This window comes from endosymbiont of Bathymodiolus septemdierum str. Myojin knoll, assembly GCF_001547755.1.
Classification (GTDB): Bacteria; Pseudomonadota; Gammaproteobacteria; order PS1; family Pseudothioglobaceae; genus Thiodubiliella.
Window position 1 is genome coordinate 1 of sequence record NZ_AP013042.1, and the last position, 115,343, is coordinate 115,343.

Annotated in this window: 108 protein-coding genes, 4 tRNA genes and 3 pseudogenes (1 of these 115 running past the window's edge); 72 read left to right on the plus strand and 43 right to left on the minus strand. The window is 39.4% G+C overall.

Annotated features, from left to right (window positions below; translation table 11 throughout):
• The first annotated feature begins 56 nt into the window (after window positions 1-56).
• From dnaA to BSEPE_RS00040, 8 genes are all read left to right on the plus strand, one after another.
• Window positions 57-1,355: a chromosomal replication initiator protein DnaA gene (gene dnaA, locus BSEPE_RS00005; RefSeq protein WP_066042222.1), complete on the plus strand. Its 1,299-nt coding sequence runs from the start codon at window positions 57-59 to the stop codon at window positions 1,353-1,355.
• A 212-nt stretch (window positions 1,356-1,567) separates the two neighbouring features.
• A complete protein-coding gene (gene dnaN, locus BSEPE_RS00010) occupies window positions 1,568-2,671 on the plus strand; it encodes a DNA polymerase III subunit beta (protein ID WP_066042225.1) in 1,104 nt (367 codons plus the stop codon).
• A gap of 23 nt (window positions 2,672-2,694) precedes the next feature.
• A complete protein-coding gene (gene recF / locus BSEPE_RS00015; RefSeq protein ID WP_066042227.1) occupies window positions 2,695-3,780 on the plus strand; it encodes a DNA replication/repair protein RecF in 1,086 nt (361 codons plus the stop codon).
• Between the two features lie 63 nt (window positions 3,781-3,843).
• The gene (gene gyrB / locus BSEPE_RS00020) at window positions 3,844-6,252 is read left to right on the plus strand and encodes a DNA topoisomerase (ATP-hydrolyzing) subunit B (RefSeq protein WP_066042229.1); all 2,409 of its coding nucleotides are present in this window, start codon (window positions 3,844-3,846) and stop codon (window positions 6,250-6,252) included.
• 24 nt (window positions 6,253-6,276) lie between these two features.
• Window positions 6,277-7,164, plus strand: coding sequence for a phosphoribulokinase (locus BSEPE_RS00025; protein WP_066042234.1), 888 nt, complete (start codon window positions 6,277-6,279; stop codon window positions 7,162-7,164).
• A 68-nt stretch (window positions 7,165-7,232) separates the two neighbouring features.
• Window positions 7,233-8,552: a chromate efflux transporter gene (gene chrA, locus BSEPE_RS00030; RefSeq protein ID WP_066045939.1), complete on the plus strand. Its 1,320-nt coding sequence runs from the start codon at window positions 7,233-7,235 to the stop codon at window positions 8,550-8,552.
• Between the two features lie 124 nt (window positions 8,553-8,676).
• Complete coding sequence (locus tag BSEPE_RS00035) at window positions 8,677-9,552, plus strand: DNA ligase (RefSeq protein ID WP_231893499.1); 876 nt, start codon at window positions 8,677-8,679, stop codon at window positions 9,550-9,552.
• 175 nt (window positions 9,553-9,727) lie between these two features.
• Window positions 9,728-10,066, plus strand: coding sequence for a hypothetical protein (locus BSEPE_RS00040; RefSeq protein WP_066042236.1), 339 nt, complete (start codon window positions 9,728-9,730; stop codon window positions 10,064-10,066).
• Between the two features lie 225 nt (window positions 10,067-10,291).
• Here the strand turns inward: BSEPE_RS00040 and leuS are convergent, their stop codons facing one another.
• A complete protein-coding gene (leuS, locus tag BSEPE_RS00045; protein WP_066042239.1) occupies window positions 10,292-12,742 on the minus strand; it encodes a leucine--tRNA ligase in 2,451 nt (816 codons plus the stop codon).
• Window positions 12,743-12,749: 7 nt separating this feature from the next.
• Window positions 12,750-13,712 (minus strand): dihydroorotate dehydrogenase, encoded by a 963-nt coding sequence (locus tag BSEPE_RS00050; RefSeq protein ID WP_066042242.1) that lies wholly within the window; start codon window positions 13,710-13,712, stop codon window positions 12,750-12,752.
• Between the two features lie 145 nt (window positions 13,713-13,857).
• On the opposite strand from BSEPE_RS00050, the gene bioD reads away from it, so the two are divergent.
• Window positions 13,858-14,499 (plus strand): dethiobiotin synthase, encoded by a 642-nt coding sequence (bioD, locus tag BSEPE_RS00055; protein WP_066042245.1) that lies wholly within the window; start codon window positions 13,858-13,860, stop codon window positions 14,497-14,499.
• 159 nt (window positions 14,500-14,658) lie between these two features.
• On the opposite strand, the gene BSEPE_RS00060 is transcribed toward bioD, so the two are convergent.
• From BSEPE_RS00060 to BSEPE_RS00085, 6 genes are all read right to left on the minus strand, one after another.
• Entirely contained in the window at window positions 14,659-15,021 is a 363-nt protein-coding gene (locus tag BSEPE_RS00060) for a ClpXP protease specificity-enhancing factor (protein ID WP_157059347.1), read from the minus strand.
• Window positions 15,022-15,029: 8 nt separating this feature from the next.
• A complete protein-coding gene (locus tag BSEPE_RS00065; protein WP_066042251.1) occupies window positions 15,030-15,659 on the minus strand; it encodes a glutathione S-transferase N-terminal domain-containing protein in 630 nt (209 codons plus the stop codon).
• Between the two features lie 80 nt (window positions 15,660-15,739).
• Window positions 15,740-16,426, minus strand: a complete 687-nt coding sequence (locus BSEPE_RS00070; RefSeq protein ID WP_070104543.1) for a cytochrome c1 — start codon at window positions 16,424-16,426, stop codon at window positions 15,740-15,742.
• 1 nt (window position 16,427) lies between these two features.
• Entirely contained in the window at window positions 16,428-17,654 is a 1,227-nt protein-coding gene (locus BSEPE_RS00075; protein WP_066042254.1) for a cytochrome b, read from the minus strand.
• 4 nt (window positions 17,655-17,658) lie between these two features.
• Window positions 17,659-18,294, minus strand: coding sequence for a ubiquinol-cytochrome c reductase iron-sulfur subunit (gene petA, locus BSEPE_RS00080; RefSeq protein WP_066042257.1), 636 nt, complete (start codon window positions 18,292-18,294; stop codon window positions 17,659-17,661).
• Between the two features lie 87 nt (window positions 18,295-18,381).
• Complete coding sequence (locus BSEPE_RS00085) at window positions 18,382-18,684, minus strand: hypothetical protein (protein ID WP_066042260.1); 303 nt, start codon at window positions 18,682-18,684, stop codon at window positions 18,382-18,384.
• Window positions 18,685-18,799: 115 nt separating this feature from the next.
• On the opposite strand from BSEPE_RS00085, the gene secA reads away from it, so the two are divergent.
• The 4 genes from secA to pyrC all read left to right on the plus strand — a co-directional run bounded on the left by secA (window position 18,800) and on the right by pyrC (window position 25,351).
• Window positions 18,800-21,472, plus strand: coding sequence for a preprotein translocase subunit SecA (secA, locus tag BSEPE_RS00090; protein ID WP_066042263.1), 2,673 nt, complete (start codon window positions 18,800-18,802; stop codon window positions 21,470-21,472).
• Window positions 21,465-22,541, plus strand: a complete 1,077-nt coding sequence (locus BSEPE_RS00095) for an anhydro-N-acetylmuramic acid kinase (protein ID WP_066042265.1) — start codon at window positions 21,465-21,467, stop codon at window positions 22,539-22,541. The genes secA and BSEPE_RS00095 overlap by 8 nt, the downstream gene beginning before the upstream one ends.
• Window positions 22,538-24,178 carry an RNA-binding domain-containing protein gene (locus tag BSEPE_RS00100; RefSeq protein WP_066042268.1) on the plus strand — a complete coding sequence of 547 codons (1,641 nt, stop codon included), beginning with the start codon at window positions 22,538-22,540 and terminating at the stop codon, window positions 24,176-24,178. The genes BSEPE_RS00095 and BSEPE_RS00100 overlap by 4 nt, the downstream gene beginning before the upstream one ends.
• Window positions 24,179-24,316: 138 nt before the next feature.
• Window positions 24,317-25,351, plus strand: a complete 1,035-nt coding sequence (gene pyrC, locus BSEPE_RS00105) for a dihydroorotase (RefSeq protein ID WP_066042271.1) — start codon at window positions 24,317-24,319, stop codon at window positions 25,349-25,351.
• A gap of 22 nt (window positions 25,352-25,373) precedes the next feature.
• Here the strand turns inward: pyrC and BSEPE_RS00110 are convergent, their stop codons facing one another.
• The 9 genes from BSEPE_RS00110 to BSEPE_RS00150 form a co-directional block, all read right to left on the minus strand.
• Window positions 25,374-26,213 carry a hypothetical protein gene (locus BSEPE_RS00110; protein WP_157059348.1) on the minus strand — a complete coding sequence of 280 codons (840 nt, stop codon included), beginning with the start codon at window positions 26,211-26,213 and terminating at the stop codon, window positions 25,374-25,376.
• A 22-nt stretch (window positions 26,214-26,235) separates the two neighbouring features.
• Window positions 26,236-27,150: a bifunctional riboflavin kinase/FAD synthetase gene (ribF, locus tag BSEPE_RS00115; protein WP_066042277.1), complete on the minus strand. Its 915-nt coding sequence runs from the start codon at window positions 27,148-27,150 to the stop codon at window positions 26,236-26,238.
• A 9-nt stretch (window positions 27,151-27,159) separates the two neighbouring features.
• On the minus strand, window positions 27,160-28,185 hold the full coding sequence (gene mutY, locus BSEPE_RS00120) for an A/G-specific adenine glycosylase (RefSeq protein WP_066042280.1): 1,026 nt from the start codon (window positions 28,183-28,185) through the stop codon (window positions 27,160-27,162).
• Window positions 28,185-29,240, minus strand: coding sequence for a homoserine O-succinyltransferase MetA (gene metA, locus BSEPE_RS00125; protein WP_066042283.1), 1,056 nt, complete (start codon window positions 29,238-29,240; stop codon window positions 28,185-28,187). The genes mutY and metA overlap by 1 nt, the downstream gene beginning before the upstream one ends.
• The gene (locus BSEPE_RS00130; protein WP_066042286.1) at window positions 29,240-30,076 is read right to left on the minus strand and encodes an ATPase; all 837 of its coding nucleotides are present in this window, start codon (window positions 30,074-30,076) and stop codon (window positions 29,240-29,242) included. Before BSEPE_RS00130 ends, metA begins: the two co-directional genes overlap by 1 nt.
• Window positions 30,073-31,260: an alanine transaminase gene (gene alaC / locus BSEPE_RS00135; RefSeq protein WP_066042288.1), complete on the minus strand. Its 1,188-nt coding sequence runs from the start codon at window positions 31,258-31,260 to the stop codon at window positions 30,073-30,075. The genes BSEPE_RS00130 and alaC overlap by 4 nt, the downstream gene beginning before the upstream one ends.
• On the minus strand, window positions 31,257-31,589 hold the full coding sequence (locus tag BSEPE_RS00140) for an FKBP-type peptidyl-prolyl cis-trans isomerase (protein ID WP_066042291.1): 333 nt from the start codon (window positions 31,587-31,589) through the stop codon (window positions 31,257-31,259). The genes alaC and BSEPE_RS00140 overlap by 4 nt, the downstream gene beginning before the upstream one ends.
• Window position 31,590: 1 nt before the next feature.
• Complete coding sequence (locus BSEPE_RS00145; protein WP_066042293.1) at window positions 31,591-32,400, minus strand: DUF2797 domain-containing protein; 810 nt, start codon at window positions 32,398-32,400, stop codon at window positions 31,591-31,593.
• Window positions 32,401-32,500: 100 nt separating this feature from the next.
• Window positions 32,501-33,376, minus strand: coding sequence for a phosphoribosylaminoimidazolesuccinocarboxamide synthase (locus tag BSEPE_RS00150; protein ID WP_066042296.1), 876 nt, complete (start codon window positions 33,374-33,376; stop codon window positions 32,501-32,503).
• 76 nt (window positions 33,377-33,452) lie between these two features.
• Between BSEPE_RS00150 and BSEPE_RS00155 the strand changes: the two genes are divergently transcribed.
• Entirely contained in the window at window positions 33,453-34,061 is a 609-nt protein-coding gene (locus BSEPE_RS00155; protein WP_157059349.1) for a hypothetical protein, read from the plus strand.
• A gap of 5 nt (window positions 34,062-34,066) precedes the next feature.
• Here the strand turns inward: BSEPE_RS00155 and BSEPE_RS00160 are convergent, their stop codons facing one another.
• Genes BSEPE_RS00160 through uppS form a run of 4 tightly spaced genes read right to left on the minus strand, consistent with a single transcriptional unit; the run spans window position 34,067 to window position 37,493 of the window.
• Window positions 34,067-34,876 (minus strand): peptidoglycan DD-metalloendopeptidase family protein, encoded by an 810-nt coding sequence (locus BSEPE_RS00160; RefSeq protein WP_066042300.1) that lies wholly within the window; start codon window positions 34,874-34,876, stop codon window positions 34,067-34,069.
• Window positions 34,869-36,020, minus strand: a complete 1,152-nt coding sequence (gene ispC, locus BSEPE_RS00165) for a 1-deoxy-D-xylulose-5-phosphate reductoisomerase (RefSeq protein WP_066042304.1) — start codon at window positions 36,018-36,020, stop codon at window positions 34,869-34,871. The genes BSEPE_RS00160 and ispC overlap by 8 nt, the downstream gene beginning before the upstream one ends.
• Window positions 36,017-36,811, minus strand: a complete 795-nt coding sequence (locus BSEPE_RS00170; RefSeq protein WP_066042307.1) for a phosphatidate cytidylyltransferase — start codon at window positions 36,809-36,811, stop codon at window positions 36,017-36,019. Before BSEPE_RS00170 ends, ispC begins: the two co-directional genes overlap by 4 nt.
• Window positions 36,804-37,493 (minus strand): polyprenyl diphosphate synthase, encoded by a 690-nt coding sequence (uppS, locus tag BSEPE_RS00175; protein ID WP_083503008.1) that lies wholly within the window; start codon window positions 37,491-37,493, stop codon window positions 36,804-36,806. The genes BSEPE_RS00170 and uppS overlap by 8 nt, the downstream gene beginning before the upstream one ends.
• 161 nt (window positions 37,494-37,654) lie before the next feature.
• Between uppS and BSEPE_RS00180 the strand changes: the two genes are divergently transcribed.
• The 8 genes from BSEPE_RS00180 (at window position 37,655) to BSEPE_RS00210 (ending at window position 45,452) form a co-directional block, all read left to right on the plus strand.
• Window positions 37,655-41,683 carry an inverse autotransporter beta domain-containing protein gene (locus tag BSEPE_RS00180; protein WP_066042313.1) on the plus strand — a complete coding sequence of 1,343 codons (4,029 nt, stop codon included), beginning with the start codon at window positions 37,655-37,657 and terminating at the stop codon, window positions 41,681-41,683.
• A 129-nt stretch (window positions 41,684-41,812) separates the two neighbouring features.
• Window positions 41,813-42,016 (plus strand): hypothetical protein, encoded by a 204-nt coding sequence (locus BSEPE_RS00185; protein ID WP_066042315.1) that lies wholly within the window; start codon window positions 41,813-41,815, stop codon window positions 42,014-42,016.
• Window positions 42,017-42,088: 72 nt separating this feature from the next.
• Window positions 42,089-42,367, plus strand: a complete 279-nt coding sequence (locus BSEPE_RS07915) for a hypothetical protein (RefSeq protein ID WP_157059350.1) — start codon at window positions 42,089-42,091, stop codon at window positions 42,365-42,367.
• A complete protein-coding gene (locus BSEPE_RS00190; RefSeq protein WP_066042317.1) occupies window positions 42,319-42,975 on the plus strand; it encodes a transposase in 657 nt (218 codons plus the stop codon). Before BSEPE_RS07915 ends, BSEPE_RS00190 begins: the two co-directional genes overlap by 49 nt.
• Before the next feature lie 53 nt (window positions 42,976-43,028).
• On the plus strand, window positions 43,029-43,796 hold the full coding sequence (gene hisF, locus BSEPE_RS00195; RefSeq protein ID WP_066042320.1) for an imidazole glycerol phosphate synthase subunit HisF: 768 nt from the start codon (window positions 43,029-43,031) through the stop codon (window positions 43,794-43,796).
• Window positions 43,797-43,833: 37 nt separating this feature from the next.
• Window positions 43,834-44,367, plus strand: coding sequence for a hypothetical protein (locus tag BSEPE_RS00200; protein ID WP_066042324.1), 534 nt, complete (start codon window positions 43,834-43,836; stop codon window positions 44,365-44,367).
• Window position 44,368: 1 nt separating this feature from the next.
• Window positions 44,369-45,250, plus strand: a complete 882-nt coding sequence (gene cyoE, locus BSEPE_RS00205) for a heme o synthase (RefSeq protein WP_066042329.1) — start codon at window positions 44,369-44,371, stop codon at window positions 45,248-45,250.
• A 10-nt stretch (window positions 45,251-45,260) separates the two neighbouring features.
• Window positions 45,261-45,452 (plus strand): DUF2970 domain-containing protein, encoded by a 192-nt coding sequence (locus BSEPE_RS00210; protein WP_066042332.1) that lies wholly within the window; start codon window positions 45,261-45,263, stop codon window positions 45,450-45,452.
• On the opposite strand, the gene BSEPE_RS00215 is transcribed toward BSEPE_RS00210, so the two are convergent.
• Complete coding sequence (locus tag BSEPE_RS00215; RefSeq protein ID WP_066045948.1) at window positions 45,449-46,432, minus strand: COX15/CtaA family protein; 984 nt, start codon at window positions 46,430-46,432, stop codon at window positions 45,449-45,451. The two genes, BSEPE_RS00210 and BSEPE_RS00215, sit on opposite strands and share 4 nt — an antisense overlap.
• Before the next feature lie 184 nt (window positions 46,433-46,616).
• On the opposite strand from BSEPE_RS00215, the gene coxB reads away from it, so the two are divergent.
• From coxB to BSEPE_RS08240, 8 genes and pseudogenes are all read left to right on the plus strand, one after another.
• Window positions 46,617-47,726: a cytochrome c oxidase subunit II gene (coxB, locus tag BSEPE_RS00220; protein ID WP_066042335.1), complete on the plus strand. Its 1,110-nt coding sequence runs from the start codon at window positions 46,617-46,619 to the stop codon at window positions 47,724-47,726.
• 16 nt (window positions 47,727-47,742) lie between these two features.
• On the plus strand, window positions 47,743-49,356 hold the full coding sequence (gene ctaD / locus BSEPE_RS00225) for a cytochrome c oxidase subunit I (protein WP_066042338.1): 1,614 nt from the start codon (window positions 47,743-47,745) through the stop codon (window positions 49,354-49,356).
• 108 nt (window positions 49,357-49,464) lie between these two features.
• Window positions 49,465-49,986: a cytochrome c oxidase assembly protein gene (locus BSEPE_RS00230; protein WP_066042342.1), complete on the plus strand. Its 522-nt coding sequence runs from the start codon at window positions 49,465-49,467 to the stop codon at window positions 49,984-49,986.
• A gap of 18 nt (window positions 49,987-50,004) precedes the next feature.
• A complete protein-coding gene (locus BSEPE_RS00235) occupies window positions 50,005-50,928 on the plus strand; it encodes a cytochrome c oxidase subunit 3 (RefSeq protein WP_066042345.1) in 924 nt (307 codons plus the stop codon).
• A gap of 76 nt (window positions 50,929-51,004) precedes the next feature.
• Window positions 51,005-51,247, plus strand: a complete 243-nt coding sequence (locus tag BSEPE_RS00240) for a twin transmembrane helix small protein (protein WP_066042347.1) — start codon at window positions 51,005-51,007, stop codon at window positions 51,245-51,247.
• 56 nt (window positions 51,248-51,303) lie between these two features.
• Window positions 51,304-51,942, plus strand: a complete 639-nt coding sequence (locus BSEPE_RS00245) for an SURF1 family protein (protein ID WP_231893501.1) — start codon at window positions 51,304-51,306, stop codon at window positions 51,940-51,942.
• 50 nt (window positions 51,943-51,992) lie between these two features.
• Window positions 51,993-52,681, plus strand: a pseudogene (locus BSEPE_RS00250) (IS1595 family transposase).
• Between the two features lie 19 nt (window positions 52,682-52,700).
• Window positions 52,701-52,838, plus strand: a pseudogene (locus tag BSEPE_RS08240) (hypothetical protein); the annotation flags it as partial.
• A gap of 58 nt (window positions 52,839-52,896) precedes the next feature.
• Here the strand turns inward: BSEPE_RS08240 and BSEPE_RS00255 are convergent.
• Window positions 52,897-53,559 carry an IS3 family transposase gene (locus tag BSEPE_RS00255; protein ID WP_066042352.1) on the minus strand — a complete coding sequence of 221 codons (663 nt, stop codon included), beginning with the start codon at window positions 53,557-53,559 and terminating at the stop codon, window positions 52,897-52,899.
• A gap of 41 nt (window positions 53,560-53,600) precedes the next feature.
• Between BSEPE_RS00255 and BSEPE_RS00260 the strand changes: the two are divergent.
• Window positions 53,601-54,065: pseudogene (locus BSEPE_RS00260) on the plus strand (cbb3-type cytochrome c oxidase subunit I); the annotation flags it as partial.
• A gap of 2 nt (window positions 54,066-54,067) precedes the next feature.
• On the opposite strand, the gene BSEPE_RS00265 reads toward BSEPE_RS00260, so the two are convergent.
• Together BSEPE_RS00265 and BSEPE_RS00270 are read right to left on the minus strand one after the other, a co-directional pair.
• Window positions 54,068-54,661 (minus strand): LolA family protein, encoded by a 594-nt coding sequence (locus tag BSEPE_RS00265; RefSeq protein WP_066042358.1) that lies wholly within the window; start codon window positions 54,659-54,661, stop codon window positions 54,068-54,070.
• Complete coding sequence (locus tag BSEPE_RS00270; protein WP_066042361.1) at window positions 54,654-56,912, minus strand: DNA translocase FtsK; 2,259 nt, start codon at window positions 56,910-56,912, stop codon at window positions 54,654-54,656. Before BSEPE_RS00270 ends, BSEPE_RS00265 begins: the two co-directional genes overlap by 8 nt.
• Window positions 56,913-56,977: 65 nt before the next feature.
• Here BSEPE_RS00270 and trxB point away from each other — a divergent pair, with 65 nt between their 5' ends.
• Complete coding sequence (gene trxB / locus BSEPE_RS00275) at window positions 56,978-57,922, plus strand: thioredoxin-disulfide reductase (protein WP_066042364.1); 945 nt, start codon at window positions 56,978-56,980, stop codon at window positions 57,920-57,922.
• A 29-nt stretch (window positions 57,923-57,951) separates the two neighbouring features.
• Window positions 57,952-58,027 (plus strand) — tRNA-Phe (locus tag BSEPE_RS00280).
• 451 nt (window positions 58,028-58,478) lie between these two features.
• Here the strand turns inward: BSEPE_RS00280 and BSEPE_RS00285 are convergent.
• From BSEPE_RS00285 to BSEPE_RS00300, 4 genes are read right to left on the minus strand one after another with little or no spacing between them, the layout of a single operon-like run.
• On the minus strand, window positions 58,479-59,048 hold the full coding sequence (locus BSEPE_RS00285) for a UPF0149 family protein (RefSeq protein WP_231893502.1): 570 nt from the start codon (window positions 59,046-59,048) through the stop codon (window positions 58,479-58,481).
• On the minus strand, window positions 59,045-60,007 hold the full coding sequence (locus BSEPE_RS00290; RefSeq protein WP_066042366.1) for an aspartate carbamoyltransferase catalytic subunit: 963 nt from the start codon (window positions 60,005-60,007) through the stop codon (window positions 59,045-59,047). The genes BSEPE_RS00285 and BSEPE_RS00290 overlap by 4 nt, the downstream gene beginning before the upstream one ends.
• 13 nt (window positions 60,008-60,020) lie before the next feature.
• Window positions 60,021-60,443: a Holliday junction resolvase RuvX gene (gene ruvX, locus BSEPE_RS00295; protein WP_066042369.1), complete on the minus strand. Its 423-nt coding sequence runs from the start codon at window positions 60,441-60,443 to the stop codon at window positions 60,021-60,023.
• Window positions 60,440-61,651 carry a lytic murein transglycosylase gene (locus BSEPE_RS00300; protein ID WP_083502934.1) on the minus strand — a complete coding sequence of 404 codons (1,212 nt, stop codon included), beginning with the start codon at window positions 61,649-61,651 and terminating at the stop codon, window positions 60,440-60,442. The genes ruvX and BSEPE_RS00300 overlap by 4 nt, the downstream gene beginning before the upstream one ends.
• Here BSEPE_RS00300 and BSEPE_RS00305 point away from each other — a divergent pair.
• The 4 genes from BSEPE_RS00305 (at window position 61,638) to BSEPE_RS00320 (ending at window position 65,351) form a co-directional block, all read left to right on the plus strand.
• The gene (locus BSEPE_RS00305; protein WP_083502935.1) at window positions 61,638-62,597 is read left to right on the plus strand and encodes an FAD:protein FMN transferase; all 960 of its coding nucleotides are present in this window, start codon (window positions 61,638-61,640) and stop codon (window positions 62,595-62,597) included. The genes BSEPE_RS00300 and BSEPE_RS00305 overlap by 14 nt on opposite strands.
• A 127-nt stretch (window positions 62,598-62,724) precedes the next feature.
• Entirely contained in the window at window positions 62,725-63,969 is a 1,245-nt protein-coding gene (locus BSEPE_RS00310) for a replication-associated recombination protein A (protein ID WP_066042372.1), read from the plus strand.
• Window positions 63,966-64,358 carry a fluoride efflux transporter CrcB gene (gene crcB / locus BSEPE_RS00315; RefSeq protein WP_066042375.1) on the plus strand — a complete coding sequence of 131 codons (393 nt, stop codon included), beginning with the start codon at window positions 63,966-63,968 and terminating at the stop codon, window positions 64,356-64,358. The genes BSEPE_RS00310 and crcB overlap by 4 nt, the downstream gene beginning before the upstream one ends.
• 129 nt (window positions 64,359-64,487) lie before the next feature.
• Window positions 64,488-65,351, plus strand: a complete 864-nt coding sequence (locus BSEPE_RS00320; protein WP_162262070.1) for a hypothetical protein — start codon at window positions 64,488-64,490, stop codon at window positions 65,349-65,351.
• On the opposite strand, the gene gshB is transcribed toward BSEPE_RS00320, so the two are convergent.
• Window positions 65,335-66,033, minus strand: a complete 699-nt coding sequence (gshB, locus tag BSEPE_RS00325) for a glutathione synthase (protein WP_083502936.1) — start codon at window positions 66,031-66,033, stop codon at window positions 65,335-65,337. The genes BSEPE_RS00320 and gshB overlap by 17 nt on opposite strands.
• A gap of 134 nt (window positions 66,034-66,167) precedes the next feature.
• Here gshB and BSEPE_RS00330 point away from each other — a divergent pair, with 134 nt between their 5' ends.
• Window positions 66,168-67,391, plus strand: coding sequence for an IS256 family transposase (locus BSEPE_RS00330; RefSeq protein ID WP_066045958.1), 1,224 nt, complete (start codon window positions 66,168-66,170; stop codon window positions 67,389-67,391).
• 30 nt (window positions 67,392-67,421) lie between these two features.
• Here BSEPE_RS00330 and BSEPE_RS00335 read toward each other — a convergent pair whose 3' ends face one another.
• Window positions 67,422-67,670 carry a hypothetical protein gene (locus BSEPE_RS00335; protein WP_066042381.1) on the minus strand — a complete coding sequence of 83 codons (249 nt, stop codon included), beginning with the start codon at window positions 67,668-67,670 and terminating at the stop codon, window positions 67,422-67,424.
• 124 nt (window positions 67,671-67,794) lie between these two features.
• Here BSEPE_RS00335 and BSEPE_RS00340 point away from each other — a divergent pair, with 124 nt between their 5' ends.
• From BSEPE_RS00340 to rnhB (BSEPE_RS00410), 16 genes are all read left to right on the plus strand, one after another.
• Window positions 67,795-71,121, plus strand: coding sequence for an inverse autotransporter beta domain-containing protein (locus BSEPE_RS00340; protein WP_162262071.1), 3,327 nt, complete (start codon window positions 67,795-67,797; stop codon window positions 71,119-71,121).
• A 412-nt stretch (window positions 71,122-71,533) separates the two neighbouring features.
• Window positions 71,534-71,947: an RNA-dependent RNA polymerase family protein gene (locus BSEPE_RS07780; protein ID WP_066042388.1), complete on the plus strand. Its 414-nt coding sequence runs from the start codon at window positions 71,534-71,536 to the stop codon at window positions 71,945-71,947.
• A gap of 33 nt (window positions 71,948-71,980) precedes the next feature.
• Window positions 71,981-72,619, plus strand: a complete 639-nt coding sequence (locus tag BSEPE_RS07785) for an RNA-directed DNA polymerase (protein ID WP_066042391.1) — start codon at window positions 71,981-71,983, stop codon at window positions 72,617-72,619.
• Entirely contained in the window at window positions 72,598-72,957 is a 360-nt protein-coding gene (locus BSEPE_RS00350; protein WP_066042394.1) for a four helix bundle protein, read from the plus strand. Before BSEPE_RS07785 ends, BSEPE_RS00350 begins: the two co-directional genes overlap by 22 nt.
• Before the next feature lie 111 nt (window positions 72,958-73,068).
• Window positions 73,069-73,266: a fibrobacter succinogenes major paralogous domain-containing protein gene (locus BSEPE_RS00355; RefSeq protein ID WP_066042397.1), complete on the plus strand. Its 198-nt coding sequence runs from the start codon at window positions 73,069-73,071 to the stop codon at window positions 73,264-73,266.
• A 159-nt stretch (window positions 73,267-73,425) separates the two neighbouring features.
• A tRNA-Met gene (locus tag BSEPE_RS00360) sits at window positions 73,426-73,502 on the plus strand.
• Between the two features lie 49 nt (window positions 73,503-73,551).
• Window positions 73,552-74,013: a ribosome maturation factor RimP gene (gene rimP, locus BSEPE_RS00365; protein WP_066042398.1), complete on the plus strand. Its 462-nt coding sequence runs from the start codon at window positions 73,552-73,554 to the stop codon at window positions 74,011-74,013.
• A 9-nt stretch (window positions 74,014-74,022) separates the two neighbouring features.
• Window positions 74,023-75,498, plus strand: coding sequence for a transcription termination factor NusA (gene nusA, locus BSEPE_RS00370; protein WP_066042402.1), 1,476 nt, complete (start codon window positions 74,023-74,025; stop codon window positions 75,496-75,498).
• A 36-nt stretch (window positions 75,499-75,534) separates the two neighbouring features.
• Window positions 75,535-77,850, plus strand: a complete 2,316-nt coding sequence (infB, locus tag BSEPE_RS00375) for a translation initiation factor IF-2 (RefSeq protein ID WP_066042404.1) — start codon at window positions 75,535-75,537, stop codon at window positions 77,848-77,850.
• Window positions 77,851-77,856: 6 nt separating this feature from the next.
• On the plus strand, window positions 77,857-78,195 hold the full coding sequence (rbfA, locus tag BSEPE_RS00380; RefSeq protein ID WP_066042407.1) for a 30S ribosome-binding factor RbfA: 339 nt from the start codon (window positions 77,857-77,859) through the stop codon (window positions 78,193-78,195).
• Between the two features lie 9 nt (window positions 78,196-78,204).
• Complete coding sequence (gene truB / locus BSEPE_RS00385) at window positions 78,205-79,107, plus strand: tRNA pseudouridine(55) synthase TruB (RefSeq protein WP_066042409.1); 903 nt, start codon at window positions 78,205-78,207, stop codon at window positions 79,105-79,107.
• Entirely contained in the window at window positions 79,104-79,730 is a 627-nt protein-coding gene (locus BSEPE_RS00390) for a hypothetical protein (RefSeq protein ID WP_066042412.1), read from the plus strand. Before truB ends, BSEPE_RS00390 begins: the two co-directional genes overlap by 4 nt.
• 30 nt (window positions 79,731-79,760) lie before the next feature.
• Window positions 79,761-81,461: a P-loop NTPase fold protein gene (locus BSEPE_RS00395; RefSeq protein WP_066042415.1), complete on the plus strand. Its 1,701-nt coding sequence runs from the start codon at window positions 79,761-79,763 to the stop codon at window positions 81,459-81,461.
• Entirely contained in the window at window positions 81,458-82,723 is a 1,266-nt protein-coding gene (purD, locus tag BSEPE_RS00400) for a phosphoribosylamine--glycine ligase (protein WP_066042418.1), read from the plus strand. Before BSEPE_RS00395 ends, purD begins: the two co-directional genes overlap by 4 nt.
• A gap of 220 nt (window positions 82,724-82,943) precedes the next feature.
• On the plus strand, window positions 82,944-84,263 hold the full coding sequence (locus BSEPE_RS00405; protein ID WP_066042421.1) for a Fic family protein: 1,320 nt from the start codon (window positions 82,944-82,946) through the stop codon (window positions 84,261-84,263).
• The gene (gene rnhB, locus BSEPE_RS00410) at window positions 84,260-84,823 is read left to right on the plus strand and encodes a ribonuclease HII (protein ID WP_066042425.1); all 564 of its coding nucleotides are present in this window, start codon (window positions 84,260-84,262) and stop codon (window positions 84,821-84,823) included. Before BSEPE_RS00405 ends, rnhB (BSEPE_RS00410) begins: the two co-directional genes overlap by 4 nt.
• An 83-nt stretch (window positions 84,824-84,906) precedes the next feature.
• Here rnhB (BSEPE_RS00410) and BSEPE_RS00415 read toward each other — a convergent pair whose 3' ends face one another.
• The 9 genes from BSEPE_RS00415 to BSEPE_RS00455 are packed head-to-tail and all read right to left on the minus strand — an operon-like array spanning window position 84,907 to window position 95,826.
• On the minus strand, window positions 84,907-85,389 hold the full coding sequence (locus tag BSEPE_RS00415) for an HPP family protein (protein WP_231893503.1): 483 nt from the start codon (window positions 85,387-85,389) through the stop codon (window positions 84,907-84,909).
• A 19-nt stretch (window positions 85,390-85,408) separates the two neighbouring features.
• Window positions 85,409-85,744: a TusE/DsrC/DsvC family sulfur relay protein gene (locus BSEPE_RS00420; protein WP_066042432.1), complete on the minus strand. Its 336-nt coding sequence runs from the start codon at window positions 85,742-85,744 to the stop codon at window positions 85,409-85,411.
• 13 nt (window positions 85,745-85,757) lie between these two features.
• Window positions 85,758-86,192 (minus strand): hypothetical protein, encoded by a 435-nt coding sequence (locus BSEPE_RS00425; protein WP_157059352.1) that lies wholly within the window; start codon window positions 86,190-86,192, stop codon window positions 85,758-85,760.
• Window positions 86,193-86,218: 26 nt separating this feature from the next.
• Window positions 86,219-86,899 carry a respiratory nitrate reductase subunit gamma gene (narI, locus tag BSEPE_RS00430; protein WP_066042437.1) on the minus strand — a complete coding sequence of 227 codons (681 nt, stop codon included), beginning with the start codon at window positions 86,897-86,899 and terminating at the stop codon, window positions 86,219-86,221.
• A gap of 10 nt (window positions 86,900-86,909) precedes the next feature.
• On the minus strand, window positions 86,910-87,569 hold the full coding sequence (narJ, locus tag BSEPE_RS00435; RefSeq protein ID WP_066042441.1) for a nitrate reductase molybdenum cofactor assembly chaperone: 660 nt from the start codon (window positions 87,567-87,569) through the stop codon (window positions 86,910-86,912).
• Window positions 87,569-89,107 (minus strand): nitrate reductase subunit beta, encoded by a 1,539-nt coding sequence (gene narH, locus BSEPE_RS00440; RefSeq protein ID WP_066042444.1) that lies wholly within the window; start codon window positions 89,105-89,107, stop codon window positions 87,569-87,571. Before narH ends, narJ begins: the two co-directional genes overlap by 1 nt.
• Window positions 89,104-92,838, minus strand: coding sequence for a nitrate reductase subunit alpha (locus BSEPE_RS00445; RefSeq protein ID WP_066042447.1), 3,735 nt, complete (start codon window positions 92,836-92,838; stop codon window positions 89,104-89,106). The genes narH and BSEPE_RS00445 overlap by 4 nt, the downstream gene beginning before the upstream one ends.
• A 51-nt stretch (window positions 92,839-92,889) precedes the next feature.
• Window positions 92,890-94,509, minus strand: coding sequence for an MFS transporter (locus tag BSEPE_RS00450; RefSeq protein WP_066042450.1), 1,620 nt, complete (start codon window positions 94,507-94,509; stop codon window positions 92,890-92,892).
• A 39-nt stretch (window positions 94,510-94,548) separates the two neighbouring features.
• Window positions 94,549-95,826 (minus strand): MFS transporter, encoded by a 1,278-nt coding sequence (locus BSEPE_RS00455; protein ID WP_066042453.1) that lies wholly within the window; start codon window positions 95,824-95,826, stop codon window positions 94,549-94,551.
• A 114-nt stretch (window positions 95,827-95,940) separates the two neighbouring features.
• Between BSEPE_RS00455 and BSEPE_RS00460 the strand changes: the two genes are divergently transcribed.
• Window positions 95,941-97,485: a nitrate- and nitrite sensing domain-containing protein gene (locus tag BSEPE_RS00460; protein ID WP_066042456.1), complete on the plus strand. Its 1,545-nt coding sequence runs from the start codon at window positions 95,941-95,943 to the stop codon at window positions 97,483-97,485.
• A 45-nt stretch (window positions 97,486-97,530) separates the two neighbouring features.
• Window positions 97,531-98,103: a ribonuclease HII gene (gene rnhB, locus BSEPE_RS00465; RefSeq protein WP_066042460.1), complete on the plus strand. Its 573-nt coding sequence runs from the start codon at window positions 97,531-97,533 to the stop codon at window positions 98,101-98,103.
• Here the strand turns inward: rnhB (BSEPE_RS00465) and BSEPE_RS00470 are convergent.
• The gene (locus BSEPE_RS00470) at window positions 98,081-98,806 is read right to left on the minus strand and encodes a BON domain-containing protein (RefSeq protein WP_066042462.1); all 726 of its coding nucleotides are present in this window, start codon (window positions 98,804-98,806) and stop codon (window positions 98,081-98,083) included. The two genes, rnhB (BSEPE_RS00465) and BSEPE_RS00470, sit on opposite strands and share 23 nt — an antisense overlap.
• Window positions 98,803-99,177: a YraN family protein gene (locus BSEPE_RS00475; protein ID WP_066042466.1), complete on the minus strand. Its 375-nt coding sequence runs from the start codon at window positions 99,175-99,177 to the stop codon at window positions 98,803-98,805. The genes BSEPE_RS00470 and BSEPE_RS00475 overlap by 4 nt, the downstream gene beginning before the upstream one ends.
• Window positions 99,178-99,180: 3 nt before the next feature.
• Between BSEPE_RS00475 and rsmI the strand changes: the two genes are divergently transcribed.
• Together rsmI and BSEPE_RS00485 are read left to right on the plus strand one after the other, a co-directional pair.
• Window positions 99,181-100,005, plus strand: a complete 825-nt coding sequence (rsmI, locus tag BSEPE_RS00480) for a 16S rRNA (cytidine(1402)-2'-O)-methyltransferase (protein WP_066042468.1) — start codon at window positions 99,181-99,183, stop codon at window positions 100,003-100,005.
• Window positions 100,002-100,313 carry a (2Fe-2S) ferredoxin domain-containing protein gene (locus BSEPE_RS00485; protein ID WP_066042470.1) on the plus strand — a complete coding sequence of 104 codons (312 nt, stop codon included), beginning with the start codon at window positions 100,002-100,004 and terminating at the stop codon, window positions 100,311-100,313. The genes rsmI and BSEPE_RS00485 overlap by 4 nt, the downstream gene beginning before the upstream one ends.
• Here BSEPE_RS00485 and coaE read toward each other — a convergent pair.
• Window positions 100,299-100,904: a dephospho-CoA kinase gene (gene coaE / locus BSEPE_RS00490; protein WP_066042473.1), complete on the minus strand. Its 606-nt coding sequence runs from the start codon at window positions 100,902-100,904 to the stop codon at window positions 100,299-100,301. The genes BSEPE_RS00485 and coaE overlap by 15 nt on opposite strands.
• A gap of 163 nt (window positions 100,905-101,067) precedes the next feature.
• Here coaE and BSEPE_RS00495 point away from each other — a divergent pair.
• From BSEPE_RS00495 to BSEPE_RS00560, 14 genes are all read left to right on the plus strand, one after another.
• A tRNA-Met gene (locus BSEPE_RS00495) sits at window positions 101,068-101,144 on the plus strand.
• A gap of 76 nt (window positions 101,145-101,220) precedes the next feature.
• Window positions 101,221-101,296: transfer RNA gene (locus tag BSEPE_RS00500), tRNA-Thr, on the plus strand.
• A 153-nt stretch (window positions 101,297-101,449) separates the two neighbouring features.
• Window positions 101,450-103,435, plus strand: a complete 1,986-nt coding sequence (tkt, locus tag BSEPE_RS00505) for a transketolase (RefSeq protein WP_066042476.1) — start codon at window positions 101,450-101,452, stop codon at window positions 103,433-103,435.
• Window positions 103,436-103,466: 31 nt separating this feature from the next.
• Window positions 103,467-104,462, plus strand: a complete 996-nt coding sequence (gene gap, locus BSEPE_RS00510; protein ID WP_066042479.1) for a type I glyceraldehyde-3-phosphate dehydrogenase — start codon at window positions 103,467-103,469, stop codon at window positions 104,460-104,462.
• Between the two features lie 9 nt (window positions 104,463-104,471).
• Window positions 104,472-104,852, plus strand: a complete 381-nt coding sequence (locus BSEPE_RS00515) for a clan AA aspartic protease (RefSeq protein WP_066042481.1) — start codon at window positions 104,472-104,474, stop codon at window positions 104,850-104,852.
• Window positions 104,853-104,861: 9 nt separating this feature from the next.
• Entirely contained in the window at window positions 104,862-106,025 is a 1,164-nt protein-coding gene (locus BSEPE_RS00520) for a phosphoglycerate kinase (protein ID WP_066042484.1), read from the plus strand.
• A 3-nt stretch (window positions 106,026-106,028) separates the two neighbouring features.
• Complete coding sequence (gene pyk / locus BSEPE_RS00525) at window positions 106,029-107,480, plus strand: pyruvate kinase (protein ID WP_066042488.1); 1,452 nt, start codon at window positions 106,029-106,031, stop codon at window positions 107,478-107,480.
• A gap of 84 nt (window positions 107,481-107,564) precedes the next feature.
• Complete coding sequence (fba, locus tag BSEPE_RS00530) at window positions 107,565-108,626, plus strand: class II fructose-bisphosphate aldolase (RefSeq protein WP_066042489.1); 1,062 nt, start codon at window positions 107,565-107,567, stop codon at window positions 108,624-108,626.
• A gap of 67 nt (window positions 108,627-108,693) precedes the next feature.
• Entirely contained in the window at window positions 108,694-110,556 is a 1,863-nt protein-coding gene (mnmG, locus tag BSEPE_RS00535; protein WP_066042493.1) for a tRNA uridine-5-carboxymethylaminomethyl(34) synthesis enzyme MnmG, read from the plus strand.
• Window positions 110,553-111,164 (plus strand): 16S rRNA (guanine(527)-N(7))-methyltransferase RsmG, encoded by a 612-nt coding sequence (gene rsmG / locus BSEPE_RS00540; protein ID WP_066042496.1) that lies wholly within the window; start codon window positions 110,553-110,555, stop codon window positions 111,162-111,164. The genes mnmG and rsmG overlap by 4 nt, the downstream gene beginning before the upstream one ends.
• The gene (locus BSEPE_RS00545) at window positions 111,161-111,943 is read left to right on the plus strand and encodes an AsmA family protein (protein ID WP_066042498.1); all 783 of its coding nucleotides are present in this window, start codon (window positions 111,161-111,163) and stop codon (window positions 111,941-111,943) included. The genes rsmG and BSEPE_RS00545 overlap by 4 nt, the downstream gene beginning before the upstream one ends.
• A gap of 105 nt (window positions 111,944-112,048) precedes the next feature.
• Window positions 112,049-113,365 (plus strand): SEL1-like repeat protein, encoded by a 1,317-nt coding sequence (locus BSEPE_RS00550; protein ID WP_066042500.1) that lies wholly within the window; start codon window positions 112,049-112,051, stop codon window positions 113,363-113,365.
• Between the two features lie 162 nt (window positions 113,366-113,527).
• Window positions 113,528-114,421 (plus strand): DNA cytosine methyltransferase, encoded by an 894-nt coding sequence (locus BSEPE_RS00555; RefSeq protein ID WP_066042502.1) that lies wholly within the window; start codon window positions 113,528-113,530, stop codon window positions 114,419-114,421.
• A 7-nt stretch (window positions 114,422-114,428) separates the two neighbouring features.
• On the plus strand, window positions 114,429-115,343 hold the 5' portion of the coding sequence (locus BSEPE_RS00560; protein ID WP_066042505.1) for an HNH endonuclease. The gene runs 12 nt beyond the window's last position; 915 of the gene's 927 nt are visible here — the first part of the coding sequence; it begins with the start codon at window positions 114,429-114,431; the stop codon falls past the right edge of the window.

Sequence of the window (115,343 nt, forward strand, 5' to 3'; positions counted from 1 at the left end):
TAACGACCAAATATATATATTTGTAACCTTATTTTTTACAAAACCAAAACGCCCTTATGTCAATAATTTGGAAAAAATGCCTTGAAACCTTGAAAGATACTGTGCCAATAGGGCAATTTAGTGTTTGGATTCAACCATTAAAAGCAACAGTAAAAGACAACACCCTAACCATAATGGCACCCAATACTTCCACAGTAGATTACCTTAAAAAAAACCTAAAACAAAAAATTAAAGCTGCGGTCGCACAACATGACAAAACGCTTAAAATTGAAATTGGCATCGAAACCCAACAAACTAAAAAAAATACAAAACACACAACACCCTTATTTCCAGAATATACTTTTGATAATTTAGTTATGGGTAGTGCCAATCAAATTGCCTATGGCGCCATTCAACAAATTGCTGAAAACCTAAAAAAATCTCCTTATAATCCTTGTATTATTTATGGTGGCTCTGGATTGGGCAAAACACACTTAATGCAAGCAGCAGGGCATCTCGTTAAAGAGCAAAAACCAAAAACCAAAATTATTTATGCGCCAGTAATGGATTTTGTTAAAAATATTACCACCAGTTTGCGTCACAACACCATTGAAAGTGTTAAGTCTTATTACCAGTCTGCTGATTTGTTACTGGTAGACGATATCCATATGATTGCAGGTAAAGAGAAATCCCAAGAAGAATTTTTTCATATTTTTAACTTTTTATTTACCACTAAAAAACAAATTATCTTCACTTGTGATCAGCCACCATCCAATATTAAAGATTTAGAAACCCGACTTAAAACAAGATTTGCACAGGGGTTAAATTTATCTTTAGGCCCGCCTGAATTAGAGATGCGTGCTGCTATTTTATTAAAGAAAGCAGAAAATAAAACCATTAATATCAATCTAAATGAAGATATGGCACTCTATATTGCCAGTAATATTACGGACAATGTGCGTAATTTAGAGGGTGCCCTATTAAAGCTCAAAGCTTTTATTGATTTTTCAAGGTTGGGCGACCTTATTATCACCAAAGAAGTGATTGATACAGCGCTTGGGGAATTAATTAAGCCTAAGGCTAAAAATATGGATATTAACGACATCCAAAAAGAAAGCGCCAAACATTATGGCGTCATTGTATCAGACCTAAGTTCATCAAGTCGAAAACAAAATATTGTTTTAGCGCGCCAAATGGCAATGTTTATTACACACGAAATGACCAGTTTATCTCTGTCAAAAATTGGAAAATTTTTTGGAGGTAGGGATCATTCCACAGTTTTACATGCTATTAAAAAAATCAAACAAAAGGTCGAAAATGAGCCTAAGACAAAGGATGAATACGAATTATTAATACTAAAATTAGCCAGCTTATAAACAATATCCCCAACATGTTTTACAATTTACTATGTATAACTTTAATAACTTAACAAATAATTAAATTTTGTAAACATTCACCATTGTTTTTACATAAAATAAGATATTATTATCAACAATTTAATTTATTGTTTTATAAAGAAAATATTCAGTTATCAACAAAAAATTAACTACCTAATAACAACAATAAACTTTTAATTAAAGGAAATTTTATGAACACACAACTTACTGTTAACGAATTATTAGAACCATTAGAAACTGTGATTGGTGTTGTTGAAAACAAACAAACGCTACCTATTCTTTCACATGTGCTTATTCAATTAGAAAATGAAAAACTTACTTTAACCACAACAGATATGGAAATTGAATTACGCGCATCAAAAAAAATTCAAGCTCAAGAAAATATCAGTTTTACAATTTATGCAAAAGACTTAATTAATATTATTCGTAAACTTCAAGAAAACACTATTATTGAATTTGTTATTGAAGAATCTAAAATTTATATTAAGGTCAATAATAATTCATTCGAACTTAATACATTCAATACACAAGATTTTCCATCGTTACCAGAAATTAAAGACAGTGAAGCTATTCACATTAAACATTTTATTTTAAGAGAATTAATTGAAAAAACTGCATTTTCAATGGGTAATCAAGATATTCGTGCTTATTTAAACGGTTTATATTTTGAAGTTGATAAAAATAATATTATCGTAGTTGCAACTGATGGTCATCGTTTGGCAATCGGTGAAATTAAACAAAACAACAATTTAACAAATAAAAAAACTGTTATTTTACCGAGGAAATCAATATTAGAATTAACCAGAATTTTAAAAAAAGATGAAAATGTAGAGGTGGTTATTCATCTTTCGAATCATTATTTTTACTTAACTGTTAACAATACAACTATTATTAGTCGTCTGATTGATGGTAACTTCCCTAATTATTTACAAGTAATTCCAACAGATTATGAAAATACAATAACAATTAATCGCCAAAACTTTTTAGATAGTTTGCAGCAAGCTTCTATTTTTGTTGAAGAGCGTACTAAAGGTGTTAAGTTAGCTTTTAAAGATAATCAAATCAGTATATTCTCACATTCAGAGCGTGGACAAGCCAAAACAAAAATTGACATCAGTAACTTTGATAAAGAAATAGAAATTACTTTCAATATTCATTATTTAATTTCTATTTTAGAAAAACTAACCACAGATGATATAAATATGGTTATCCCAAACAGTGAAAATCAATCTTGTTTATTAAGTAGTATCGGTGACAACACTTATCAATATATTGTAATGCCAATGCGCGTTTAATTGAAAAAATAATTCAGTCTCTAATGGCTAATATTAATCAACTATTCATTCATCAATTTCGTAATTTTACTTCTCAATCTATCACTCCCTGTAAAGGTATTAATCTATTTATTAGTAATAATGCACAGGGGAAAACTAATTTAATTGAAGCTATTTATTATCTTGGACATAACCGTTCTTTCAAAACTAAAAATTTAAAAGAAATTATTAATTTTAACTGTGATATTTTTCAGTTAAGTGCAAAGGTTGATGAAGATAAAATAAAATTAGAAAAATCAAAAAAGAAAACCAGTGTTAGTATTAATCAAAAAAAAGCAATTAACGCTTCACAACTTAGTCAATTATTACCCATTCAAATCATCACACCCGATAAAGGTTTTATTGTTAATGGTACACCAAAAAACAAGCGTTCTTATCTAGATTGGGGAGTGTTCCACGTGAAACCAGAAACCGTTAAAACCTTTAAAAGTTACAATAAGATACTAAAAAACATCAACACCCTACTTAGTAAAAACAAAACCAATGAATTAGATTTTTGGTTTTTAGAATTAGCAAAATCAGCCGTTATTATTAATAAAAACCGATTAGATTATTTACAACAACTTAAAGAAACTTTATTTTCAGACCAGATTAAAATTTTAAATAAATTAATTAAATCAGAACAACAACTTAATTATAAATTTTCATCTGGTTGGCCAAAAGAAGTTAATGAAACTAATGAGCAAAGTATTTATCAATATTTACAAAAAAATACAGATTTTTTGCTGCGTGTTAAACATTTAAATTACGGTTCACATAAAGCCAATATTAATTTTACTTTTGGAGATAGAAGTGAATGTTTTTTTTCAAGAGGAGAACAAAAAACTTTATCCATTATTTTTTGGTTAACACAGGTAGTGTTATTGATTAATATGGGCATAAAACCAATTGTTTTAATTGATGATTTATCTTCTGAATTGGACGATACTAAAGTTAATATTATCCTTCAACATTTAAAAATACTAAAAGTACAAACTTTTATGACTGATATTAGTCATAATTTATCTACTATAGAGCTTATCAAACCTACTATTTTTCAGATTAACCAAGGTGAGATAATACGACAATAATAAAGCGATAAAAATCTCTATCGTGGTATAATTAATCTAATTATTTTTTAAGTGTATTTAGTTATGTCTGAAGAACAATCACAAAGTTATGAAGCATCAAGTATTAAAGTTTTAAAAGGTCTTGATGCCGTTAGAAAACGCCCAGGAATGTACATTGGTGATACCGATGACGGCACAGGTTTACATCATATGGTGTTTGAAGTTGTCGATAACGCAATTGACGAAGCTTTAGCAGGACATTGTTCAAAAATTAGTATTACCATTCATGAAGATCAATCAATCTCAGTAACGGATGATGGTCGGGGTATCCCAACTGATATTCATCCTGGAGAAGGTATCAGTGCAGCGGAAGTTATTATGACCATCTTGCATGCAGGTGGTAAGTTCGATGATAATTCTTATAAAGTTTCTGGTGGTTTGCATGGTGTTGGTGTTTCGGTAGTGAATGCACTTTCTGAAACGGTACATTTAACGGTATACCGTAATGGCGAAATTCATGAGCAAAACTACAGTTTAGGTGTGCCAAATGAACCAATGAAAGTAACGGGGAAAACCGATAAAACAGGAACAACTATTCATTTTAAACCAAGCCCAGAGATTTTTACTATTACTGAATTCAAATATGACATTTTGGCAAACCGTGTTCGCGAATTATCTTTCTTGAATTCAGGTGTTCATATTGAAATCCAAGAATTGGCAACCGATCGTAAAGATATGTTTGAATATGAGGGTGGCATCAAAGCCTTTGTTGAACATTTAAACAAAGCAAAAACACCTATTCACAATGATATTATTTCAATCTCAGCAGAACGAGAAGGAATCGTTGTTGATGTGGCTTTGCAATGGAGTGATTCATACCAAGAGGGGATTTATTGTTTCACTAATAACATTCCACAGCGAGACGGTGGCGCTCATTTAGCCGGTTTCAGAGGTGCATTGACAAGAACACTAAATGGCTATATTGATAATTCAGGTTTAGCAAAAAAAGAAAAAGCAACCATTACTGGTGAAGATACGCGAGAAGGCTTGACCGCAATTGTTTCTGTTAAAGTACCTGACCCTAAATTTTCATCACAAACCAAAGATAAATTGGTATCAAGTGAAGTGCGTGCTCCTGTTGAATCTGCATTAAACGAAAAGTTAGGTGAATACCTGTTAGAAAATCCAAATGAAGCAAAAATCATTGTTGGCAAGATTTTAGACGCTTCGAGAGCGCGTAATGCAGCGCGAAAAGCAAGAGAGATGACCCGTCGTAAGGGGGCACTTGATATCGCCGGTCTACCGGGAAAATTGAGTGATTGTCAAACAAAAGACCCTGCTGAAAGCGAAATTTTCCTTGTGGAGGGTGATTCTGCGGGTGGTTCTGCCAAGCAAGGTCGTGATCGCCGCACACAGGCAATTTTACCACTCAAGGGTAAAATTTTAAATGTTGAGAAAGCGCGCTTTGAAAAAATGTTGGGTTCTGCTGAAGTCGGCACTTTAATTACTGCATTAGGTTGCGGTATCGGCAAAGAAGAATACGACATCGAGAAATTACGCTATCATAAAATTGTAATTATGACAGATGCCGATGTTGACGGTGCACATATTCGTACATTACTATTAACTTTCTTCTATCGTTATTTACCCGAATTGATTGAAAAAGGATATTTGTATATTGCCCAACCACCTTTATATAAAATCAAAAAAGGTAAGCAAGAACAATATCTAAAAGACGACGCAGAATTAAATGCGTATTTATTGCAAGAAGCCATCAATGGCGCCAATGTATTTACCAATAAGCAAGCACCAGCAATTTCAGGTCTTGCCTTAGAATCAGCATTCAATCAATATTACCAAATTAATATAATTATTGAAAAATTGTCTAAGAAAATTAACCCAATTTTATTGCGTGCAATCTCTAAAACAACCCCATTAAAAAACTTGCAAGATAAAACAAAAGTCAATAATTGGATTGTAGAATTAAAGAAAATCTTAGCCTATGATGTAACCCCCGCACAAGAGCATAAAGTTGTTTTCAATGAAAAAACCAGTGAAATTGAGCATACATTATCTGTCTATGGTGTTGATACTGATGTAGATAAATTAGGTGCAGGTTTTTTTAGTTCAGCAGATTATGAAGCAATTAAAAAATTCTCAGAAGAAGTTGAAAGCATGATTACTGATGAGTCTTTTGTTGAGAAAAAAGAAAAAAGCATTGCCGTGAAAAGCTTCGCACAAGTGGTTAAATTTTTAACAGATGACGCTAAAAAAGGTCAGAGTTTCCAACGCTACAAAGGTTTAGGTGAAATGAATCCAGAACAATTGTGGGAAACAACCATGAACCAAGAAAATAGAATTTTATTAAAAGTGAAGATTGAAGATGCGATTGTCGCAGATGAAGTTTTTTCTACTTTGATGGGTGACGAAGTGGAGCCACGCAGAAACTTTATCGAAGAGAATGCATTGTCTGTTGATAATTTAGATTTTTAAGTTGATTTAAACAAGGAGAAATATATGTCAAAGAAACATCCTGTTGTAGTTGTAACCGGTTCATCGGGTGCAGGAACTACTTTTGTAAAGCGTGCATTTGAGCACATTTTTAAAAAAGAAAACATCAATCCATTGATTGTTGAAGGTGATAGTTTTCATAAATATGACCGTGCTGCTATGAAAGTTGCTGTGCAAAAAGAAGAAGAAAAAGGTAATAACTTTTTTTCACATTTTGGACCGGGTGCAAATGAGTTTGATAAAATCGAACAAACCTTTAAAGACTATGCTACGACTGGCGAGTGCGACCGTCGTTATTACATCCACTCCGATGAAGAGGCAACTGAACATAACACAAGATTAGGCTTAAATCTTAATCCGGGCCAATTTACCCCATGGGAGAAAGTTGGCGCAGGTACCGACTTATTGTTTTATGAGGGTTTACACGGTGCAGTAGTTGCAGATGGTGTTGATATGGCACAATATGGCGACCTAAAAGTTGGTGTAGTACCAAGTGTTAATCTTGAATGGATTCAAAAAATCCACCGCGATAATGCCGAACGAGGTTATTCAGCAGAAGAAACGGTTGATACAATCTTACGCAGAATGCCAGACTATATTAATTACATCACCCCACAATTCTCACAAACGGACATCAACTTCCAGCGTATTGCAACTGTAGATACTTCAAATCCTTTTATTACACGCGATATTCCAACACCAGATGAGTCGCTTGTTGTTATTCGTTTTAAGGACTTGACAAAAACACCAGTAGATTTCACCCGCGTTAAAGCGATGATTGAAGGTTCATTTATGTCAAGACGCAACACAATTGTAGTGCCAGGCAATAAGATGGGGTTAGCAATGGAGGTTATTTTGTATCCAATTATTCACAAGGTGATTGAAAGTAAGTAACCTAGGTTAAATTAAAAAACCCTGTCTATATGATGGGGTTTTTTATTTCCACAATCAAAAAAAACATTATGAATACAAAAAAACCACCTAAAAAACCCAGTTTTTCTCATTTTTTTCTTTACTGGCTAAAACTCGGTTTCATAAGTTTCGGTGGCCCTGCAGGTCAAATATCAATGATGCACCAAGAGTTGGTAGAAAAACGCCGCTGGATTTCTGAACATCGTTTTCTTCATGCACTCAACTACACCATGATACTACCTGGTCCAGAGGCTCAGCAACTTGCCACCTATATCGGTTGGTTGATGTTTGGTGTCAGCGGTGGTTTGGTTGCAGGCATACTTTTTATCTTGCCGTCTTTATTTATTCTTAGTGCGCTCACTTGGGTTTACTTAACCTACGGTGATGTGAGTGCAATATCGGGTATTCTTTACGGTATAAAACCTGCTGTTACCGCCATTGTCCTATTTGCCGCTTATCGCATTGGTAGTAAAGCCTTATCAAATATTATTCTCAAGGTTCTCGCAGTCTTGGCATTTATTGCCATTTATCAATTTGGTGTGTCTTTTCCTTATATCGTTTTGGCCACTGTCACTATTGGCTATTTGGGTGCAAAATTATCCCCAAACACCTTTAAAGGCACCGCCCATCAAGGCGATAAAGACAGTTCTGCCCCTGCATTAATTGACGACGACACGCCAATTCCTGATCACGCTAAATTTAAATGGTCTCGTTTAATGGTTTTTGCTGTTATCGGCATCAGTATGGGCTTATTAGTCATGGGCTTGTTAGACAACAAAGTCCTGCACACAATGGGTGAATTCTTTACCAAAGCTGCCCTGGTTACTTTTGGTGGTGCCTACGCCGTCCTGCCTTACATTTACCAAGGCGGCGTTGACCAATACCAATGGCTCAGCGCCCATCAAATGATGGATGGTCTCGCTCTTGGTGAAACCACCCCAGGTCCTTTAATTATGGTTGTGGCATTCGTTGGTTTCGTCGGTGCCACAGCTAAAGAAATATTCGGCCCCGATCAAATGTTATTAGCCGGTTTCGTCGGTGCATCCGTTGCCACCTTCTTCACCTTTCTCCCCTCATTTCTATTTATATTCCTAGGCGGCCCTGGTATCGAAGCCACCCGTGGTAACTTAAAATTCAGCGCTCCACTCTCCGCCGTTACTGCCGCCGTAGTCGGTGTCATCGTCAACTTAGCGGTATTTTTCGCCCTAGCCACCCTCTACCACAACCAACAAATCGACTGGATATCCCTCGCTATTACCATTGCTGCATTTATTGCATTATTCCGATTTAAAATCAGCATTATGGGCGTCATCGCTGTTAGTAGTTTGATTGGCTTAGGTTTGACAATATTTGACTTATGGATTCATTAACTCAATTTGTACTCGGCGCCAGTGTTGGCCTAGCGATTAGCCCAGTTAAAACTAGAAAGGTTGCGCTAATTTCAGGGGTTTGGCAACTGGTAAAATATTAATAAAATCACTCATCGAACAAAAATTGAATTTTACTAATCATCCTTATTTATACAAAGGTCTCAAATTAATAAGAATTAATGTCTTATTAATATCTCTATCCCTTTCTTTTGCGTCTTTTGCTGAAAAACCTGATTTATTCTTGCTCAAAACCTATAACGATAAACTCAGTGTTGTCGGCTGGGTAATGAGTGAAAAATTAGACGGCATTAGAGGATTCTGGGATGGGGAAAAGTTAATCAGCCGAGGTGGTGGCGTCTTTAACCCACCAGAATCTTGGACGGTTAATTTTCCAAATTTTGCCATTGATGGTGAACTTTGGACAAAACGGGCGGATTTTGAAGGGGTGTCATCAATTGTTAGGCGCAAAAATCCTGACAGCCGCTGGCAGAAAGTCAGTTTTAATATTTTTGAAGTGCCAAATCAGCAGGGTGGAATCTTGCAACGCTTAAAAGTTTTGCAAGATTATTTGCAACAACACCCAAGTAAAACCCTAAAAATTATCAAGCAAATTCCAGTTAAATCTACGCAACATCTAAATGTTTTCCTAGATAAAATCATCAAGAAAAAAGGTGAAGGCATCGTCGTTCGTGATCCAAAAACCCACTACCAAACTGGTCGCTTGTCCAGTGCTTTAAAGGTCAAAAAATACCAAGACGACGAATGTGTCGTCCTTGAAATATTACCTGGAAAAGGAAAATACACAAACAAAATGGGTGTACTTAAATGCCAAACCAAAGCGGGAAAAATATTTAAAGTTGGGTCAGGTTTCACCGATGCACAACGCCAAAATCCACCTAAAATCGGCAGTGAAATAACTTTCAAATACTATGGATTTACCAAGAATAAAAAATACAAACACCCCGTATTTTTGAAAATCAAACCAAAGTTGAGCAACTAGAGAATTCAAGGGGTTAGAGAAATCAATTACTCTGGCTCCTTGATTTATTTTCACCTATAATGATTAGCGTGATTTACAAGTGTAGTATTGTGTGGTATGTGTATAATTATGAGCCTAATAAACAGTTAGGCGCTCAATTTAATTGTTAAAACTATCAAAGTTAAGAATCCAAATTATGAAACTTTTGTTTACTTATTTTATTACTATTGTAATGTTATATGGCTGTGCAAGCACTGCGCCTATTAAAATTGGGGCTAATACTTATTATTCATCTAAAACAAATTATGCCGGTATATTTGGTGATGTTGGCGCAACTACTGGCAGCCTAATAATTGAAGGTAATCAATTTTGTGAGTCACTCGGGAAAGAATTGCAATTAGTTACTCAAAGCGACAAGGATAATGTGCCTGGCGTTCGCTTTGGCGGCTCTACAATTACATTTAAATGTGTAAATAATGCAAGTGACCCTGTGATGCGATCAGATAAAGGTGTTTCTACTATCGAAATAAAATGAAACATGTAGAAAAAAAAGACGCCTTTATCAAATTATTTTAATAATTGGTAATAATTGGGGTCAGTGTGTGATTAAATTAAATTTTAATAAAAACAATAACTTATGACTATAAAAACACCTAACAAATCATTCCACCTGACCGCTTACGCGTCAGGTGAATTCAAGCGTTATAAGTCACAACCAAACAGAATAATTAGGGTCAGAGTATAATTTATTTTTAGATATTTATTTAACAACAATATTAACCAACTTATTCGGTACTACAATAACTTTAACAATGTTTTTGTCTTTGGTGAATTTGGCGACATTTTCATTGGCCAAAGCCTGTGCTTCAATGTCTGTTTTGTCCATACCAGCATCCAGCATTAATTTGGCACGCAGTTTGCCGTTGATTTGGACAATGATTTGCACCTCATCTTGAACTAAAGCAGCTTCATCAATACTTGGCCATGGCTCGTTGATAATTGCGGTTGTATTGCCCAATTCTTGCCACAGGTGGTGGCAGATGTGAGGGGCAATTGGGCTAAGGGTTTTAAGTAGGATGGTGAGGGACTCTTGGCGGACTGCCATTGAGGTTGCATCGGTGCTTGTGAATTTGGTTAGGCTGTTGCTAAGCTCCATTAAGGCGGCAATAACGGTGTTAAACAAGTGTCTTCTATCCATATCATCAGTGATTTTTCTGAGGGTTTGGTGGGTTTTAAGGCGAATTTCTTTTTGTTCTTTGTTGAAATCATCCAAAGTGCCGACTGGGTTGTGCTCTTTATCATTTAAGAATCTTTCAACCAGTCGATAAACCTTGTTGACAAAGCGGTGAGCGCCCTCTAAGCCAGAGTCACTCCATTCCAAATCTTGGGTGGGTGGTGCGGCAAATAGAATGAATAGACGCACGGTATCAGCGCCGTATTTTTGAATCATTTCTTGCGGGTCAACGGTATTGCCTTTTGACTTGCTCATTTTAGCACCGTCTTTTAAGACCATTCCTTGTGTGAGCAGGTTTTTAAAAGGTTCATCGCTTTTGATTAAACCTTCGTCACGCAATAATTTGTTAAAAAATCGTGCATATAGTAAGTGCAAAATAGCGTGTTCAATGCCACCAATGTATTGATCCACGCCGCCGTTGGCTAGCCAATAGTCGGAGCGTTCATCAAGCATTGAGCCGGCGTTGTCTTTGCAAGTATAGCGGGTGAAATACCATGAGGACTCAAAGAAAGTATCAAAAGTATCGGTTTCTCGTTCTGCCGCTTCGCCACATTTTGGGCAAGTGGTTTGATAAAATTCTGGCATTTTTTTGATGGGTGAGCCTATGCCATCAAAGGTAACATCGGTCGGCAGGGTTACGGGTAAATCCGCCTCTGTTACAGCAACCGACCCACAACTTGGACAATTAATGATTGGGATTGGGCAGCCCCAATAGCGTTGGCGTGAAACGCCCCAATCACGCAGGCGGTAATTAGTTTTTTTGCTACCCAGGTTTTTGTTTTCAAGGGTTTTGGCAATGGCATCGAAGGCCTGATTGAAGTCTAAGCCATCGAATTGTCCAGAGTTAAATAAAATGCCTTTTTCGGTAATAGCACCTTCATCAATGTTTTTATCTTTACTAATGACTTGTTTGATATTGATGTTGTATTTCTTGGCAAACTCATAATCGCGCTCGTCATGGGCAGGCACACTCATTACTGCCCCTGTGCCATAGCCCATTAAGACGAAATTGGCAATCCAAATCGCGACCTCTTCGCCCGTAATTGGGTGGGTGCATTTGAGCCCTGAGTCGATGCCTTTTTTGTCCATGGTTTCCATTGCCGCTTCGGTGGTTTCCATGCGTTTGCATTCGTCGATGAAGGTTTGCACAGCGACATTCATCTTGCCTGCCTCTATGGCGAGCGGATGTTCGGCAGCAATGGCTAAATAAGTCACGCCCATTAAGGTATCTGGGCGAGTGGTGTAAACGCTGAGGGCTTCGCTATTGCCTCGTTTGAAGTCAATTTCTAAGCCAACAGATTTACCAATCCAGTTTTTTTGCATGGTTTTGACCGCGTCTGGCCAGCCATCGAGTTTGTCCAAACCGTCTAATAATTCATCTGCATAATCGGTAATACGCATAAACCATTGTGAGATTTCTTTTTTCTCAATCAATGCATCCGAACGCCAGCCACGCCCGTCAATGACCTGTTCATTGGCAAGTACGGTTTGATCTACAGGGTCCCAATTAACAACCGCATTTTTCTTATAGACCAAACCTTTTTCAAATAATTTAACGAATAGCCATTGTTCCCAGCGGTAATATTCTGGGTGGCAAGTCGCTAATTCGCGCGACCAATCATAACCAAAACCTAATTCAGAGAGTTGTTTTCTCATATAATCAATATTCTCAAAAGTCCATTTAGCAGGCGGCACTTTGTTTTTTAGGGCGGCATTTTCAGCTGGCAATCCGAATGCGTCCCAACCGATAGGCTGCAGGACATTTTTGCCTTGCATTTTTTGGTAACGAGAGATGACATCGCCGATAGAATAATTACGCACATGCCCCATATGTAGGCGACCTGAGGGGTATGGGAACATACTTAGGCAGTAGAATTTTTCCTTAGAATCGTCTTCAACAACTTCAAAAGATTTGTTTTTATGCCAAAATTTTTGTGCCTCAGCTTCGATTTGTTGTGCGTTATATTCTGTATTCATAGCGGGTTTATTTTGAGCCGATATCGCATTGCGAAGTGGCGGAGTTAATTTCTAATGTGCCGACAAGCTCATTGATACTGCTGAGGTTGTTGTCAATTAAGTATTGGCTAATGCCATGGTTAATTTTTGGACAAACTAAGGGGTCATAAAATAACGCGGTGCCGATACCAACAGTCGCCGCACCTGCAATGATGAATTCAATCGCATCATTTGCCGTCACAATCCCCCCTTGTCCGATGATTGGCACATTGTGATGTTTGCTTACCTGATAGACCTGATGGACTTTTAACAGGGCAACAGGCTTAATTGCAGGACCCGATAAGCCACCTTGATTGTTGCCAATGATGGGCTTGCGAGTAGCGGTGTCGATACCCATTCCCATCAGTGTATTAATGACTGCCAAACCATCAGTGCCTGCATCAATACAGCGTTGTGCACTGTTGCCGATGTCGGTTTGGTTTGGCGATAATTTGGTAATGAGGGGTTTTGTGGTGTTTTTTCGACAAAGCTCAACGACACGATAAGACATATCGGGGTCATTGCCAAACGCCACACCACCTTCTTTGACATTTGGGCAGGAGATGTTGATTTCGATAGCATCAATATCGGTGTCATCAAAGCGTTTAGCGATTTCACCGTATTCTTCTACCGATGAACCCGAGATATTGATAATAAAACGCGTTTCGGTTTTGTCCAAATTCGGCATAATGTCGTTAATCACTACGCCTGCACCAGGGTTTTGTAGGCCAATGGCGTTAATCATGCCTTCTGGGGTCTCGCAAATTCGGTGTGGAATGTTACCAAGGCGAGGCTCTAAAGTCGTACCTTTAAGGCAAACCGCACCGACATCGGCATTAGAAAAACCTTGAATACGGGTGTATTCTTCGCCAAAACCAACACAGCCCGACAATAGGACAATGGGAGAGTTAAGTTTGAGTCCGCAAAACTCAGTTTTTAGATTTTTATGCATAGGCGTTATTATACAATTACCATAAGACAGTTTGATTTAAAATGAGACTTATGGGTAAACAAACAAATAGTAGAGATATTGAAATTATTAATCAATTACTTGTGCAATATCTTTTTCGTAACTGCTTTTTTCCTTTCGAAGGACAATGAAAGGATTGTTTATCAGTGGCAGTGGTACCGATGTGGGAAAAACATTTGTTGCCCGACATATTATTCAGATATTGAATGAAAAATACACGGTCATTGCCAGAAAACCAATTGAAAGCGACTGTATTAAAACCGACGCGGGGCTAATACCGAAAGATGCCAAAGTGTTAAATGACGCCTGTACAAATCCAGAGTCAATTGATATCGTTTGTCCTTTTAGATTTGAGGCACGCGTAAGTGGTGAAAAAGCCAGCGCTGAACAAGGCGCTATTGTGTGTTTGCAGGATTTGGTACAAGCGGTACAACCAACGAACGACAGTGATTTTGTGGTGATTGAGGGGGCTGGCGGGTTTTATTCTCCTATTGCACAGCAGGCGCTGAACAGTGATTTTGCATCCGCACTTGGGCTGTCCGTAGTGATTGTAGTGAAGGACGAATTGGGGGCAATTAATCAAGCATTGTTGAGTATAAATGCCGTCAAAAAGCATAAGTTAGATGTTGTGATGTTGGTGTTAAATCAGATAATACCGAATGATTTGGCTAATGCAGAAGCGTTAAGTGCGTATACAGATGTTAAGATAGTGGCTTTTAAAAAAGACCAAATAAAGGACTTTAATGCCAAAGTTTTGGCGTTAATCTAATACCCTAATCCAAAGATAGAAAGTGTGAATATGGCGTTAAGCCTTGCTATCACAGTGCTTTGTAAAAAATCTTAGTGCCACCCAGTGGTTCCACGGCGATTTTTTGAAAGTGCTGTGGTGGTAAGGGTTGGCGTCAGATTTGCGTTTTCTATTTTTGGATTAGGGTAATACCGTAAAGATTGGTTTTTTCTCTTCTTCTGTCGTTGGTATGTTGTCATTATCAAAGAACATTCCTTCACCATTCTCAGCTGCATAAATTGTTAATACCGCCTCACAAGGAACAAAAACTTCTTGAGGTTTCCCATCAAATCTTGCTTTAAATGAAATAGATTCATTGCTAATTACTAAATTACTACTTGCTTGAGTAGCAATATTCAGTACGATTTTCCCTTGTTGGATAAACATCTCAGGCACACTAACACCTGAGCAGGAACAGTCGACTAATATGTGCGGTGTAAGCCCAGAGTCTTCCATCCACTGATGGTAGGCTCTCATGAGATAAGGCGCTACAGAAGAAGCCACAACGGTATTTAGTTAAATTCTTTTTCGCAGTCAGTCAGACTTTCTTTGAAACTGTCTCTTGCAAACAAACGATTTGCATAGTCAGTTACCGCTTTACCTGGTGCACCTAAATTGATATCCAATTTTTTCAAGCGCCATAATAAAACAGCCAAACACGCATCAACAATGGTCATATTATCGCTTTTGAAAAAAGGCTTGTATTCAAACAAAGGTACCAATTCAATCAGATTGCTTTTAAGTGTTTTTCTGGCTGCTATCGCTTCTTTTTCTTCGCCAGTTTCAATGATTGCAACTTGTTCAAACCAACTATCAACTGACCTTGTGAATCTGAAGATTAACAAGCGCTTCTCTGATTTTTCAATCGGATCAACGGGCAATAAGGGTGGGAACGGAAAGCGTTCGTCTAGATATTCCATAATCACAGAAAGGTCGTATAAAACGATACCACGGTCAAATAAAGTTGGTATTGCTTGACCGGGGCTGCGCTCTAAAATTTCTTCAGGCATTTTTTCGGCATCTAAACTGACCACTTTTCGCTCAATATTTTTTTCTGCCATAATAAAGCGTACTGCATGTGATTGCATGTCATCGTCAGATGAATAAAGGATGGTTGAAGATGGATTTGGTTTGTTTGTCATGGTATTTTGTCCTTGGAGAATAAAAAACAGCGAGCTCATTAATGAGCTCGCTGTTTCATTGTATCAGAAAATAAGATTAATTAGTCTTTAGCACGCCATTTGCCGTACTTCACATCCTTCCAGTATTCTTTTTTCAGTAAATAAGAAAGGATAAATAAGATGAATAAAAAGCCCAGCACCTTGTAACCTAGGTCAACGCGCACTAGCTTAGCAGGTTCGCCAACATAGTCTAAAAAGTTAGTAATATCTCTTACATCGTTATTGAAGGCTTCTTCTGTCTTGATTTTCTTGAGCTTCCATAAAACATCAGGCATAGAAGCGTTCACTAAGACATGGTTATTGACGCCAAACGGACGAGATTTATCTTCATAAAAGCCACGCAAGTAGGTATAAATCCAATCCGTGCCTTTAGAGCGAGCCACTAAGGATAAGTCTGGTGGCGTAGTGCCAAACCAAGTTTCCGCACCTTTTTTCGACATTGATGAGACTATTTGTTCGCCAATTTTTTGGTCGCCGAACATTAGATTTTTCTCAACATATTCATCGCTAAGATTTAAGTCTTTACCGATACGATTGTAACGCATAAACGAAATCGAGTGACAACCTGAACAGTAGTTCATAAATAAATTGGCACCATTTTGTAGCGATTTTTGGTCGTTAATGTCAGTATTTGCATGGTCTAAGTGAACATTGCCAGAGGCCAATGCACCAAATGAAATTGTTAAGCCTGCTAAAACAGACGCCATCGTTGTTAGTAATTTTTTCATCTTATTTCCCCGTTACTCTTTCAGGCACTTGTTTGGTTTTTCCAATCGAAGTGAACCACGGCATTAAAATAAAGAAGCCAAAGTAAAGCACAGTGAAAACTCGTGCTAACAAGGCGTTCGTTGGTGTTACTGGTTGCATACCAAGGTAGCCTAAGTAAACAAAGCTAATCACAAAGATGCCTAACGCATATTTATATGGTGCTGAGCGGTATCTGATTGATTTAACTTTAGAGCGGTCTAACCACGGTAATGCCAATAGAATTAATAGCGCTGCAAACATACCCACAACCCCTGGGAATTGCGAACCAAACATCGGTGGAATTGCTCTTAATACTGAGTAGAAAGGTGTTAAATACCAAAGTGGGGCAATGTGGTCAGGTGTTTTTAACGGGTTAGCTTCAATGAAGTTGGCATGCTCTAAGAAGTAGCCATTCATTGCAGGTGCAAAGAATACCACTGCTGAGAAAAGCATCAAAAATACTACTACACCAACAATATCTTTAACGCTATAGTACGGGTGAAACGGAATACCGTCTTTCGGAATACCGTCTTTATCTTTGTTCTTTTTAATTTCAACGCCATCTGGGTTGTTTGATCCTACAGTATGCAAGGCAACAATATGTAAGAATACTAATATAACTAAGATAAGCGGCAAGGCAATCACATGTAATGAGAAGAAGCGGTTAAGCGCTGGGTCACCCACTGCGTAGTCGCCTAAAATCCAAATCAACAAATCATGACCAATATAAGGCACTGAGCCAAACAATGAGATGATAACCTGTGCACCCCAGTAAGACATTTGACCCCACGGTAACACATAGCCCATGAATGCTTCTGCCATTAGGGCAATGTAAAGTATCATGCCTAAAATCCAAATCAACTCTCGTGGTGATTTGTATGAGCCGTATAACAAACCACGATACATATGCAAGTAAATGACAATAAAGAATGCTGATGCACCCGTTGAGTGCAGGTAACGAATTAACCAGCCCCAATTAACATCGCGCATAATGTACTCAACCGAAGCAAAAGCACTTGCTGAATCGGGTTTGAAATGCATGGTTAAAAATATACCGGTTACGATTTGCATCACCAATACCAGCATTGCTAATGAGCCGAAAAAATACCAAAAGTTAAAATTTCTTGGTGTGTAATATTCTGCCAAATGTTCATTCCAAACTTTAGTAAGTGGGAATCTTTGGTCTATCCAGTTTTTATTATTATCCATAATGCTAAGTGAGTTTGTTAGATTTAAAAATAGGGGTTACTTCATGTGCCTCTGGGCTAACGCCTATTTGAATAAGTGTGTCCGACACAAAGTGATAAGGTGGAATTATCAAATTGGTTGGTGCAGGAACACCTGCGTAAACGCGACCCGCTAAGTCAAATTTTGAGCCATGACATGGACAATAAAACCCCCCTTTCCAGGCGTCGCCTCCGAGGTCAGCCGCTCCTAATTCTGGGCGGTAAGTTGGCGAACAACCTAAGTGTGTACAAACGCCGACAATAACTGCAATATCAGGGTTAATTGAGCGATAAGTATTTTTAGCATACACGGGTTGTTGAGAGGTTTCGTTACTATCAGGGTCGGTTAAAACATCGGTCAGTGTGCTTAAGTTTGCAAGGGTGGTTTTATCGCGTTTAAAAATCCAAACGGGTTTTTTGCGCCATAACACACGCACTAACTGCCCGTTTTCAAGTTTGCTAATATCAATATCAACGGGTGCACCTGCTGCTTTTGCTCTAGCAGAAGGATTCCAAGTTGATAGAAAAGGTATTGCCACGAAACCAACGCCTACTGCCCCTACCACACTTGTGGCCTGGGTTAAAAAGCGTCTTTTCTTAAGGTCTATTGTTTGTTCTGACATAAGATTATTATTCCTTGTTACTTTAATATTGTTAAATAAAAACCCGATAATTATAATGTATATTAGTTGTAAATAATATAAAAATTTTTAATTTTCTTTTAGGTCAACCTTGACGACAATCTTATTAATCTCTGTAAGCGACTCTATTTGTTGAAGTATATCCAGCAAAACAGCAGGTTGTTTTTGCGCACGAAAAGCCAACGCCTGATTATTGGTCACAAAGGTGGCTGTGTTGCCATTAATGGCGCATAAGGATAAAGATTTAAAAGTGTCAGGTAAATAATTTGCCAATTGTGCGTTTAATTCATTTAATGCCCTGGCCTGTGTAAATAGTTGTCCTAACGCCCCTTTTGGCGTAAAGTTGGCTAAGTTCGTGATTTTTTTAGACATAAAACCCTTAAAATTGACAAATAACTGTATAAAACGGTATATATCATAACATCTGTGAGTAAAATAGAGGCATTTTTTAAATCTTATATATTAGTAAACTAGGTAAGCAATCTTAATGAGTATTATAAATAAATTAGCCGCTAGAATTGTCGGCTCTCGCAACGACCGATTGGTCAAGAAACTTGCTAAGACAGTTGAGAGCATCACTGCATTTGAGCCTGCATTACAAGCGTTAGACGATAAGGCGCTTAATGCTAAGACCAATGAATTTAAGCAAAAACTTGAAAACCAAGCGACCTTAGATTCTTTATTGCCAGAGGCTTTTGCCGTGGTGCGTGAGGTCAGCATTAGGGTTTTAGGGCTTAGGCATCATGATGTGCAAATGATTGGTGGCATGGTGCTGCACGAAGGTAATATTGCAGAGATGGGAACGGGCGAAGGAAAAACTTTAGTGGCAACACTACCCACTTATCTAAATGCATTGAGCGGCAAAGGGGTTCATGTGGTAACGGTGAATGATTATTTGGCAGTTCGTGATGCCCAGTGGATGGGAAAAGTGTTTGAATTTTTAGGTTTGAGTGTTGGTATTGTTACTTCAAATATGCCACCAGAAAATAAGAAAGAGGCCTACGATTGTGATATCGTTTATGCGACGAATAATGAGCTAGGATTTGATTATTTAAGAGACAATATGGCATTCACGGCTGAGCAAAAGACACAGCGAGCGTTGAATTTTGCCGTTATTGATGAGGTAGATTCTATCTTAATTGACGAAGCCAGAACGCCGCTCATTATTTCCGGTCCAGCGGATGACTATGCCGAGGTTTATCATGCGATTAATCAAATGATTCCAAATTTTACCAAGCAAGTTGAAAGTGGCGAAGGCAAAGAAGTGGTTGTTGAAACAAAAGGCGATTATACGGTTGATGAAAAAAACAAGCAAGTATTTTTAACCGACGATGGACATAATAAAGCAGAAGATTTATTGATTAGTGCGGGTGTTTTGACCGAGGGTGCAAGCCTATATGATGCCAGTAATATTCTGCTGATGCAGCATATTAACTCAGCCCTTCGTGCACATGTTTTGTTTCATAAGGACGATCAATATATTGTTGATAATGATGAAGTAGTGATTGTTGATGAGTTTACCGGCAGAACTATGCCTGGACGGCGTTGGTCTGAAGGTCTGCATCAGGCGATTGAAGCCAAAGAAGGGGTAAGTGTTAAGAAAGAAAATCAAACACTGGCATCCATTACTTTTCAAAACTATTTCAGACTTTATAACAAACTCTCGGGTATGACAGGTACAGCAGATACTGAAGCGGTTGAATTTCAAGCGATTTATAATTTAGAAACCGTGGTGATTCCACCAAATAAGCCTTCTGCACGAAACGATATGTCCGACCAAATTTATCTAACTTTGGCGGAAAAACTAGAAGCAATTGCCAAAAATGTAGAGGCTTGCCAAGAAACAGGACAACCTGTCTTGGTTGGCACCAGCAGTATTGAAAATTCCGAGGCAATTTCAGCATTATTAACAAATAGAAAAATCAAGCACGAAGTTTTGAACGCCAAGCAACATCAACGCGAAGCACAAATTATTGCCAACGCAGGTAGCACTGGCGCGGTAACCATTGCCACCAATATGGCAGGACGAGGCACAGATATTGTGCTCGGCGGCAAGTTAGGTGAAACGGCAACAGACAAGCAAAAACAAGAGTGGCAGGGGCTTCATGATACGGTTATTGCAGCAGGTGGACTGCATATTATCGGCACAGAGCGCAATGAATCTCGTCGGGTGGACAATCAGTTGCGTGGCCGTTCTGGTCGTCAAGGCGATGTTGGCTCAACGCGCTTTTATTTGTCGTTAGAAGACAATTTAATGCGTATTTTTGCCAGTGAAAAAATGGCATCAATGATGCAACGATTGGGCATGGAAAAAGGTGAGGCGATTGAGCATAAAATGGTTAATCGTGCGATTGAAAACGCACAAAAGAAAGTTGAAGGAATGAACTACGATGCCCGTAAAAATCTTTTAGAGTATGACGATGTATCGAATGACCAACGAAAAATTGTTTATGGGTTGCGTGATGAGTTAATGCGTGCAGATGATGTACAAGACAGGTTTATTGCCATGCGTTCAACCGTTGTTAAAAATTTATTTGCTAATTATGTTTCTGCCGCACAGTCTGAGGAAGATTGGGATGTTGAAGGCTTGCATCATGCGCTAGAGTCTGATTACGCTGCAAATTTTCCGTTGCAAGAATGGTTAGATGAAGGTGTTGATGTTGATGAGTTAGAGGCGAGAATTGAGCAAGGGTTGGCATACATTTGCGATCGTAAAGAAGAAATTACGGGTAGCGAACAAATGCGTGGCTTTGAAAAAGCCGTGATGTTGCAAACCTTGGATCATTTTTGGAAAGAGCATTTGGCAGCAATGGATTACCTACGACAAAGCGTCAATTTGCGTGGCTATGCACAGAAAAATCCAACGCAGGAATACAAAAAAGAATCTTTTGAGATGTTTGAGGTGTTACTTGGTACGATTGATATTGAGATTGTTAAAGCACTTTCAAGCGTTAATATTAGTACAGAAACCAATGCTGACGATGTAGAACAACAAGACAATACGGAGATACACGCAGAACACGAAGAAGTGGCAACAGCACAAGCGCCAAACCCAACAACCAATGAAAATCAAACCTATCAGCGTAACGGTGAAAAAATAGGTCGCAATAACCCATGTCCTTGTGGCTCGGGTAAAAAATACAAAAACTGCCATGGCTAGCCACTATATTGGACTTATGTCAGGCACCAGTTTAGATGGTGTTGACGGGGTTATTATTGATGATTTAGGCAGAAAAATACTGACACAAGCACACTCGCCTTATCCCGATAGCTTAAAACAAAGCTTACTGACATTGACACAAGGCTCGCAAACTTCTTTGGAAAATCTGGCGAATATCGATACCAAAGTGGCAAAATGCTTTGCTGATTTATCCAATACATTGCTACAACAATCGGGGCTTAACGCCAAAGACATCAAAGCCATTGGTTCACACGGACAGACCATTTTCCATCAAGGCGGTGTATATTCTATGCAAATCGGACATGGTGCCTTGATTGCCGAGCAAACAGGCGTTACCACAGTTGCTGATTTTCGTATGCAAGATGTTGCTGCGGGTGGACAGGGTGCTCCCCTTACGCCGTTTTATCATCAGCACTTATTAAACGGCAAAGATGGTGTGGTGCTTAATTTAGGTGGCATTGCCAATATAACGATTGTTAAAAATAACGAAGTTATTGGCTTTGACACTGGGCCTGCAAACACCCTGCTAGATAACTGGATTAAAAAACACAAAAATTTAGATTATGACCATGATGGACTTTGGGCACGCACAGGCAGCGTTGACCAGACTTTATTAGATGCAATGCTTGCCGATGATTATTTTCAGCAAACACACCCAAAAAGCACAGGTCCAGAGTATTTTAATTTAAAGTGGCTAGCGCAACATTTAAGTGGCAATGAATTGCCCGAAGATGTGCAAAGAACACTGATAGAGCTAACAGTCATGAGTATTTCTGCCAGTATTCCAGCAGGTGAAAAAGTGTATTTATGTGGCGGTGGTGTGCATAACTTGTTGTTATCCGAGCGCTTGGATAGTCAAAATCCTGATAGCAAAGTGATGCTAACCAATAATTTAGGCGTGCATGCAGATTATGTTGAGGCGGCGGCTTTTGCTTTTTTTGCCAAGCAAACACTGGATGGTAAACCATCAAACTTACCATCGGTTACTGGCGCTAAGGGTAAGCATATTTTAGGTGCAATTTATCAGATAAATAAGAACATGCCATGATAGATGTTTTAAAAAGATTGTTAACAGAAAGTATAGAAACAGAAGTGTTGGAATTTAAAACAGCCAGACAAAGTTTTGATAAGCATACATTAGGAAAGTATTTTTCTGCGCTGAGCAATGAAGCCAGTCTTAGCAATAAATCTTACGCATGGTTGATTTTTGGTGTTAATGATGACCATGATATTGTTGGTACACAAATCACCGAACAAACATTAAATAAATATAAATTAGAAATAAAAAGCAACACTTCGCCAATGCTTAATTTCACAAATATTCACCGAGTTGATGTTGAGGGCAAACAAGTGTTGATGTTTCAAATTCCATCTGCATTAAAGGGTGTGCCAACCGCTTGGAAGGGGCATTATTATGGCAGAGATGGGGAAAGTTTAGGTGCGCTTAATATGGAAGAATTAGAGCGAATTAAACGACAAAATATTGCTTTTGACTGGAGTGCAAAAACTGTCGATAATGCCGAAATTAAAGACCTTTCTACAGAGGCAATTGCTCTAGCAAGAGAACAGTTTTTGATAAAAAACCCTAACTTAGTAACGGAGATAAACTCGTGGGACGACACTAAGTTTTTAAACAAAGCCAAAATTACTATTAATGGAAAAATAACCACTACAGCGATATTGTTGCTTGGAAAGCCAGAGTCCGAGCATTTTATTAACCCCGCTGTAGCAAAAATCAGTTGGATATTAAAAGACAGGGACAATCTTGAAAAAGATTATGAACACTTTGGCTGTCCATTGTTGGCGAATATTGACAATGTGTATGCAAAAATTAGAAATCTAAAATATCGTTATTTACCAGAAGAGACTTTATTTCCTGAAGAAACCAATCAATTTGACCCTTATATTATTCGTGAAGCATTAAATAATTGTATTGTCCATCAAGATTACACGCTTGGCGGGAAAATTAATGTAGTGGAAAGGGAAGACGGTGTTTTGACTTTTGTTAATTCAGGTGGCTTTATTCCCGAAAGTATAGAAAAAGTTCTTGAGGTGGATGCACCTGAGACCTGTTATCGCAATCCATTTTTGGCAAGCGCTATGGTTAATTTAGGCATGATTGACACCATTGGTAGCGGTATTAAAAAAATGTTTATTTTACAAAAAGATAAATTCTTCCCCTTGCCAATATATAACTTAGGCGACGATCAAGTCAAAGTAGAAATTATTGGTAAAGTGCTGGATATGAATTATGCACGCAGACTTGCGCAATCAAAAAATGATTTAACTTTGCAAGAGATTGTCTTATTGGATAAGGTCGCCAAGCGCTTACCCTTGTTGGGCACTGAAATTAAGGCGTTGAGGCGCAAGGGGTTGATTGAGGGGCGCAAGCCTAACTTTCATATTTCATCCTCTATTGCAGCATCAACAGGGGGAAAGTCCACTTATATTAAACTCAAGGGTATTGATAACGATTACTGTCAAAAAATGATACTTGATTTCTTGAAAAAATTTGAAAGTGGCAGACGACAAGATTTTGAAGAGATGCTTTTAGATAAGTTACCTGATGCATTAAACAAACAACAAAAAAGAAACAAAGTTCGAAACAACCTACAGAGTTTAAAAAAGCAAAAATTGATAGAACCACATGGCAAGTTATGGAAAATGTCTAAACCTAAAAATTAGACATCTTTTAGACATTTTTTAGACATTTTTTAGACATTTTTTAGACATTTTTTTTCTAATACTCGGTTGTACTAGGGGTTCTTAGAATATATACAAGTTGTAAATAAAATTTAATTAGACAAACTTTAAACAAAACAAATGAAAAATCAGCAAATAACTTTGATCAAACCTGACGATTGGCACCTCCATGTGCGTAGCGGTGAAGCACTAAAATCAGTAATTGGCATGAGTGCCAAACAAATGGGCAGAGCGATTATTATGCCCAATCTAAACCCACCTGTGACTGATGCAAGGGGTGCGAACGCATATCAAGAAGAAATTCTTAGCGCCTTGCCAAAAGACAGCGCATTTAAACCATTAATGGTTTTATATTTAACCGACAATACCACGCCTGAAATAATTACTCAGGCTCATAGTTCGGGCGTGGTAGCAGCAAAACTTTATCCTGCGGGTGCAACTACCAATTCTGATAGTGGCGTAACAGAGGTTAAAAATATTTATCGTGCATTAGAGACAATGCAAAAACTGGGTATGCCACTATTGGTGCATGGTGAAGTGACGCGTAGTGAAGTAGATATTTTCGACCGTGAAGCAGTTTTTATTGATGAAGTTTTAAATCAAGTGGTGAATGATTTACCTGAATTGAAAGTTGTATTTGAGCATATTACTACTAAAAATGCAGTGGATTTTGTGCGTGAGAGTAGCGACAATATTGCGGCTACAATTACGCCACAACATCTTTTAAACAATCGTAACGATATGTTGGTGGGTGGTATTAAACCACATACTTATTGCTTGCCTGTGTTGAAACGAGCCGAGCATCAAGTGGCGTTGATTGGTGCGGCAACCAGTGGCAACCCTAAGTTTTTCTTGGGTACGGATTCTGCACCGCACGCCAAGCACGACAAAGAATCCAGTTGCGGTTGTGCAGGCGTATTTTCTGCACCACATGCTGTTGAACTCTACGCACAAGCGTTCGATCAGGCGGGCACGATAGATAAATTAGAAGGCTTCGCTTCAAAATTTGGTGCAGATTTTTACGGTTTGGCGTACAACACAAGCACCATTACTTTGAAAAAACAAGACTGGGTCGTGCCAGCAAGCTATCCTTTCACAAGCGGCGATATTGTGCCATTTATGGCAGGAAAAACGCTAAATTGGAAACTTGCTTAAAGTTATATGAAAAAAGGTCTTTTTAACTTATCTTATTTAAGTGTTTAACTTTTTCGAGTGTTTCTTTTATGTCAGCTTTAATATGAGGGTTTTCTTTTAAAAGTTGAATTAAAAGATTCAGTCCTTCTATTTGAGCAGTGTAGTCCCCCCCACAAGAAAACTCTGTTATAGGTTGTTTCGTTATATTGGAAAGCAAGCAATACAACAATAGTGAGGTTGTACCATAGCCGTTGGCGCTTCCAAAAAAATCCATCAAAGACACCATTTTATCGCCAAAATTTCTCCAAAAATCTATATCAATAGGCTTTGTGTAGTCGTTCTTGAAAAACCTCTCTACTATGGCCACACTGCCAATGGCTTCAGAATTTTCAAATTCTTTAATATGGTTAAAAAAATCTTTGTACGCTTCTATAGAATAAATAGACAAATCTATTTCTTTAATTTTTTTATATTCTTCCAAAAAAGTTAGAGGATTTTCCTTTTTTCTTAAAATAATATCTATTGCTTTCGAAATGTTTAAGTTTAAACTAGGGTCTTTTCTTAATACGGATAAGGCTGACTTTAGCCTTCCCCCTATCAGCTCTTTATTTAACTTTTCTTGATGAAAATCTCTTAAGTGTTCTCCTGTGAGCTTGTTTATTTTTGTTTTGAAATTGAAATACATAAAGACCAGAAGGAGAGCTGAAATTATAAAAACTACAGTTTGAAGTTTTGGAAGGCTTTGGAGGCTACAGTCAAATTTTTCATATATGACAAAAAAACTTGATACAAGAAAACTACCTAAAATACTTCCGAGTATTCCTAATAAAATTCCCTTGCTCCAATATAAGTATTCTGTTTCTTGTTTTTTCTTTTGTTTCATATTTTTTAATTTAATACAGTATTTAGAAACTAAAAAATCTTTTAGCGTCCTGAGTATCAATTTCTATTTGTTTTTTTAACGCCATAAAGTTATCAAAATTTCTCTCATCTCTAATCTTGTGTTTAAAGATGATTTTTACCTTAAGCCCGTAAACTTGCTTGTTAAAATCAAATAAAAATACTTCCAATAGAGTCTTTTTGCCACCAATCACTGGGCGATTGCCGACACTACACACACCTTGATAAGTAGCACCATCCAATTCAATAGTTACAGCAAATATTCCGTGAACAGGACTGATCTTGCGTTTAATGGGGATGTTGATAGTTGGGAAATCAATAGCGCGACCGTTTTTCAATCCGTGAACAATTTTTCCAGTGATAGAAAACTCACGCCCTAGCATTTGTGATGCTGATTGTATGTTGCCATTCTCTAAAAATGTGCGAATTGCTGAACTACTAACACGGTGATTATTACATAGAATACTGGGTGTTTTTTCCACAGTAAAGCCTTTGTCTTTTGATAAGTTTTGCAATAGTTCAAAACCACCCTTTCGCTCTTTGCCAAAACGAAAATCATCGCCAATTAAACAATGTTTCATTCTTAACTTGTTCAGTAAAATATTTTGCACAAAATCTCGTGCTTCTAATTGAGAAAAATCTTTATTAAAATGGATAATCAAATGTATATCTAAATTCAATCCAGATAATAAACGATGTTTTTCTTTAAAACTACTCAATGATGCCTGCTCGCGACCAAAAAAACTCTGTGGCGTGGGCATAAAAGAGATTAAAACTGATGGAATCCCCATTTCTTTTGCCTTTTCAGTCAAGCGAGCGATGATTTTTTGGTGTCCAATATGCACGCCGTCGAAGTTGCCAATAGTAACAACAGAGCCCTGCTGTTTTTTTAAATTATGCAGTCCACGGATTAAATTCATAAGAGCATTTTAACCTAATTGGGCTAAAATTTTCTTCACAGGTGCGGGTAAGCCGACTTTTAATTCGGCAATGGACTGAAAAGATTTACTTGTGTTGGTACAGGCGACGATAATCGGGCTAATCATCAAGTGGAAATGGGTAAAACTGTGTTTTATCATCGGCAGTTTCTGTTGTATGTGGGCGCTTGTGTCAAATTCTGCAATCATTTTAGCAATGATTTTAGCATCATTTTCACATTCTACAAGGCTCCATAGCCCGCCCCAAATACCTTTTTCAGGTCGTTTTTCTAAATACACGCCACCCGATTTATTGCGATAAATCAACATCGCTGTCTCACGCATTGGTTTGATTTTTTTAGGTTTTAGGTTTGGATATTCACTTTGTGTGCCGTGCTTTTTCGCCTGACAATGTGCAGCGAGTGGGCAGTTAGCACAATCAGGTTTGCTCCGCGTACACAAAGTTGCGCCCAAATCCATAATTGCCTGTGTGTAGTCGGCGTTACGGGTGTCAGGCGTGTATTGGCGCGCCAAATGCCATAAGTCTTTTAGCGTTGTGCTTTGTCCGTAATGTCCTTTAACTTGATGATAGCGCGCCAACACACGCTTAACATTACCGTCTAAAATGGCGTGATTTTGCCCGAAACTGATAGATAAAATTGCCCCCGCTGTTGACTCACCAATGCCAGGTAGGGCAATCATTGCCTTGATTTCTTTTGGAAATTCACCCTGATATTGCGTGACAACAATTTTAGCGCATTTACGCAAATTCCTCGCCCTTGCATAATAACCCAAACCTGCCCATTGTGCCAAAACGGCATCTTCATCAGCATTGGCAAGTGCGGTTAAATCAGGAAAATGCCGAATAAAATTATTGAAATATCCAATCACTGTCGTTACCTGAGTTTGTTGCAACATAATCTCGCTCAGCCAAACGAAGTAAGGGTTAATTGGGCTATTTTTTGATGCTTGCCACGGCAGAGAGTGACGACCGAACTGGTCAAACCACTTTAGTAGCGGCTTGGCAATGAGGTGCACTATTTTAGCCCAAGTGGGTCATTCGGATCAACGCTATCCATAAACGGCTTGCCGATTTCTTCGTGGGTGACTTGATAGACGCAACCAATCCAATTATTGATAACTTGCCTGGAAGCATCACGCCAAGTATTGCCCAAAGTTTGGCGGATTAATGTTTCTGGGAAGTCTTTGATTTCAAGGTTGCCGGCCAATAGTTTGACTTGAAACTCATCAAGAATAGCTTTGCTTTGCGCACACAGATAATTATCGGGAAACGGTGGGTAATTCACGAATTTTTTTTCTAAATATGCAATCACTTCTCGTTTATATTCTTTCAATAGGCTGACGGTATCATATTCTGGGTGTCCCTGAAAAAATACGATGCGTAACAAATCCTCACTAACGCATAAATGTGCACCAATTTTGCTGTCAACCAATATTTGCACACCTGCTTGCTCAAATTGAACTTTGGAAATTTCGTTATAACGAGAGTGCGGCACATCGAATTGTGTATTTACACCATTGACCAGTGGGTGCGTTTTGTTTCGCACTTGGTGTGGAAAAACGCCCCAACATTTCTCCCCCATTGCTTGGCGTTTTTGTCCGTAGCGAAATTCTAGTACGGCGTGAGTTGCCAGGCACGAACAGAGTGTGGAGGTTACATTGTCATATGCCCATGTTAGTACTTCTTTGAGCTGTTCATAAAAGGGCGCTTTTTCAAGGTCTGCCTCTTCCACATGTGCACCTGTGATAATTAACGCATCTAAACCCTGCGCTTTAATTTCATTAAAATCAAGGTAATGCTGTTCAATATGCGAGCGTGCTTTTTTGCCCCGTTTAATTGAAGACAAGGTAAAAGGATGCAGATAAAATTGTGCAATCTGATTAGAACGCCCAATCAAACGGAAAAACTGCCGTTCAGTTGCCTCAAGTGCTGCATCGGGCATCATATTTAACAACCCTATATGTAATTCCCTAATAACTTGATGATCGGCACGGTGTTTTGACAAAACAGTTTCACCTTCTTTCTGAAGACGCTTAAATGAGGGCAGGTCAGAGTGAGCAATGAGCGGCATCAGTTAAGTGCCTCGTTAATTAACGCAAACACTTCATCGGCATTGGTGCATTGGTATAAATCTTCGCTCTCAATCGTGCAGCCATATTGCTTAGCAATGGATTCATATTTTGGCACACGGTGCGCCAATAAATGGGGGAAAATCCAACCCACAAAAGCATCAGGGTCAATTTGTGCGACATAAGTAAATTGATGTTCTTGTAAATAAATATTTAATTGCGTTTGCAAAAAATCATTTTGATAATACAAAGGTTTTGGATGTGTTTTTGTGCGTTCAATTAGAGCAGATTGGTTTTTTTTACTGGCCTTAATATACAGAATTAGTGTACTCTCTGCCAATGTTTGATAAACGCTATCGTCATCTAGTTCACACAAACTGCCGCCCGCATCATTAATAAAATGCGTAAAACCCTGTCTTTGAGATTTACCGATAAATTTAGGTACATCCAGCATCGCATTAATTTCTGCTTTATGAAATAACGCTTGTCGCTTGGTAAATTCATCAATTGGCAAACCCCCTTGGTTGGGGTTGCCAACCTTGCCTAGAAAGTTAGATATTGATGATAAATTATCAAAAGTTACCTTGTTTTCAATCGCAATAGAATTGTTGTCCAGCAGTTCCGCCAAATATTCGTCTCGTCGAATTCTTTGCTTAATATTGTCCAAAATCTCACGGCTCAAATATTTGGCGCCAATGCGATAATCACCCGAATAGTGATACCATTTATCATCTGTAGAAAGTAATTTTGATAAGTGGGTTTTGCCCACGCCTGACATACCTAATAGCGTTAAGCGTTTATTTTTTGAGTTTATAAAATCGTTATTAGACGGCTTCACGACAGTCCATCTGCTTTAAACATTTCACGAATACCGCGTATCGCTTGGCGCGTTCGATGTTCATTTTCAATCAACCCAAAACGCACAAATTTATCGCCATATTCACCAAAACCAATACCTGGAGAAACCCCTACTTTTGCCACATCTAATAATTTCTTAGTGAATTCTAACGAGCCCATTGACTGATAAAATTCGGGAATTTTCGCCCACACAAACATCGTTGCCTTTGGCGGTGTTACTTTCCAGCCGATGGCATTCAGCCCTTCGCATAAAACATCACGCCTATCTTGATACATATTTGAAATTTCTCTCACACAGGTCTGGTCGCCTTCCAATGCCTCAATCGCCGCTACTTGAATTGGCGTAAACATCCCGTAATCCAAATAAGATTTAATTTTCGCCAGCGCCTCAACCAAAATCGGATTACCGACCATAAAGCCCACGCGCCAACCTGGCATATTGTAACTTTTTGACAGCGAGAAAAACTCTACTGCAACCTCTTTAGCGCCCTCTACCTGCAAAATACTCGGCGCCACATAACCATCAAAAACGATATCTGCATAAGCTAAATCTTGCACTACCCAGATTTTATGTTCTTTGGCGACCTTAATTACTCGCTCAAAAAACTCCAATTCCACGCACTCAGTGGTTGGGTTTGATGGATAGTTTAATACTAACATCTTTGGCTTTGGAAAAGTATTCTTAATCGAGCGTTCCAATTCTGCAAAAAAATCATCATCTGGACCACAAGGCACATGCTGAATATCCGCACCCGCAATCACAAATCCATACGGATGAATCGGATAAGCAGGGTTTGGCACCAAAACTGTATCACCATTGCCCACCACTGCCTGTGCAAGATTTGCCAGCCCCTCTTTCGAGCCAATCGTTACAATAGCCTCAGTTTTGGGGTCAAGGTCAACATCAAAACGGTTTTTATACCAATTGGTAATTGCCTTACGCAATCGCGGAATGCCGCGAGAAGTGGAATACCGATGCGTGTCTTTACGCCTGGCCGCTTCGACTAATTTTTCCACAATATGGTCAGGCGTAGGCTGGTCAGGGTTGCCCATTCCAAAGTCAATAATGTCCTCGCCACGCGCCCGTGCTTCGGCCTTTAGTTCATTGGTAATGGCGAATACATACGCCGGCAGTCTCTTTATTCGTGGAAAATCGTCATTCATTTTTTCTTAATATTTAATAATTCTATTTCAAAAATAAGGGTCGCATTTGGTGGAATCAGATTGCCCGCACCCATTTCACCATAAGCCAGTTTTGATGGAATTGTTAATTTACGCTTCTCGCCGACTTTCATACCTTCAACGCCTTGATCCCAACCAGGGATTACTTGCCCGACGCCAAGCTTAAAATCAAAAGGTTGATTTCTATCAACGCTAGAGTCGAATTTTTTGCCATTCGTCAGCCATCCCGTATAGTGCATCGACACAAAATCCCCCGATTTACACGCCTTGCCTTTGCTCTCTTCCAGTTTTTCAATCTGCAAATCTGCCATTTTATTCCCCTATATAATTCATCGTAATATGATACGACCCAAACTTACGAATATTCAAAACACCCGTGTCTAACAATAAATATTGCCCTTTAATTCCCTGCAAAATGCCTGTAATTTCAGGCGTTTTATCAAAATTTAACGAATTGATTTTTTCTGGATATTTTACCACAGGGTAATCAATCGTCAAAACCTCACTTTGCAACACTTTTGCTTCCAATTCTGCAATCAAATTAGGAATTTTCCCTAACAGTTCATCTCGTTTAGCGACTAAATCGGTGATTTCCACCTCATTTTTTAACATTTTTCGCCAATTGGTTTTATCTGCCACATAATCCTTCAGCGCCGCCTCAATTTGTCCTGATTTCAACCGCGTATCCACCTGAACAATCGGTAACGCTTGCACAGCCCCTTGGTCAATCCAACGACTGGGCATGTTGGATTGGCGTGTAATCCCAACTTTCACCCCCGAAGAATTTGCCAAATAAACAATATGCGGCGCAAAACAATTATCCAGCCCCCATATTGGCTCACGACAAGTACCTAAATGATGGTGGCAAGTTTCAGGTTTTACAATGCACAAATCACAGCGTGCCAAATCTCGACAACACGGAAAGCAAAATCCCTGTGAATAACTTTTTTTAGTCCTTGACCCACAATTTGAACAATGAATTTCCCCGTCAAAATGCAATGAAATTTCCTGCCCAATTAACGCATTCATTGCCACCAAATCATTGCCAATTGGCAATTGATAAATCGCTTTACCCTCGTCAAGAGAGACTTGCATTTTTTGAATTTGTCCACTGTGTTGCATTTTTATTTTCCTACTCTGACAATTGAATTTTCTTCTAACTCGTTGTCTTTTATATTTTAAATATGTAAACTGATATTTTGCCGTTCGCTCATAATGGACTCTAACCTTTTAAGATATTCGCCACTTCCCAATATTTATCTGCAGTTTTCTGCAAAATATCCACAGGTAAGGTCGGGGCGGGTGGGCGTTTGTTCCAGTCTAGGGTTTCTAAATAATCACGGATGATTTGTTTGTCAAAACTTTTTGGACTGCTGCCGATTTGGTAATCAGATTTTGACCAAAAGCGTGATGAATCTGGGGTTAGGACTTCGTCCATTAGGGTTAATTTATTATGCTCATCTAAGCCAAACTCAAATTTTGTGTCAGCGATGATGATGCCTTTTGCTAGAGCGTAGTCGCTGGCGAAATTGTAAAGCGCAAGGCTGACTTGCTTGATTTGTTGAGCAAGGTCTGCGCCGACAATTTTCACGGTTTGACTGAAGTCGATATTTTCGTCATGTTCGCCGACTGCGGCTTTGTTGGAGGGGGTGTAGAGGGCTTCGGGGAGTTTTTGTGCGAGTTGTAAGCCAACGGGTAATTTGAGCCCACAGACTTTGCCTGATGCTTGGTAGTCTTTCCAACCTGAACCGATGAGATAGCCGCGGACGATGGCTTCAATGGGTAGGGGTTTGAGTTTTTTAACGATGATGGCGCGATTGCCGACCTGCGTGATTTCTTCGGCGTTTAAAACACCATCCAAAGGCTCGTTGGTTAAATGATTGGGGATAATTTTTTGAGTTTTTGCAAACCAAAAATCTGCTACTTCGGTCAGCACTTGTCCTTTGCCAGAAATCGGGTCATCAAACACCACATCAAAGGCGCTGAGGCGGTCGGTGGTAACGATGAGCATGCGGGTTTCATCAATATCGTAGATATCTCGGACTTTGCCTTTTTGAATCAGAGGCAGACTAAGTGAAGTTTCAAAAAGTGTTTTCATAAATTTTCTTAATGGTAATTTAAAGGTTATTTTAACCTAAATTCTGTTTTTATTGCCTGTGGTAAAATTCACCGTAATGAGTAATATGATAATAACATTCGGTTTTCTTCTGTTGATGCAATCTGTGATGGCTTCGCCGTTGAGTGAACAGGCGTTGCGACTGATTAAAACGGGTAATGAAATTGCCTCAAAGAGTGTGGTGTTGAGCGGTCAGCAGTTACTGTTAAAAGGAATGTTTAAGTTTAATGATTTGGATGCAGCGTATGAATCATCCAGACAAACGCGCATGGGTAATCCGCTGATGGGCTATTCGCCGCAACCTGTGATGGCGAATAAAATATTGGAAAAGCTGCTTAAAAAAGGTTATGATCCAGCGATTTATGATGTGGCGTTGTATTTGCTTGACGGTGAAAGTGGCTTCATAAAAGATGAATTAATGGCGCTTAATTTACTTGAACAATCGGTGAAAGCACACGCTAATCCACAATCTGCTTTTGTAGCAGCGGTGATTAGGAATGAAGCTTTGGTGTCAGTGCTCAAAGATAATCGGCAAATTGATGAGTTGATTACTTTTGCGATACTTAATCAGGTGCCGGGGGCAAAGCGTTATCAAGCGCAATATATTAACAATAGAAAGGGCAGTTTGCGAGTGGAAAACTGGCGTCAATGGTTTGCCAATCAGTAAACTTTTTATAGGTTACGCAAAATCGCTCTTGCGCGGTTTTGAAATCGTTTTAAATCAGACTTTGCAACTTTTTTTTGCTTCGGTAGGTGCCAAGTGAGTGGGTTTCTGCGTTTGTTTTTGTAATGAAGTTCGTAGTGTAGGTGGGCGCCTGTTGAGCGACCTGTGGATCCAACGAAGCCAATGACTTTGCCTTTTTTGACTTTGGAGCCGACACGAATACCGTAGGCGAATTTGGACAGGTGGGCGTAAACGGTGACATAGTTGGTGCCGTGGCTGATGTAGATAGCGTTGCCTAAGGCGCCGATATATTCGCGCCGTTTTATGATGCCATTTGCGACGGTACGCACGGGAGTGCCGTGGTTTGCCGCGTAATCAACAGCACGATGTGGGCGGTAGGTTTTTAAGATGGGGTGGTAGCGTCGGTATTGAAATTTGGAACTGATGCGTTTGTATTTTAATGGCGCTCTTAAAAAGGACGAATAGAGGGTTTTGCCATTGATATCGTAATAGCCTAACTGACCGCGTTTGTCGATGTAAGAAAAGACAGCGATGCGTTTTTTACCACTGATATAGATGATGGCTTTTGGTGCGGAACCATGGTTGCCGACGAGAATAAATTTGTCGCCTTTTCTTAAGTCCTTGTTGAAGTCAATTTTCCACGAAAAAATACGCACGATATTGTTAATAGTCTTATAACTGACACGGGATTTTTGTGCGTCGTAGTTGAGTGAGCGAGTGATATTGATAGTGACATCAGCGAGTGCGTTGGCGCTGAAAAATAAGGCGGTAGCTAAAAAAAGTAGGGATTTACGCATAATGTTGAACAGCCTCCAAGGCAATTTTTCGTGCGAGTTTGTCGTTGGCAATGACGGATTCCAGGGAAGTAATACTGATGTTTTCAATAGCGTTCAGTGTTTTTTCAATAATATTTGGAATCTCTAAAAAGTCAATTTTGTTGTTTAAAAAATGCGCAACGGCAATCTCATTGGCGGCATTGAGTGTGCCCATCGCATTACCACCTTGTTTGAGTGCATCAAAAGCGAGTTGTAGGCATTTGAATTTTTCTAAATCGGGCGGGTAGAATTCTAACGGCGAGTTTTGTGTTAAATCCAGCGCTGCTACGCCAGAATCGACTCTATCTGGATAACTCATTGCATAAGAAATCACCGTGCGCATATCGGGATTACCGAGTTGCGACAGGGTTGAGCCATCGTTGTAATAGACCGAGGAATGAACGATAGATTGCGGATGCATGATCACATCGATATTTTCGGCAGGTAGATTAAATAGGTAGTGCGCTTCAATAACTTCCAGCCCTTTGTTCATCATTGTTGCTGAGTCTACCGATATCTTGCGCCCCATTGACCAGTTCGGGTGGGCACAGGCTTCATCAGGGGTAATGGATTTTAAGTCGTTTAATGGCGTGTGTAAAAAAGGACCGCCACTCGCAGTTAATTGGATTTTGTTGAGTCCCGATTTGCCACTTTGCAAACATTGAAAAATCGCTGAGTGTTCAGAGTCCACAGGAATAAGTTCGGCGCCATTATCACGCACCGCCTGCATCATCAAATCGCCAGCCAAAACCAAAGATTCTTTATTGGCTAACATTAATCGCTTACCCGCTTTGGCGGCGGACAAACTTGATGCCATTCCTGCAGCGCCGACGATGGCCGCCATGACGAAATCCGTGTCATCGTGTGCGGCAATCGTGTTAAGCGCTTCGCTGCCGTGTAAAACTTGAATGTTTTTGTCAATAACTTTTGATAATTGTTGCGCCGTTGCTTGGTCGGACATTACCACGATTTTAGGCTGAAATTTTTCACACAAAGTTTGCATTTTTTGCCAGTTGGTATTAGCACTTAAGGCAAAAACGCTAAATTTATCAGCATGCAAAGCCACTACCGATAGCGTGCTATCACCAATAGACCCTGTTGCACCAAGGATTGTAATGTTTTTCATTGTAAAAAGAATATGCCAGTAACAAAAATCGGTGTGGCAGCGAGCAGCCCATCAATACGGTCTAACACGCCACCATGCCCAGGCAAAAGACTGCCGCTGTCTTTTACATTTGCTTCGCGTTTGTAAATACTTTCATATAAATCACCTGCCACGGAAAAAATACCCGTAACGAGTGCCAACACTAAAATTTTCCAATCTGGGTAACTGGTGATACTCATCCATGCGCCAGTGATAAGTAGTACGCCTATTAGCCCACCAATCACACCTTCAATCGTTTTTCCGCCACTTAAACTAGGTGCAAGTTTGTGCTTTCCAAAGGTTTTACCTGAAAAATAGGCAAAACTGTCCGCCCCCCAAACAATTAAAAATAGTAAAAGTAGCAAGGGTTTTTGATCGTTAAAGTGTAACCACCATAAGCCAAATATTGGCGTAAGTAACAACACTGCATTAATCGGCAGTAAAAAATTTGTTGGCTTATTGTTAGGATAACTGATAACTTTGTATATATTGAGTAGCCACCAAATGCAAGCGATAGGGAGCATAATGACGGCAAAAGGGTGTCCAGTTGGCAAACCAAATGCCATATTGGTGCTAAACATAATAACGCCAGCAATGCTGAGTATTTTGTTCAAAGTAGAGACATTGGCGAGTCTTAATAATTCAAATAGAGACAATAAAACAATGACTACAAGGTAGCCAAAAAACCAGTCTACAGGTGTTTTAAAAACGAAAAAAATCATCACAGACGCTAAAACAATAGCGGTTAAAATTCTTTTTACCAGTTCACTCATTTCTACCTCCGTAACGCCTATTGCGGCAATTATAACTCTCAATCGCCTTATCCAATTCTACTTTGTCAAAATCTGGCCACAGTGTGTCAGTAAAATATAATTCACTATAGGCAATGTCCCATAATAAAAAATTACTAATGCGCTGTTCACCACTGCTACGAATCAGTAAATCCACCGAATTGCTTTGTAATGATAGGTACTGTGCAAAATTTTCTTGGTTAATCTCATCAGCAGCAATACCATCTGCCATCGCTTGCTTGCAAGCATTAACGATGTCCCATTGTCCGCCATAATTGGCAGCGATTACTAAAGTTAAGCCTGTGTTTTTTGCTAATAAAGTTTGTGCTTCAGAGGCTGTTTTCTGCACATCAAAGGGGAACAGCGTCATATCGCCGATGATTTTTAATTGCACATTATACTTATTGAGTTTGTTAACTTCTTTTTTTAGTACATTCAAAAATAACTTAAATAATAAAGTTACTTCTTCATCAGAGCGATTTTTATTTTCACTACTAAATGCAAACAAAGTCAGCGTTTCAACGCCAATCACACCACAATATTTAACAATACCCTTAACCGAATCCACGCCCTTCTTATGCCCTGCAATACGCGGTAATTTGCGTTTTTTCGCCCAACGACCATTGCCGTCCATAATAATTGCGATGTGTTTAGGGGTGTTCATATACATACCAGCGCCACGCGCCAGAATAATAGAAAATATTGATGGATTAACATATTTTTAGAATTATACCTACCCTCTAATCCCTAACTCAAAAATAAAAAAATACAAAACCCCCTATAAAGAATAACGGTATAATACACCCAAATTAAAACTATATAATCATGAAAAACACAAAAACACTCATGCTAACCAACCTATTCAAAAGCATCTTTAATGTTTTCAAAGTTTCTAAAAACACCCAAACCCACTCATCAATAGCAAATATCGCGGGGGGGCACATTTCTAATGTACTCAACAAACTCAAACAACTCCTCCTCTTCAGCGCACTAACCTTATCACTGAATGTTACCGCTGTTGACAAGCCTCAAAGCTTTGATAAAGAAGCCTACTTAAACCTTAACCAAGAATACAACTGGAACAACCCCCAAACTTATTACAAAAAAGACAACCAAGGGCTGCTAATACTCAAGCAAGTCGGTAGCACAGTGCGTAACACTCTAGGCGCTACTAATTCAGACAATGCCAACCAATTTGGCAGCACACTTAAAGACAACCTTAAAAACCAAGCCATTAACCAAGCCGTTAGTGGTACCGAAGGCTATATCAACAACAAAGCCAACGAATATGCCAATCAATTTGGCGCTGGTCGCACTGAAATCCAATTAGGTGGATTTAACTCAGAAGCACTCAATTACAACATTAGAACCATTCAACCCCTCTCTGAACTTAACGAAGACAGCCAAGATTTAATCTTCTTCCAAGGACAACTAACCTCAGGTCAAAATCACAGCGAACGCCGTGAAACCTTAAACCTAGGTATCGGCTATCGCAAATTACTAGAAGCAGGGCAATCGATTGCCGGCATCAACCTCTTCACCGACTATGAAACCCAATCTGCACACAAACGCGCCAGCATCGGCTTAGAATACCAAAGAACCAATTTTAAAGCCAACTTTAACAAATACCAATCACTCTCAGACAAAAAAGTCATTGGTAGTTTTACTGAAGAAGTACTTGATGGTTATGATGTGAAACTAGAAGGACAAATCCCTTACCTGCCTTGGGCTAAAATCAAAGGCACCCGCTATGTTTGGGACAAAACCACCAACGCCAACAGCGTAGATATTAAAGGCACCATTCTTGGTGTTGAAGTGCAACTCTCTGACGCCGCTCGCTTTGAGTTCGGCACTGAGAAGTCCAACAGCGCTGATAGTAACAGCTACGCCCGCCTAAGCATGGCAATACCTTTTAAAGACAGTAAGTTCACCAACTTTAAAATAGCCGATAAAGCCTTTAAAAACACAAACAAAATGCAATTGGGTGAATTTGCCTGGGTAGAACGAAGCAACAAAATCCGTATTGAAAAAGTCACAAATGGTGGCACTATTATCCTAGGTGAATACAATGCCTTTACTGTCGGCGCAACTTGTACCATCACTGACAGTGCAAGCGTATCAACAGTCGCAACCACAGAAGCCGATGGCTCTGTTACCCTGCCAAGTCTTAGTATTCCAGCAGGCTTAGTGACTATGAGTTGTACTGGCGGTACTTACACCGATGAGGCAACTAACGCTGCAGGCACCGTAGCAGCAACTCTTCGTGTAGCTACGATTTACTCAGGCACAGGTCCTTTAACGATTTTAGCCTCACCACTGTCTGAAATTGCTTATCAATTGGCAGACGCAGCAGGTGGTATTGCAACTGATATTACCGCTCAAAACATCGCTGTTGCAACCGCCTTTGGTATCGCAGGGGTTGACCTTGCTGCCACCATTCCAACCGACATTAGCCCTACCACTGGCACTGTCGCAGGCAATGACCCTGCAGGCAAGTTTGCTATTGCCTTAGCCGCTGTCTCACAGATAATGGAAAACTCAGCCACCGACGGTGGACAATCGCCCTCTGCTGCAAAGGCAACGACACTTATTACTGCCCTAGTAACTGATATGGGCGATGGTGACATCGATGGCATAGATGACGGTACTGGCACTATGATTGATATCGCTATGGCAATTAGTAACTTTGATAACGGCACAGGCAATAACAACCCAGCCGCCGATACTGGAAGTAGTAATACAGGCACTGCAGCCACAGCCACTGGCGAAGGCTCTATCAAAGGCAACCTAGCCATTCTTAAAATTAGTAACTATGATGGCACTAATGCAGTGCCAACTGTGCAAGACTACGTTGATGCTGGCGTAACTGGTGTTACTGCAGCTAATTTAGTAGAAGTCAACAAAAAGGCTGACACAGCAACAACTACTGATTCTGATAGTACTGTTGAAATCCAGGCATTAGTTGATAGTGTTGCTGCTGCTGCTGCCTCTGACAGTGTGCTAGCCGATATTGGTACTGATGTTAATACTGCTAGCACCTCTGACACCACCATTGCTGAGTTTGGCAGTATCTTGCCAGCACTCACTGATTTTGTGAATGCCAACTTGAGCGCTTATCAAACTTACATTGATGCCAACCCAGGCAGTTTTACCTCGCCTGCCACGCAAGCTGAAGTACAAGCAATGATTACTGCGGTGAATGCTGCGGTAACTGCTGCTGCCTCTGACAGTGTGCTAGCCGATATTGGCACTGATGCTAATACTGCTAGCACCTCTGACACCACCATTGCTGAGTTTGGCAGTATCTTGCCAGCACTCACTGATTTTGTGAATGCCAACTTGAGCGCTTATCAAACTTACATTGATGCCAACCCAGGCAGTTTTGCCTCGCCTGCCACGCAAGCTGAAGTACAAGCAATGATTACTGCGGTGAATGCTGCGGTAACTGCTGCTGCTTCTGACAGTGTGCTAGCCGATATTGGTACTGATGCTAATACTGCTAGCACCTCTGACACCACCATTGCTGAGTTTGGCAGTATCTTGCCAGCACTCACTGATTTTGTGAATGCCAACTTGAGCGCTTATCAAACTTACATTGATGCCAACCCAGGCAGTTTTGCCTCGCCTGCCACGCAGGCTGAAGTACAAGCAATGATTACTGCGGTGAATGCTGCGGTAACTGCTGCTGCTGCCTCTGACAGTGTGCTAGCCGATATTGGTACTGATGCTAATACTGCTAGCACCTCTGACACCACCATTGCTGAGTTTGGCAGTATCTTGCCAGCACTCACTGATTTTGTGAATGCCAACTTGAGCGCTTATCAAACTTACATTGATGCCAACCCAGGCAGTTTTGCCTCGCCTGCCACGCAAGCTGAAGTACAAGCAATGATTACTGCGGTGAATGCTGCGGTAATTCTTGCTACTGTCTCCGTTAGTAATTCAACTGTAACTGCTACTCCAAGCAGTGTTGTTGCCGATGGTAGCACAACTTCAACCATTACCCTACAAGTTAAGGATGCTAGCAACAACAACCTTACTATAGGCGGTCTAACCGTTACCATGAGTGCGAGTGGTTCAGCGGCAGTGTCAAGTGTTACTGACAATACTGACGGTACTTACACAGCGATTATTACTAACAGCACAGTTGAGACGGTTACTATAACTGCTGCATTTGGTGGCTCTAATGTTACTAATACAGCGGATGTCACCTTTACTTTCGTCTCAGAGACCATTACCTTTGGTGGTGGAAGCTATAAAACCGTTCTTTCTCCAGATACAGGCAAAGTATGGCTAGATAGAAACTTAGGTGCAACAGCTGTTTGTAGTGCTAGTGGTGGTGCGACTAACCCTTGTTATGGTGATCTATACCAATGGGGTAGAAGGGCTGATGGACATGAAGATAGAACAAATATTAGCACATCAGGTACACTGACTTCTGATGTCACCAATGCGGGCACGACGCTATTTATTACTAGTGCTAGTGATTGGGCGAGTGTAGATTCAATAGGTACATCGCGTACAGCCGCTTGGGCGGATGGTGGAAGTAATGACATTTGTCCAGCAGGCTTTAGTGTGCCAACTGAGGCCGAGCTAACCGCTGATACCATCAGTGCCACTACCACGGATATTACCAACTCTGCCACAGCCTTCTCCAGCTTCTTGAAAATCCCAGTTGCTGGCAGTCGCTTTCGGTCGAATGGCACGCTTGACTCTGTTGGCACTATCGCCATCTTGTGGAGTCGCTCTGCTGGTGGGTCGAATGCTCGCGCTTTGGCCATCGGTAGCGGCAGTGCGGCCTTCTTCAGCGGTAGTCGTGCCCTCGGCTTTAGTGTTCGTTGCATTAAGGATTAAGCGCAGCGTGCCACTTTGACAATTTGCACACTTTGTCCCTTGACACAGACATCCCGCAGGGTGGCTGGGTGCTCTTGGCTTTGTGCGCCGTAGGCGCAAGTTTTTTTAAAATTTTAAGGCACTAAAACTATGGATAAAGATAGGGCGCCTTCATCTATTGCTAGTTTTGAGCTTCAACAAAAAGAAATTGTTAATGCTATTGCTGAATTTTCAATAGCACAAAGTACGCGCTTGGAGGCGTTAGAATTTTTGCTGAACTTAAGAGAAAAGTTAAGTATTTTTATCAAGAAAATGAATGATAAATTTGACAATTTGGTCTATCAGCTGTATTAGCATAAAGGAGCATAAAGGAGAGATAAAGCAATAGCCAAATCAGTTAGCATTCGAGTTGATTATGAATCAAAATTGATTGAATTAGCAAAACAAATTAATAATCAAACTTACCAGCCTAAGTCATCCACTGTATTTATGGTTAACAAGCCTGTTAAGCGCGAAATATTCGCTGCTGATTTTGTTGACAGGGTGGTGTACATCATCTTATCTATCGGGCAATTTATGGCGATATTGAAAAGTGCTTTATTGAGGATAGTTATTAGCATAAAGGGGACGCTACCTTTTTATGTTAAAATATCTAAATGCCAAGACAAGCCAGAAGTGTATTTGCCAATATTCCACACCATGTAACTCAGCGAGGTAATCGCAAAACTGATGTGTTTTTTTGTGATAAAGATAAAGATTATTACCTAGAATTATTACAAGAATACACTACAAAGCACCAAGTGAAAGTATTAGCATATTGCCTAATGACAAACCATATTCATTTAATTTTACAACCAGCCACAGCAGATGGGCTACAAAAAGTCTTAAAGCCATTGCATATGCGCTATAGCCAATATATCAATAAACAACAAAATACGAGTGGTATTTTATGGCAAGGCAGGTTTTTTTCTTGTGCTTTGGATGAAAAATACACTTATTACGCATTTGCTTATGTTGAGAATAACCCTGTAAAAGCAAATATGGTAGATAATGTGCAAGATTATTTTTATTCAAGTGCAAGATTTCATCTTGGTCTGGATAAAAATAGTTTGTTGGTTGAATGTGATATTGGCGTTAGGCAAGATGAGTATGGCAATTATTTAAAAAATATGTCTTTTCAAAATAATGATATTTTAAAGTGCAATACTAGAAAGGGTTTACCTTGCGGAAGTGCTGATTTTGTAAAAAAACTTGGAAAAATTGTAGGTAGAGATTTGAGTTTTAAAGGCGTTGGTAGACCTAAAAAAGGGTAGCGTCCCCTTTAAGAAACCAATACGACGGTCTCATTTTGGTAAAATCTGCGTTTATGAGTTTAGCAAAAAGAATTATTCCTTGTCTTGATGTGCGTGATGGTCGCGTGGTTAAAGGTACCAAATTCGTTGACATTAAAGACGCTGGCGACCCAATTGAGGTGGCAAAGCGTTATGACCTTGAAGGGGCAGACGAAATCACTTTTTTGGACATTACCGCATCGCATGAGGGTCGGGATACTACTGTACATATGGTTGAAGAGATTGCTGAGCAAGTATTTATCCCTTTGACAGTAGGCGGTGGTATTCGCAAGGCAGAAGATGTTCGTGCAATGTTGAATGCCGGTGCAGACAAGGTTGCGGTAAATTCTGCAGCAATTCACAATCCAAATTTAATTAATACACTAAGCGAAGAATTCGGCTCACAATGTATCGTTATTGCCATTGACGCGAAAAAAGTCGCTGAAGGAAAATGGGAAATATTCACTCATGGCGGTCGTAACACTACTGGTATTAATGCCGTTGATTGGGCAGTGAAAATGACCGAAGGCGAAAATGGCGCCGGCGAAATCTTACTCACCTCAATGGATTGCGACGGCGTAAAAACTGGCTTTGATTTAGAGCTAACCAAGGCCGTATCTGATGCCGTTAGCGTACCAGTCATCGCCTCTGGTGGCGTCGGTAATTTAGAACATTTGTCTGAAGGCATTTTACAAGGCGGTGCAGATGCAGTGTTAGCAGCCAGTATTTTCCATTTTGGCGAATATACAATACAACAAGCCAAGCTTGCAATGCAAGAAAAAGGTATTGAAGTTAGGCTTTAGCGTATCATTTTGCAATACTCTATTAAGGATAAAGTTTATGAACTCTAAAAAAGAATTGTGGATATTGTTGGCATCATTTGTGCTGCCGATTGCACTCGGTACAGCGTTTTTCTACTGGAATCCAACGGCTTTTACCGGTACTACGGTCAATTATGGCGAATTTGTTAATCCGATTATTACCACTTCAAAGGAAGATGTGCGTTTTTCTGAGAAGACCAAAGGCACGCTACAAGGCTTATGGACATTGGCTTATGTGTCTAAGAATTGTGATAGCGGGTGTAAAAGGACGCTTAAAGATATGAAAACTATTCGTACTTTGATGAATGAGGATATGCGTCGAATTCAAAGAATGCTGTTGATTGATGGCACGACGAATGTAGAAGAATCAGGGCTTTTGGTGGCATATCCGAGTGTGAATTTAAGCCAACAATTGAAAAGATTTCCAAACAATACTTTGTATTTGATTGACCCGCTTGGTAATGTGATGTTGCGTTATAACCCACAAGACCTTGTTATAAAACGTGTGTTGAAAGATTTGAAACGCTTGTTTAAATATTCGAGGATTGGTTAAGATGCCGTCGTTAAGTGCCCTGCTTGGACTTTGTAAGCTCAAAGTCGTTGCCTTAATTTTACTGACCGCGGTGGTGGGCATGTTTTTGGCAGTGCCTGCGCCGTATTTGCCAGGTGCAATGTTGGTGTTTGCGGCTTCTGTCGGTATTTCTATGGCATCTGCTTCAGCGGCGGTGTTTAACCATATTGTTGATGAGCAGATTGATATTCAGATGGCACGGACAGATAATCGCCCTTTGCCACGCGGTAAAGTGACGCGTAATCAAGCGTTGATTTGGGGGGTATTTTTAGGCATTATTGGTTTGGGAACTTTGCAGTTGTTTGTGAACACAATTACCATGGTGCTGACTTTTATTTCCTTGATTGGTTATGCGGTGATTTATACTATATATTTGAAACGCGCCACGCCACAGAACATTGTGATTGGTGGTGCAGCGGGTGCTGCTCCGCCGATTTTGGGCTGGACTTCAATTGCAGGGACACAAGGTATTGAGTATGCGTTTTTGTTATTTCTGATTGTTTTTATTTGGACGCCACCGCATTTTTGGGCGCTGGCAATTTTCCGAGTGGAAGAGTATAAGAAAGTGAATGTGCCAATGTTGCCAGTAACACACGGTTTGGCTTATACTCGATTGCAGATTTTGCTTTATACAATTTTGTTATTTTTAGTGGCATTGTTGCCTTATTTGGCAGGTATGTCGGGGTTAATTTATCTTGTTTCCGCGGTTATTTTGGGCGCGATATTTTTGGGGTATGCGATTAAGATTTATATAAATCCAGACGATAATCGCATTACCTGGAAGGCCTTTATGTTTTCGGTGAATTATTTAATGTTGCTATTCGTAGCATTATTGGTTGACCACTATTTTTTAATAACTTTATAAAGGTAATACTATGAAAGGATTAGGGCAAGTATTTAAAGCAGTAACATCAGCGATGATTGGTGTTGGCAAAAAAGAGGATCTTATTAAGGATTTTGAACGCACAGAGAAATCGGGCCCATGGCCCTATATTATTGTTGGTTTGGTGATGACGGTTGTTTTTATTACAGCAGTGATTACGGTGGTGAAGTTGGTATTGCCCTAGGTACTTAGTGCTTTAGTTACTTTGTGTAGCAACGCTAATATACTAAGGAGTAGTAGCAACGCCACCACATTGTGCATGACTGCAATAGCCATTGGGATTGAAAACAATACATTTAAAATACCCAGTATGACTTGTGTTGTTAATAAGCCACCAATTAGTACTAAATTTGATTTAAGGTGTGGATATTTGCTAAATAGATAGATTAAGAGCACAATCATTGATGTGGTGATTAACGCACCAATGCGATGCATCATCTGAATACCAACACGGGCTGGATTCTCCAATACACCAAATTCATAGTCATGTTCTACGCCAATTGGACCCCAGTGTAATGCGTTAATAAAATCCATCGTCGGCCACCAAGCGCCCAAACAAGTTGGAAACTCTTCACCACAAGACAGCGCTGCATAATTAGTAGAAGTCCAGCCACCGAGAATAATTTGCCCCACCAAAACGAATAAAGTTGCCACCAATACCCATTGATGTCTTTTTAAGATGTGTCTATAAGCAATCGGTGGATTGCCTTGGTTGAGTAACATCCACACCAAAAGAGCGGTGGTCATAAAGCCACCAATGAGATGCGTGGTAACGATGCCAGGATGCACCATTAATGTTACGGTCCACATGCCAAAAGCACCTTGTAGCATGACAAAGAAGGCGGTAAACCCAGGTAGTGCGAGTGACTGACGGCGTTTTGTTTTGCCTTTAGCGGCTAAAAAGAACAAGGCGAAAATTGCTAACCCTAATAGAGATGCAGCGTAACGATGTACCATTTCTTTCCAGCCTTTAGCGGCTTCAAGTGGGCGCTCGTAACCCTCAAGTATAGTACCGTCGGTATGGTGGTCTGGAACTGTTAAATGTCCATAACAAGTTGGCCAGTCAGGGCAGCCTAACCCCGCATCACCGAGCCGGGTATAAGCACCTAAAACAACAACAATAAGCGCTAGAACGATTGAAACTTTTAGTAATTTTTTAAACATAGTCATGATTATTATACCTATGTGGCATATAGCACATAGTAGATTTTATTGGCGCTCAGTTTAGGACAGGTAAAAAAATAATTAAATTTTATAACATAAGTTAATTAAAGTCAGTATAATTCTCAGCAGTTTATTGTGTGTATAGCATACTTTAACGGGGAAATATTTTTTATTTGGAGGATATATGAAAAGATTAACAAGGCTTTTAAGTGTGCTAGTTGCCATAGTGTCAACGAGTGTATTTGCTGAGTACAATGTAAATATGACCAAAGGTGTAACTTCTGTTAGTCACGGTATTTATGGTTTGCATATGATGGTATTTTGGGTGTCTGTGGTCATTGCAATCGTTGTATTTGGTGCAATGTTTTATTCGCTATTTACACACAGACAGTCAAAAGGCGCCGTGGCAGCAAATTTTCACGAAAGCACAAAAGCAGAATTAATTTGGACAGTTGTTCCAATCATTATTTTGATTAGCATGGCAATTCCAGCCTCTAAAGTATTGATTGATTTGGAAGACACAACCAAAGCCGAGATGACTATCAAAATCACAGGCCACCAGTGGAAATGGCAATATGATTATCCTAAAGAAGGCATTAGTTTCTTTTCAAACCTAGCACAAGGCTCTAGAGATGTTATTACTGGCACAAGTGCAGAGCGTGAAAATGCCGATAATTATTTATTAAATGTTGATAAGCGTTTAGTCTTGCCAGTTGACACTTCCATTCGTTTCCTGATCACTTCAAACGATGTTATTCACAATTGGTGGATGCGTGATTTTGGTGTTAAGCAAGATGCCAATCCAGGGTTTATCAACGATGCATGGGCGAAAATTGACAAAATCGGTACTTACCGTGGCCAATGTGCTGAGCTTTGTGGCAAAGACCATGGCTTTATGCCAATTGTGGTTGATGTGGTTTCTAAAGCAGACTACAAAAAATGGGTTGCCAAGCAAAAAGCAGCAGCACAGGCAGAAGCAGCAAGTGCGACCAAGACTTGGTCTAAGGCTGATTTAATGGCAAAAGGCAAAACAGTATACAACACTAACTGTGCAGCTTGTCATAAGGCAGATGGTTCAGGTTTACCGCCAGTATTTCCTGCAATGAAAGGCTCGGTAATTGCCAATGGTCCAGCTGCTGCACACATTAATAGAGTTTTAAATGGTAAAGGTGGAATGCCACAGTTTAAAGCGTTGGGTGATAGCGACCTTGCAGCAGTCATGACTTACGAAAGAAATGCCTTTGGTAATACAGGCAGCGTTGTTCAACCTTCAGATGTTAAATCTGCACGATAATTAAAGGAGAAATAATATGACAACAGCAACAGACACAATGGCACACGACGACCATCATCACGGTCCTTCAAGCGGCTTAATGAGGTGGGTTAAGACAACCAACCATAAGGATATTGGCACACTTTATTTATGGTTCGCCTTCACGATGTTACTCGTGGGTGGTGCATTTGCAATGGGTATTCGTGCTGAATTATTGCAGCCGGGCCTTCAATTGATGGAGCCACAGTTCTTTAATCAGTTAACAACAATGCATGGTTTAATTATGGTATTTGGTGCGATTATGCCTGCCTTCGTTGGTTTGGGTAACTGGCTTATCCCGATGATGATTGGTGCGCCTGATATGGCATTACCACGAATGAATAACTGGTCTTTTTGGATTCTGCCATTTGCTGGCGGTATCTTGCTCAGCACTTTCTTCATGGAAGGTGGCGCACCAGCATTCGGTTGGACATTTTATGCACCGTTGTCAACAACCTTTGCACCAGACAGCACGGACTTCTTTATTTTTGCGGTTCATCTATTAGGTTTCTCATCTATTATGGGTGCGATTAATATTATTGCAACCGTATTGAATATGCGTGCGCCTGAGATGAAGTTGATGGATATGCCATTATTCGTATGGACCTGGTTGATTACTTCATTCCTACTGATTGGTGCGATGCCAGTATTAGCGGGTGCAGTAACGATGATGTTGACAGACCGTAATTTTGGTACCGCATTCTTTGATGCAACTGGCGGTGGCGACCCAGTATTGTTCCAGCATATTTTTTGGTTCTTTGGTCACCCTGAGGTTTATATTATGATTTTGCCTGCCTTTGGTGTGGTTTCTCATATTATTCCAACTTTTGCACGCAAGCCTTTGTTTGGTTATTCTTCAATGGTGTATGCAACGGCTTCAATCGCATTTTTGTCCTATATTGTATGGGCACATCATATGTTCTTAACGGGTATGCCAGTGGCAGCCGAGCTATACTTTATGTATGCAACGATGTTAATTGCAGTACCAACAGGCGTTAAAGTCTTTAACTGGGTGTCAACGATGTGGAGAGGCTCAATGACTTTTGAGGCGCCAATGTTGTGGGCAGTATCCTTTGTATTCTTATTTACTATTGGTGGTTTCTCTGGCTTAATGCTAGGTATCGCACCAGCGGACATTCAGTATCATGATACTTATTTCGTGGTGGCGCATTTCCACTATGTATTGGTAACGGGCGCCTTATGGTCAATCATCGCGGCGACATTTTATTGGTTGCCGAAGTGGACAGGTAAGATGTATAACGAAAAGTTGGCCAAGATACATTTTTGGTGGGCAGTGATTTCAGTTAATATCTTGTTTTTCCCTCAGCACTTTTTGGGTCTTGCAGGTATGCCTAGGCGTATTCCTGACTATTCATTACAGTTTGCAGACTTTAACTTTATTTCGTCAATTGGTGGTTTTGCGTTCGGTGCATCGTTCATCTTATTGACTTATATCGTTATCGATTGCATTCGCAATGGCAAGCCAGCAACGGCACGCCCTTGGGAAGGGGCAAAAGGTTTAGAATGGACACTAGAGCCTAAAGCCCAGTACCATAGTTTTAACACACCACCAACAAGAGCATTGATTGAGGCTGAGTCTCAAAACTCTTAATGGATAAACAAAGAGAAGGCGCCATTATTACAGCGGTAATTGTAGGTGTCGTAGCAATAGGAGTATTTGTAGCCACCATCGTGTTGTTCAACCCGACTGGTAGCTAATATGGAACGAAAAAAAATAACAAAAGGGTTCTGGATAAGGTTAGTTTCAGCGCCGATATTGATGTTCGCTTTTGCTTTTGCGATGGTACCTATATACGATGTCTTTTGTGATATTACTGGGTTCAATGGCACAACAGGAAGGATAGGCAGCGAACAACAATATGTGGTTGATGAAAATCGCAAAGTTGAGGTCAGTTTTTTTGCCATGACGATGGGCGGTTTTCCAGTACAGTTTGGACCTAAGGTAAGTTCTATGACAGTTGTCCCTGGTAAGTTTTATACCACCAGTTACATTGCCAAGAACAATACAGATCAAACCGTAATTGGACAAGCAATACCGAGCGTGGCACCGACAGATGCAGCACTTTATTTTAAAAAATTAGAGTGCTTTTGTTTTAACAAACAAGTGTTCAAACCACATGAAGAAGTTGAAATGACTTTACGATTTGTGGTTGAACCAGAGATGGATAAGCGCATCAAAGATGTTAGTTTGTCTTACAATTTTTTTGAAATTAAAAAATAGAAGAAAGGGAGAGAGAGTATGAGTAAAGAGCAAGCATATTATGTGCCACACGGTACTTACTGGCCAATTATTGGCTCAATCGGTATAGCGACCTTATTTGTTGGTTTTGCCAACCAAATGCATGGCGTATCATGGGGTGGTTCGGTAATGGCACTGGGTTTTGCAATTACTGTGTTTATGATGTTTGGCTGGTTAGGTCAGGTAGTAAATGAAAGCACTAATGGCGTTTACAATGATCAAGTAGACCGTTCATTCCGTTGGGGTATGAGTTGGTTTATCTTCTCTGAAGTGATGTTCTTTGCGGCCTTTTTTGGTGCATTGTTTTATGCGAGACAACTTTCAGTACCATGGTTAGGCGGCGCAGATAATAATATCTACACGCCAGATTTATGGAATGCATTCAGTGCCTCATGGCATCAAATGGCCTTCTTAGCGCCAGGCACAGAGTTACAATCAGGTACAGTAATGAGTTTTCCTGCGGTTCCAGATAGTGGTCTTGCAACAGCAACCCCTGCTGATGTAGTGGATCCATGGGGTTTGCCTGCATTGAATACAGCGTTACTATTGTTATCAGGCGTTACCCTAACTTTTGCTCATCACGCATTGCGTGCTGGACATCGTAATCAAATCGTTGGCTGGTTAGTGGCAACAATCGCTTTAGGCGCTGCATTCTTAGGTTTTCAAATTATGGAGTATGGTCACGCATACCATGATGGTTTGAAATTAACTTCAGGCATTTATGGCTCTACTTTCTATATGTTGACAGGTTTTCATGGTTTTCATGTAACCGTTGGTGTTATTATGTTGACAGTTATTTTATACCGTGTGCAAAAAGGTCACTTCAATGCTGACAACCATTTTGGTTTTGAAGGGGTTGCTTGGTACTGGCATTTTGTAGATGTTGTATGGTTGGGCTTATTTGTATTCGTTTATTGGCTCTAATGAGCTAATAGGAATACAGTAAAAAAAAGGCTCCTTTGTTGGGGCCTTTTTTATCAATAAAATTTAAGGAGTTGTTATGACAGAAGTGTTAATCGTTATTGTTATTATTGCTATATTGGTAGCTTTGGGCTTTGGGCTTATCGGTATGCTTAGGGGTGGGAAACAAGGCTCAGATAAAATGTTTAAATCTTTGGTAACCCGCGTGGCTTTATCCGTAATGCTGTTTATCTTTGTGATGTTTGCAGGTGCGATGGGCTGGATTAAGCCGAACGGCATGATGGTTGATGCGCCTGTCGTGCAACAACCCGTGCAGAAATAATGAAACGCAGTTTTATTCTACCTGGCGTCTTAATATCTCTAACGATATGGGGTTTGATGTCATTAGGGTTTTGGCAGTTAGACCGCGCCGATGAAAAACGCGCGATTGAACGCGCTATCACTTTAGCGGAATCAAACCCCGCGCAACTTATATCAAGTGTTGATGAATTGCTTAACAAAGAACATTACCAAGTATTGCTTAAAGGTCATTATGATAACAATAAACAATTCATTTATGACAATCAAATTGTCAACAGTACCGCAGGTTATTATGTTTTAACACCTTTTATCTTTGAAAACAAAAGCGCTATTTTGGTCAATCGAGGTTTTGTGCCTTGGTATGGAAATCGCAACAAATTGGCCAACATTAAAATTAACAATGAAACCACTATTATTCAAGTCAAATTAATTATTCCCAAAGAGCGTATTAAACTCAAGCAACAGACTGTCAATAAAAATTTCCCAATCCTAATCCAATCTTTAAATATAGAACGACTCTCACAACTTTCTGGATACCAGGTTGTGCCAATGTTGGCACAGTTAGATGTGGATGCTAAAAATGGCTTTTATCGCAAATGGCAACCCTTTTATGGCAGTGTTGACAAACACTTGGGTTACGCATTACAATGGTTTTTGATGGCGTTGGTGTTGAGTTTTATTGCTATTTATCTATTAAGGAAAAACAGTAGAAAATAATTTTGGGTCTTAACTAGTTAAGCAATTAAAAATTGCTTAAGATACTAGTTATGACAAGGAAAAATAAGTATTACAACCGCTCAAGACTTTCAGAGGCAAAATTTAGAGAGATAATTAAATATTTTTCTCTAGATTTAAGTGCCACACAAATTGCACACACAAATTTAAATTTAAATACTGTTAATAAATTTTGACACTTGTAAGAATAAGAATTTTTGAATTATCAGCCCAAGATCAACTTCAATCTGCCCCACTAGTGGGGCAGATTGAAGTTGATGAAAGTTACTTTGGCGCACGGCGCATCCGCGGGAAACGCGGTAGAGGCGCCAGAGGTAAAACAATAGTATTTGGCTTATTAAAACGAGGAGATAAGGTCTATACTCAAATTATAGAAAAGTGTGATAGAATAACGCTTCACAGTATAATAAAAGACAAAACATCAACCGATAGTATTATTAATTCTGATGGATGGCGTGGACATAATGGCTTAGTAGATTTTGGCTATAAAAAGCATTACCGTGTTCATCACGGCAAGAATGAATTTGCCAGAGGAAATTCTCATATTAACGGTATTGAATCTTTTTGGGATTATGCTAAAATTAGACTAGTAAAATTTAAAGGAATGAATAAAAAAATGTTTAAATACCACCTTAAAGAATGTGAATTTAGATTTAATAATCGCAAGCAAGATGTGTATAAAATCTTGCTTGATAATTTTCGAAAAAATCCGCTTAACTAGTTAAGACCCTAAAATAATTCTAAGCAAAGAAAAAGCCAAAAAACTCAGTGCTTTTTTCTTTTGGACTTCTTGGGCGGCATCAACTAACAGGCCTGGCGACGACATCACTTATACCAGTAATTGGCCACATGAGCCACTAATAGATAATACCCCGTCTCCAGGTACATCACCCCAAAACCTCAAACAACTTTCTAAATTTTCTCATATAGCAAACCCTAAGAAGCCCTCTTCTTTTTCTGATTCAATTTTATACTTTCTTGATACACATCCATTGGTTTTTTATATTTCAATGTTTCATGGAATCTTCGGTGGTTATAAAACTCAATATAATCATCTACATCCGTGGTTAATTCAATGATAGTTTGATATTCATTCAAATAAATCCTTTCACATTTGGCACTTCTCCAGAAGCGTTCAATGCAGATATTATCTGTGGCTCTGCCTTTGCCTCTGCCCGAGCGTAGCGACCAAATGCCCTTGGGGTGCATTGAGATAGTGATGTCTAAATCTTTTAGTCGTTTGGTGTGTATCTCACTGGTGTATTGGCTGCCTTGATCGGTATTAAATATCTCTGGGTGTGGGTACTTCTCCAAGGCATCATTAAGCACACTCATTACCAACTGTGAATCCATGGTGTTGGATATTCTGTGTGATAAAACAGCCTTGGAATGCCAATCAATAATAGCAGCCATATACACCATACCTCCCGCAATCTTAATATAGGTGATGTCTGTACTCCAAACTTGATTAGCGTGGTTAATACCAAGACCTCGAAGCTTATAACTGTATTTTTTATGTACTTTTATTGGTATGGTTGTATTGACCTGCTTAACCGCCAACACTGCTTTTAACCCTAATTCTTGACGATAACGAGCCACCGTGTTTAAACTTACCTTGTAACCATCTTCAAGTAGTTGTTTTTAGTGCCGTACTATTTTGGAACTTAGTTGGTGCTGGGTTATTTGGTTTCCTAATCAATCCGCCTATCGCGCTTTATTATATGCAAGGCTTAAATATTACTGCCAATCATGGGCATGCGGCATTATTTGGGGTTTACGGCATGCTTGGCATTGGCTTAATGTTGTATTGCATGAGAGGTTTGACCGATGTCCGTAAGTGGGATAATAAATTACTTAAAATTACTTTTTGGTCGCTTAATATTGGTTTGGCAATGATGACTTTTCTGTCATTATTGCCGCAAGGCTTATGGCAAACTTACCAAAGCATAGCCAATAGTTATGTTTCTGCTCGTTCAGTTGAATTTATGCAAAGCGACATTATGCATGCTTTAGTTTGGGCTAGAGTGCCGGGCGATACAGTCTTTGCAATCGGCGTTCTTGCTTTTGCATGGTTTGTATTTAAGGCGTTTACCGCAAGAAAATAGAGCTATCTAATGACATCGAAATCAGAGGGAATATTTAACGCAAAATCTTGTGGGTTAATTTTGGCGTTGACTTTTATATTGCTAAAGGTAATGTAAATAGTTTGGTCCAATTCGTTTTCTAATGAAATGGTGGACAGTTCTTTGCCAACAAAGCCAAAACCCAGGGGCTGTGTTTTTTGGTTGGTGAGATACCAATCAATACCGCCTTCTGAATGGCTATATTTTGGCGTATTTTTAAGGGTATTGGGTTTATTGATGAGCCAGTAAAGCGGGGTTTTGGAGAAGTCTTGGTTTTTCTGTAAAACGGTTTGTTCAAGTTCAGTGTCAATCATCCAAAGCTCATTGTTGTTAAGTAGTAATGTTTGTTCGCTTGGCTTTATAGTATGCCAGCGCAGTTGTTGTGGGCGTTGGAAGGAAAAATTTCCAGCAGTTTCGCTGATGAATATGTCGCCAGCGGTATAAACGCTTTGGGTGAAATCAGCCTTGAGCGAATTTAAGTTATTGAAATAATCAGAAAATTGCGTTTTTGCCGCTGCGCCTTCACTAAGGGCAATGTTGCCCCATAAGGCAGATATTACAATAAGAATTTTAATCATTGTCTATTGGTTCCGGTGCTAATACTTGACGATTGCCTGCACTATTCATTGTGCTAACGACGCCAGCAGACTCCATATCTTCGATGATGCGTGCAGCGCGATTGTAACCAATACGCAAGCGTCTTTGCAGCCCTGAAATTGAGGCTTTACGGGTTGAGGTGACGATTTGCACGGCTTGGTCATACAGGTCATCTTCTTCGCCGTTAGATGTGCCTCCTGTGCTTTCATGTGACTCGCTAGATTCACTGTGTGCATTGACGACGCTGTCGAGATAATTGGTCTCAGAATGCTCACGCAAAAAACCAACCACACGGGCAATTTCTTCATCGCCAACAAAGGCACCATGCACACGAACTGTGTGTGAGATGCCTGGCGTTGTATAAAGCATATCGCCCATACCGAGTAATTGTTCGGCGCCACCTTGGTCAAGAATGGTGCGAGAATCTACTTTTGAAGACACCTTGAAGGCAATGCGAGTTGGGATATTAGATTTAATCAAGCCAGTAATCACATCCACACTTGGCCGTTGAGTGGCAATGATAATATGAATACCTGCGGCGCGCGCTTTTTGTGCCAGACGGATGATAAGTGCCTCTACGCGCTTTGCCTTGGCGCGGTCCTCTTGTGCCAGTGCACCGAGCATATCGGCGTATTCATCGACCACTAACATAATGAGTGGTAATGGTTCTAATTCAGGGGCAGTTTCGCCTGCTTCGGCAGTATTTTCATTAAAAGATGGGTCTAAGAACGGCTCACCTTTTTCTTTAAAGGACTGGAGTTTTTCATTGAATCCGTCAAGATTACGCACGCCGAATTTTGCCAATAGTAAATAACGACGCTCCATCTCATTCACACACCACCACAGCGCAGCAGCAGCTTGGTTCATATCGGTGATCACTGGTGTTAGTAGGTGTGGCACATCCGCATAGCAGGACAACTCAACAATTTTGGGGTCAATCATAATTATTCGTACTTGCTCTGGCGTGGCTTTGTAAAGCACACTTAAAATCATTGCATTCAATCCAACAGATTTACCCATTCCCGTTGCACCTGCAACTAATAGATGCGGCATTTTTGCTAAATTGGCAACGATTGGATGACCATTAATATCTTTACCTAGGGCAACCGTAAGCATAGAAGCAGAATTATTAAACGCATCAGAACTTAAAATTTCTTTCAGTCCAATGATATCTCGCTCGGTGTTTGGAATCTCTAGGCCGATGACAGGTTTACCCGGAATAACATCAACAATACGAACACTTTCAACCAATAAGGCGCGTGCAAGGTCCTTGCTTAGATTCATAATCTGTGACACTTTTACACCCGCTGCCAGTGACAACTCAAACTGAGTGATAACAGGACCTGGCGTTACTGCAGTGGTGATAACATCAAAGCCGAAGTCCTTGAGTTTTTCTTCCACCTGACGCGACATATCTTCTAATTCTTTTTCAGAATAACCTTTGGAAGTGCTGTTTATCTCGTCCAGTAGCGATAAATCAGGCAATCCACTGAGGGTTTCTTTTTTGAATAAGTTAGAACTCGGAATGGCAACTTGCGTTTTTTTGGCTTTGGCTTTATTTAGTTTTATTTTTTTTGCTTTAGAAGTAGTAGCAATCTTAGCCATTCTCTTTGCTTTTGCTTGTTGTCTAGACGCTTTGAATTGTCCCAACACTGCCCCAAGTCCAGAGCCAGTAGAGCCAAAGATTTTAATCCATGAGATGCCACCAGCTATCGTTAGACTTATCATAATAATACCCAAGTAAACAAGCGCAGAGAGTGAGCCGAATAATACGCCAAAATAACCGTGTAAGAATTCACCGATCCAACCACCTGCAATCGCACCTTCGCCAGTAAAAGTTTGCGTCAATAAGGCAGAGGAAAAAGCAATAAGTAACAATACTGCGATAAATCTAATCCAAACATGACTAGATTTGTTTGGATTTTGATCAGTGCTCTTGTGAATTTTCCAGCCTAGCCAAATGAATGAAATTGGAATCACATAAGCGCCATAACCCAAAATTGATAAACCAATATCACTTAAATAAGCACCAATGACACCTGCCAAATTAATCACCGAATTGTCCAATGCAACACTACCAGACCAGGGGTTTTCTAATGAGGAGTGGCTAATCAATGCCACTAGGCTAATCAGACCAAGAACAGTCAGTGCAATAAAAATAACTTCATTAGCGGTGCGTGAACGGGATTGTTTTTTGCGTTGAGGACGAATAGGTTTGTTATTTGTTTCCAAGAATATTCCTGCTTACTTTATAATGAATGCTTAATGTGTATAAGTATATAGGATTGACGATAAAAATGCGTAAAAATAAACATTGTAAAGTATTAATTGTTGGCTCTGGTCCAGCGGGCTATTCTGCGGCAGTTTATGCGGCAAGAGCAAATCTTAACCCAGTGATGGTCAGCGGTATGGAGCAGGGCGGTCAATTAATGAGCACCACAGATGTAGATAATTGGCCCGGCGACAATGCTGGCGTACAAGGACCAGATTTAATGGCGCGTATGCAACAGCATGCTGAGCGTTTTGATACCGAAATTGTTAACGACACTATTACCGATGTTGATTTTTCATCGCACCCATTTGTGCTGAACAGCGCTGATACGACTTATAGCGCAGATGCCGTGATTATTGCCACAGGTGCAAGTGCGCGTTATTTGGGTCTAGAATCAGAAGAAGCCTTCAAAGGTAGGGGTGTGAGTGCTTGTGCAACTTGTGATGGTTTTTTCTATCGTGGGCAAAAAGTTGCTGTCATCGGTGGCGGTAACACCGCTGTTGAAGAGGCGTTATTCTTATCCAACATCGCTGATCATGTGACAATTGTTCATCGCCGAGATAAATTTTCAAGTGAGAAGATTTTGTCAGACCAATTAATTGAAAAATCAAAAACAGGCAACATCACCATCGAATACAATTATAACCTTGACGAAGTATTGGGCGACAATGCAGGCGTAACAGGATTGAGATTGAAAAATAATGACGGCAGCAGCAAAGAGATTGGCGTTCACGGCGTGTTTATTGCGATTGGACATACGCCAAACACCCGTATTTTTGAAGGCAGCGTAGCAATGAACCACGGTTATATTCAAGTGCAGAGTGGTACGCAGGGTAATGCAACACAAACCAGTGTTGAAGGTGTGTTTGCAGCAGGTGATGTAGCAGACCATATCTATCGTCAAGCCATTACCTCAGCAGGCTCTGGTTGTATGGCGGCATTAGATGCTGAAAGATTTTTAGGCGAATAGTTATTTAATGGGTATAATTATCCCTTTTTGGCCACATAGCTCAGTTGGTAGAGCAAGGGATTGAAAATCCCTGTGTCCCTAGTTCAATTCTAGGTGTGGCCACCATTTTTTCAAAAAACCCATATTTAAAATATGGGTTTTTTATTTCTAAACCCGGGACAGTGTCCTATCGCCTTGATGTCAATTCTAGGTGTGGCCACCATTTTTTAAAAAGAAAACTTGCGGAAACGCGAGTTTTTTGTTTCTAAATCCCGATAGATCTCCGAAATATTTCAATCACATAGCAAGGTTATGCTTAAGCAAACTGCTAGTGTTAAATAGCAAAAAAATGCTTGATAAAATCAACAGGATGAAAAAACTATATAATAAATTTGTAATATTATAAAAATATGATATAATTATTGGCGTGTCATCATTCTCCCCCAAGAATTTATCCTCTCCTCAAAGTAGATAATAAGTGGTGGCACATTCATTCAAGACGCTATTAGCCATTCGGTTAATAGCGTTTTTTTATTCCACTACGGTTTAAAACTGGGTGTTTTACTTCTGAGTGAAATTAATGTAGCATGTCGGTAGAGATGTAATCTTGCTTGGAAGGCTGCAAGGTTTCTTGGATAAGCAGCGTGCCCATACGCACAAATTCGATGATTTCGCTAAGGTCGTTGGCATTTTCTTCATTGTCTAAAACATCGCCGTTAAGTTGTGAGATTTCGCTGAAATCTTTCATCATTTCTAAGACATCTTCATCGTGGGTAGAGATTTTTTGTAAGCCTAAGCCGACTAAAAACCCCTGGCACCATTGAATTAGCGTATCAGCCTGTTCCCTCAAAGTGCAGTTTTCATCGGCAATCAATAATTGAAAATTCAGCGTCGCATCATTGAGTTGTGAAAGTGTGGTGTTATAGACTTGTGCCAATTTTTCGTGGGCTTCTTTTTCGTTTAGATTGTTAAGATCAATGCTGACTAGCACTTCGTTGAGCCAATCGTCCAGCGTAACGCCAGGTCTAACGCAAGAAAATCCACACAAAATTCCATGGGCACTGGCAATCGTATCGTCAGTATTGAGTTTATGCAGGATGTCTTTTACATCATCATAGTTAATGATATTAACTTCCATTTCTATCATGATTTTCCTGCCAAAATTTCCATCACAGCCATCCGCACCGCAATACCATTGGTAACTTGTTGTAGAATGACTGATTGCTCGCCATCAGCAACCGATGAGTCGATTTCCACACCACGATTAATCGGGCCGGGGTGCATGACAATCGCACCAGGTTTTGCCAATGCCAAGCGTTCAAAGGTCAAACCGTAGTTGTCAAAATATTCCTGTTCATTTGGAATATCCGCCTCCATCATCCGTTCTTTTTGCAAACGCAATACCATAATAACATCGCAATCTTTTAACCCTGTTTCAATATCAGTAAAGCATTTAATGGTATCACAATTTTTAGATTCATATTGCAAACCTTCTGGTGCAATGAGGCGAATGTCTTTCGTACCTAAAGTTTTCAGCGCTTGAATGCCAGAATGCGCCACGCGAGAATGTAAAATATCACCCACAATTGCCACTGATAAACTCTCAAAATTTTTCTTATATTGGCGAATGGTCAACATATCCAATAACGCCTGTGTCGGGTGGGCGTTGATGCCATCGCCGGCATTCAAAATTGCTACATTGCCAATATTCTCAGCCACATAATGAGGCAAGCCGCTTTGCTTATGGCGAATGACGAACATATCAATTTGCATGGCTTTTAGCGTGTGCATTGTGTCGAGCAAGGATTCGTTTTTCTTCGTCGCAGAGTTCGCTAAATCAACATTGATAATATTTGCACTGGTGCGTTTTCCTGCGATTTCAAAGGTATTTCTGGTACGCGTGGAAGGCTCAAAAAACAAATTAGCGACACTCATATCGTCCAATGCTTTGGATTTTTTTAGATTACCTTGTGCATCAAGCAAGTCATCAGCGACATCAAGAATATGGGTTAAATGTTGTTTGGATAGCCCTTCAAGACCCAATAAGTGAACCAACTTGCCAGAAGCATTTAGTTGAATATCGTTGCTAATCAAGTCTTTTTTCATTAGTTTTTATTGTTTAGAGGTTTTCTTCAAGCCAAGTTTGCAAAATCAATTCTGCAGATAATTTATCCACAGTACCTCGATTTGCGTTTGGATGATAATGGTTGTATTTTAATTGTTTTTTAGCATCAGAGGAGGACAAATACTCATCAATAAAAACCGTCTCAATCTTATATCTCGCTGTTAATTTTCGCCCAAAAGACTTTGCAATGAAAGTCATTTCCTGCTCTTTCCCGTCTTTATCAAAAGGCAAACCGACCACAAATAAATCCACATTATGGGCATTCACAATCTCATCAAACCCTTTAAAATTAGTAGAACCGTCTTTGTGGTTCGTAACCACGCTAATGCCTTTTGCACTTTGTGTCAAACTGTTTGCAATTGCCACCCCCGTGCGTTTTGTCCCCACATCAAAACCTAAGTAGGTCTTAATGTTCACAATTTTTGTAACAATTGATATCCAACATATCCATCCACAGGCAAGCCATTCTCTTGCTGATATGCACGCACTGCTCCGCGTGTTTTTGGCCCTGGAATGCCATCAGGTTTCCCCGTGTCAAAGCCCAATGTATTGAGTTTAGTTTGAATGGCTTGAATGTCTTCTCGACGCAACGACGGCTCCGCAATCGGCAGTGCAATCAGTGCTGATTTTCCCATGATGCGGTCCGCCAAATGCCCGACCGATAAGGCGTACAAAATAGAGCGATTCCACCTTAAAATTGTACGGAAATTACGATACACCAAAAAAGCAGGGCCTTGATACCCCATCGGCAATAGCAATGATGCCATTTGCGATGGATTAGAAAATGCTTGCCCATCAGTACGAGTAACGCCTAGTTTTTGCCACGCTTGTACCGTTTTTTTAGTCTTTAAATTCGCCAATGAAAACTCAAAATTCTTAGCCACTTTTACTTCTTCGCCCCAGCGTTCACCTTGTCGCCAGCCGATATTTTTGAGAAAATTAGACCCTGTGTAAAAGATATCGGCTTTACTACCCCCCCACAAGTCCAACTTCCCATCTTTGTCCTTATCTATCGCATATGCCTGTACATTGCTCGGCATAAATTGCAGATTACCCATTGCTCCCGCCCAAGAGCCCTCAACGGTAAGTGGTAATTTTCCCAGGTCAATCAGTTGCAACAAAACCAACAATTCGCCCGTAAAAAATGCCCGACGACGCTTATCAAAGCTCAGTGTTGCCAGTGAACGCACCAAATTCATCTTGCCCACATGCCGTCCATAGTTGGTTTCCAACCCCCAAAACGCCACCAAAACTGATGGGGGGACGCCATATTTTTTATAAACACGATTGAGCAATTCTTGGTTTTCTTGAAGTTTAATTCTACCTTTTTGCAGGCGATTATCGCTGACTCTAGAATTTATATAACGCCAAAAATTCAGGGTAAATTCTGCCTGATTACGGTCATATTTAATGATTCTAGGATCGGGCGTTAGCCCTGTAAAAGCACGGTCTAATGTCGCCGATGAAACGCCTTTTTTCATCGCCGTTACGCGCAGCGTATTTAAGAATTGTTGAAAACTTTGTGTATTTTCGGTGTGCAGGGTATCATTGATTTTTGTGTTGCCCATTGTTGCCGTGGCGCACGCTGAAATCGCAAAGGTAAAAACAAGTATGAATCGAAACATAATAAAATTATACCTTATCATTGCCACTCTTTTGACACTTGGCGCCTGTGGTAAAAGTGAACAAGTGCATACTTTTTCAGGTGCCACAATGGGCACTACCTACACCGTCAAAATCGCCGATGACACAACCATTACCCAACAACAAATCAACAGCAGACTCAAACAACTCAATAAAATATTCTCCACATGGGATGCCGAATCTGAATTATCTTTACTTAATAGGATGCCTGCTAATCATTGGATTCCAGTTTCCGATGAGTTATTTTATGTGCTAAAAACTGCCAAGCAAATCTACCGAAAAACCCATGGATATTTTGACCCCGGTGCAGGCCGTTTAATTGATATTTGGGGTTTTGGCGTCAAAAAAGTCATTCAAAAGCCCAGCCGATTGATGCTCCAAAATGCATTTCGCAACAGCTCTATCCGCCACCTAATGTTCCGAGACAGACAAGACAAAGCCGTTATCAAAACTAAAGACATTCACATCAACCTCTCTGCCATCGCCAAAGGCTATGCTGTGGATCAAATTGCCAAACTTCTCAACGCTCAAAATTATCTTGTAGAAATTGGCGGAGAAGTTCGTGCCCAAGGTGTTAAACATAATGCTCCATGGACAATTGCTATTGAACACCCCAACAACACGACCCCAATCCCAATCACCCTTGTCAACCAATCCATTGCCACTTCTGGCAATTATCGTAACTTTTTCATTTGGAAGGGTAAGCGTTATATGCATATCCTTAATCCTCTCACTGGACTCCCTGCCGATACTGACCTATCCTCCGTTAGTGTTCTCCATCCTAGTGCTATGCTTGCCGATGCCTACGCCACTACCCTTATGGCAATCGGTAGTCGCAATGCTACCGCCTTAGCAAAAATACTAGGTTTAAAAGCAATCCTAATTTTGAATCAAGCCGCCAACTTCAGAGTGATCGAAATTAATTGATTTTGCGCTAAAATTACCTTTGCCACTTGAAATCTTTGACCCCAGTCAAGGACCCCCTCTAATAATTTTATCGCTGACACAACTGAATATCAAGTATTATGCTAGAAAAAATATTATCAAGCGTTTTATGAAGCCATTAGCAGAAAAATTACGACCGCAAAATTTGGATGAATTCTTTGGGCAGAGGCATTTGCTAGATGAAGACTGTCCGTTGAGGCAGGGACTGGAGAAGGGGCAGTTACATTCGATGATTTTGTGGGGTCCATCGGGGACGGGAAAAACCACTTTAGCGCGGATTATTGCAGGGTATGTGGAGGGGCATTTTGCACAGATTAGTGCGGTGTTGGATGGGGTGAAGGAACTGCGGGCGGTGATTGAGGATGCTAAGAAATTCCAGAACATTGGGCAAAAAACGGTGTTATTTGTAGATGAAATTCATCGGTTTAACAAGGCACAACAGGACGGCTTTCTACCGCATATTGAGTCGGGATTGATTACGCTGATTGGGGCAACGACTGAAAATCCATCGTTTGAACTTAATCGTGCTTTATTGTCACGGATGAGTGTGTATGTGTTGAAGGTGTTGAGTGCGGAGGAGTTGGCACAGATTTTGCAACGGGCATTGGCGCACGAGGGTTTGGAGGCGATGGATGGGGAAGCGCGGGCGCTGGTGATTAAGGTGAGTGGGGGTGATGCACGGCGCTTGATTAATATTGTAGAACAGGTGGCGTTGGCAAAATTGGCAGTACTGGATAAAGTATCGATGGGGGTGTTGTTGCAGGAAAAAATCAATGCATTTGATAAAGGTGGGGATATTTTTTATCAGCAACTCTCGGCGTTTCACAAATCGGTGCGGGGGTCGTCGCCAGATGGCGCGTTGTATTGGATGGCGCGGATGTTGGTGGCTGGGTGCGATACAAAGACGATTGCGAGACGATTGTTGGCGATTGCATCGGAGGATATTGGTAATGCCGACCCACGAGCTTTGGAAATTACCCTGAATGCTTGGCAGATTTTTGAACGAGTGGGCGCGAAAGAGGGTAATCGGGCGATTGCACAGGCGGCAGTTTATTGTGCGGTAGCACCGAAATCAAATGCAATTTACAAGGCTTTTAATCAAGCGATGAGTGCAGCGCGGGAAAGTTCAGATTTGGCAGTGCCGAAGCATTTGTGTAATGCACCGACTGGGTTAATGGATGAATTGGGATATGGCGAGGGGTATCGGTATGCACATGATGAGGTAGACGGGTTTGCTAAGGGGCAAAGTTATTTTCCTAAGGAGATGGGAGAACAGATTTATTATGAACCTGTTGATAGAGGTTTAGAAATTAAGATTAGTGATAAATTAAAACAATTAAGGAGTGAAAAATGACATTTTTTCCAACAGTTTTAGCCATTGGCGTGGGGGCGACGATTGGCGCAAGTATGCGTTATTATTTAACAGTATTCATTAATTCTATTTTTGGGCATGGGTTTCCTTATGGGACTTTGAGTGCGAATGTGTTGGGGTCATTTTTGGCGGGTATTTTTGTGGTAATTATTTTAGAAAAAGCGATGTTAAATGAGGTATATCGGTTGTTGTTACTAGTGGGGTTGACGGGGTCATTGACGACGATGTCAACACTGTCATGGGAATCGGTGGAGATGATTAGTATGGGGCATTACGAGCAGGCGGGATTGAATATTTTGTTGAATATTGTGTTGTCGTTGTCGGCTGTAGGTGTGGGGGTTGTGTTGGCGCGTTATTTGCTTGGGCAATAAAAAATGGTATAAAGTATACAGGGTACTATATATGTACACTATGAAAAATAATGAAGACAATGGCGTCAGCACACGCCAACAAATATTGATGCACATTTTGATATCAATCGACAAATGGTACATCGCCACTTGAAAAAACTTGTTGAAGTGGGGAAGATTCAAAAAATTGGTTCTGCGCCGAAAGTTTTTTATGCGACGATTAGCAGGGACATGACGCATTTAGATTATCAACTTGATACTGAGACGCAAGAAATTGTTGATAAGAATTTTTTCTTTATTGAGCCGACAGGTGTGGAGTTGTCGGGCATAGATGGGTTTGAAAAGTGGTGTGGGAAACGGGATTTTGATGTTACCCAGAAAGCCAAGGAATTTAACAAAATTCATCAGAAATATCAAAAACAAAAGCACAATGATTTGCTAGATGCCAGCGTGAAAATGCGTAAGACTTTTGGCGTGGGTTGTTGTGTGGACCGATTATTTTATTTTGATTTTTATGCGGTGGAGATTTTTGGTAAAACTCGAATGGGGCAAAAATTACTGCATGCGAAACAAGGGCAAAATAAGGCAAAGATAAAAGAGATTGCAATTTTGGTTAAATCGTCGATTGTTGAAATAATTGTCCATCATCATATTGACTCTGTGGTTTTCGTACCGCCAACGGTGCCAAGGGCAGTGCAGTTTATGAAAGTATTGGAAACTGAGTTGGCACTAAGTATTGCAAAGGTCAATGTGATTAAGGTAATTGGTGATATTCGTGTGCCACAAAAAACCTTGAAAAAATTGGCAGACCGTGTGGAAAATGCACAGCATACTTTTATGGTTGACAATATGGCAAAGTTTAAAACCACGCTGATTATTGATGATGCAGTAGGCTCTGGTGCGAGCATTAATCAGATTGCTTGTAAATTAAAGCACGCAAAACATACGAATAAAGTGATTGGTTTTGCGATTACGGGCAGTTTGCATGATTTTGAAGTTATTTCTGAAGTCTGATTTTTTCAATCGCATCAAACAACACGCCAGCAATATTTAAATTAAATTGCTTGTCAAGCTCACGGATACAGGTTGGACTAGTCACATTGATTTCGGTAATGTAGTCGCCGATAACATCAAGGCCGACGAACACTAAACCTTTTTGTTTGAGCGTTGGGGCAATTTGTTCACACAGGTAATAGTCGCGTTTACTTAAGGGTTGCCCAATGCCTATTGCGCCAGCAGCGAGGTTGCCTTTGAAGTTTCCCTTGGCAGGTATTCTTGCTAGGGCGTAATCAATCGGTTTGCCATCAATTAGCAAAATTCGTTTATCTCCCTTGGCAATTTCAGGCAAAAACGCTTGCACCATGATTGGAGATTTTCCGTTGTTGGTGAGGCGATTTAGGGTGGTATCTATTGCTGTATCTCTAGCATTAAATTTGAAAATATCACGACCACCCATGCCATCTAAAGGTTTTACTACGGCGGTTTTTTGGGTGTTAATAAAGATTTTTATTTGTGATTGATTAGCAGTGACCAAGGTTTCGGGCATACAATGAGGGAAGTTTAGAGCGAATAATTTTTCGTTAGCATCGCGTAAGGACTGGGGTTTGTTGATGATTAAGCTGCCTTGTTTTTCTGCTTGCTCTAAAAAATAGGTGGCATAGATATAGTCCATATCAAATGGTGGATCTTTACGCATTAAGATGACATCGAAATCGACCCTGTAAACCAGATTGTGTAAACCCTCATATTTTATAATCCCTAAAAAGGAGAAAAAACATGAGTAACGCAACACTAAGAAAAAACCAAAAGAACCAACTGAACAACACAGGCATTAACCAACAAAAACTCCGTGCTTTTGCTGGTGAGCTTGCCAAAGACATCCACACCCAAGATGACTTGGCAGACTTGTCTGCATCATTGGTTAAGATGACCATAGAAGCGGCACTTGGTGCTGAGATGGAACATCACCTTGGCTATCCAAAATATGGACAAAATGGCAATGAATCTAATGCCAGTAATAACGCTCGCAATGGCTACTACTCTAAAATTGTTAAAGGTAATCATGGCGAAGTTGAACTTGCTATTCCAAGGGATCGCAATGCTAACTTTGAGCCTGCTATCATTGAGAAGGGTCAAACCAGATTAGGCGCTTTTGATAATCAAATATTAAGCCTGTATGCCAAAGGCATGAGCACCCGTGATATTGTCACAACCTTTAAAGAGATGTATGACGCTGACATCTCAGCAACGTTGGTGTCCAATGTAACACAAGCGGTTATTACTCAAGCCACAGAGTGGCGTAATCGTCCATTGGATGAGATTTACCCCATTGTTTATTTAGACGGTATTGTCATTAAAGTTAGGCAAGATAAACAAATCATTAAAAAGACCATGTACATTGCCCTAGGCGTTAATCTTGAGGGTAAAAAAGAATGTCTTGGCTTATGGTTGTCCAAAAATGAATCTTCTAAGTTCTGGTTGGGCGTTCTTAACGATATTGCTAATCGTGGCGTAAAAGACATTCTGATCGCCTCAGTCGATGGGTTAACGGGATTCCCCGAAGCTATTAATGCCGTGTTCCCACAGGCTGATGTACAACTGTGTATTGTTCATATGGTTCGCAACTCGCTTAAATATGTGGGCTATAAGGAACGTAAGAATGTTGCTAGTGATTTAAAGCAAATCTATCAGTCTATTACTGAAGAAGAAGCTTTATTGGCGTTAGATGAGTTTGAGTATAAATGGGATACGCAGTTCCCAAGTATCGCCAAATCGTGGCGACGAAATTGGGATAATGTTGCTACTCTATTTGCTTATCCTGAGGCAATCAGAAAGGCAATCTATACCACTAATGCCATTGAATCCTTAAACTCAGTGATTAGAAAATCTATCAAAAACAGAAAGATTTTTAATCATGATAACTCTGCTTTTAAAGTGGTCTTTTTAGCCATTGAAGCAGCCAGTAAGAAATGGACAATGCCAATACGAAATTGGTCACAAGCAATGAATCAGTTTATAATCCTACATGAGGATAGATTAAAGGATTATGTCTGATTTTTGAAAGAGGTGTTTACACAATCTGGTTTACAGGGTCTCGAAATCCCCGAGGGGGATTTTTTTTACGGGCTGCTTTTCAAACCAATGGTCTAAATTATCAAAAACACTTGTTTTTGAGGCGTTTGCGTAAACAACTTCTTTTTCTGCAAATAAATCAAAGCTGTCAAAGGTATAAATGGCGTGTGAACGACGCGTAGCCTCTAACATCATAGCTAGTGAAGTGTCTTTTTTCGGATTGATATCGGCAATATCATCCATTAATACAGCGATTTTCATACATATATTATATCCCTATCTTTGGATTAGAGAAAAAGCAAAAAAAAACACGATTATTTTCTGTGTATAATGCATGTTTTATCTTAGTCCATTATTAATTTATAGTCCATTATTAATTTATATTATGAATACATTATTAACAAACTCAACCCAAACCCACTCATCAATAGCAAATATCGCGGGGGGGCACATTTCTAATGTACTCAACAAACTCAAACAACTCCTCCTCTTCAGCGCACTAACCTTATCACTGAATGTTACCGCTGTTGACAAGCCTCAAAGCTTTGATAAAGAAGCCTACTTAAACCTTAACCAAGAATACAACTGGAACAACCCTCAAACTTATTACAAAAAAGACAACCAAGGGCTGCTAATACTCAAGCAAGTCGGTAGCACAGTGCGTAACACTCTAGGCGCTACTAATTCAGACAATGCCAACCAATTTGGCAGCACACTTAAAAACAACCTTAAAAACCAAGCCATTAACCAAGTTGTTAGTGGTACCGAAGGCTATATCAACAACAAAGCCAACGAATATGCCAATCAATTTGGCGCTGGTCGCACTGAAATCCAATTAGGTGGATTTAACTCAGAAGCACTCAATTACAACATTAAAACCATTCAACCCCTCTCTGAACTTAACGAAGACAGCCAAGATTTAATCTTCTTCCAAGGACAACTAACCTCAGGTCAAAATCACAGCGAACGCCGTGAAACCTTAAACCTAGGTATCGGCTATCGCAAATTACTAGAAGCAGGGCAATCGATTGCCGGCATCAACCTCTTCACCGACTATGAAACCCAATCTGCACACAAACGCGCCAGCATCGGCTTAGAATACCAAAGAACCAATTTTAAAGCCAACTTTAACAAATACCAATCACTCTCAGACAAAAAAGTCATTGGTAGTTTTACTGAAGAAGTACTTGATGGTTATGATGTGAAACTAGAAGGACAAATCCCTTACCTGCCTTGGGCTAAAATCAAAGGCACCCGCTATGTTTGGGACAAAACCACCAACGCCAACAGCGTAGATATTAAAGGCACCATTCTTGGTGTTGAAGTGCAACTCTCTGACGCCGCTCGCTTTGAGTTCGGCACTGAGAAGTCCAACAGCGCTGATAGTAACAGCTACGCCCGCCTAAGCATGGCAATACCTTTTAAAGACAGTAAGTTCACCAACTTTAAAATAGCCGATAAAGCCTTTAAAAACACAAACAAAATGCAATTGGGTGAATTTGCCTGGGTAGAACGAAGCAACAAAATCCGTATTGAAAAAGTCACAAATGGTGGCACTATTATCCTAGGTGAATACAATGCCTTTACTGTCGGCGCAACTTGTACCATCACTGACAGTGCAAGCGTATCAACAGTCGCAACCACAGGATCCGATGGCTCTGTTACCCTGCCAAGTCTTAGTATTCCAGCAGGCTTAGTGACTATGAGTTGTACTGGCGGTACTTACACCGATGAGGCAACTAACGCTGCAGGCACCGTAGCAGCAACTCTTCGTGTAGCTACGATTTACTCAGGCACAGGTCCTTTAACGATTTTAGCCTCACCACTGTCTGAAATTGCTTATCAATTGGCAGACGCAGCAGGTGGTATTGCAACTGATATTACCGCTCAAAACATCGCTGTTGCAACCGCCTTTGGTATCGCAGGGGTTGACCTTGCTGCCACCATTCCAACCGACATTAGCCCTACCACTGGCACTGTCGCAGGCAATGACCCTGCAGGCAAGTTTGCTATTGCCTTAGCCGCTGTCTCACAGATAATGGAAAACTCAGCCACCGACGGTGGACAATCGCCCTCTGCTGCAAAGACAAAGGCACTTATTACTGCCCTAGTAATTGATATGGGCGATGGTGACATCGATGGCATAGATGACGGTACTGGCACTATGATTGATATCGCTATGGCAATTAGTAACTTTGATAACGGCACAGGCAATAACAACCCAGCCGCCGATACTGGAAGTAGTAATGCAGGCACTGCAGCCACAGCCGTCAAAGACAACCTAGCCATTCTTGCCTCTGACAGTGTGCTAGCCGATATTGGTACTGATGCTAATACTGCTAGCACCTCTGACACCACCATTGCTGAGTTTGGCAGTATCTTGCCAGCACTCACTGATTTTGTGAATGCCAACTTGAGCGCTTATCAAACTTACATTGATGCCAACCCAGGCAGTTTTGCCTCGCCTGCCACGCAAGCTGAAGTACAAGCAATGATTACTGCGGTGAATGCTGCGGTAACTGCTGCTGCTGCCTCTGACAGTGTGCTAGCCGATATTGGTACTGATGCTAATACTGCTAGCACCTCTGACACCACCATTGCTGAGTTTGGCAGTATCTTGCCAGCACTCACTGATTTTGTGAATGCCAACTTGAGCGCTTATCAAACTTACATTGATGCCAACCCAGGCAGTTTTGCCTCGCCTGCCACGCAAGCTGAAGTACAAGCAATGATTACTGCGGTGAATACTCCACCAACTCTAAGCAGCTCTACCCCAGCTGACAATGCATCTGCTGTTGCTGTCGCTAGCAATATCGTACTAACCTTTAGTAAACCTATGATAAAAGGCAGCAGTGGTGATATCGTACTCCGTAGATTGATTTCAGGCACCGACACAATCATTGAAACCTTTGCTTTTAATAGTGCAAAAGTTACGATAGGCACAGGTGCCACACAAAATGTGGTTACCATTAACCCAACGGCTGATTTAGTGTTTAATGGTGTCTACCATATCACCATTGCCAGCGGTGCACTAACAGATGTTTCAGCCAATGCCTATACAGGTATTACTAATGCTACGACACTGAACTTTGAAGTGATTGCACAAAGTATAGACGGCTATAAAACAGTGCGCTCTCCAGATACAGATAAACTATGGCTAGATAGAAACCTAGGAGCAACACAAGTAGCCACTTCAAGCACAGATAGCGCTAGTTATGGTGATTTATACCAATGGGGCAGAAAGGCTGATGGACATGAAGACAGAACAAAGACTAGCACATCAAGCACACTGACTTCTGATATCACCAATGCAAGCACAACGCTATTTATTACTAGTGCTAGTGATTGGGTAAATGTAGATTCATTAGGTGCATCGCGCACTGCCGCTTGGGCAGATGGCGGAGTCAATGACATTTGTCCAGCAGGCTTTAGTGTGCCAACTGATGCTGAACTAGCCGCTGATACTACCGGTGCCACCACCACGGATATTATCAACAGCGCCACAGCCTTCTCTAGCTTCTTGAAAATCCCACTTGCTGGCAACCGCTATCGGTCGGATGGCACGCTTTACAGTGTTGGCACTTTCGCCACCTTGTGGAGTCGCTCTGCTGATGGGTCGTATGCTCGCCGTTTGGGCATCGATAGTGGCGATGCGTGCTTCGACAGCAATGATCGTGCCGACGGCTTTAGTGTTCGTTGTATTAAGGATTAAGCGCAGCGTGCCACTTTGACAATTTGCACACTTTGACCCTTGACACAGACATCTCGCAGGGTGGCTGGGTGCTCTTGGCTTTGTGCGCCGTAGGCGCAAGTTTTTTTAAAATTTTAAGGCACTAAAACTATGGATAAAGATAGGGCGGGCGCCTTCATCTATTGCTAGTTTTGAGCTTCAACAAAAAGAAATTGTTAATGCTATTGCTGAATTTTCAATAGCACAAAGTACGCGCTTGGAGGCGTTAGAATTTTTGCTGAGCTTAAGAGAAAAAACTAGGTATTTTTATCAAGAAAATGAATGATAAATTTGACAATTTGGTCTATCAGTTGTATTTGGCTTATTACGATGCGCGTAAAAACAAACGCAATAGCCAAATCAGTTAGCATTCGAGTTTGATTATGAATCAAAATTGATTGAATTAGCAACACAAATTAATAATCAAACTTACCAGCCTAAGTCATCCACTGTATTTATGGTTAACAAGCCTGTTAAGCGCGAAATATTCGCTGCTGATTTTGTTGACAGGGTGGTACATCATCTTATCTATCGGGCAATTTATGGCGATATTGAAAAGTGCTTTATTGAGGATAGTTATAGTTGCCGACAAAATAAAGGCAGTTTGTATGGTATTAAACGAGCCACTAAGTTTATTCGCCAAGCAACGGATAACTACCAAAAACAAGCTTTTATTTTAAAACTCGATATCCAAGGGTATTTTATGCACATCAGGCATGAGGTGATTTACCAGAAAGTTTTGCAAATTTTAGATAAAGACAAAACTTATAATGGATTGTCTTTTGAGTTGATTACTTACTTACTGTAAAAGACTATTTTTAATGAAGTAACACAAAATTGCATGCTTAAAGGCAGTAGAAAAGATTGGCATGGCTTACCTAAGGATAAGTCATTATTTGGCAATGAAAAAGGTGTAGGGTTGCCTATTGGCAATCTTACCTCGCAGATGTTTGGCAATTTGTATTTGAATGATTTAGATCGTTTTATTAAGCAAGATTTGGGGATTAAATATTATGGTCGTTATGTAGATGATATGTTGTTTGTGCATGAAGACAAGGCGTATCTAAAGGCTATTATTAGTAAAATCCAGGCGCAGATTAAACCAATAGGTTTAAAACTACATCCCAAAAAAATCTATTTACAGCCCTATCAGCATGGGGTTTTATTTCTAGGGCAATATATCAAACCTTATCGTAATTATGTGAGTAATAGAGTGAAAGCTAGTTTCTACCAAACACTAAGAAAAGTGAATGAATTACTGGTTGAAAGTGAGAGGATTGAGTGGGTAATCATAAAGAGCATTCAATCCAAACTAAATGCTTATTTGGGTATCTTAAAACACGCCAGTAGTTATCAGCTCATTAAAAAAGCCACAGCTATTTTGATTAAGCGATTTTATTGTTTCTTTGCCTTTGCAAAAAACTACACTAAGGTGACGATTAATAAAGGATTCTGGCAATGGCATTATTTAGCGAATTAAGTGTTTATAAAATAGGCTATGATTTTTTACTGGAGATTTATAATCGCACAAAAAAATTCCCAAGAGAATACAAATTTAGCCTAGGTGAAAAAATGAAGCAGGCTAGTTTGGATTTGTTGATTGATGTGTATAAAGCCAATAAAAGTAGAAAAGAAACCAGAATTATCCATATTGAAAATGCTAGACAAAGCGTGGAAGTGCTAAGATTATTTTTGCGAATTAGTAAGGATCTGCAACTATTAAGCACTAAAGGCTTTGCCTCTTTAAACATAATGATACAAGATTTATCCAAACAACTAACAGCATGGCAAAAGTACATGACCAGAGTTGGTAAATAGCGAGTGCTTTTATCAAGTGTGTCTGTCTTTATCCTAACAAACCCTTGTTTTTAAACAACAGGACAATAGTCAACCTTTATGAGAGAAAAAAACTTATAAAATTAAAAGTGTTTGTTTTTAAAGTTGCCAGTTGCTGGCAACCGCAATCGGTCGAATGGCACGCTTAACAATGTTGGCACTAACGCCAACTTGTGGAGTCGCTCTGCTAATGGGTCGAATGCTCGCAATTTGAACATCAATAGTGGCAATGCGAACTTCAACAGCAATAATCGTGCCAACGGCTTTAGTGTTCGTTGTATTAAGGATTAGGGCTTTTGTGATGCTGGTTTGAATTAGGGTGTAAGGAAATATCGTCCATTAATACAGCGATTTTCATACATATATTATACAATTTTTTAATAAAATCAGTGAATTAAAGTAATTTAATTAGACAATAGCAATATAATGGCGTAAAATTGCCGCTTTTAGTGCGGGGTGGAGCAGTTCGGTAGCTCGTCGGGCTCATAACCCGAAGGTCATAGGTTCAAATCCTGTCCCCGCTACCAAATTTTTAGACCCCCTTTTTTAGGGGGTTTTGTTTATCTAAGAGAAAATATGGCAAAGATTACAGACAAAATTGAAGTATTAATTAAACCTGTGATTGAGGATATGGGCTATGAGTTGGTGGGAATTGAATATATTTCCAGTGGTAAGCATAGTATTTTGAGGGTTTACATTGATACAGAACAAGGTATTGGGATTAAAGATTGTGAGCTGATATCGCGTCAATTAAGCAGTATTTTTGATGTGGAAGACCCGATTACGATGCCTTATAATCTGGAAGTTTCATCACCAGGTGTTGAAAGGCCGTTGTTTAATATTGGGCATTATCAACGATTTTTAGGTAGTGATATTTCGTTGAGATTACTAAGACCAATAAATGGTCAAAGAAAATTTAAGGGTGCTATTGGCAGTGTAAGTGAGAAAAATCATAGTATTGAGTTAATGACAGAATTGGGGTCCGTTGAGTTGGATATTGATTTAATTGAGAAAGCGAATTTAATTGCGCATTTTTAGGAGAATAAAGTGGAAAGTAAAGAATTATTTTTAATGGTTGAGGCAATTTCTAATGAGAAGAACATCACACAAAATGATGTTTTTGAAGCGCTGGAAGAGGCAATGGCAGTAGCAACCAAGAAGCGTCACGGAATTGATGCCTGTGTTAAAATTGATAGAAAAACTGGCGATTTTTCTACTTTTAGACAGTGGATGGTGATTGTTGATGGCGATAATTTTGTTGACGATGATGGCACGGAGTTTGACGAGGCTTTGCACATTCACGAAGCCGATGCTAAGGGTGTTGTAGTTGACGATTTTGTGCGTGAACCGATAGAGACCGAAGCGTTTGGTCGTGTTGCTGCGCAAATTGTCAAGCAAGTGATTATTCAAAAGGTGCGTGAAGCGGAAAGAGAAGTAATTGTCGCAGACTACACGCAACGAGTGGGCGAGGTGATTATGGTTACTGTAAAGCGTATTGACCGTGGTAATGCTTATGTAGATATGGGTGGTGTCGATGGAATGATTTCTAAGTTTGACCTAATTCAAAATGAATCTATTCGTAAAAATGACCGTTTGCGTGCCTATATTAAAGAAGTGAAATCAAGCCCCCGTGGTGCACAAATTTTCCTGAGCCGTACTGTTCCTGAAATGATTATTGAATTATTTGAGATGGAAATGCCAGAGATTTCTGAAGGCGTGATTGAGATTATGGGTGCGAGTCGTGACCCAGGTTTGCGCTCGAAATTGGCAGTAAGAACTAAAGATAAACGATTAGATCCAATCGGTTCTTGTATCGGTATGCGTGGTGCGCGTGTCCAGGCAGTTTCTAACGAACTCAATGGTGAGCGCGTTGATGTGATTTTATGGGATGAAGACCCAGCGCAATATGCAATTAACGCAATGGCACCGGCAGAAGTGAGCACGATTATCATCGATGAAGATAAAAACACAATGGACATTGCGGTTGAAGAGGATCAGTTGGCGTTGGCAATTGGTCGTGGTGGACAGAACATTAAATTGGCTTCTCGTTTGACGGGTTGGAAATTAAATGTTATGTCAGTTAGTGATTCGGAAGATAAGCAAGCAGAAGAAAACCAAAGAATTAGTGATAAATTGGCCGAGCAATTGGGTATCGATTCAGAAGTGTCAGCAGTCTTAATTGACGAAGGTTTTGGCACCGTTGATGATGTTGCAGATGCAGAAGTGGCAAGTTTGGAAGCAATTGAAGAATTTGATGCGAAAATGGTAGAAGAAATGCAATCTCGTGCTGCTGATGCGCAGTTAGTACAAGCGTTTGGCGATGCAGATTCTTTTGAAGTATTATCAACAGTTGAAGGTGTTGATGAAGATTTGGCACAGGCATTAATTAAGGCTGAAATTACAACAGTTGACGATTTGGCAGAGTTATCTATCGATGAATTATTAGACATTAGAAGTATTGATAAAGAGTTAGCATCATCGGTTATTATGACCGCAAGAGAAAATGAAGGATGGTTTAAATAATCCATTTTTGATCAATAAAAAACACAGGTAAGCGCTATGGCACATACAGTTAAATCACTTTCTAAATTACTAAAAAAGTCGGAAGACGAAATTATTGCAAATCTAGCGGATGCTGGTATTGCAGGGAAAACGACCGATTCTGAGGTTTCAGCAAGCGAACTAAAAATTTTAATGAGTAGTAAAAAGCGTTCCAAGCTTACTGCACCAGTTGTTAATAAAGACGCCGAAGAAGAAGCAACAAAAGCAAAAGCAGCATTAGAAGCGGGGCGTAACGAAGATGATAAGTTAGCAGAGCAAGATGCGAAGCGTAAAGAAATGATGCAAAAGCAGAAATTAGAAGCGGAAGCTTTGAAAAAGCAACAGGCGGAAGCCAAACAAGAAGCAGAAAAGCCTAAAGTAACACCGAAAGAAGAGAAAGAAGAGGCTAAAAAGCCAAAACGCTTACGCAATGCTAGCACAGCAGGTGCGGGAAATGGACGCACGCAACTGCATGTGGCTAAAAAGACCAACAGAAAACTTAAGAAAAAAGACAGAACCCGTCTTAGTCAAAAAATCCAACAAGAACAAGCGCAACACGGTTTCCAAAAGCCGATTGAAAAAGTCACTCACGAAGTGGCAGTACCTGAGAACATAAAAGTAGTTGATTTGGCACAAAAAATGAAAACCAAAGCCGGAGAAGTGCTAAAGGTCTTGATGGGTATGGGTGTAATGGTAACGCTGAATGATGTAATTGACCAAGATACCGCACTTTTAGTGGTCGAAGAAATGGGGCATAAGGGCGTTGCCAGTAAAGAGGCAACGATTGAAGATGTGGCAATTGAAAGGTCAAAAGCGACAGGAGAAGAGACCATTAGGCCGCCAGTAGTAACGATTATGGGTCATGTTGACCATGGTAAAACTTCGCTTTTAGATTATATTCGTAAAGCGAAAGTTGCCGACGGAGAAGCGGGTGGAATCACCCAACATATCGGCGCTTATCAAGTAGAATCAAATGGCAACACTATCACTTTTGTTGATACACCAGGACACGCGGCATTCTCAAAAATGCGTTCTCGTGGTGCTAGCACAACAGATGTTATTATTCTTGTGGTGGCAGCTGATGACGGCGTAATGCCACAGACGATTGAGTCTATCGAACATGCAAAAAAAGCAGGTGTTCCGATTATTGTAGCGGCAAATAAGATTGATAAAGAAGGTGCCAATCTTGATAAGGTAAAGCAGGAGCTTTCTGCGCACGATGTGATTTCAGAAGAATGGGGCGGTGATGTGATAATTGTTGGCGTATCGGCAAAAACAGGCGAGGGTGTCGATGCATTATTGGATGCGATTATTTTAACTGCTGAAGTGGCAGAATTCTCAGCCGCTACCAAAGGTCCAGCGCAAGGCGTAGTATTAGAAGCGCGCCTTGAAAAAGGTCGTGGTAAAGTTACAACGATTCTTGTACAGTCGGGTTCTTTGAAGAAAGGCGACATTATGATTGCTGGTTTGGAATATGGTAAAGTTAAGCAAATCATTAATGATCAAGGCAAGGTTTTGAAAGAAGCGGGCCCATCAATGCCAGTTGAAGTATTGGGTTTATCGGGTGTACCAGATGCAGGTGATGAAGTTTTGGTGGTAGAGACCGAACGAAAAGCGCGTGAAGTGGCTGATTTCAGAAAAGCCCGTAATCGCGAGGCTGAGTTACAAAGACAGCAAGCATCTAAGATGGAAAACTTTTTGCAGAAAATGGAAGAAGGCGATGTTTCTACTGTTAATGTCCTGCTTAAATCAGATGTGAGAGGTTCGGCACAGGCATTGGTTGAGGCGCTTGAGGCGTTGTCAACCGATGAAGTGCGCGTTAAAGTGGTTTCAAGTGGCGTGGGCGGCATTAATAATACTGATATTAATTTGGCAGCCACTTCTGGTGCTTTAGTGCTCGGTTTTAATGTGCGTGCTGATGTAGTAGCACGAAAAACTGCCGATAACGAAGGTGTGCGTATTGAATATTATTCAATTATCTATAATTTAATTGACGATGTTAAGGCAATCATGAGTGGTTTGTTAAGCCCTGAATTGAGTGAAAATATCATTGGTATTGCCAATGTGAAAGAAGTGTTTAGGTCGCAAAAACTCGGCGATATCGCAGGTTGTATGGTTGAAGAAGGCACGGTTAGAAAAGATTCGCCAATTCGCGTCTTGCGTGACAATGTCGTTGTGTTTGAAGGCGAGCTAGAGTCTCTAAGACGCTTTAAAGACGATGTTAAAGAAGTTAAATCAGGTACAGAATGTGGTATTGGCGTTGCCGGTTACGATGTGGAAGCAGGCGATCAGATTGAAGTTTTTGAACGCGTTGAAAAAGCCCGTACGCTGTAATTATTAATGGCAGAGCAAGCGTCTTATAGGGTTGAAAGGGTGAACGAACTGATTCGTCGAGAATTGGTAATATTGTTGAAAAAAGAAACCAAAGACCCAAGATTGCAAGTTGTCAGTATTACCGATGCGATTGTTAGTCGTGATTTGAGCTCTGCCAAAGTTTTCTATACCGTGCCAGAAGAGCAAAAAAACATTGTTGCCCCCCTACTTTACAAAGCCAGCGGTTTTTTTCGCTCTCGTCTGTCTAACATTTTAGATTTACGCCACACGCCAGCCCTAAAATTTATCTACGATTCAGCCCCAAATACAGGCGCTAGAATTGACGAATTACTCGCAAAACTTTAATTCAGTCTTATGTCAAGACGCAATCCAAAAGGCAGGGATATCAACGGTATCATCTTACTTGATAAAGATACAGGACTGAGTTCTAACGCCGTCTTGCAAAAAGTCAAACGCTTATTTTTTGCCAAAAAGGCGGGGCACACAGGCGCACTTGATCCGCTTGCCAGTGGTATCTTGCCGATTTGTTTGGGGCAAGCGACCAAGGTGGCAGGATTTTTATTGGATGATAATAAACGCTATTTTGTGAAGGGAAAATTGGGAGAAACGACCGATACCTTAGATTGTGAGGGTGAAATTACCAGCACTAAAGCATTTGAATTGAGTGAGGCGCAAGTCAAAGAAGTGGCGTTTAGTTTTCAAGGTGATATTGAGCAAATACCACCAATGTATTCAGCACTCAAAAAAGAGGGACAACCTTTGTACGAACTTGCCAGACAAGGTATTGAAATCGAACGCCCCGCGCGCCCTGTAACGATTTTTAACATTGATTTTTTAGGTTATGAAAGCGGTATTCTTACTTTGGAAGTGGCGTGTTCTAAGGGTACTTATATTCGTTCATTAATTGCTGATATTGGCGAGAAATTAGGATGTGGCGCGCATGTTATTGAACTTAGGCGCATGGGTTTTGCTCATATGGATATCAAGCAAGCGATTAAATTCTCTGAATTAGAAAATTTAGTCAGTGATGATTACATAAAATTAGACGCTAAGATTTTCCCAAGTGAGGATATGTTGCCGAATATTCATAGTGTTACTATTGATGAAGAGCAGGGCATTGACATTCGTTATGGTCGAACGGTGAAAGTCGAAAACCAAGCAGATAATTTGGTTAAAATATTCGATGAAAACGCTATCTTTTTGGGTATTGGAAAGATAGAAAATAACATTTTACAACCTAAACGCTTATTCGTATGAACAAAAAAAATGCACTTGTTGGTTATTATTTTAACAACAATTTAATGCACTCTATTAAGGGAGATAAAAGCCTAAGAGAAAGTGTTTATAACCGTGAACGAACGCTAAACAGTGTCGATAAAAATATGAAAAAACTCTCACAGGTTTGGCTATATTTGTTGATGGAAACAGGGGCTTATCGTTTGGTGATTGGGCTCAATAACGCTGAGGTGCGTGTGTCTAGTGTGTTTGATCCGTTAAATACCGAGGTGCATTTGGCAGGGGATTTACTTGACCCTGAATATATGGATTTCCATTTCAATAAAATCCCACTCAAAGAAAAAAGCCGATTGATTAAGCGTATCTATAAGATGCTAGAAAGTGACACTGCTTTTGAATTATTGTCTAAAGAATGGCAAACATCGTTGCTCGAACGCAATCAAAGAATGGAAAAATTGACCAATGTTGATGACCTGCGTTTTATTATGGAAAATTTGCCTAAACTTCGAGATTTAGAGGGTTACTATTTGCGTACGATTACCATTAATTTGTTTAATTCAACGGTATCAATGGCATTTAATTGTGATGGCACGCAGATTATGTCGCACGCAAAATTTAGAGAATTTATAGAGCATTACATATAAACTTTGTAAATTTTTCAAAATAAAGAAACTATGAATATTACAAATTTAAAAGAAAAATTAGAAAATATTTTTAAAATAAATGAACCCATCGTTATTTTAATTAATGGCAAGTGGGGCGTGGGGAAAACTTATTTTTGGCATAAATTTAAAAAAGAACTGACGGATAAAAAAACTGCCTATGTTTCTTTGTTTGGCAAGGAAAAAACCGCAGATATTCGAACAGATATATTTTTGCAGGTTATGTCTAAAAATGAGAGAATTGTAAATAAAACCAAAGATTTATTTAAAGGTATAAAAACCCCGTTTATTGATATTTCAACGCTTATAGCCTCACTTGGCAGTCAAGAATTTAAAGATATAATCGTGTGTTTTGATGATTTTGAAAGATTATCATTAATAAAACTAAAGGAAGTTTTGGGTCTTATATCAGAATTAAAAGAACAAAAACGATGCAAGATTGTTATGATATTGAATGAGGAAGAGTTAAATGGAGAAGACCGTAAAACTCTATCTAAATACAAAGAAAAGATTGTTGATTATGAATTTAATTACGCTCCCAGTCCATCTGAATCGTTAGCAATATTGCAAAATAAATTAACTGCTTTTAAAGATTATCCTTTAGAGAAATACTTAATAGAGCATAAAGTAAACAATATACGGATTATTAGACGGATTATTAACGCACTAAATGATTTTTGTTTTATCCAGACCCATATCGAAGACGCATCAGAAGTTGCAACTGAGATAGTGGGTAATATTATCTCAGTTGCCGCTATTAACGCACAAACTTCTTCTTTTGATGGGTTTATACAATATGCTGACAATAAACAACAGTCTGAATTTGATGAATCTTTTGAGTTTCAAGAAGATATAAAATATGAGGATTTATTATCCTTAATTGAGGGCGATTATCGGAGTAAAAGCTATTTTTTACACAGTGATCTTGTATCTATCCTTCGCAAATATTGCCAAACTTCTCTTGTTAATGATAAATCCCTTATAGAAATTATTAAATCTAGAGCCGGTAAACAATATTTATATTCTGCGCATAAAAAGATTAGAAAAAAACAGGATAAGCGTTTATACGATATGTCATATGAAGTCGATAGTTATGTAAAAGATTTGTGGGGGCTCTTAAAAGATAAAGGCAGTGAATTTATTATTGCTGAAGATGCATATCTACACCCTGGAAATTTTATATACTATATTGAGCAATTAAAAGAACTAGATATTAAAAACGAAGAAGAATATCATAATTTTGCTATTAAATGCTTAAAAACTTTTATTAAAAATAATCTTGACTGGATGAAAAATGATCATTTTGGAGGTGCGGAAAAGATTTTAGATTTTGATGTGCAATTATCTAATTATTATAAAGAATGCATTAAAGAAAGCAACCAAGGTGCTATTAGTTCAGTTGAACAAATAATAACCATGATGCGCGATATAAGAATAAACTCTGACTGGAACAATGAACCAGAAGTATTATCTAAAATCCAATTAACAGATATAAGGCAATATATTTTAAATAATCCGAAATATTGTAAAGAGGTTTGTAGTTTTTTGTATCATCATGGAAATTCCCCGGAATTTAGAGGATATGTGAAAAATACAGTATCCATTTTCCGAGATTTATCCATATCTCAGGATAAAAATCATGCGTATAAAGCCAAAGAAATATTAAAATATTTAGAAGAAAACAACAAAATAAAATCACAGGAGGATATATGAAAATTTTAGTCATTGGCGGTGGTGGTCGTGAGCACGCATTAGCATGGCAGTGTGCTAAGTTTGATAGTGTTGAAGAAGTGTTTGTTGCACCGGGTAATGCAGGCACGAAATTAGAAGATAAACTCACAAATGTTGATATTGGTGTAGAAGATATTAGTGCCTTGATTGACTTTTCTAAGAGTAACAATATTGACATTACTATCGTCGGTCCAGAGGCACCACTTGTCATTGGTGTAGTCGATGCATTCCAAGCGCAAGGTTTGGCAATTTTCGGACCCACAGAAGCTGCGTCACAACTTGAAGGTTCAAAAGCATTCTGTAAAGATTTTTTAGAGCGTAATAATATCCCAACTGCTTATTACGATGTTTTTACTGAAGTTAAACCGGCCGTGCAATATGTTAAAGACAAAGGTGTGCCGATTGTGATTAAAGCCGATGGTTTGGCAGCAGGAAAAGGTGTGATTATTGCCAATACCCAGGTTGAGGCCGAAGATGCGATTAACGATATGTTGGAAGGTAATCGTTTTGGCGAAGCGGGCTCCCGTGTGGTGGTTGAAGAATTTTTAGTCGGTGAAGAAGCCAGTTTTATTGTTATGGTTGATGGTAAAAATATTTTGCCAATGGCAACTTCCCAAGACCATAAAGCCAGAGATAACGGCGATAAAGGTCCAAATACAGGAGGCATGGGCGCTTATTCACCTGCCCCAATCGTTACCGATGCAATTTTCCAAGATGTGATGGACACTGTTATTCGTCCGACTGTTGATGGTATGGCAGCCGAAGGTAACACCTACACAGGATTTTTATATGCGGGCTTGATGATTGACGACAATGGAAATTCCAAAGTTTTAGAATATAATTGCCGTTTTGGCGACCCAGAGACCCAGCCAATTATGATGCGTTTAAAATCTAATTTAGCAGATTTATGCCTATTGGCCACCCAACAAAAATTAGACCAAGCAAGTATTGAATGGGATACCCGTTCAGCAATGGGTGTGGTTTTGGCGGCAAATGGCTATCCAGATGCTTATCCATCAGGTGAAGTGATTGGCTTGCCAGCAGACAATGAATCAACAAAAGTATTTCATGCTGGCACTAAGATGGAGGGTGATAATGTTGTTTCAAGTGGTGGTCGCGTGCTATGTGCCACCGCACTTGGCACAGACACCAAGGATGCACAGATAAATGCCTATGCATTAGTACAAAAAATTGACTGGGAAAACGCCTATTACCGTACAGATATTGGTTTTAAAGCAATTTGATAGATTTTTTCCATTATTTACACCAAAGTTTTTTCAGGTCGGATAAAAAACCGATAGTTCGAAATAATATACGCTTATATTTACATAAACTATTAGTATAAAAAGTTAAAAAAAACAGTGTTAAATCAACAATAAGCAGAGTTATAAATAACTAACTATCGGTTTTTACAAAACCGATAGTTAGTGTTATAATGTATTTTATTTTTAATCATTTCTTAGCATGAAAATTGCACCGCCACCTAAGCCACTACCTACAAAGGAACTTGTTGAATTAGCGGTTGAGAAAACCCGGTCGGGCGTGATGCCGTGTGTGACGGATAAAAAAGGGCGTTATTCACATTGGGATAAAATTAGACACTTGGAAATCCCTGAGGCGTTTGATGACATTGAACAGTATTGGCATTTTTTGAAATTTTCTCGTGTAGGGCAACAAAAAACACTGCCTTTTACCGAAATGTTTTCTTATGTTTTGACAGATGATATTCAGAAAAATATCCACGAAATAGATTCCCAAATGCATGGTTCGGTTGAATCTAAAAATATTGGCAACAATAAAGAAAGATATATCATTCGTTCGTTGATGGATGAGGCTATTAGTTCATCTCAACTTGAGGGGGCGGCAACCACTAGAAAAGTTGCACGCGATATGTTGAAGTACAATAAAGAGCCTGAGGATTATTCGCAACGCATGATTTACAACAATTACCAAGCGATTAAATTTATTGATAAGCATAAAACAGATGACTTAACGCCAGCATTGGTATTAGAATTGCACAAAATTGTTACTGACAACGCTATAGACAACCCTGATGATGCAGGCAGACTTAGGCAGGATGACGATATTAATGTGGTTGACAATCGCACAGGGAGCGTCTTACACCGCCCTCCAGAACACCAATCATTGCCCGATAGGATGAAAGTTTTATGTGATTTCGCTAATGGCAACGCACCTGATTATTTTATTCACCCCATTATTCGGGCAATTGTTATACATTTTGCTTTAGCATATGACCACCCTTTTGCCGATGGCAATGGGCGCACCACACGCGCTCTGTTTTACTGGGTAGTGCTAAAAAATAATTATTGGCTATTTCAATATATTACGCTATCAACCTATATTAAAAAAGCACAAAGTCAGTATGGAGAATCGTTTTTAATGGTTGAAAGTGATAATTTTGATTTGACTTATTTTATTAATAGCCAACTAAAATTCATCAACCAAGCCATTAACGGCCTGTTTGATTATGCAGATAACAAGCAGCATGAACAAAAAAAGGCATTAGAGTTACTAAGCGCTTATTTGGCAGATGGTAAGCTTAATTCACGCCAAGCGATGATTATTCAGCATTCCATCAAACACTTGGGTGAAGTTTATACAATTGAAGGGCATAAGATATCTCAAAATATTGGTTATGCAACTGCTAAATTAGATTTGGAGAAATTAGCAAAATTAGGGCTTTTACAAAAATCTAAACGAGGACGCGCGTTTATCTTTATCGCACCGAACGACTTAGAACAGCGTATTAAGGCATATAAATGATTATTGTCGGCGTAGATGAAGTTGGCCGAGGTTGTTTGGTGGGCAATGTGGTGGCAGGAGCGGTGATTTTGCCTGATGATTTTTATTTACCAGAACTCACTGATTCAAAAAAACTCAGTGAGAAAAAACGCGAAATTCTATACGCACAAATCACCGAGCAATGTCAATGGGCAGTGGGTGAGTCGGATGCGAATGAGATTGATAGCATCAATATTTTACAAGGCACAATGTTGGCAATGAAACGAGCCGTTGAAAATTTAAATATTAAGTATGACCGAGTATTGGTTGATGGCAATCGTTGTCCAGAGTTACACAATTGTCGGGCAATTATTAAAGGAGATTTAAGCGAACCTGTGATTTCTGCAGCATCGATTATTGCCAAAGTAACCCGTGATAGACAGATGTTTGAGTTGGATAAATTGCATCCAAAGTATGGTTTTTCCAAGCATAAGGGCTATGGCACAAGACAACATTTAGAGGCATTAGCAGAATTTGGTGCGATTGACAATCAGCACCGTTTTTCATTTTCTCCGATTAAAAACCTAAGGCCGCCTCTGTAGTGTGAGACTTAGAGAATACAAAAAATAGCATTTGTTTTTACGCATTTCATCAGTTATGATGAGTCATAATAGCAGTTATTTTTTTATGACACATCCTCAAATGGATTTTTATCTCTAAAACTGCCTACTGCAATAGCAACAATAAGCAATATTAAAGAATTGAAGAAAATCGGCATAATAACGAACGCATAGCCCAAGTGGTGTATCATTTCTCCACCGATAATAGCGGTTACCGCTGTTGCGCCACCAGGTGGATGCATACATTTTAAAAGATGCATACCAACAAGCGCTAACGGAATAGCAACTGAAGTTGCTAATAGGGTGTTGGCAATTAAATAAAAACAACTAACACCAATAATCGCTGAGACAGTATGTCCAACAATTAAGTTCCATGGACGAGAAACCAAGGCGTGTGGCAAGCCAAACATTAGTATTGCTGATGCGCCAGCCGAGGCAATAATTAAGGGCGAGTTAAAATTTTGTAAAATAATATTAGAAAAAAATCCAGCCACAAAAACAGCGATAAATGCACCAATTGCTGAAATTAATAATTCTTTATTATTCAATGTAATTTAATAATATGCGTTAACCTGTGCTCCAACCTCTTGGGCGTCTCATTCCAGCAATCTTACAAGTTTGCTTGACATAGCCATAAGGAAACATTTCAAATAGTTTGGTTTTTGCTACTTTTTTATCAACCCCTAAATCCACTCCCATTTGTTTTGCTGTATGTCGAACATCAGGCGCTGCTCCATGTTCACTATAGTAAATCCTCATAAAGTTAAATATAGGCCAATACTCATCTGTTAGTGTTATGTTTTCTGATTTAGCTAATTCTAACGCTACCTCTTTATCCCAGTCTTCTGGGTGAACTAAATAGCCTTCAGTGTCTAGTTCTATTTCTTTATTGTTAATATTCATAATGTTATAAATTTTATTGTATTTTTATATTCATCGCACTAGGGTCTTTAAAATCAAATCCTTTTATATCTGCATCAGCAGCAAGCACATTAATATATTCCTTAATGCCAGAAGTGGTAGATTGGTTTTGTAAATACTCTTTAATATGCTCTTCTACCATTGTAAATGACAAAGTTTCATTTCGCTCTTTGTCTAAGAATTTAACTTTATTGTTATCATAATAACGCTGACAAGACTCTATACTTGCTGTAGGAATGACGACATTATCACTGATTAGTTGGTTAATCTTTTCTTCTTCATTAGCATCATTTTTTTTAATGCTAGCTTCTTGTAGTAATAACTGCTGTACTACCAAAGCTTGTGCTGCTTTAAAAATAACCTCTTCTACATTTGAAGCATCTGTTTGATATTGCATTTCTTGAAATACATCATCATCGCTAATTTCCACATTATTAATTTTAATAGGCATAGTACTTATCTTTTTCTAACTATCTGGTAATTTGTGCGTGTTAGATATTGTACTGGTACACTCCAGATATGCACCAATCGAGTAAATGGGAAAATAACAAAAAGTGTCATGCCCAATACTAAATGCAACTTAAACACCCAAGCCTCAGCAATAATAAAATCAGCAGCACCTGTTCTAAAAGTAGTAATGTGTTGCGCCCAATTAGCCAAGGCAACCATTGAACTGCCATCTAAATGTTGTGCTGAATAAGGAATGGTTAACAAACCCAGTAACAATTGTGCGAACAAATAAAGCAAGATAAAAGTATCACTAAACTTACTGGTTTTGCTAATACGTTTATCAAACAAGCGTCTATTTAATAAAATTAACATGCCGATTAAACACATTGTGCCAAAAATACCACCAGCAGTCATTGCCATTATTTGCTTAGTACCAGCACTCATAAATGGGTGATATACCCATTCTGGGGTTAATAAACCAACAAAGTGACCAAAGAATAGTAGAATAATACCAATATGAAATAAATTACTGCCTAATAACATACCTTTTTTTCGTAGCAATTGTGACGAATCTGCTTTCCAAGTATATTGGTCTCTGTCATAACGCAATGCACTACCAGCAATAAATATTGTCATTGCAATATAAGGATAGTAACCGAAAAAAAACTGTTCTAAAAAAGTATTCATAATATATCTCCTAGTGTGTTAGTGTAGCACTGGTCTCACAAGTGCTACATTCTGATGATTCTCCGCCAAAGGCTTCTTGCTCTTGCCATAATTCATCCAATTCTTCTAATGTTTCTGGCTCTTTAGGACTATTTTGTATTGCTTCTGCCACTTTAAATTTATTTACTTTAGCATTAGATAACTCCTCTAATGCAGAAAAAATAATGTGATAAGGTGATTCATTCTTTTTCAATTGACCACCAATTAAAGCAATAATATCAATCGTATCGCCCAATGACTCTATGGCTTCTTTTTCATCGCATAAAGATAAGTATTCTAAAAATACAGGTAAATAATCAGGTAATTCTTTCTTATCAACAAACAGATTTTTCTTTGCATACATCTGAGCTAAATCAACCATAGCTGGGCCACGGTCGCGCGATTCGCCATGAATATGTTCAAATAAATTTAAACAATGTGCACGACTTCTGTCAAAAGTTGATACAAAACGTTCTTGTAATTCTAAGAAATCTTTATTTTTGTAATCTTCTATAAAAGACAATAATTCTTTTAAAGTTTTTTTAGATAATAAAGATTCCTGTTTTAAAACCTCAGCCAACTCGTCAACATTTTTATAAACATTGATATCTGGGTAAGACAGTAAAACAGCTAAGACTTTAAGTGTTTGCATTAAACTTTCCCATCCATTGTGTTGGTATGTGTTTTTCCACCAAACAAAGTGGCTGTGGTAGAACCCTCGGAACAACCATTGCCAAAGCTAAATCCACAAGAAGACCGAGTATCAAAAGCAATTTCATTGTCAAAAGGTGTCTCACCCGCATATTCCTTATGGTTGGTAGGAATAACAAATCTATCTTCATGAGCAGCAAGTGCCATGGTTCTATACATATCATCAACCATTTCCTCTGTTAAACCCACTTCTTCCAATACCTCTGTCAAGACAATATTATCAACGCGTTTTGCGCGCATAAAATTACGCATCGCAATCATGCGCTTTAATGCAAAAATAATAGGCTCATCATCACCTGCAGTCAACATATTGGCTAAATAACGAATTGGAATGCGTAATTCTTCAACATTTGGAATAGGGCCTCGATGGTTAATCACACCTTTTTCAACCGCATTTTGAATTGGCGATAAAGGTGGTACATACCAAACCATAGGTAGTGTTCTATATTCAGGATGTAGTGGGAATGCCACTTTCCAATCAATTGCCATTTTATAAACTGGAGAGTTTTTAGCCGCTTCAATCCAACTATCAGGCACACCATCTTTTTTAGCTTGTGCTTGCACAGCCTCATCATTTGGGTCTAAGAACATTTTTAATTGAGCTTCATATAAATCTTTCTCATCGCTCATATTTGCCATTTCTTCAATTTTGTCCGCATCATATAGAATAACACCCAATGAACGAATTCTACCAACACAGGTTTCAGAACAAACGGTTGGTTCTCCAGATTCTATTCTTGGGTAACAGAAGGTACATTTTTCTGATTTTCCAGATTGCCAGTTGTAGTAAATCTTCTTATAAGGGCAAGCGCTAACGCACATTCTCCAGCCACGACATTTGTCTTGGTCAATTAAAACAATACCGTCTTCTTCACGCTTGTAAATAGCACCAGATGGGCATGCTGCCACACAAGCTGGATTAAGACAATGCTCGCATAGGCGTGGTAAATACATCATAAATGTATTCTCAAACTGTCCATAAATTTCTTTTTCTATGGTTTTAAAATTGTAATCTTTTGAGCGTTTTTCAAACTCACCACCCAAAATTTCCTCCCAGTTAGGACCCCATTCTGGTTTTTCCATCACTTCGCCAGTAATCATAGAATGTGGTCTTGCTACTGGTGGAGTCGGCATTTCAGGTGCATTTTGTAAATGTGCATAATTAAAGGTAAATGGCTCGTAGTAATCGTCAATTTCAGGTAAATCAGGGTTGGCAAATATTTTTGCTAACAATCTAAATTTACCGCCAATCTTAGGCTGTAATTTACCATTTTTAGAAACCCAGCCACCATTCCATTTATCTTGATTTTCCCAATCAACAGGATAGCCAATACCAGGTTTTGATTCTACATTATTAAACCAAGCGTATTCTACGCCTTGGCGTGAGGTCCATACATTTTTACAAGTGACTGAACATGTATGACAACCAATACATTTATCCAGATTTAGAACCATTCCTATTTGTGCTCTTATTTTCATGATTGACCTCCTGTTACTGGTTCATCCTTCCAGTCTACTTTATCCATTTTTCGTACAACAACAAATTCATCACGATTAGAGCCTACGGTACCGTAATAGTTGAATCCATAAGACAATTGCGCATAACCACCAATCATATGTGTTGGTTTAGTGATGGCTCTAGTAACTGAATTATGAATGCCCCCTCTAAAGCCTGATTTTTCTGCCACTGGTGTGGTGGTAATTTTTTCTTGAGCGTGATACATCATTGACATACCTTCTGGTACTCTTTGTGATACAACGGCACGAGCCGCAATTGTGCCATTAACATTGTACAGTTCAATCCAATCATTATCTTGGACACCAATCTTCTTAGCGTCAATCTCACTTATCCATACTACTGGACCGCCTCGATTAAGTGTTAACATTAACAAGTTGTCAGAGTAAGTGGAATGAATGCCCCATTTTTGATGTGGTGTAATCCAATTTAAAACAACTTGAGAACGACCATCATTATTCTCATTGATAATAGGTGCAATTGTTTTGGTATTAATAGGTGGCTTATAAGTACATAAGTTTTCACCAAAATCTACCATCCATTTGTGGTCTTGATAGAATTGTTGCCTACCTGTGAGTGTTCTCCAAGGAATGTATTCATGTACATTGGTATAACCTGCGTTATAACTTACATGCTCATCCTCAAGTCCAGACCAAGTTGGTGATGAAATAATTTTTCTAGGTTGTGCTTGGATATCTCTAAAGCGAATTTTTTCATCTTCTTTTGGTTTTGCTAGGTGTGTATGGTCTCTGCCTGTTATTTTTCCTAATGCCTCCCAAGCCTTAACAGCGACTTGTCCATTGGTTTCAGGTGCAAGAGATAAAATAACTTCGGTTGCATCAATATCAGTTTCGATTTTAGGTAGTCCTTTAGAGACACCTTCCTCTCTAACAACACGATTTAAATCAGCAAGTAAGGATACTTCGTCTTCAGTATTCCAAGAAATACCCTTGCCACCATTGCCTATCTTAGACATCAGCGGACCTAGTGAGGTAAACTTTTTATAAGTATCTGGATAATTCCTTTCAACTTCAATAAAGTTTGGCATAGTCTTACCAGGAATAGCTTCACACTCGTCATCAAACCAAGCTTTAACATCAGTTGCTTGCGCCATTTCTGCTGGTGTATCATGCAAAATAGGCAAGGCAACCACATCTTTTTCTTCACCTAAATGTCCAGGACAAAGTTCTGAGAATTTTTTAGCTAAGCCTTTATATATATCCCAATCACTTCTTGATTCCCAAGCAGGGTCTACTGCTTTAGATAGTGGATGGATAAATGGATGCATATCTGAGGTATTTAAGTCGTTCTTTTCATACCATGTTGCTGATGGCAGAACAATGTCTGAATACAAACAGGTGGTTGACATTCTAAAGTCTAGTGTTACAAATAAATCAACCTTACCTTCTACTCCATCACGCCATTTAACTTCAGAAGGCTTTTTATCTGTTTCATTGCCTAATACTGCATTTTGCGTACCTAATAAATGCTTTAATAAATACTCATGGCCTTTACCACTAGAGCCCAATAAATTAGAACGCCAAATAAACATATTATGAGGGAAGTTTTTTGGATTATCAGGGTCCTCACAAGAGAACTTAAGTTCTTTGGATTTAAGTTGCTTAACAATATAATCTTTAACATCCATGCCTGCTTTTGCCGCTTGCTTGGTAATTTCTAATGGATTTTCTTCAAATTGTGGTGCCGAAGGCAACCAACCCATTTTTTCACTACGAACATTACAATCTATTAGGGAATAATCACCCCATTCTTTCTTGTCAGCCAGTGGAGATAAAATATCATCAACTTCGAGTTTCTCGTAGCGCCATTGGCTAGAGTGATTATAAAAGAATGAAGTTCCGTTCATATGGCGAGGTGGGCGATGCCAATCCAAGCCAAATGCTAATGGTTGCCATCCTGTTTGTGGACGAAGCTTTTCTTGTCCCACATAATGAGCCCAACCACCACCTGATTTTCCAATACAGCCACACATCATCAACATATTGATAATGCCACGATAAATCATATCCATGTGATACCAGTGATTAACAGCAGCACCTAAAATAACCATTGATTTACCTTGCGTTTTATCCGCATTTTCTGAGAATTCTTTAGCAATACGAATGGTCTGCTCACGCGGAACACCTGTCACTTTTTCATTCCATGCTGGTGTATAAGGCACATCATCGTCAAATGAAGCTGCAACATTATCACCACCCAATCCTTGGTCAACACTGTAGTTTGCCATCATCAAGTCAAACACTGTAGCAACCTTAACTTCTTTGCCGTCTAGTGTCTTGACCTTCTTAATTGGTACATTTCTCATTAAGATAGAGTCATGGTCTGTGCTAGTAAATATTTTTTGGTCATGCTCTTGATTATTAAAATACGGGAAACCAACAGAGACAATTTCATCATTATCATCTTTAAGTGTGGTTTTTGGGTCAATGTCTGCACCATTCATGGCGTTCTTATTTTCAATATTCCACTTTCCAGAACCATCCCAACGAGAGCCAACCGTTCCTGTTGGAACAACGATTTCATTGGTAGTGCCATCAATCAATAATGGCTTCCATTCAGTATTATCTTTTTCACCTAAGGTACCATCAATATCTGAAGCTCTTAGTGTTCTACCGGCTGCGAGCACACCTTGTTTTTCTTCTAACATAACCAAAAATGGCATATCCGTATATTGCTTGATATAGTTGGTAAAGTATTCACTCTTATTGTTAAGGTGATACTCTTTTAAAATAACATGACCCATTGTCATTGCTAAGGCAGCATCTGTGCCTTGAGTTGGACTCATCCACTCATCAGAAAGTTTGGCAACTTCACTAAAATCTGGTGTTACTGCAATTGTTTTAGTACCGTTATAACGCGTTTCTGTAAAGAAATGTGCATCTGGTGTACGGGTTTGAGGTACATTAGAACCCCATGCCATAATATATGATGAGTTATACCAATCAGCACTTTCTGGTACATCAGTTTGTTCACCCCAAGTTTGTGGAGATGATGGTGGTAGGTCACAGTACCAATCGTAAAAACTTAAACAAGTGCCACCAATGAGTGATAAATAGCGAGAACCCGCTGCATAAGATACCATTGACATTGCAGGAATTGGAGAGAAACCAACCACTCTATCTGGACCATAAGTTTTTGCAGTATAGACATTAGAGGCTGCAATAATTTCATTAACTTCATCCCAATCAGCACGAATCATGCCACCTAATCCACGAACTTTTTTGTATTCCTGTGATTTTTCTTTATCGTCCATAATAGACTTCCAGGCATTAACTGGGTCGCTATGTTGTTCTTTAGCACTACGCCAAATGCGCAATAATCTAGAACGAATGAGAGGATATTTAAGACGAGTGGCACTGTATAGATACCACGAATAGGTTGCACCTCTCTGACAGCCTCTAGGCTCATGGTCTGGTAAATCTGGACGTGTTCTTGGGTAATTTGTTTGCTGCGTCTCCCAAGTTACCAATCCATTTTTTACATAAATTTTCCAACTACATGACCCTGTGCAATTCACACCGTGGGTTGAACGCACAACTTTGTCGTGTGCCCAGCGATTACGATAAGCTCTTTCCCAATCCCTATTTTCATGTACTAACTTACCATGTCCATCAGAAAATTCTTCGGGTTTTGTCTTGGTAAAAAAAGATACTCTATCTAATAAATGACTCATTTTCTCTCTCCTATAAATTGTTTTTATTAATTAACCTATATTTAATAAAAATTATGGGTTGTGGAATTCAGCATTTTTACGCAAATAAAACCACCAATTAATAACCATGCATACGCCGTAAAACACTGCAAAACCATAGAGTGCATTTTCAGGTGTTGTTAGTTTAATTTGCTCACCAAATACTTTAGGAATGATGAATGCACCATAAGCTGCAATCGCAGAAGTCCAACCTAGAACTGGACCAGCCTGCTCTTTGTTAAATACTTGAGAAATTGTTCTAAAAGTGGAGCCATTGCCTAAACCTGTCATTGCAAACAATATGACAAACAAAATTAAAAACGGCCAAAAGAACTCTTCAGGTGTGGCAGATGCATAGGCTTGCTTCATAAAGTAAGCCACACCCAGTGCGGATAACACCATAACACCAGAGATAATCTGTGTTACCTTTGCCCCGCCTATCTTATCGGCAATCATGCCGCCAATTGGACGAATAAGCGCACCAACAAAAGCGCCCATCCATGCGTAAGTGAGTGCCGATGGTCCATTTGGATTTGCGATATTATGCGTCATAACGCCATCGACCATAATATGTTGGAAGCCAAAAATTACTTTAATCGATAAAGCCAAAGTTGCCGCATAACCAATAAATGAACCAAAGGTCATGGTGTATATAATAGTCATTACCCAAGTATGCTTGTTATTAAATATTTTATATTGACGCTTTAATCCTTCTTTATAATCATGACCAAGTGGTAATAATTTAAGTAATAAAACCGTTAAGGCAATAACAATTGGGAGTGCTATCCATTTACTTAGCATAAGCCCAGAGCCAGATACGACTTTTGGCAATATCAACCATAAACCAAATGCTGCCGTTGCTAAGCCCAAAATTAGCATCACTATAATCTTAATAAAAGCACCTAAGGTTGATCCAATCTTAGGGGATACATGGCTCTCAGTAATGTTGTTCATACCCATCCAAGAGGCAATAGCAAGCGGAATTAGTATAACTAACCAGACATAACCTGCATTTTGCAAGTGAGTTTCAGTGCCAACAGCAATTTTGCCAATTAAAGTTCCAGAGGTAATTTTTAATATTTGTGCATCACCCAAGCCGGCAACTGCCAAAGTCATCACTAATGGGATAACAATTTGCATTGTAGTAACGCCAAAATTGCCCAACCCAGCATTCATACCTAAAGAATAACCTTGGATTTTTTTTGGAAAGAAAAAAGAGATATTTGACATTGAAGAAGCAAAATTACCACCACCAAAACCCGATAATAATGCTAGAATTTGAAACACCCAAAACGGTGTATTAGGGTCTGATAAAGCTATTCCCAGTCCTAGCGCTGGTAATATTAAAAGTGTGGTGGTCAAGAAAATGGTATTTCTGCCCCCTGCTAAACGAATAAAGAAAGTTGAAGGAATTCTTAGTGTTGCACCAGACAGACCGGCAATTGCAGCAAGTGTAAACAACTGAGACTTGTCAAAACCGCCATAGCCTGTGTTTAACATTTGCACAGTAATAATGCCCCACATTAACCATACGGCAAAACCTGCCAATAAACTTGGGATAGAAATCCACAGATTGCGATTAGCAATTGCCTTACCAGTGCTTTCCCATTCAGACGGGTTATCTGGATCCCACTTTTTTAAATCTTGAGCCATTATGACCTCCTTTTATTAAAAAATTAAAATGCAACTTTCTTATTTATTAGATGCTTCTGCTACTGCATGTTTAATATTTTTAGCTCTTTCATCCTTGCCAAAAGTAAAATGCATCCAAATAAGCGACACTGCTGTTGCCCCATATAACAACATAAAAATGACCGAATTAATACCTGTAAAATCAATTAATGCACCAAACATGATAGGCAATATAAATCCGCCCATGCCGCCAGCAAGACCAACAATGCCTGAGACAACGCCAATATTTTCTGGGAATTCATCGGATAAAAACTTAAACACACTTGCTTTGCCAATCCCCCAAGAAATGCCTAAAGTAAATAAAAGTGCTGTAAATACCCAAATATTGAGACCAATATCAAATCTAACATCGCCTGCGGTAGTTTTAATCAATAACGCAGTTTGAGGGTAGGACATAAAAAATAAACAAACGAGAGAAACCCACATTACCCACCAAGTTACTTTATAAGGTCCAAATTTATCAGAAAACCAGCCGCCAAGCGCACGAATGACGCCCGAAGGCAGAACAAAAATTGCGCCTAATAAAGCAGCGTCTTTTAAATCAAAACCATATTCATTGATATAGTATTTAGTCATCCATAAACTCAGTCCAACAAAGCCACCAAATACTAAAGAGTAATATTGCATATATTTCCATACTTTAGGGTTTTTTAAAACCTGCAATTGCTCTTTAATAGTAACTTTTGTAGAGTGGCTATGATCAGGATCGGTGTAAGTAAACATCCAATATAAAATAACCACAACCATCATAGCAATCGCATATATTTTGGGCACCATTTGCCAACCAACGGATGCAACAATAACAGGGGCAACAAAATTGGTAATTGCAGCGCCAGCATTGCCAGCGCCAAATATTCCCATGGCAAAACCTTGATGTTTTCTATCAAACCATTTTGCTGTATAAGCAATACCAACCGTAAATGATGCGCCAGCGACACCTACCAACAAACCCAGGATTAAAAATTGCCAATATTGTGTTGCTGAACCGATAAACCAAAGCGGGGTTAAAACCGTTAATAGCAGAATAAAATAAACAATTCTGCCACCAAATTTATCCGTCATCATTCCAACTGGCAATCTAAAAAGCGAACCGGTTAAGATTGGCGTGGCAACTAAAACACCAAATTGAGTGTTGTTAAGAGATAACAATTCTTTGATTGGAATACCAATCACTGAAAACATAACCCATACAGCAAAACAGGCTGTAAACGCAATAGTATTAGCCGCTAAAACTGAATTGGCTTGTGTATTTTGATTTTTGATTATAGGTAACCCCATACTCAACCTTATTATTTAATAAAACTTAAGAAAAGTTTATCTTATCTTAGTTATTTTTATGGATAAAATATAACCTTTTATTAAAAGTGTGACTTATGTCACATAAAAAGAATTATGCAACAATTACAAACACTGAGTGATACCGTTCATAAATTACAAAATGAGCGTGGTTTTGTAATGCTTTATTTAAGCGAGAATACATTGCGACATAAGCGAGAGATGTTGGGTTATTTTGTTAAAAGTGATACGAGCGTTAAACAATTAAGAGCGAATATTGAGCAACAGGAAAACAACCGCCAATTAGATTCAGAAGAGCAAAGACTTATTCAAATTATTAATCAAAATTTAAAACGATTAAAGGCTAAACGCACAGCATTGCTAAGTTTAAAAATTAATGCTAGCGCTATATTTGATTTATATTCTTATCAACTTATTTCTCCTATTATTCAATTAATGACGCATTTAACTGTAAAGATTAAAAATATTCATCCCAGCGCCGTTAGTGCTTATTGCTTTTTTCTACAATGGAAAGAAAAAGTTGGTTTAGAGCGCTCTATTATTATTGTGCGTGGTTTTATTGAAGGGAATGCTAATAAAAATCAATGTATTGAGCACATTAAAGTTTTAATTAATGAACAAAAACACTATAAAGAGTCGTTTTTATCTTTGGCAACAATTGAACAAAAAAGATTGATTAATGATATTTATAAAATGCCCGATGTTGGTACACTACATATGATTCACCAACAATTTTCTACACAAGGCGAATCAGACATACTCTCTAAGATGAATACCAAAAGCTGGTTTGTGCTTATCTCAAAAAAGATAAACAAATTACATGATATTGAAAAGCAATTACACCTTACTCTGGCAAATGATCATCAATTAAGCAAACATAAAATCAAAGCATTCAAGGCTTCAGAACGCTTAGCATACAAAATTACGCTTTTTCAAGGTATGGCTACGAATGAAATAGAAAAGATTATTAACCATTCTGCCATTTATCAAATTCCAAGAAACAAAGTATTTATCTTGGAAAGCAACCCTGTGACACACTTGCATATTGTTTTAATGGGCTGGGTTAAAGTTTTCAAACAAAGTAATGCCAAAGATGAAATCTTGCAAATTATTGGTAATAATGAAACTGTATTGGAGAATTGCCTATTTACAAATCAAATTTTTAATGCAAGTGCCAAAGTTATCACTGATACACTGATGTTGTCTATTCCAATTAACAATGTTAGTAATTTGTTGAAACAATCTCATAAATTTACACATAATCTTATTATTATGAATGCACAAAAGGCCAATGCGGCTTTACAAGATCTTTATTCTATTAAACACAAAAATACCGAGCAAAGAATGGGTGAGTTTTTCTTAAAACTTGTTAATGACAAAAAATGGAAAGAAAACACTCTGCAATTGCCTTATAACAAATCTTTTATTGCTTCTTATTTAGGTATGAGTAGGGAAGTGTTTTCGCGCAATTTAAAACATTTATTCTCTCAAAGTATTGAGATTACAGGAAAGACACTTAGTATTACCAACAAAGAAAAGTTATGTAAATATTGCTATTTTGATAATAATAATTATTGCTATAATTTTCAGCGTGATCGATGTTGGCCAAGTTTTACGCAAAGCGTTATGATAAACAAATAAATATTTAATATTTCCTATGAAAAATGCCTTCTCAATTACATCACAATGACTAAAAGTGCGATTATTGTTGGTGTTGATGAAGTTGGGCGTGGACCATTGGTGGGTTCGGTTGTTGCGGGTGCTGTGATTTTGCCTGATGATTTTTATTTACCAGAACTCACTGATTCAAAAAAACTCAGTGAGAAAAAACGCGAAATTCTATACGCACAAATCACCGAACAATGTCAATGGGCGGTGGGTGAATCGGATGCGAATGAGATTGATAGCATCAATATTTTACAAGGCACAATGTTGGCAATGAAACGAGCCGTTGAAAATTTAAATATTAAGTATGACCGAGTATTGGTTGATGGCAATCGTTGTCCAGAGTTACACAATTGTCGGGCAATTATTAAAGGAGATTTAAGCGAACCTGTGATTTCTGCAGCATCGATTATTGCCAAAGTAACCCGTGATAGACAGATGTTTGAGTTGGATAAATTGCATCCAAAGTATGGTTTTTCCAAGCATAAGGGCTATGGCACAAGACAACATTTAGAGGCATTAGCAGAATTTGGTGCGATTGACAATCAGCACCGTTTTTCATTTTCTCCGATTAAAAACTTGTACCACCATTAGGGTCTAATGCATTTATTTGGCGACGCAACTCTGCTTTCTTGGCTTCAATGGTAGCGCGTTTTACTTCTAATGCTTTTTTTCTTTCCGCCTCTAATTCCTTTTGTTTTGCACGCGCAATTTCGCCAGCAGGAATGTTTTCTAAATAATGAAACAATTTAACGATACGCTTAACGCCACTAATGCCAGATGCAATTTTAGTTGCTTTATTGGCTTCACGCCTTGTCAAATCACCCATTAAGTAAATTGTACGATTTTCAGTCGTTATTTCAATATGTAGTGGATTAAAAACTTCTTGATTGTGAAACAATGCTTTTGCTTTTATTGTAATCATAGAGTCTTTGGCTCTGCTCAATAGACTGCTACTCTTCGCAATACGCAATTCATCAATTACCTTTTTGATTTTAAAATCTTTGTTTGGTGCTTGTTTGATAATATAATCACGCACAGCTTGGGTTGGTACTTCACCAGTAATCAGCACCTCCTTGTTGTAAACCAAAAAATTTAAATGGGCATTTTCTAGTCTATTTTCTTTATCATTCCAGGCAAATAGATTGAACTCAATACTTTTGTCATCAACGATTTCACCCGTAGTGCGTCGGTCATTAGCAACAATAATAGCAGTGCTGAGTGCTGATGATAAGAGACAACTGCTTAAAAATAGCGTGCTTGCAGTGACGATTAAAGAATAAATTATTTTTTTCATAGGGCCCCAAATGCGTCTTTTATCCAATTAATATTTGGATATTTTAAATCAGATTCAAGCCCAATAACATCAAACCGACAGATAAAATCGTCATATTGTGAATGACATTGTAAGAAGTGTTTCGCAGTACGAATGAGTTTTGTCTGTTTGCTGGCGTTAATTGTATCAATGGCAGAGCCGAAATAAGTATTTTTACGATAACGAACTTCAACAAAAACTAGATTTTGTTCCGATTTATCAAGCATAATAAGATCTATTTCACCCATTTTGGTTAAATAGTTTTGTTCGATGAATTTGAGCCCATTTTTTTCTAAATATTGAAGTGCTAAATTTTCCGCTTTATTGCCCGTTTGTCGTTTTAAACTAAACATATTATGCCTTTATACATTGTCGCTACACCGATTGGAAACCTAGATGATATTTCATTTAGAGCCGTTGAAACACTTAAAACCGTGGATATTATTCTAGCAGAAGACACTCGCCATAGTAAAAAACTTCTGAGTAATTATGACATCGGCACACCCGTTCGCGCCTTTCACGAGCATAACGAAGTTGCCAAAACGACCGTCGTCGTCGCTGAATTACTTTCAGGTAAAAACATCGCACTTATTAGTGATGCAGGCACACCCCTTATCAGTGACCCAGGTTATGTCCTGGTTAGCGAAGCAAAAAAAGCTGGCATTATCGTCTCTCCAATTCCAGGGGCATCTGCCATCATTAGCGCCATGAGTAGCAGTGGCATTGCCAGTCATTCATTCACATTTTTCGGCTTTTTACCTTCCAAAACCACAGCCCGTATTAAGGCCATACAAGCCGTCGCGCACATTGGCGAAACGGCAATTTTTTACGAGTCTCCAAAACGCATTTTAGCTTGTGCAAAAGATTTATTGCAAGTATTGGGTGATGAACGCATTGTCTGTTTTGCTAAAGAAATCAGTAAATCTTTTGAAACCATCATCACCGACACCCTACCAAATATCATCGAATATTTGATCGTAGACGATGTCCATCAAAAAGGTGAATTTGTGATTTTAATCAGTGGCATCAATAAAGACGACAGTGTTGAAGGCGAAGCGCAATTAGACAAAATTCTACCAATTTTGCTCACAGAAATGGGCGCTTCTAAAGCTGCAAAACTTGCTGCCAAAATGACAGGTATCGATAAAAAATACTGCTACCAAAGGGCAATCAATCTATGAGTCATTACACCCGACACATTTTTTTCTGCAACAATATTCGCAAAGATGGAAAATCGTGCTGCTCGCAATTTGATGCTAAAGAGTTGTATCGTTATGCGAAGGGTAAATGCCGTGATATGGCATTACTCGGCAAAGGAAAAATCGGTGTCAGTGAATCGCGTTGTTTAGGGCGCTGTGAACATGGACCAGTCGCCGTGGTATATCCCGATAATATTTGGTATCAGTATATTGACAAAGAGGACCTTGATAACATTATTTCCGAACATTTGGTCGGCGGAAAGCCTGTAAAGCGCCTACAAATTGATTAATTGGTTATAAAGTTGCTCTGCTTGTTGTTTTAAATCATAAATACTGCCATTATTCTCAACAGTATAATTTTTCATCAATTTTGCTATTTTTATCTTATTTTTTTGACTGATTTGTATAGAAATCATCTGTTTTGCAGTCTTTTCATCAATGTTCGCACGATTTTTTAATCTTTTTAATTGTTTTCCATCATCGCAAGTGATAATAATAACGCTATCGAATAAGTATGCCAATTTTTTTTCAAAAAGTAGTGGTATTTCAACAATTACCACTTGTTTTTTTGATTTTTCCTGTAACCCTTGCATCTTTTTGAGTATTTTTGGATGTAAAATACGCTCAATTTGTGCTTTATCGTCTTCACTATTTAATAAAATATTTCGTAACATCTTTCTATTTAAACAACCATCTTGTCTAAGGATATTTTCACCAAAAGCAGCGGTAAGCTCTTTTAGCCCCTCTGAGTTAGGTGTAGTTATCTCTTGTGACAGGTCATCCAGGCGAATAATATCCGCCCCTAGTGCCTCTAAAAAATCTCCAAATTGTGATTTTCCACAAGCAATACCACCTGTCAGTGCAATTCTTTGAGTTGTCATAAGCATTGATTTTAAATAATATTAGCGTTCATCTATTGACTTTTTTATTAAAAGTTTGGATAATACGCCCTCTTTATGATTATGTAGCTCAGCTGGTTATTGATTTTCCACCAGTATTCATCTTCATAACTGCTTGATATGAAAAAAAAAGGAAGATTTATACGGTTATGTAGCTCAGCTGGTTAGAGCACAGCATTCATAATGCTGGGGTCGGTGGTTCAAGTCCACCTATAACCACCATATTTTGAAATTTGTACAATCTACAATAAAAAAGGCATATTTATTTTAGATAAGATTGTATAATTTCTTAAATTATGCCGAAGTAGCACAGTTGGTAGTGCAACTGACTTGTAATCAGTAGGTCGCCAGTTCGAGTCCGGCCTTCGGCACCATCTTTAAAAAGGGTTATCGTTTAGATAGCCCTTTTTTACTGTCTGAAATATGGCAATTCTTCAATTGATTGATGGGGCAAGGGTTTGCGTTAGGGTTGATAAATGGACAAAGTCTGCGTATAATTATTCAGTTTTTGTTCAAGGAAATTTAATATGTCAACACGCAGAAATTTAGCAAATGCAATCCGCGCTTTAAGTATGGACGCCGTTCAGAAGGCCAATTCAGGTCATCCAGGTGCCCCAATGGGAATGGCAGACATCGCTGAGGTACTTTGGAATGATCACTTAAAGTTCAACCCAACGAATTCTAATTGGGCAGACCGTGACCGTTTTGTATTATCAAATGGCCATGGCTCAATGCTGATTTACGCATTGTTGCATTTGTCGGGTTTTGAGTTGTCAATAGACGATATTAAGAATTTCCGTCAATTACATTCTAAAACTGCGGGCCACCCAGAGTATGGTTATGCCGATGGCATTGAGACCACTACTGGCCCATTAGGGCAAGGTATTACCAATGCGGTGGGTATGGCGATTGCAGAGCGTACATTGGCAGCACAATTTAATAAGCCAGGTCATGAGATTGTTAACCACAATACTTTCGTATTTATGGGCGACGGTTGTTTGATGGAGGGTTTGTCGCATGAATCTTGTGCGATGGCGGGTACTTTAGGTTTGGGTAAATTAACAGCATTTTGGGATGATAATGATATTTCTATTGATGGTCACATTGGTGACTGGATGGAGAAAGGCGTTCCAGGTCGTTTTAAATCTTACGATTGGCATGTGGTTGCGGTTGATGGTCATGATGCGGATGCGATTAACAAGGCAATTGAAGAGGCAAAAGCGGTTACCGATAAGCCAAGTTTGATTTGTTGTAAGACGACGATTGGCTTTGGTTCGCCAAACCTTGCAGGTACACATGATTGTCACGGTGCACCATTAGGCGATGATGAAATCGCTAAAACGCGTGAGCAATTAGGTTGGAACCATGCACCATTTGAAATCCCTGCGGATGTTTATGAAGGTTGGGACCATAAGGCACAAGGTGCAATTGACGAAGGTATTTGGAAGGATAAATTTGCTGCTTATAAAGCAGAGTATCCAGCCGAAGCGGCCGAGTTCTTGCGTCGTATGGCAGGTGATTTACCAGCGAACTTTGAAGTTGAAATGGATGCTTTTATTACTAAGACACAAGACGATATGCCTAAGATTGCATCGCGTCAAGCGTCACAAGCAACGATTGAAGCAATGGGTCCTTTATTGCCAGAAATGTTTGGTGGTTCTGCGGACTTAACGGGTTCTAACTTGACGAATTGGTCGGGTACTGTGAAAGTTAACAAAGAAACGGCAAATGGCAACTATTTGTCATGGGGTGTGCGTGAGTTCGGCATGGCACATATGATGAATGGTATGGTTTTGCATGGTGGTTTCAAGGTTTATGGTGCGACTTTCTTTATGTTTATGGAGTTTATGCGTAATGCCTTGCGTATGTCAGCATTAATGAAAATCGGTACGATTTATGTTTATACGCATGATTCTATCGGCTTAGGCGAAGACGGTCCAACGCATCAGCCAGTTGAACAATTAGCAACGGTTAGAATGATTCCTGGTTTTCAAACTTGGAGAGGTTGTGATGCTATTGAGTCGGCGGTTTCTTGGAAAATGGCAATGTTAAGAGGTGATGCACCGACAGCATTGGTATTCTCAAGGCAAGCATTGACGCCGATGCCAAGAACGGCAGAGCAAGTTAAGAACATTGAGAAAGGCGGTTATGTGTTGCAAGATTGTGAAGGTACTGCGGATATTATCTTAATTTCAACCGGTTCTGAAGTTGGCTTGACAATTGACAGTGCGAATGCAATGACAGATAAAAAAGTAAGAGTTGTTTCAATGCCTTCTACGGACGCATTTGACATGCAAGATCAGGCATATAAAGATTCTGTATTGACTGTGGGTGTTAAGCGTGTTGCAATCGAAGCAGGTGTGGGTGATGGCTGGTATAAGTATGTGGGTTTAGAGGGTGGTTTAGTTTGTATGACCAGTTTCGGCGAGAGCGCACCGGCGGATCAATTGTTTAAAGAATTCGGTTTCACAGTTGATAATGTTGTTAAAACTGTCAACGAAGTATTGGCGTAATTTAAAATATATATATATAGGAGAGAGTAAAATGGCAGTAAAAGTAGGTATTAATGGTTTTGGTCGTATTGGTCGCATGGTTTTTCGTGCAATTAAAAAGGACTTCCCTGAATTAGAAGTGGTTGGTATTAACGACTTATTGGAAAATGAATACTTGGCATATATGCTTAAGTATGATACAGCGCAAGGCCGTTTTGATGGCACTGTTGAAGTGGAAGGTGATAACTTTATCGTCGATGGCAAGAAAATCCGTCTTTCTGCTGAGCGTAATCCAGCAGACCTCAAATGGGGTGATATTGGTGCAGAAGTCGTTATTGACTGTACAGGTTTTTTCTTAACGGAAGAGTCTTGTCAAGCACACATCGAAGCCGGTGCTAAGAAAGTTGTTCAATCAGCACCTGCTAAAGACAGTACGCCAATGTTTGTTTACGGTGTTAATCACGATTCTTATGACGGTCAAGCAATCGTTTCTGCTGCCTCTTGTACCACTAACTGTTTAGCGCCAATTGCTAAAATTATCAATGACAACTGGGGTCTTAAGCGTGGCTTAATGACAACTGTTCATGCATCTACTGCAACACAGAAAACGGTTGACGGTCCTTCAATGAAAGATTGGAGAGGTGGTCGTGCGGTATTTGAAAACATTATTCCTTCATCAACAGGTGCAGCTAAAGCAGTAGGTGTCGTATTACCAGAATTGAATGGTAAGTTGACAGGTATGGCTTTCCGCATCCCATCAGTTGATGTGTCAGTGGTTGATTTGACTTGTGAATTAGACAAAGAAGCTTCTTATGAAGAAATCTGTGCGACTATCAAGACTGCATCAGAGACGACTATGAAAGGCACCTTGCAATATACCGAAGATATGGTTGTATCCTCTGATTTCCGTGGCGTTAGTGCTTCATCAATTTTTGATGCAAATGCGGGTATCGCACTTGACAGCACATTCGTGAAGTTGGTTTCTTGGTATGATAATGAGTATGGTTACACTTGTAACATGCTTCGTTTGGTTAAACACATTGCTTAATTTAAAAATATGGGACATATTTGGGCAGATATAGAGTTGAGCAATCCTAAAGAGGAAGCGTTAGCCAGTATTAAAGTGAATGCATTGGCTGATACTGGGGCATTAATGTTGTGTATTCCGCAACACATTGCCAATCAGTTGAATTTAGAAATAAATTCTGAGCGTGAAGTTTCTGTTGCAGATGGCAGAAGTCTGAAAGTGCCTTATATGGGACCTATAAAAATTAATTTTAAAAATCGCTCTTGTTTTGTTGGTGCTTTAGTAATGGGAGATGAAGTGTTATTAGGTGCTGTGCCGATGGAAGATATGGATTTAACACTCAATCCAGCGCGCCAAACTATTGGCGTCAATCCAAATAGCCCAAATATACCGCATGCAAGAGTGAAATAGAGGAAAAATATGTCAGTTATTAATTTATCAGATTTAGAGTTAAGTTCAAAGAGGGTGTTGATTCGTCAAGACCTTAATGTTCCCATCAAGGATGGGGTGGTTACCAGTGATAAGCGCATTAAAGCGTCATTGCCAACGATTAAAATGGCAATGAAACAAGGGGCAAAAGTAATGCTAATGTCACACCGTGGTCGCCCAACTGAAGGCGAGTATAGTGATGAATTTACATTGCAACCCGTTGCCGAGCGTTTGACAGAGTTATTAGGCGTTACAGTGCGTTTAGAAAAAAACTGGTTGAATGGCGTTGAAATGAACGATGGCGAAGTGGTACTTTGCGAGAATGTGCGTTTTAATGAAGGCGAAATGGCAAATAGCGATGATCTGTCTAAACGCATGGCAGCGATGTGTGACATCTTTGCAATGGATGCTTTCGGTACAGCACATCGTGCGCAAGCCTCAACACATGGTGTTGCTAAGTATGCACCAGTTGCTTGCTCTGGTCCACTATTATCAGGCGAGTTAGAGGCATTGGGTAAAGCACTTGATAACCCTAAACGACCAATGGTTGCAATCGTTGGTGGTTCTAAAGTATCTACTAAGTTGACAGTGCTTGAATCATTGTCTAAGATTGTTGACCAATTGGTTGTTGGTGGCGGTATTGCCAATACTTTTATTGCAGCACAAGGTCATAATATCGGTAAATCTTTATGTGAGAACGACCTAATTCCAACGGCTAAAAAGTTAATGGAAGACTGTGAAATTCCAGTGCCAACAGATGTTGTTTGTGGTAAAGAATTTTCTGAAACTGCTGATGCTACAACGATGGCATCTGGCGATGTTGCCGATGACGATATGATTTTTGACATTGGTCCAGCGTCTGCAGCACAACTTGCTGAGATTATGAAAAATGCAGGGACCATCGTTTGGAATGGCCCAGTGGGCGTATTTGAGTTTGACCAGTTTGCTAGTGGAACAAAAACAATTGCAATGGCAATTGCTGAATCTGATGCATTTTCAATTGCAGGTGGTGGCGATACATTGGCAGCAGTTGACAAATACAACATTGAAGACAAAATCAGTTACATTTCCACAGGTGGTGGTGCATTCTTAGAATTCCTAGAAGGTAAAAAATTGCCAGCAGTAGAAATTTTAGAACAAAGAGCAGCGGAGTAAATTTTGCCTAGAAGAACTAAAATATTAGCAACTTTGGGTCCAGCAACGGACAAGCCTGGCATTTTAGAGAGTGTTTTAGCGGCCGGTGCAAATGTCGTTCGTATTAACTTTTCGCACGGCTCGCAAGAAGAGCATTTAGGTCGCGTTAGAGCGGTGCGTGATTGGGCGCATGCGAATAATACTTATGTGGGTGTTTTGATGGATTTACAAGGTCCAAAAATTCGCATCGCTCGTTTTAAAGACGGAATGAAAATTCAGTTGAACAATGGTGATAAATTTACTTTGGACGCTGACCAAGATGAGGCGTTGGGCAATCAAGAGTCGGTTGGTATTGCTTATAAAACTTTACCGCAAGATGTGAAAAGTGGTAATATTTTATTGCTGGACGATGGTAAAGTTGTACTAGAAGTGTTGAGCGTTAAGGGTAATAAAATCAACACCATAGTTACTCAAGGTGGCGAATTATCAGACAAGAAAGGTATTAATCTTCGTGGTGGTGGTTTGTCAGCAGACGCATTAACTGAGAAAGACAAAAAAGACATTTTGACAGCGGCAAAGGCCAACGCAGATTATGTGGCTTTGTCATTCCCAGTCAGCGGCGATGATGTACGTTTAACGAAGAAATTATTGAAAGAAGCAGGCTCTGATGCTGGCGTGATTTCAAAAATTGAACGAGCCGAAGCATTAGTAGACGAAGTTATTACTGACATTATCAAAGAATCTGCAGGCATTATGGTGGCGCGCGGAGATTTGGGCGTTGAAATCGGCGACCCACAATTACCCGCAGAGCAAAAACGCTTGATTAAATTAGCGCGTTCTTATGACCGTGTGGTGATTACCGCAACGCAGATGTTAGAGTCAATGATTCACAGTCCAATTCCAACCCGTGCAGAAGTATTTGATGTTGCCAACGCAGTTTTAGATGGCACAGATGCGGTGATGTTGTCAGCGGAAACAGCAGCAGGCGATTATCCTGCGAATGCAGTGAGAACCATGCACGATGTTTGCATTGAAACCGAAAAAAGCCCAACGGCAAAAGTATCGCATCACCGTTTACATGAAGGGTTTGAGCATATTGATGAGACTATTGCAATGAGCACCATGTATGCAGCCAATCATTTGGGCGTTAAGGTTGTAGTAGCATTGACAGATAGTGGAAAAACACCGTTGTGGATGTCGCGTATCAGCTCTAATATTTCAATTTATGCAATGAGTGATAAAGTTGCCACTTTGCGTAAGACGACGCTTTATCGCGGTGTTTACCCTTGCGGTATTGAAACATTATCCAGTTCAGAGTGGGAAAAAGTCAATGCTACAGTGATTGGCACATTGATAGAAAAAGACATCGTCGAAAAAGGCGATTTGGTCGTGTTAACCAAAGGTATGCATAGCGACACCTCTGGTGGCACCAACCTAATGAAAATTTTGCGTGTGGGTGATAAGACCTACGGGTAGAGAATAGTGAAAAAGATGTATGCCCGTTAATGAGCAGCGTTAAGTTTCTAAGTATTTAGTTAAAAACAAAAAAGGAGAAAAAATATGTTAATATCATTAAGAGAATTATTAGACCACGCCGCTGAGAATGGCTATGGTATGCCAGCGTTCAATGTCAACAATATGGAGCAAGTTCACGCAATTATGCAAGCAGCGGACAGAACAAATAGTCCAGTCATTATGCAGGGTTCTGCAGGTGCAAGGGGCTACGCAGGTGAGCCGTTCTTGCGTCATTTAATCATTGCAGCGACTGAAATGTACCCACATATCCCAGTTGTTATGCATCAAGACCATGGCAGTGAGCCAGCCGTATGTTTGCGCTCAATCCAGTCAGGTTTTTCATCGGTAATGATGGACGGTTCTTTGGAAGCAGACTGTAAAACCCCTTCATCATTTGAATATAATGTTGCCGTGACTAAAGAAGTGGTAAAGATGGCACATGCAGGTGGTGTTTCAGTAGAAGGGGAATTAGGTTGTTTAGGTTCACTTGAAACAGGTGAAATGGGTGAAGAAGACGGTCACGGTGCTGAAGGTAAATTAGACCTTGACTTGCTACTGACTTCAGTTGAAGAAGCAGCGGATTTCGTTAGAGAAACCAATGTTGATGCCTTGGCAATAGCAATCGGCACTTCACACGGTGCATATAAGTTTACCAAAGAGCCAGATGGTGAAATTCTGCGTATTGACCGTATTAAAGAAATCCACGCGCGCCTGCCAAACACACACTTGGTTATGCATGGCTCATCTTCAGTGCCACAAGATTGGTTAGAAATCATCAATTCACACGGTGGTGATATGGGTCAAACTTACGGTGTTCCAGTCAGTGAAATTCAAGAAGGCATTAAAAACGGTGTGCGTAAAGTCAATATCGATACCGACTTGCGTATGGCTTCAACGGGTGCAGTTCGCAAACACTTAATTGAAAACACTTCAAACTTTGACCCGCGTAAATTCTTAAAAGAATCTACTAATGCAATGGCCGACATCTGTGCCGCTCGCTTTGAAGCGTTCGGTTCTGCTGGTCAAGCCGACAAAGTTAAAGTATCTTCATTAGACACAATGAGCCAAAGATATTTATCTGGTGCGTTAGATGCAAACATTAAGTAAGCGTTGAACGATTAAAACAAAAAAGGCTTGATTTTAATCAAGCCTTTTTTCATTAGGCGAATGTAATATGAAATCAAAGCATTATTCAATTATTGTCATCGGTGGCGGTCATGCAGGCACAGAAGCAGCGCTGGCTTCTGCACGCATGGGTGTTAAAACTTTATTGATTTCTCATAATATTGAAACTTTAGGGCAGATGAGTTGTAATCCTGCGATTGGTGGGATTGGCAAGGGGCATTTGGTCAAGGAGATTGATGCAATGGGTGGGGTGATGGCGCGAGCAATTGATAAGGCGGGGATTCAATTTCGTACGCTGAATGCTTCCAAAGGCCCTGCGGTGCGTGCGACGCGAGCGCAGGCAGATAGGGTTTTGTATAAGGCGGCGGTGCGATTTTCGTTGGAAAATCAAGAGAATTTGTCATTGTTTCAGCAGGCAGTTGGTAATTTAATTATTGAAAATGATGTGATTAAAGGTGTTAAAACTGAAATGGGTTTAGACTTTTTAGCCGATAAAGTGATTTTGACAACAGGGACTTTTTTGGGCGGTATTATTCATATTGGACAAAGAAATTTTCAAGGTGGTCGTGCAGGTGATGCGCCTTCTAATGCATTGTCACGCACATTGCGAGCGTATGATTTGGGTGTGGGGCGATTGAAGACTGGCACACCACCGAGGCTTGACGGTAGGACGATTGATTTTAGCATCTTGCAAGAGCAACCAGGTGATACGCCGTTACCGACTTTTTCTTTTATGGGGAAAGCCACCGACCATCCTCGGCAAATTCCTTGTTATATTACGCATACCAACGAAAAAACCCACGATTTTATCCGTGATGGATTAAAAGACTCGCCAATGTACACGGGGAATATTGAGGGGGTTGGACCCAGATATTGTCCGTCGATTGAGGACAAAGTTGTGCGTTTTGCAGAGCGAGATTCTCATCAGATTTTTGTTGAACCCGAGGGCTTGACGACGAACGAGGTGTATCCGAATGGCGTTTCCACCTCATTGCCATACGAGGTGCAAGAGGCCTTTATTCGCTCTATTAAAGGCTTTGAGAATGCAGAAATTATGCGACCAGGTTATGCGATTGAGTATGATTTTTTTGACCCTCGTGGATTAAAGCAAACATTAGAGGTTAAAAATATTTCTGGCTTGTATTTTGCCGGGCAAATTAATGGCACCACGGGATACGAGGAGGCGGCAGCACAAGGCTTGTTGGCAGGTATTAACGCAGCCTGTGTTGTGCAGGGGAAAGATGCTTGGCTACCGAGGCGCGATGAGTCTTATATTGGCGTGATGGTCGACGATTTGATTACCAAAGGCACCAATGAACCTTATCGAATGTTCACCTCAAGGGCAGAATATCGTTTGTTATTGCGTGAGGATAATGCTGATAAACGCTTGACGCCAAAGGGCAGAGAGTTGGGCTTGGTAGATAATGACAGGTGGGCAGCATTTCAGATGAAGTATGAGAGGATTGAGCAAGAAGCAGAGCGATTAAAGACCACTTGGATTCAAGCAGACGATGTGCAAGCGGGTGAAGTATTGGGGCAAAAATTAAACCACGAATATTCGTTATTAGAGTTATTGAAACGACCAAAAGTAAACTATCAACTTTTGTCTAAAATTGAATCAGCACAGCCATTTTTGACTGATAAAATTTTAAGTGGCGTGGTTGAAAATGAGATTAAATACGAGGGCTATATCAAAAGGCAATTGGAAGAAATTGAAAAGTATCGTAAGAATGAAGACACTAAATTGCCAGAAGGTATGGACTATGCCTCTATTAAGGCATTGTCTGCTGAAGTGATACAAAAACTTACCGACCACCGCCCAGAAACCATCGGTTTAGCAAGTCGATTGCAAGGCATTACCCCTGCCTCTATTTCTATTTTGTTGGTGTATCTTAAGACTTATAAACAATGATGCATAAGGCATTATTGGCAGCGGGTGCTAAGGAAATGGGGATAGCGTTGAGTGAAGTTCAAATAACACGATTGCTTGACTATCTTAGATTGATAATTAAATGGAACAAAACCTACAACCTAAGCGCCATTCGCACGGTGGAAGAGGGGGTAAAAAAACATCTGCTGGACAGTTTGTCAATTATGCCTTTTATTAAAGAAACACCCTTGCTTGATGTTGGTGCAGGTGCGGGATTGCCAGGGATTGTGATTGCGATTATGAGACCTGAAGTTGTCGTTACTGTTTTGGATGCAGCAGGTAAAAAATGTCGTTTTATGCAGTTTGCCAAAACACAATTGGGACTGCAAAATTTAACAGTCGTTAATAAACGCGTTGAAGACTTCCAGTCCAAACAGTGTTTTGAGCAAATCACTGCCCGTGCATTTGCTGAAGTGCGTAAAATATTAGAATTAACACAACATTTATTATGTGATGATGGGTGTTATTTGCTCATGAAAGGTGCAAACTTTAAGCAAGAATGCTTACCTAAAGAGACCAAGGTTGAGCAATTGTCTATACCCGGTGTATCAGACCGACGATTTTTATTAAAAATAAGGAGTAAAAAATGAAAAAAATAGCCTACATATTATTCAGTTTGGTTATTGTTGTGGTAATTGCTATTATGCTTGGCATAAATCCGATGGGAAAAAAATACGCACAAGAATATGCAAGTGAGCTACTTAAAACGCCTGTAAGCATTAGTCAATTTGATGCCAGTCTATTAGAAAAATCCCTTAATATTGATTTTGTTGAAGTGCAAAACCCGCCTAATTTTAAAAACAAAAATGCACTATCCCTGGATTATTTCTCTTTAAAAGTGGGCGATATTGATGATAGTTTGATTGTTATTGATGAGATTAAACTTGATGGATTGAAATTTATTCTAGAACAAAATTCTAGTAAAGTTAATTTAATCCAGTTGTTGGATAATCTGGAAAAACCAAGCCAAAACAGCACCTCAACAAGTGCCGGTAAATCAGCAGCCCAAGAAAAACGCATCAAAATAAAACATTTCAAAGTCAGTAATATCAGCCTAAAAGTAGATACTAAATGGCTAAAAAGCACACTCAAAGTCCCCAACATTTCGGTGCGTAATTTTGGTGGCGCTTCAGGAGCAAAAGTTGATGAAATTGGTAAGGCACTGGTTAAAGAAGTTCTACATAATCTAAAAAAAGCATTGGAAAAAGAAGGCATTAACGCTGGAAAAAAAGAAATCGAAGCCAGTTTGCGTCGTAAAATTGAGCAAAAACTTGGCATTGAGAATGGCTTAGGAGGTATTAAGAAACAGTTTAATGCCGATGAAATTAATAACAAGGTTAAGGGTTTATTTAAAGAGCTTGGTTTTTAATACGCCTTATCTTTAAAACAAAGACTGCCATGGGCAAGCTAAGATGAATAAGGCAAACTTAGCAATTATCAAGCCCATTAAAGATAATTTTTATAGGAGGAAAAAATGCAAAAATTAATACAATTATCTACTTTGACTTTTTTACTAATTACTACAACATTAGTAAACGCATCCACACAGGATACTTGTAATACCGGGGTGCGTTGTTTTGATCTTGGGCTTATGTATGCCAAAGGCAGAGGCGTTAAACAAGATGATTCTAAAGCCATCAAATTTTATCAAAAAGCTTGTAAGTTAAATACTGGCGCAGGTTGCTCAAATATTGGGTTTATGTATAAGAGAGGCAGGGGCGTTAAACAAGATGATTCTAAAGCCATCAAATTTTATCAAAAAGCTTGTAAGTTAAATACTGGCATGGGTTGCAATAATCTTGGATCTATGTATAAAAAAGGCGAAGGCGTTAGGCAAAATTATTTTAAAGCCGCTGAGTTTTATCAAAAAGCTTGTAAGTTAAATAATGACGCAGGTTGTTTTAGTCTTGGGCTTATGTATGTCAAAGGCATGGGCGTTAAACAAGATGATTTTAAAGCCACTGAGTTTTTTCAAAAGGCTTGTAAGTTAAATCATGGCACAGGTTGTTCTAATCTTGGATCTATGTATAGAAAAGGCGAAGGCGTTAGGCAAAATTATTTTAAAGCCACTGGGTTTTTTCAAAAGGCTTGTAAGTTAAATTATGGCGGAGGTTGCTATAATCTTGGGGTGGCGTATGTCAAAGGCAAAGGCGTTAAGCAAGATGATTTTGAAGCAGTTAAGTTCTATCAAAAAGCCTGCAAGTTAAATAATGGCTCTGGTTGCTCTAATCTTGGGGTTATGTATGAAAAAGGCAAAGGCGTTAAGCAAGATGATTTTAAAGCAGTTGAACTGTATCAAAAGGCTTGTAAGTTGAATAATGGCAGGGGTTGTTTTAATCTTGGATCTATGTATGGAAAAGGCATGAGCGTTAGGCAAGATGATTTTAAAGCAGTTGAACTCTGGAAAAAGGCTTGTAAGTTAAATATTGGCTTGGGTTGCTTTAATCTTGGGTTTATGCATGCTAAGGGCAAAGGCGTTAAGCAAGATGATTTTAAAGCAGTTGAACTCTGGAAAAAGGCTTGTAAGTTAAATATTGGCTTGGGTTGCTTTAATCTTGGGTTTATGCATGCTAAGGGCAAAGGCGTTAAGCAAGATGATTTTAAAGCAGTTGAACTCTGGCAAAAGGCTTGTGAATTAAATGATGGCAGGGGTTGCAATAGTCTTGGGCTTGTGTATGCTAAGGGCAAAGGCGTTAAGCAAAGCAACGCTAAGGCATTAGAGTATTTTGGCAAGGCTTGTGACTTGAAGAATCAACGAGGTTGTAAAAATTATGCAATTCTTAATCAATAAAAACTTGGATTGTTTGATTTTGCTCTTAGAGATAGAATAAAAAATATAATGAAAATAATAGACTCACATTGCCATTTAGACAAGGTAGATTTATACCCTCGTTCCCACGCTTGGCACGGGAACGAGAGTAAGAATTTGTTTAAAGATTTAGGATTTTAGTTTATGAAAAAAATAGAAGCAATTGATTTATTCTGTGGCGTTGGTGGTCTAACATATGGTCTGCAACAAGCAAAAATAAAGGTACTCGCTGGTCTTGATAATGATAAATCATGTGAATATTCATACGAAAAAAACAACGGTATTAATTTTATCTGTGAAGATGTTTCTGAATACGATTTTAAAACTATGAAGAGTATGTATTCTAAAGATAGCATTAAGGTTTTGGCAGGTTGTGCGCCCTGTCAAACATTCTCATCTCACACTTTTAAAGTTAAAAATAAAGAGGATGATAAAAGATGGAATATGATTGACCATTTTTTGCGAGGCATTAAAACGATAGAGCCAGATGTTATTTCTATGGAAAATGTGCGAGGGATAACAAAAACCCAAGTATTTTTTGATTTTGTTAAGCAAGTAAAAGAGATGGGGTATAAGGTTTCTTACGAAGTTGTTAATTGTGCAGATTACGGTATTCCACAAAATAGAAATAGGCTGGTTTTTTTAGCTTCTAAATTAGGCGATATATCTGTGCCGCAAAAAACCCACACAAAAGACAAACATATTTCAATTGATAAGATTATTAAAACCCTGCCAACGCTAAAAAGTGGCGAGGCTTGCAAAAAAGACAAAGTGCATAAATCTAGAAATCTTTCTAAATTAAATATAAAAAGAATACAGCAGTCAAAACCGAGTGGCACTTGGAGAGATTGGAATAAAAAATTACTACCAAATTGTTATAAAAAGGAAAGTGGACAAAGTTATGCAACCGTTTATGGTCGTATGAATTGGAATAAAGTTTCCCCCACAATAACAACACAATTTACCAGTTACGGTTCAGGCAGGTTTGGACATCCTGAGCAAGATAGGTGGCTATCGCTTTCAACTCTAACTTTTTAGTAAAAATATGAATGTTGTTTCTGAAAATAATGAAGTTTTTAATGCTTCTGTATCGGTGCAAACGATAGAGGGTCGTTCTGGTCTTGTAATAGAGTCCAGAGGGGGAACTAGAAATAGTGCAAACGAAAGGAATACCGATTATATCCTTGCATTGGAGACAGTATTATCAAGACTTTTTAAATTAAATGTAGGGACGATTAGGGTGTTTTTGGTTTCTAAAAACGCATTCAGAATATGGTCTTCTATGGAGGAAAGAGCACTGGAAATAGAAAGTTCCATCGATATAGAATTATCTTCAAACATACAAGAGTTAAAAGGATTAATTTGCAAAGCACAAAAAGATAAAAAAGAAAACCCTGATAGCAAAGGCGGGAATTCAACAAAAAAAATACTCATTTGCACCAATTTAAACGATAAACAATGGGAATTTGTAGCATTAGGCGATACTAAAGTCCACACAATTTCAGAAGATGAAATAAGTGGCGAGACATTTGATCCAAAAGATGTGGAAAATGCCAAAGAGAATATCTTTCGGTCTATTGCGAATAGACGAGGACAGGCTAAATTTAGAAGCAAACTATTGAAAACATATAATCAAAAGTGTGCTATTTCAGCAACAAATTTACCATCTGTTCTTGAGGCGGCGCATATTGTGCCTTATCAAGGCGTGAAAACAAACAATATTAGTAATGGTGTTTTATTAAGAGCCGATCTTCATATATTGTTTGATCTTGGGCTTGTCGGCATTAATCAGTCTTATAAAGTTGTTGTTTCATCATCACTAAGTGACACAGAATATGAAAAATATCATGAATCGGATATTCTTCTACCAAGAAAAGTAAGTGAAAGACCGAGTTTTAAGGCACTTAATTCTCGCCCATTGCCATATAGAAAGGAAAAAAATATGCTAGGATTTAGAAGT

Excerpts from the sequence above, each read along its gene's own strand:
- BSEPE_RS00350 (WP_066042394.1), top strand. The coding sequence starts at position 72,598 with ATGGCATTATTTAGCGAATTAAGTGTTTATAAAATAGGCTATGATTTT.
- BSEPE_RS00050 (WP_066042242.1), bottom strand. The coding sequence starts at position 13,712 with ATGCATAAAAATCTAAAAACTGAGTTTTGCGGACTCAAACTTAACTCT.
- rimP (WP_066042398.1), top strand. The coding sequence starts at position 73,552 with ATGGCAAAGATTACAGACAAAATTGAAGTATTAATTAAACCTGTGATT.
- BSEPE_RS00470 (WP_066042462.1), bottom strand. The coding sequence starts at position 98,806 with ATGAAAAAAATAATTTATTCTTTAATCGTCACTGCAAGCACGCTATTT.
- narI (WP_066042437.1), bottom strand. The coding sequence starts at position 86,899 with ATGAATACTTTTTTAGAACAGTTTTTTTTCGGTTACTATCCTTATATT.
- BSEPE_RS00335 (WP_066042381.1), bottom strand. The coding sequence starts at position 67,670 with ATGAAAATCGCTGTATTAATGGATGATATTGCCGATATCAATCCGAAA.
- BSEPE_RS00145 (WP_066042293.1), bottom strand. The coding sequence starts at position 32,400 with ATGCAACACAGTGGACAAATTCAAAAAATGCAAGTCTCTCTTGACGAG.
- bioD (WP_066042245.1), top strand. The coding sequence starts at position 13,858 with ATGAAAGGATTGTTTATCAGTGGCAGTGGTACCGATGTGGGAAAAACA.
- BSEPE_RS00305 (WP_083502935.1), top strand. The coding sequence starts at position 61,638 with ATGAATCGAAACATAATAAAATTATACCTTATCATTGCCACTCTTTTG.
- leuS (WP_066042239.1), bottom strand. The coding sequence starts at position 12,742 with ATGAATACAGAATATAACGCACAACAAATCGAAGCTGAGGCACAAAAA.
- BSEPE_RS00155 (WP_157059349.1), top strand. The coding sequence starts at position 33,453 with ATGAGTAATATGATAATAACATTCGGTTTTCTTCTGTTGATGCAATCT.
- BSEPE_RS00290 (WP_066042366.1), bottom strand. The coding sequence starts at position 60,007 with ATGAAAAAAGACTTGATTAGCAACGATATTCAACTAAATGCTTCTGGC.
- alaC (WP_066042288.1), bottom strand. The coding sequence starts at position 31,260 with ATGAATGACGATTTTCCACGAATAAAGAGACTGCCGGCGTATGTATTC.
- BSEPE_RS00545 (WP_066042498.1), top strand. The coding sequence starts at position 111,161 with ATGAAAAAAATAGCCTACATATTATTCAGTTTGGTTATTGTTGTGGTA.
- cyoE (WP_066042329.1), top strand. The coding sequence starts at position 44,369 with ATGCCGTCGTTAAGTGCCCTGCTTGGACTTTGTAAGCTCAAAGTCGTT.
- BSEPE_RS00085 (WP_066042260.1), bottom strand. The coding sequence starts at position 18,684 with ATGTCTAAAAAAATCACGAACTTAGCCAACTTTACGCCAAAAGGGGCG.
- coxB (WP_066042335.1), top strand. The coding sequence starts at position 46,617 with ATGAAAAGATTAACAAGGCTTTTAAGTGTGCTAGTTGCCATAGTGTCA.
- truB (WP_066042409.1), top strand. The coding sequence starts at position 78,205 with ATGTCAAGACGCAATCCAAAAGGCAGGGATATCAACGGTATCATCTTA.
- BSEPE_RS00515 (WP_066042481.1), top strand. The coding sequence starts at position 104,472 with ATGGGACATATTTGGGCAGATATAGAGTTGAGCAATCCTAAAGAGGAA.
- BSEPE_RS00200 (WP_066042324.1), top strand. The coding sequence starts at position 43,834 with ATGAACTCTAAAAAAGAATTGTGGATATTGTTGGCATCATTTGTGCTG.
- coaE (WP_066042473.1), bottom strand. The coding sequence starts at position 100,904 with ATGACAACTCAAAGAATTGCACTGACAGGTGGTATTGCTTGTGGAAAA.
- recF (WP_066042227.1), top strand. The coding sequence starts at position 2,695 with ATGGCTAATATTAATCAACTATTCATTCATCAATTTCGTAATTTTACT.
- dnaA (WP_066042222.1), top strand. The coding sequence starts at position 57 with ATGTCAATAATTTGGAAAAAATGCCTTGAAACCTTGAAAGATACTGTG.
- narH (WP_066042444.1), bottom strand. The coding sequence starts at position 89,107 with ATGAAAATAAGAGCACAAATAGGAATGGTTCTAAATCTGGATAAATGT.
- rsmG (WP_066042496.1), top strand. The coding sequence starts at position 110,553 with ATGATGCATAAGGCATTATTGGCAGCGGGTGCTAAGGAAATGGGGATA.
- gap (WP_066042479.1), top strand. The coding sequence starts at position 103,467 with ATGGCAGTAAAAGTAGGTATTAATGGTTTTGGTCGTATTGGTCGCATG.
- trxB (WP_066042364.1), top strand. The coding sequence starts at position 56,978 with ATGCGTAAAAATAAACATTGTAAAGTATTAATTGTTGGCTCTGGTCCA.
- rbfA (WP_066042407.1), top strand. The coding sequence starts at position 77,857 with ATGGCAGAGCAAGCGTCTTATAGGGTTGAAAGGGTGAACGAACTGATT.
- BSEPE_RS00240 (WP_066042347.1), top strand. The coding sequence starts at position 51,005 with ATGACAGAAGTGTTAATCGTTATTGTTATTATTGCTATATTGGTAGCT.
- BSEPE_RS00235 (WP_066042345.1), top strand. The coding sequence starts at position 50,005 with ATGAGTAAAGAGCAAGCATATTATGTGCCACACGGTACTTACTGGCCA.
- uppS (WP_083503008.1), bottom strand. The coding sequence starts at position 37,493 with ATGAACACCCCTAAACACATCGCAATTATTATGGACGGCAATGGTCGT.
- petA (WP_066042257.1), bottom strand. The coding sequence starts at position 18,294 with ATGTCAGAACAAACAATAGACCTTAAGAAAAGACGCTTTTTAACCCAG.
- crcB (WP_066042375.1), top strand. The coding sequence starts at position 63,966 with ATGACATTTTTTCCAACAGTTTTAGCCATTGGCGTGGGGGCGACGATT.
- BSEPE_RS00040 (WP_066042236.1), top strand. The coding sequence starts at position 9,728 with ATGAAACTTTTGTTTACTTATTTTATTACTATTGTAATGTTATATGGC.
- BSEPE_RS00395 (WP_066042415.1), top strand. The coding sequence starts at position 79,761 with ATGAATATTACAAATTTAAAAGAAAAATTAGAAAATATTTTTAAAATA.
- ctaD (WP_066042338.1), top strand. The coding sequence starts at position 47,743 with ATGACAACAGCAACAGACACAATGGCACACGACGACCATCATCACGGT.
- BSEPE_RS00170 (WP_066042307.1), bottom strand. The coding sequence starts at position 36,811 with ATGAGTGAACTGGTAAAAAGAATTTTAACCGCTATTGTTTTAGCGTCT.
- BSEPE_RS00300 (WP_083502934.1), bottom strand. The coding sequence starts at position 61,651 with ATGTTTCGATTCATACTTGTTTTTACCTTTGCGATTTCAGCGTGCGCC.
- BSEPE_RS00450 (WP_066042450.1), bottom strand. The coding sequence starts at position 94,509 with ATGGCTCAAGATTTAAAAAAGTGGGATCCAGATAACCCGTCTGAATGG.
- BSEPE_RS00185 (WP_066042315.1), top strand. The coding sequence starts at position 41,813 with ATGGATAAAGATAGGGCGCCTTCATCTATTGCTAGTTTTGAGCTTCAA.
- secA (WP_066042263.1), top strand. The coding sequence starts at position 18,800 with ATGAGTATTATAAATAAATTAGCCGCTAGAATTGTCGGCTCTCGCAAC.
- BSEPE_RS00310 (WP_066042372.1), top strand. The coding sequence starts at position 62,725 with ATGAAGCCATTAGCAGAAAAATTACGACCGCAAAATTTGGATGAATTC.
- BSEPE_RS00460 (WP_066042456.1), top strand. The coding sequence starts at position 95,941 with ATGCAACAATTACAAACACTGAGTGATACCGTTCATAAATTACAAAAT.
- pyrC (WP_066042271.1), top strand. The coding sequence starts at position 24,317 with ATGAAAAATCAGCAAATAACTTTGATCAAACCTGACGATTGGCACCTC.
- ribF (WP_066042277.1), bottom strand. The coding sequence starts at position 27,150 with ATGAATTTAATCCGTGGACTGCATAATTTAAAAAAACAGCAGGGCTCT.
- fba (WP_066042489.1), top strand. The coding sequence starts at position 107,565 with ATGTTAATATCATTAAGAGAATTATTAGACCACGCCGCTGAGAATGGC.
- gyrB (WP_066042229.1), top strand. The coding sequence starts at position 3,844 with ATGTCTGAAGAACAATCACAAAGTTATGAAGCATCAAGTATTAAAGTT.
- BSEPE_RS00340 (WP_162262071.1), top strand. The coding sequence starts at position 67,795 with ATGAATACATTATTAACAAACTCAACCCAAACCCACTCATCAATAGCA.
- BSEPE_RS00025 (WP_066042234.1), top strand. The coding sequence starts at position 6,277 with ATGTCAAAGAAACATCCTGTTGTAGTTGTAACCGGTTCATCGGGTGCA.
- dnaN (WP_066042225.1), top strand. The coding sequence starts at position 1,568 with ATGAACACACAACTTACTGTTAACGAATTATTAGAACCATTAGAAACT.
- BSEPE_RS07785 (WP_066042391.1), top strand. The coding sequence starts at position 71,981 with ATGCTTAAAGGCAGTAGAAAAGATTGGCATGGCTTACCTAAGGATAAG.
- rnhB (WP_066042460.1), top strand. The coding sequence starts at position 97,531 with ATGACTAAAAGTGCGATTATTGTTGGTGTTGATGAAGTTGGGCGTGGA.
- BSEPE_RS00285 (WP_231893502.1), bottom strand. The coding sequence starts at position 59,048 with ATGATAGAAATGGAAGTTAATATCATTAACTATGATGATGTAAAAGAC.
- rsmI (WP_066042468.1), top strand. The coding sequence starts at position 99,181 with ATGCCTTTATACATTGTCGCTACACCGATTGGAAACCTAGATGATATT.
- BSEPE_RS00555 (WP_066042502.1), top strand. The coding sequence starts at position 113,528 with ATGAAAAAAATAGAAGCAATTGATTTATTCTGTGGCGTTGGTGGTCTA.
- ispC (WP_066042304.1), bottom strand. The coding sequence starts at position 36,020 with ATGAAAAACATTACAATCCTTGGTGCAACAGGGTCTATTGGTGATAGC.
- BSEPE_RS00405 (WP_066042421.1), top strand. The coding sequence starts at position 82,944 with ATGAAAATTGCACCGCCACCTAAGCCACTACCTACAAAGGAACTTGTT.
- BSEPE_RS00065 (WP_066042251.1), bottom strand. The coding sequence starts at position 15,659 with ATGACAAACAAACCAAATCCATCTTCAACCATCCTTTATTCATCTGAC.
- BSEPE_RS00245 (WP_231893501.1), top strand. The coding sequence starts at position 51,304 with ATGTCATTAGGGTTTTGGCAGTTAGACCGCGCCGATGAAAAACGCGCG.
- metA (WP_066042283.1), bottom strand. The coding sequence starts at position 29,240 with ATGCCGCTCATTGCTCACTCTGACCTGCCCTCATTTAAGCGTCTTCAG.
- BSEPE_RS00455 (WP_066042453.1), bottom strand. The coding sequence starts at position 95,826 with ATGGGGTTACCTATAATCAAAAATCAAAATACACAAGCCAATTCAGTT.
- rnhB (WP_066042425.1), top strand. The coding sequence starts at position 84,260 with ATGATTATTGTCGGCGTAGATGAAGTTGGCCGAGGTTGTTTGGTGGGC.
- BSEPE_RS00150 (WP_066042296.1), bottom strand. The coding sequence starts at position 33,376 with ATGAAAACACTTTTTGAAACTTCACTTAGTCTGCCTCTGATTCAAAAA.
- BSEPE_RS00075 (WP_066042254.1), bottom strand. The coding sequence starts at position 17,654 with ATGGATAATAATAAAAACTGGATAGACCAAAGATTCCCACTTACTAAA.
- BSEPE_RS00100 (WP_066042268.1), top strand. The coding sequence starts at position 22,538 with ATGATAGATGTTTTAAAAAGATTGTTAACAGAAAGTATAGAAACAGAA.
- BSEPE_RS00475 (WP_066042466.1), bottom strand. The coding sequence starts at position 99,177 with ATGTTTAGTTTAAAACGACAAACGGGCAATAAAGCGGAAAATTTAGCA.
- BSEPE_RS00520 (WP_066042484.1), top strand. The coding sequence starts at position 104,862 with ATGTCAGTTATTAATTTATCAGATTTAGAGTTAAGTTCAAAGAGGGTG.
- BSEPE_RS00445 (WP_066042447.1), bottom strand. The coding sequence starts at position 92,838 with ATGAGTCATTTATTAGATAGAGTATCTTTTTTTACCAAGACAAAACCC.
- BSEPE_RS00265 (WP_066042358.1), bottom strand. The coding sequence starts at position 54,661 with ATGATTAAAATTCTTATTGTAATATCTGCCTTATGGGGCAACATTGCC.
- BSEPE_RS00110 (WP_157059348.1), bottom strand. The coding sequence starts at position 26,213 with ATGAAACAAAAGAAAAAACAAGAAACAGAATACTTATATTGGAGCAAG.
- BSEPE_RS00215 (WP_066045948.1), bottom strand. The coding sequence starts at position 46,432 with ATGTTTAAAAAATTACTAAAAGTTTCAATCGTTCTAGCGCTTATTGTT.
- gshB (WP_083502936.1), bottom strand. The coding sequence starts at position 66,033 with ATGCGTAAAGATCCACCATTTGATATGGACTATATCTATGCCACCTAT.
- BSEPE_RS00180 (WP_066042313.1), top strand. The coding sequence starts at position 37,655 with ATGAAAAACACAAAAACACTCATGCTAACCAACCTATTCAAAAGCATC.
- hisF (WP_066042320.1), top strand. The coding sequence starts at position 43,029 with ATGAGTTTAGCAAAAAGAATTATTCCTTGTCTTGATGTGCGTGATGGT.
- tkt (WP_066042476.1), top strand. The coding sequence starts at position 101,450 with ATGTCAACACGCAGAAATTTAGCAAATGCAATCCGCGCTTTAAGTATG.
- BSEPE_RS00210 (WP_066042332.1), top strand. The coding sequence starts at position 45,261 with ATGAAAGGATTAGGGCAAGTATTTAAAGCAGTAACATCAGCGATGATT.
- BSEPE_RS00190 (WP_066042317.1), top strand. The coding sequence starts at position 42,319 with ATGCCAAGACAAGCCAGAAGTGTATTTGCCAATATTCCACACCATGTA.
- purD (WP_066042418.1), top strand. The coding sequence starts at position 81,458 with ATGAAAATTTTAGTCATTGGCGGTGGTGGTCGTGAGCACGCATTAGCA.
- BSEPE_RS00550 (WP_066042500.1), top strand. The coding sequence starts at position 112,049 with ATGCAAAAATTAATACAATTATCTACTTTGACTTTTTTACTAATTACT.
- BSEPE_RS00390 (WP_066042412.1), top strand. The coding sequence starts at position 79,104 with ATGAACAAAAAAAATGCACTTGTTGGTTATTATTTTAACAACAATTTA.
- BSEPE_RS00420 (WP_066042432.1), bottom strand. The coding sequence starts at position 85,744 with ATGAATATTAACAATAAAGAAATAGAACTAGACACTGAAGGCTATTTA.
- infB (WP_066042404.1), top strand. The coding sequence starts at position 75,535 with ATGGCACATACAGTTAAATCACTTTCTAAATTACTAAAAAAGTCGGAA.
- BSEPE_RS00140 (WP_066042291.1), bottom strand. The coding sequence starts at position 31,589 with ATGGCAGATTTGCAGATTGAAAAACTGGAAGAGAGCAAAGGCAAGGCG.
- narJ (WP_066042441.1), bottom strand. The coding sequence starts at position 87,569 with ATGCAAACACTTAAAGTCTTAGCTGTTTTACTGTCTTACCCAGATATC.
- mnmG (WP_066042493.1), top strand. The coding sequence starts at position 108,694 with ATGAAATCAAAGCATTATTCAATTATTGTCATCGGTGGCGGTCATGCA.
- BSEPE_RS00095 (WP_066042265.1), top strand. The coding sequence starts at position 21,465 with ATGGCTAGCCACTATATTGGACTTATGTCAGGCACCAGTTTAGATGGT.
- BSEPE_RS00485 (WP_066042470.1), top strand. The coding sequence starts at position 100,002 with ATGAGTCATTACACCCGACACATTTTTTTCTGCAACAATATTCGCAAA.
- BSEPE_RS00070 (WP_070104543.1), bottom strand. The coding sequence starts at position 16,426 with ATGAAAAAATTACTAACAACGATGGCGTCTGTTTTAGCAGGCTTAACA.
- BSEPE_RS00230 (WP_066042342.1), top strand. The coding sequence starts at position 49,465 with ATGGAACGAAAAAAAATAACAAAAGGGTTCTGGATAAGGTTAGTTTCA.
- BSEPE_RS00160 (WP_066042300.1), bottom strand. The coding sequence starts at position 34,876 with ATGCGTAAATCCCTACTTTTTTTAGCTACCGCCTTATTTTTCAGCGCC.
- chrA (WP_066045939.1), top strand. The coding sequence starts at position 7,233 with ATGAATACAAAAAAACCACCTAAAAAACCCAGTTTTTCTCATTTTTTT.